The sequence below is a fragment of the Streptomyces sp. NPDC048353 genome (genome assembly GCF_055587165.1).
The window spans coordinates 401065-515614 of record NZ_JBVJGU010000004.1 but is presented as its reverse complement, the minus strand read 5'-3'; the positions used below and the strand labels follow the sequence as shown (position 1 = coordinate 515614).

90 protein-coding genes, 1 pseudogene, 2 CRISPR repeat arrays and 1 riboswitch (2 of these 94 running past the window's edge) are annotated in these 114550 nt (G+C 72.9%); of the genes and pseudogenes, 48 read left to right on the top strand and 43 right to left on the bottom strand.

The window, feature by feature from the left end; all coding sequences use genetic code 11:
* The 5 genes from ACZ6RC_RS17485 to ACZ6RC_RS17465 all read right to left on the bottom strand — a co-directional run.
* On the bottom strand, positions 1-811 hold the 5' portion of the coding sequence (locus ACZ6RC_RS17485; protein ID WP_391137308.1) for a LysR family transcriptional regulator. The gene continues 98 nt to the left of window position 1, outside the view; only the first 811 of its 909 coding nucleotides appear in the window; the start codon lies at positions 809-811; its stop codon lies beyond the left edge, outside the window.
* Positions 812-860: 49 nt separating this feature from the next.
* Positions 861-2060, bottom strand: coding sequence for a glycine C-acetyltransferase (locus tag ACZ6RC_RS17480; protein ID WP_469583825.1), 1200 nt, complete (start codon positions 2058-2060; stop codon positions 861-863).
* A gap of 55 nt (positions 2061-2115) precedes the next feature.
* Entirely contained in the window at positions 2116-3150 is a 1035-nt protein-coding gene (gene tdh, locus ACZ6RC_RS17475; RefSeq protein WP_391137311.1) for an L-threonine 3-dehydrogenase, read from the bottom strand.
* Positions 3151-3333: 183 nt separating this feature from the next.
* A complete protein-coding gene (locus tag ACZ6RC_RS17470; RefSeq protein WP_469583820.1) occupies positions 3334-4872 on the bottom strand; it encodes a phytoene desaturase family protein in 1539 nt (512 codons plus the stop codon).
* A 213-nt stretch (positions 4873-5085) separates the two neighbouring features.
* A complete protein-coding gene (locus ACZ6RC_RS17465; protein ID WP_469583817.1) occupies positions 5086-7443 on the bottom strand; it encodes a serine/threonine-protein kinase in 2358 nt (785 codons plus the stop codon).
* A gap of 325 nt (positions 7444-7768) precedes the next feature.
* On the opposite strand from ACZ6RC_RS17465, the gene ACZ6RC_RS17460 reads away from it, so the two are divergent.
* Positions 7769-8314, top strand: coding sequence for a DUF1707 SHOCT-like domain-containing protein (locus tag ACZ6RC_RS17460; protein WP_469583811.1), 546 nt, complete (start codon positions 7769-7771; stop codon positions 8312-8314).
* Positions 8315-8364: 50 nt separating this feature from the next.
* Here ACZ6RC_RS17460 and ACZ6RC_RS17455 read toward each other — a convergent pair whose 3' ends face one another.
* Positions 8365-9099, bottom strand: coding sequence for a translation initiation factor IF-2 (locus tag ACZ6RC_RS17455; RefSeq protein ID WP_469583809.1), 735 nt, complete (start codon positions 9097-9099; stop codon positions 8365-8367).
* Positions 9100-9949: 850 nt separating this feature from the next.
* Between ACZ6RC_RS17455 and ACZ6RC_RS17450 the strand changes: the two genes are divergently transcribed.
* Together ACZ6RC_RS17450 and ACZ6RC_RS17445 are read left to right on the top strand one after the other, a co-directional pair.
* Positions 9950-11128, top strand: coding sequence for a Cmx/CmrA family chloramphenicol efflux MFS transporter (locus ACZ6RC_RS17450; RefSeq protein WP_469583806.1), 1179 nt, complete (start codon positions 9950-9952; stop codon positions 11126-11128).
* A gap of 170 nt (positions 11129-11298) precedes the next feature.
* Positions 11299-11506, top strand: a pseudogene (locus ACZ6RC_RS17445) (DDE-type integrase/transposase/recombinase); the annotation flags it as partial.
* Between the two features lie 95 nt (positions 11507-11601).
* On the opposite strand, the gene ACZ6RC_RS17440 reads toward ACZ6RC_RS17445, so the two are convergent.
* Entirely contained in the window at positions 11602-12792 is a 1191-nt protein-coding gene (locus ACZ6RC_RS17440; protein WP_469583802.1) for an acyl-CoA dehydrogenase family protein, read from the bottom strand.
* 265 nt (positions 12793-13057) lie between these two features.
* Positions 13058-14143 (bottom strand): asparaginase, encoded by a 1086-nt coding sequence (locus ACZ6RC_RS17435; RefSeq protein ID WP_391137334.1) that lies wholly within the window; start codon positions 14141-14143, stop codon positions 13058-13060.
* Positions 14144-14320: 177 nt separating this feature from the next.
* Here ACZ6RC_RS17435 and ACZ6RC_RS17430 point away from each other — a divergent pair, with 177 nt between their 5' ends.
* Positions 14321-14776: an Lrp/AsnC family transcriptional regulator gene (locus ACZ6RC_RS17430; protein WP_391137337.1), complete on the top strand. Its 456-nt coding sequence runs from the start codon at positions 14321-14323 to the stop codon at positions 14774-14776.
* A 202-nt stretch (positions 14777-14978) separates the two neighbouring features.
* Here the strand turns inward: ACZ6RC_RS17430 and ACZ6RC_RS17425 are convergent, their stop codons facing one another.
* Entirely contained in the window at positions 14979-15179 is a 201-nt protein-coding gene (locus ACZ6RC_RS17425) for a hypothetical protein (RefSeq protein ID WP_391137340.1), read from the bottom strand.
* Positions 15180-15386: 207 nt separating this feature from the next.
* On the opposite strand from ACZ6RC_RS17425, the gene ACZ6RC_RS17420 reads away from it, so the two are divergent.
* Both ACZ6RC_RS17420 and ACZ6RC_RS17415 read left to right on the top strand, forming a co-directional pair.
* Positions 15387-17465 (top strand): SpoIIE family protein phosphatase, encoded by a 2079-nt coding sequence (locus ACZ6RC_RS17420; protein ID WP_469583796.1) that lies wholly within the window; start codon positions 15387-15389, stop codon positions 17463-17465.
* Between the two features lie 106 nt (positions 17466-17571).
* Positions 17572-18585 carry a PHP domain-containing protein gene (locus tag ACZ6RC_RS17415; protein ID WP_469583793.1) on the top strand — a complete coding sequence of 338 codons (1014 nt, stop codon included), beginning with the start codon at positions 17572-17574 and terminating at the stop codon, positions 18583-18585.
* Between the two features lie 78 nt (positions 18586-18663).
* Here the strand turns inward: ACZ6RC_RS17415 and ACZ6RC_RS17410 are convergent, their stop codons facing one another.
* The 4 genes from ACZ6RC_RS17410 to ACZ6RC_RS17395 form a co-directional block, all read right to left on the bottom strand.
* Positions 18664-20055 carry an NADP-dependent succinic semialdehyde dehydrogenase gene (locus tag ACZ6RC_RS17410; RefSeq protein ID WP_391137348.1) on the bottom strand — a complete coding sequence of 464 codons (1392 nt, stop codon included), beginning with the start codon at positions 20053-20055 and terminating at the stop codon, positions 18664-18666.
* Between the two features lie 127 nt (positions 20056-20182).
* Positions 20183-20851 carry a ThuA domain-containing protein gene (locus tag ACZ6RC_RS17405; RefSeq protein WP_469583789.1) on the bottom strand — a complete coding sequence of 223 codons (669 nt, stop codon included), beginning with the start codon at positions 20849-20851 and terminating at the stop codon, positions 20183-20185.
* Positions 20852-21049: 198 nt separating this feature from the next.
* Positions 21050-21694: a TetR/AcrR family transcriptional regulator gene (locus ACZ6RC_RS17400; protein ID WP_469583786.1), complete on the bottom strand. Its 645-nt coding sequence runs from the start codon at positions 21692-21694 to the stop codon at positions 21050-21052.
* 418 nt (positions 21695-22112) lie between these two features.
* Positions 22113-23396: a streptophobe family protein gene (locus tag ACZ6RC_RS17395; protein WP_469583783.1), complete on the bottom strand. Its 1284-nt coding sequence runs from the start codon at positions 23394-23396 to the stop codon at positions 22113-22115.
* A gap of 312 nt (positions 23397-23708) precedes the next feature.
* Here ACZ6RC_RS17395 and ACZ6RC_RS17390 point away from each other — a divergent pair, with 312 nt between their 5' ends.
* The gene (locus tag ACZ6RC_RS17390; RefSeq protein ID WP_391137360.1) at positions 23709-24212 is read left to right on the top strand and encodes an FBP domain-containing protein; all 504 of its coding nucleotides are present in this window, start codon (positions 23709-23711) and stop codon (positions 24210-24212) included.
* Positions 24213-24249: 37 nt separating this feature from the next.
* On the opposite strand, the gene ACZ6RC_RS17385 is transcribed toward ACZ6RC_RS17390, so the two are convergent.
* Positions 24250-25443 carry an acyl-CoA dehydrogenase family protein gene (locus ACZ6RC_RS17385; protein WP_391137363.1) on the bottom strand — a complete coding sequence of 398 codons (1194 nt, stop codon included), beginning with the start codon at positions 25441-25443 and terminating at the stop codon, positions 24250-24252.
* 136 nt (positions 25444-25579) lie between these two features.
* Between ACZ6RC_RS17385 and ACZ6RC_RS17380 the strand changes: the two genes are divergently transcribed.
* The 5 genes from ACZ6RC_RS17380 to ACZ6RC_RS17360 all read left to right on the top strand — a co-directional run bounded on the left by ACZ6RC_RS17380 (position 25580) and on the right by ACZ6RC_RS17360 (position 30622).
* Positions 25580-26782 (top strand): CaiB/BaiF CoA transferase family protein, encoded by a 1203-nt coding sequence (locus ACZ6RC_RS17380; protein WP_469583778.1) that lies wholly within the window; start codon positions 25580-25582, stop codon positions 26780-26782.
* A gap of 61 nt (positions 26783-26843) precedes the next feature.
* Positions 26844-27539 (top strand): GntR family transcriptional regulator, encoded by a 696-nt coding sequence (locus tag ACZ6RC_RS17375; RefSeq protein ID WP_453616949.1) that lies wholly within the window; start codon positions 26844-26846, stop codon positions 27537-27539.
* A 169-nt stretch (positions 27540-27708) separates the two neighbouring features.
* The gene (locus tag ACZ6RC_RS17370; RefSeq protein ID WP_469583775.1) at positions 27709-28305 is read left to right on the top strand and encodes a 3'-5' exonuclease; all 597 of its coding nucleotides are present in this window, start codon (positions 27709-27711) and stop codon (positions 28303-28305) included.
* A gap of 256 nt (positions 28306-28561) precedes the next feature.
* On the top strand, positions 28562-29773 hold the full coding sequence (locus ACZ6RC_RS17365) for a glycoside hydrolase family 64 protein (RefSeq protein WP_469583772.1): 1212 nt from the start codon (positions 28562-28564) through the stop codon (positions 29771-29773).
* A 198-nt stretch (positions 29774-29971) separates the two neighbouring features.
* Complete coding sequence (locus tag ACZ6RC_RS17360; protein ID WP_453616955.1) at positions 29972-30622, top strand: CBS domain-containing protein; 651 nt, start codon at positions 29972-29974, stop codon at positions 30620-30622.
* A gap of 183 nt (positions 30623-30805) precedes the next feature.
* Here the strand turns inward: ACZ6RC_RS17360 and ACZ6RC_RS17355 are convergent, their stop codons facing one another.
* Positions 30806-31105: a DUF1876 domain-containing protein gene (locus tag ACZ6RC_RS17355; RefSeq protein ID WP_453616958.1), complete on the bottom strand. Its 300-nt coding sequence runs from the start codon at positions 31103-31105 to the stop codon at positions 30806-30808.
* Between the two features lie 378 nt (positions 31106-31483).
* Between ACZ6RC_RS17355 and ACZ6RC_RS17350 the strand changes: the two genes are divergently transcribed.
* Positions 31484-33043: a hypothetical protein gene (locus ACZ6RC_RS17350; RefSeq protein WP_469583766.1), complete on the top strand. Its 1560-nt coding sequence runs from the start codon at positions 31484-31486 to the stop codon at positions 33041-33043.
* Positions 33044-33164: 121 nt separating this feature from the next.
* Here ACZ6RC_RS17350 and ACZ6RC_RS17345 read toward each other — a convergent pair whose 3' ends face one another.
* Positions 33165-35888: an FAD/NAD(P)-binding protein gene (locus ACZ6RC_RS17345; protein WP_469583763.1), complete on the bottom strand. Its 2724-nt coding sequence runs from the start codon at positions 35886-35888 to the stop codon at positions 33165-33167.
* Positions 35889-36015: 127 nt separating this feature from the next.
* Between ACZ6RC_RS17345 and ACZ6RC_RS17340 the strand changes: the two genes are divergently transcribed.
* The 7 genes from ACZ6RC_RS17340 (at position 36016) to ACZ6RC_RS17310 (ending at position 46855) form a co-directional block, all read left to right on the top strand.
* A complete protein-coding gene (locus ACZ6RC_RS17340; protein WP_391137391.1) occupies positions 36016-36477 on the top strand; it encodes an RrF2 family transcriptional regulator in 462 nt (153 codons plus the stop codon).
* Between the two features lie 535 nt (positions 36478-37012).
* Positions 37013-37243, top strand: a complete 231-nt coding sequence (locus ACZ6RC_RS17335) for a type A2 lantipeptide (RefSeq protein ID WP_391137394.1) — start codon at positions 37013-37015, stop codon at positions 37241-37243.
* Between the two features lie 143 nt (positions 37244-37386).
* Positions 37387-38196, top strand: coding sequence for a hypothetical protein (locus ACZ6RC_RS17330; RefSeq protein WP_469583757.1), 810 nt, complete (start codon positions 37387-37389; stop codon positions 38194-38196).
* On the top strand, positions 38193-40523 hold the full coding sequence (locus tag ACZ6RC_RS17325) for an NHLP family bacteriocin export ABC transporter peptidase/permease/ATPase subunit (protein WP_469583754.1): 2331 nt from the start codon (positions 38193-38195) through the stop codon (positions 40521-40523). Before ACZ6RC_RS17330 ends, ACZ6RC_RS17325 begins: the two co-directional genes overlap by 4 nt.
* Position 40524: 1 nt before the next feature.
* A complete protein-coding gene (locus tag ACZ6RC_RS17320) occupies positions 40525-43530 on the top strand; it encodes an NHLP bacteriocin export ABC transporter permease/ATPase subunit (protein WP_469583750.1) in 3006 nt (1001 codons plus the stop codon).
* 153 nt (positions 43531-43683) lie between these two features.
* Positions 43684-44925 (top strand): S8 family peptidase, encoded by a 1242-nt coding sequence (locus tag ACZ6RC_RS17315; RefSeq protein ID WP_469583747.1) that lies wholly within the window; start codon positions 43684-43686, stop codon positions 44923-44925.
* Between the two features lie 109 nt (positions 44926-45034).
* The gene (locus ACZ6RC_RS17310; RefSeq protein ID WP_469583745.1) at positions 45035-46855 is read left to right on the top strand and encodes an ABC transporter ATP-binding protein; all 1821 of its coding nucleotides are present in this window, start codon (positions 45035-45037) and stop codon (positions 46853-46855) included.
* An 85-nt stretch (positions 46856-46940) separates the two neighbouring features.
* Here ACZ6RC_RS17310 and ACZ6RC_RS17305 read toward each other — a convergent pair whose 3' ends face one another.
* A complete protein-coding gene (locus ACZ6RC_RS17305; RefSeq protein ID WP_469583742.1) occupies positions 46941-49028 on the bottom strand; it encodes a SpoIIE family protein phosphatase in 2088 nt (695 codons plus the stop codon).
* Between the two features lie 398 nt (positions 49029-49426).
* Here ACZ6RC_RS17305 and ACZ6RC_RS17300 point away from each other — a divergent pair, with 398 nt between their 5' ends.
* A complete protein-coding gene (locus ACZ6RC_RS17300; RefSeq protein WP_391137429.1) occupies positions 49427-50044 on the top strand; it encodes a response regulator transcription factor in 618 nt (205 codons plus the stop codon).
* Positions 50045-50083: 39 nt separating this feature from the next.
* Here the strand turns inward: ACZ6RC_RS17300 and ACZ6RC_RS17295 are convergent, their stop codons facing one another.
* The 4 genes from ACZ6RC_RS17295 to lanKC form a co-directional block, all read right to left on the bottom strand.
* A complete protein-coding gene (locus ACZ6RC_RS17295) occupies positions 50084-51808 on the bottom strand; it encodes an ATP-binding cassette domain-containing protein (RefSeq protein ID WP_469584365.1) in 1725 nt (574 codons plus the stop codon).
* 203 nt (positions 51809-52011) lie between these two features.
* Positions 52012-53880: an ATP-binding cassette domain-containing protein gene (locus ACZ6RC_RS17290; RefSeq protein ID WP_469583737.1), complete on the bottom strand. Its 1869-nt coding sequence runs from the start codon at positions 53878-53880 to the stop codon at positions 52012-52014.
* A 147-nt stretch (positions 53881-54027) separates the two neighbouring features.
* Positions 54028-54156 carry a mycelium formation morphogenetic lantipeptide SapB gene (gene ramS, locus ACZ6RC_RS17285; RefSeq protein ID WP_015037662.1) on the bottom strand — a complete coding sequence of 43 codons (129 nt, stop codon included), beginning with the start codon at positions 54154-54156 and terminating at the stop codon, positions 54028-54030.
* Positions 54153-56942 carry a class III lanthionine synthetase LanKC gene (gene lanKC, locus ACZ6RC_RS17280; RefSeq protein WP_469583734.1) on the bottom strand — a complete coding sequence of 930 codons (2790 nt, stop codon included), beginning with the start codon at positions 56940-56942 and terminating at the stop codon, positions 54153-54155. Before lanKC ends, ramS begins: the two co-directional genes overlap by 4 nt.
* A 344-nt stretch (positions 56943-57286) precedes the next feature.
* On the opposite strand from lanKC, the gene ACZ6RC_RS17275 reads away from it, so the two are divergent.
* The 3 genes from ACZ6RC_RS17275 to ACZ6RC_RS17265 all read left to right on the top strand — a co-directional run bounded on the left by ACZ6RC_RS17275 (position 57287) and on the right by ACZ6RC_RS17265 (position 59289).
* Positions 57287-58105 (top strand): SDR family NAD(P)-dependent oxidoreductase, encoded by an 819-nt coding sequence (locus tag ACZ6RC_RS17275; RefSeq protein WP_391137439.1) that lies wholly within the window; start codon positions 57287-57289, stop codon positions 58103-58105.
* 257 nt (positions 58106-58362) lie between these two features.
* Positions 58363-58854 carry a DUF5709 domain-containing protein gene (locus ACZ6RC_RS17270; RefSeq protein WP_453616989.1) on the top strand — a complete coding sequence of 164 codons (492 nt, stop codon included), beginning with the start codon at positions 58363-58365 and terminating at the stop codon, positions 58852-58854.
* A gap of 129 nt (positions 58855-58983) precedes the next feature.
* On the top strand, positions 58984-59289 hold the full coding sequence (locus ACZ6RC_RS17265) for a hypothetical protein (protein WP_391137445.1): 306 nt from the start codon (positions 58984-58986) through the stop codon (positions 59287-59289).
* 18 nt (positions 59290-59307) lie between these two features.
* Here the strand turns inward: ACZ6RC_RS17265 and ACZ6RC_RS17260 are convergent, their stop codons facing one another.
* Complete coding sequence (locus tag ACZ6RC_RS17260; protein ID WP_469583727.1) at positions 59308-59643, bottom strand: hypothetical protein; 336 nt, start codon at positions 59641-59643, stop codon at positions 59308-59310.
* Between the two features lie 14 nt (positions 59644-59657).
* Complete coding sequence (ctaD, locus tag ACZ6RC_RS17255; RefSeq protein WP_391137451.1) at positions 59658-61397, bottom strand: aa3-type cytochrome oxidase subunit I; 1740 nt, start codon at positions 61395-61397, stop codon at positions 59658-59660.
* A gap of 297 nt (positions 61398-61694) precedes the next feature.
* Here ctaD and ACZ6RC_RS17250 point away from each other — a divergent pair, with 297 nt between their 5' ends.
* The 7 genes from ACZ6RC_RS17250 (at position 61695) to ACZ6RC_RS17220 (ending at position 66572) form a co-directional block, all read left to right on the top strand.
* Positions 61695-62105: a VOC family protein gene (locus ACZ6RC_RS17250; protein ID WP_469583724.1), complete on the top strand. Its 411-nt coding sequence runs from the start codon at positions 61695-61697 to the stop codon at positions 62103-62105.
* A 140-nt stretch (positions 62106-62245) separates the two neighbouring features.
* Complete coding sequence (locus ACZ6RC_RS17245; RefSeq protein ID WP_469583721.1) at positions 62246-62671, top strand: helix-turn-helix domain-containing protein; 426 nt, start codon at positions 62246-62248, stop codon at positions 62669-62671.
* Positions 62672-62676: 5 nt separating this feature from the next.
* Entirely contained in the window at positions 62677-63315 is a 639-nt protein-coding gene (locus ACZ6RC_RS17240) for a glyoxalase (RefSeq protein ID WP_469583719.1), read from the top strand.
* Positions 63316-63372: 57 nt separating this feature from the next.
* Positions 63373-63735 carry a DUF952 domain-containing protein gene (locus ACZ6RC_RS17235; RefSeq protein ID WP_469583716.1) on the top strand — a complete coding sequence of 121 codons (363 nt, stop codon included), beginning with the start codon at positions 63373-63375 and terminating at the stop codon, positions 63733-63735.
* 106 nt (positions 63736-63841) lie between these two features.
* A complete protein-coding gene (locus ACZ6RC_RS17230; RefSeq protein ID WP_391137467.1) occupies positions 63842-64567 on the top strand; it encodes a hypothetical protein in 726 nt (241 codons plus the stop codon).
* A 134-nt stretch (positions 64568-64701) separates the two neighbouring features.
* Positions 64702-65217, top strand: coding sequence for a toxin-antitoxin system, toxin component (locus ACZ6RC_RS17225; protein ID WP_391137469.1), 516 nt, complete (start codon positions 64702-64704; stop codon positions 65215-65217).
* A 2-nt stretch (positions 65218-65219) separates the two neighbouring features.
* Positions 65220-66572 carry a DUF6545 domain-containing protein gene (locus ACZ6RC_RS17220; protein WP_469583709.1) on the top strand — a complete coding sequence of 451 codons (1353 nt, stop codon included), beginning with the start codon at positions 65220-65222 and terminating at the stop codon, positions 66570-66572.
* Positions 66573-66615: 43 nt separating this feature from the next.
* Here ACZ6RC_RS17220 and ACZ6RC_RS17215 read toward each other — a convergent pair whose 3' ends face one another.
* Together ACZ6RC_RS17215 and ACZ6RC_RS17210 are read right to left on the bottom strand one after the other, a co-directional pair.
* Positions 66616-68445: a trypsin-like serine protease gene (locus tag ACZ6RC_RS17215; RefSeq protein ID WP_469583706.1), complete on the bottom strand. Its 1830-nt coding sequence runs from the start codon at positions 68443-68445 to the stop codon at positions 66616-66618.
* Positions 68446-68560: 115 nt separating this feature from the next.
* Positions 68561-69097 (bottom strand): hypothetical protein, encoded by a 537-nt coding sequence (locus ACZ6RC_RS17210; RefSeq protein WP_469583703.1) that lies wholly within the window; start codon positions 69095-69097, stop codon positions 68561-68563.
* A gap of 612 nt (positions 69098-69709) precedes the next feature.
* On the opposite strand from ACZ6RC_RS17210, the gene ACZ6RC_RS17205 reads away from it, so the two are divergent.
* Positions 69710-73099, top strand: a complete 3390-nt coding sequence (locus tag ACZ6RC_RS17205) for an ALF repeat-containing protein (protein ID WP_469583700.1) — start codon at positions 69710-69712, stop codon at positions 73097-73099.
* A 287-nt stretch (positions 73100-73386) separates the two neighbouring features.
* Here the strand turns inward: ACZ6RC_RS17205 and ACZ6RC_RS17200 are convergent, their stop codons facing one another.
* The 5 genes from ACZ6RC_RS17200 to ACZ6RC_RS17180 all read right to left on the bottom strand — a co-directional run bounded on the left by ACZ6RC_RS17200 (position 73387) and on the right by ACZ6RC_RS17180 (position 78186).
* On the bottom strand, positions 73387-73545 hold the full coding sequence (locus tag ACZ6RC_RS17200) for a hypothetical protein (RefSeq protein WP_469583698.1): 159 nt from the start codon (positions 73543-73545) through the stop codon (positions 73387-73389).
* A gap of 83 nt (positions 73546-73628) precedes the next feature.
* On the bottom strand, positions 73629-74450 hold the full coding sequence (locus ACZ6RC_RS17195) for an FHA domain-containing protein (protein ID WP_469583697.1): 822 nt from the start codon (positions 74448-74450) through the stop codon (positions 73629-73631).
* A 102-nt stretch (positions 74451-74552) separates the two neighbouring features.
* On the bottom strand, positions 74553-75011 hold the full coding sequence (locus tag ACZ6RC_RS17190) for a peptidoglycan-binding domain-containing protein (protein ID WP_469584361.1): 459 nt from the start codon (positions 75009-75011) through the stop codon (positions 74553-74555).
* A gap of 584 nt (positions 75012-75595) precedes the next feature.
* Positions 75596-76861, bottom strand: a complete 1266-nt coding sequence (locus tag ACZ6RC_RS17185; RefSeq protein ID WP_469583695.1) for an RNA polymerase sigma factor — start codon at positions 76859-76861, stop codon at positions 75596-75598.
* A gap of 197 nt (positions 76862-77058) precedes the next feature.
* Positions 77059-78186, bottom strand: a complete 1128-nt coding sequence (locus tag ACZ6RC_RS17180; RefSeq protein ID WP_469583693.1) for a heparin lyase I family protein — start codon at positions 78184-78186, stop codon at positions 77059-77061.
* An 870-nt stretch (positions 78187-79056) separates the two neighbouring features.
* Here ACZ6RC_RS17180 and ACZ6RC_RS17175 point away from each other — a divergent pair.
* Positions 79057-80172 carry a PucR family transcriptional regulator gene (locus ACZ6RC_RS17175; RefSeq protein ID WP_469583692.1) on the top strand — a complete coding sequence of 372 codons (1116 nt, stop codon included), beginning with the start codon at positions 79057-79059 and terminating at the stop codon, positions 80170-80172.
* A 55-nt stretch (positions 80173-80227) separates the two neighbouring features.
* Positions 80228-81173: a CRISPR direct-repeat array (repeat unit 29 nt; unit sequence GGGACCATCCCCGCGGGTGCGGGGAGCAG).
* A gap of 93 nt (positions 81174-81266) precedes the next feature.
* Positions 81267-82028: direct repeats of the CRISPR family, unit length 29 nt; unit sequence GGGACCATCCCCGCGGGTGCGGGGAGCAG.
* 93 nt (positions 82029-82121) lie between these two features.
* On the opposite strand, the gene cas2e is transcribed toward ACZ6RC_RS17175, so the two are convergent.
* The 9 genes from cas2e to ACZ6RC_RS17130 all read right to left on the bottom strand — a co-directional run bounded on the left by cas2e (position 82122) and on the right by ACZ6RC_RS17130 (position 92298).
* The gene (cas2e, locus tag ACZ6RC_RS17170) at positions 82122-82478 is read right to left on the bottom strand and encodes a type I-E CRISPR-associated endoribonuclease Cas2e (RefSeq protein WP_469583690.1); all 357 of its coding nucleotides are present in this window, start codon (positions 82476-82478) and stop codon (positions 82122-82124) included.
* Positions 82475-83446, bottom strand: a complete 972-nt coding sequence (gene cas1e, locus ACZ6RC_RS17165) for a type I-E CRISPR-associated endonuclease Cas1e (RefSeq protein ID WP_469583686.1) — start codon at positions 83444-83446, stop codon at positions 82475-82477. Before cas1e ends, cas2e begins: the two co-directional genes overlap by 4 nt.
* 4 nt (positions 83447-83450) lie before the next feature.
* Entirely contained in the window at positions 83451-84224 is a 774-nt protein-coding gene (cas6e, locus tag ACZ6RC_RS17160) for a type I-E CRISPR-associated protein Cas6/Cse3/CasE (protein WP_469583683.1), read from the bottom strand.
* Entirely contained in the window at positions 84215-84940 is a 726-nt protein-coding gene (cas5e, locus tag ACZ6RC_RS17155; protein WP_469583680.1) for a type I-E CRISPR-associated protein Cas5/CasD, read from the bottom strand. The genes cas6e and cas5e overlap by 10 nt, the downstream gene beginning before the upstream one ends.
* Positions 84937-86130, bottom strand: a complete 1194-nt coding sequence (gene cas7e, locus ACZ6RC_RS17150) for a type I-E CRISPR-associated protein Cas7/Cse4/CasC (RefSeq protein WP_469583676.1) — start codon at positions 86128-86130, stop codon at positions 84937-84939. Before cas7e ends, cas5e begins: the two co-directional genes overlap by 4 nt.
* Complete coding sequence (gene casB / locus ACZ6RC_RS17145) at positions 86127-86834, bottom strand: type I-E CRISPR-associated protein Cse2/CasB (RefSeq protein ID WP_469583674.1); 708 nt, start codon at positions 86832-86834, stop codon at positions 86127-86129. Before casB ends, cas7e begins: the two co-directional genes overlap by 4 nt.
* A complete protein-coding gene (gene casA, locus ACZ6RC_RS17140) occupies positions 86831-88522 on the bottom strand; it encodes a type I-E CRISPR-associated protein Cse1/CasA (RefSeq protein ID WP_469583671.1) in 1692 nt (563 codons plus the stop codon). The genes casB and casA overlap by 4 nt, the downstream gene beginning before the upstream one ends.
* The gene (gene cas3 / locus ACZ6RC_RS17135) at positions 88515-91448 is read right to left on the bottom strand and encodes a CRISPR-associated helicase Cas3' (RefSeq protein WP_469583669.1); all 2934 of its coding nucleotides are present in this window, start codon (positions 91446-91448) and stop codon (positions 88515-88517) included. The genes casA and cas3 overlap by 8 nt, the downstream gene beginning before the upstream one ends.
* Positions 91449-92157: 709 nt before the next feature.
* Entirely contained in the window at positions 92158-92298 is a 141-nt protein-coding gene (locus tag ACZ6RC_RS17130; RefSeq protein WP_469583666.1) for a hypothetical protein, read from the bottom strand.
* A 1183-nt stretch (positions 92299-93481) separates the two neighbouring features.
* Between ACZ6RC_RS17130 and dhaK the strand changes: the two genes are divergently transcribed.
* From dhaK to ACZ6RC_RS17085, 9 genes are all read left to right on the top strand, one after another.
* On the top strand, positions 93482-94474 hold the full coding sequence (dhaK, locus tag ACZ6RC_RS17125; protein ID WP_469583663.1) for a dihydroxyacetone kinase subunit DhaK: 993 nt from the start codon (positions 93482-93484) through the stop codon (positions 94472-94474).
* 239 nt (positions 94475-94713) lie between these two features.
* Complete coding sequence (gene dhaL / locus ACZ6RC_RS17120) at positions 94714-95355, top strand: dihydroxyacetone kinase subunit DhaL (RefSeq protein WP_469584359.1); 642 nt, start codon at positions 94714-94716, stop codon at positions 95353-95355.
* A gap of 40 nt (positions 95356-95395) precedes the next feature.
* Entirely contained in the window at positions 95396-95803 is a 408-nt protein-coding gene (locus ACZ6RC_RS17115) for a PTS-dependent dihydroxyacetone kinase phosphotransferase subunit DhaM (RefSeq protein WP_469583659.1), read from the top strand.
* Between the two features lie 72 nt (positions 95804-95875).
* A riboswitch (cobalamin riboswitch) is annotated at positions 95876-96084 on the top strand.
* A gap of 29 nt (positions 96085-96113) precedes the next feature.
* Positions 96114-96812 carry an energy-coupling factor ABC transporter permease gene (locus tag ACZ6RC_RS17110; protein ID WP_391137500.1) on the top strand — a complete coding sequence of 233 codons (699 nt, stop codon included), beginning with the start codon at positions 96114-96116 and terminating at the stop codon, positions 96810-96812.
* Positions 96812-97162, top strand: a complete 351-nt coding sequence (locus ACZ6RC_RS17105) for an energy-coupling factor ABC transporter substrate-binding protein (protein ID WP_469583657.1) — start codon at positions 96812-96814, stop codon at positions 97160-97162. The genes ACZ6RC_RS17110 and ACZ6RC_RS17105 overlap by 1 nt, the downstream gene beginning before the upstream one ends.
* Positions 97163-97168: 6 nt before the next feature.
* On the top strand, positions 97169-97918 hold the full coding sequence (cbiQ, locus tag ACZ6RC_RS17100; protein ID WP_469583654.1) for a cobalt ECF transporter T component CbiQ: 750 nt from the start codon (positions 97169-97171) through the stop codon (positions 97916-97918).
* Positions 97915-98760 carry an ATP-binding cassette domain-containing protein gene (locus ACZ6RC_RS17095; RefSeq protein WP_469583651.1) on the top strand — a complete coding sequence of 282 codons (846 nt, stop codon included), beginning with the start codon at positions 97915-97917 and terminating at the stop codon, positions 98758-98760. The genes cbiQ and ACZ6RC_RS17095 overlap by 4 nt, the downstream gene beginning before the upstream one ends.
* A gap of 183 nt (positions 98761-98943) precedes the next feature.
* Positions 98944-100968: an FAD-dependent oxidoreductase gene (locus tag ACZ6RC_RS17090; protein WP_469583648.1), complete on the top strand. Its 2025-nt coding sequence runs from the start codon at positions 98944-98946 to the stop codon at positions 100966-100968.
* Positions 100969-100998: 30 nt separating this feature from the next.
* Positions 100999-101538 carry a PadR family transcriptional regulator gene (locus ACZ6RC_RS17085; protein WP_391137515.1) on the top strand — a complete coding sequence of 180 codons (540 nt, stop codon included), beginning with the start codon at positions 100999-101001 and terminating at the stop codon, positions 101536-101538.
* 119 nt (positions 101539-101657) lie between these two features.
* Here ACZ6RC_RS17085 and ACZ6RC_RS17080 read toward each other — a convergent pair whose 3' ends face one another.
* Entirely contained in the window at positions 101658-103547 is a 1890-nt protein-coding gene (locus ACZ6RC_RS17080; RefSeq protein ID WP_469583644.1) for a heavy metal translocating P-type ATPase, read from the bottom strand.
* A 127-nt stretch (positions 103548-103674) separates the two neighbouring features.
* Here ACZ6RC_RS17080 and ACZ6RC_RS17075 point away from each other — a divergent pair, with 127 nt between their 5' ends.
* A complete protein-coding gene (locus ACZ6RC_RS17075) occupies positions 103675-104052 on the top strand; it encodes an ArsR/SmtB family transcription factor (protein ID WP_391137521.1) in 378 nt (125 codons plus the stop codon).
* 42 nt (positions 104053-104094) lie between these two features.
* Complete coding sequence (locus ACZ6RC_RS17070) at positions 104095-105516, top strand: FAD-dependent oxidoreductase (protein ID WP_469583641.1); 1422 nt, start codon at positions 104095-104097, stop codon at positions 105514-105516.
* A 47-nt stretch (positions 105517-105563) separates the two neighbouring features.
* Here the strand turns inward: ACZ6RC_RS17070 and ACZ6RC_RS17065 are convergent, their stop codons facing one another.
* Positions 105564-106901, bottom strand: a complete 1338-nt coding sequence (locus tag ACZ6RC_RS17065; protein ID WP_469583639.1) for a DUF2252 domain-containing protein — start codon at positions 106899-106901, stop codon at positions 105564-105566.
* Between the two features lie 170 nt (positions 106902-107071).
* Between ACZ6RC_RS17065 and ACZ6RC_RS17060 the strand changes: the two genes are divergently transcribed.
* Positions 107072-107869 (top strand): GntR family transcriptional regulator, encoded by a 798-nt coding sequence (locus ACZ6RC_RS17060; protein ID WP_469583636.1) that lies wholly within the window; start codon positions 107072-107074, stop codon positions 107867-107869.
* 73 nt (positions 107870-107942) lie between these two features.
* On the opposite strand, the gene ACZ6RC_RS17055 is transcribed toward ACZ6RC_RS17060, so the two are convergent.
* Both ACZ6RC_RS17055 and ACZ6RC_RS17050 read right to left on the bottom strand, forming a co-directional pair.
* Positions 107943-109472, bottom strand: a complete 1530-nt coding sequence (locus ACZ6RC_RS17055) for an amino acid permease (protein WP_391137542.1) — start codon at positions 109470-109472, stop codon at positions 107943-107945.
* 141 nt (positions 109473-109613) lie between these two features.
* On the bottom strand, positions 109614-110591 hold the full coding sequence (locus tag ACZ6RC_RS17050; RefSeq protein ID WP_469583631.1) for a hypothetical protein: 978 nt from the start codon (positions 110589-110591) through the stop codon (positions 109614-109616).
* A 335-nt stretch (positions 110592-110926) separates the two neighbouring features.
* Between ACZ6RC_RS17050 and ACZ6RC_RS17045 the strand changes: the two genes are divergently transcribed.
* The 3 genes in view from ACZ6RC_RS17045 to ACZ6RC_RS17035 are tightly spaced (each overlapping or abutting the next) and all read left to right on the top strand, a layout consistent with a single transcriptional unit that may run on beyond the window.
* Positions 110927-112378, top strand: a complete 1452-nt coding sequence (locus ACZ6RC_RS17045; protein WP_469583628.1) for an FGGY family carbohydrate kinase — start codon at positions 110927-110929, stop codon at positions 112376-112378.
* Entirely contained in the window at positions 112375-113805 is a 1431-nt protein-coding gene (locus tag ACZ6RC_RS17040; RefSeq protein ID WP_453617051.1) for an FAD-dependent oxidoreductase, read from the top strand. Before ACZ6RC_RS17045 ends, ACZ6RC_RS17040 begins: the two co-directional genes overlap by 4 nt.
* Positions 113802-114550, top strand: partial view of an FAD-dependent oxidoreductase gene (locus ACZ6RC_RS17035; protein ID WP_469583624.1) — the 5' portion only. 604 nt of this gene lie beyond the right edge of the window; the window shows 749 of its 1353 coding nt (coding positions 1-749); it begins with the start codon at positions 113802-113804; its stop codon lies beyond the right edge, outside the window. The genes ACZ6RC_RS17040 and ACZ6RC_RS17035 overlap by 4 nt, the downstream gene beginning before the upstream one ends.

Below are 114550 nucleotides of genomic sequence, written 5' to 3'. Positions count from 1 at the left end.
GGGTGGGGGCGACGCCGTCGACCGGCCGGATGACGACATCGGCGAGTTCCATGCCGCGGAGGGCCGAACGCGGGACGAGGGCCACGCCCGCCCCGGCCGAGGCGAGCGCGACGACGGCGCGGAAATCGTCGGAGGAGTGCTCCAGACGGGGGGCGAAGCCCGCGTACTCGCAGGCGAGGACGGTCACGTCGTGACAGGGGTTGCCGGCGGACTGGCCGATCCAGGCGTCCCGGGCGAGGTCGGCCAGCGCGACCCGCTCGCCGTCGGCGAGGCCGTGGCCGGGGGGCAGGACGGCGTCGAAGGGCTCCGCGTACAGCGGGACGCGGGTGAGCCGGGCGTCGTCCTCGCCGGGGGCGCCGCGGTACTCGACGGCGACCGCCACGTCGACCTGCCGGTCCAGGACCATCAGCAGGCTCTCGTCGCCCTCCGCGTCCCGCACCCGCACCCGGATGCCGGGCGAGGTGCGGGCGAGTCCGGTGATGGCCGGGGCGACGACCAGGCCGATGCCGGTGGCGAACGCGGCCACCGTGACCGTACCGGCCTCTCCGGAGCCGTAGGCCGCGAGTTCGGACTCGGCCCGCTCCAGCTGGGCCAGGACGGCGTTGGCGTGGTCCAGTAGGATCTCGCCGGCCGGGGTGAGGCGCGCCCCGCGGGCGTTGCGCTCGACCAGCCGGTGACCGGTCTCCTGCTCGAGGGCCGCGAGCTGCTGGGAGACCGCGGACGGCGTGAGGTAGAGCGCGGCGGCCGCCGCCGTGACCGTACGGTGGTCGGCCACCGCACGGAGGATGTGCAGCCGCCGCGCTTCGATCATTGACTCGGTCCCGTCCGGTCGGTCCTGCCGGCTCGTGACCGGTCGGGACCTAGTCTCGCAGGGCGGCGCGGGCGTCGACGAACGCGTCGACCGCGCGGTTGACGTCCTCGGTGGAGTGGGCCGCCGACAGCTGGACACGGATGCGCGCCTGGCCCTGCGGGACGACGGGGTACGAGAAGCCGATCACGTACACCCCGCGCTCCAGGAGCTGCTCCGCCATCCGTCCGGCCTCCGCCGCGTCGCCGATCATGACGGGGGCGATGGCGTGGTCGCCGGGGAGGACGTCGAAGCCCTCCTCGGTCATCCGCGAGCGGAAGAGCGCGGTGTTGGCGCGCAGGCGCTCGCGCAGCTCGCCGGCCGACTCCAGCAGGTCGATGACCTTCAGGGAGGCGGCGGCGATGACCGGGGCGAGGGTGTTCGAGAAGAGGTACGGGCGGGAGCGCTGGCGCAGCAGGGCGACGATCTCGGCGCGGGCGGCGACGTAACCGCCGGAGGCTCCGCCGAGGGCCTTGCCGAGCGTGCCGGTGATGATGTCGACGCGGTCCATCACGCCGTGCAGCTCGGGCGTTCCCCGGCCGCCGGGGCCGACGAAGCCGACGGCGTGCGAGTCGTCGACCATCACTATGGCGTCGTGACGCTCGGCCAGGTCGCAGATCTCGTCGAGCGGGGCGACGTAGCCGTCCATGGAGAAGACGCCGTCGGTGACGATCAGCTTGCGCCGGGCGCCGCCCTCGGTGGCCTCCTTGAGCTGGCGCTCCAGGTCGGCCATGTCACGGTTGGCGTAGCGGAAGCGGCGCGCCTTGGAGAGGCGGATGCCGTCGATGATGCTGGCGTGGTTGAGGGCGTCGGAGATGACGGCGTCCTCGGGGCCGAGGATCGTCTCGAAGACTCCGCCGTTGGCGTCGAAGCAGGAGGAGTAGAGGATCGTGTCCTCCTGGCCGAGGAACGACGACAGCCGCGCCTCCAGCTCCTTGTGGACCTCCTGCGTGCCGCAGATGAAGCGCACGGACGCCATGCCGTAGCCCCAGCGGTCGAGCGCCTCGTGGGCGGCGGCGATCACCTCGGGGTGGTCGGCGAGCCCGAGGTAGTTGTTGGCGCAGAAGTTGAGCACCTCGCCGGGCCGCCCGCCGGAGGTGACGGCGACGGTGGCGGACTGCGGGGTGCCGATGACCCGCTCGGGCTTGTGCAGGCCGGCGGCGCGGATCTCGTCGAGGGTGGTGCGGAGATCGTCGCGGACGGAGGAGAACATCGGAGGGCTCCTGGGAGGTGGAGAGGCGGGAGGGGGCGGGGACGGCGACCGGCTTCTAGTCCGTACCGCTCCAGTCGAGGATGATCTTGCCGCCCTTGCCGGAGGCGGCGTCGTCGAAGGCCGCCTCGAAGTCGCGGTAGTCGTACCGGCCGGTGATCACCGGGGAGAGGTCGAGGCCGCCCTCCAGGAGCACCGACATCGCGTACCAGGTCTCGTACATCTCGCGGCCGTAGATGCCCTTGATGGTGATCATCGAGGTGACGATCTTCGCCCAGTCGACGGAGAAGTCCTCGGCGGGCAGGCCGAGCATCGCGATCTTGCCGCCGTTGGTCATGTTCGCGACCATGTCGCGCATCGCGCGCGGGTTGCCGGACATCTCCAGGCCGACGTCGAAGCCCTCCTTGAGGCCGAGCGTGCGCTGTCCGTCGGCGATCGTCTGCTCGGCGACGTTCAGGGCCAGCGACACGCCCGCCTTGCGGGCGAGGTCGAGGCGCTCCTCGCTCACGTCGGTGATGACGACGTGGCGGGCGCCGGCGTGCTTGGCGACGGCGGCGGCCATGATGCCGATCGGGCCCGCGCCGGTGACCAGCACGTCCTCGCCGACGAGCGGGAAGGAGAGGGCGGTGTGCACGGCGTTGCCGAAGGGGTCGAAGATCGCGGCGATGTCGAGGTCGACGGGGACGCGGTGCACCCACACGTTGGACGCGGGCAGGGCGACGTACTCCGCGAACGCGCCGTCGCGGCCGACGCCGAGGCCGACGGTGGCGCGGCAGAGGTGGCGGCGGCCGGCCAGACAGTTGCGGCACTTGCCGCAGACGAGGTGACCTTCGCCGCTGACCAGGTCGCCGATCCGGATGTCCGCGACGTCACGGCCGGTCTCGACGACCTCGCCGACGAACTCGTGGCCGAGGGTGAGCGGGGTGGCGATGGTCTTCTGGGCCCAGCCGTCCCAGGAGCGGATGTGGAGGTCCGTCCCGCAGATCCCGGTCCGCTTGACCTTGATCAGTACGTCCGCGGCGCCGATCTCCGGCTCCGGCACGTCCGTGAGCCAGAGTCCCGGCTCCGCCTTCTGCTTGACCAGTGCCTTCAATGCCGTGGCTCCCGACGTACGAGTCCTGTGAGTGAGGGGGTCCGGGCGCGGTTTCACGCCAAGATCCCCACAGGAGAATCTTCCGTACGCCGGGCCCGAGGTCCATCGAGGTTTTCTTAAGCACGGTCGCAGATCAGCTTCACGTCCTCGGCGGGGGCGCGCCGACGGGCGGTCGCCGGGGTGTCACCGCCCCAGCGCCGCCATCGCCGCGTTGTGTCCGGGGATGCCGCTGACCCCGCCGCCCCGGACGGCTCCGGCGCCGCACAGCAGCACGTTGGGGTGGGCGGTCTCGACGCCCCAACGTCCGGAGCCGTCCTCGCCGTAGGGGAAGGAGAGGTCGCGGTGGAAGATGTGGCCGCCGGGGAGCCGCAGATCGCGTTCCAGGTCGAGGGGGGTCTTCGCCTCGATGCACGGGCGGCCGTCCGCGTCGAGGGCGAGGCAGTCGGTGATCGGCTCGTCGAGAACCGCGTCGAGCTCCGCCAGGGTCGCCTTGAGCAGGTCGGCGCGGGCGGTGTCGTGGTCGGCGGCGAAGAGGCGTGCGGGGGTGTGCAGTCCGAAGAGGGTGAGGGTCTGGTAGCCGCGCGCGGCGAGGTCACGGCCGAGGATCGTGGGGTCGGTCAGGGAGTGGCAGTAGATCTCGGAGGGCGGCGTGCTCGGCAGCCGGCCGGCCGCCGCTTCGGCGTAGGCGGTCGCCAACTGCCCGTACCCCTCGGCGATGTGGAACGTCCCGGCGAACGCCTCGCGCGGGTCGACGGACCGGTCCCGGAGCCGGGGCAGCCGGGTGAGCAGCATGTTGACCTTGAGCTGGGCGCCTTCGGCGGGCGTCGGGGCCGTCTCGCCGAGGAGGGCGGCGAGGGTCTGCGGGGAGGCGTTCACCAGCGCGTGCGTGGCCTCGACCGTCCCTTCGCCCTCCGCCGTGCGGTAACCGATCGCGGCGCGGCGGCCGTCCGTCTCGATGCGGGTGACCTCGTGCCCGGTGCGGATCTCGGCGCCCGCCGTGCGGGCGGCGTCCGCGAGGGCGTCGGTGAGCGCGCCCATGCCGCCGACGGGGACGTCCCAGTCGCCGGTGCCGCCGCCGATCACGTGGTAGAGGAAGCAGCGGTTCTGGAGCAGGGTCGGGTCGTGGGCGTCGGCGAAGGTGCCGATCAGGGCGTCGGTGAGGACGACGCCCCGGACGAGGTCGTCGGCGAAGGTCTCCTCGACCGCGGCTCCGATGGGCCGCTCGAACAGCATGCGCCAGGCGGTCTCGTCGTCGACGCGGGCGCGCAGTTCGTCCCGGGTGGGCAGCGGTTCGGTGAGGGTGGGGAAGACGCGCTCGGCGACCTGGGCGGTACGGCCGTAGAACGCCTGCCACGCCTCGTACTCGCGGTCCGATCCGGTGAGGGCGGCGAAGGAGGCGCGGGTCCGGTCGGGTCCGCCGCCGACGAGGAGCCCGCCGTCGCCCTTCGGGGTGTACGAGGAGACGGACCGTTTCCGCACGGCGAACCGCAGCCCCAGTTCGCGCACGATCTTCTGCGGCAGGAGCGAGACCAGGTAGGAGTACCGGGAGAGGCGGGCGTCGATCCCGGCGAAGGGCCGGGTGGAGACGGCGGCGCCGCCGGTCGAGCCGAGGCGTTCCAGGACGAGGACGGTGCGTCCGGCGCGGGCGAGGTAGGCGGCGGCGACCAGTCCGTTGTGGCCACCGCCGACGATGACGGCGTCGTACGAGCGCTGTGCGGTCATGTCCCTTGCTAACACGCGGCACTCCCGGCGCGGAACCCCGCCCTCCGCCCGGGGAACCGGGCGTGGGAGGGGCCGAGGTCGGCTGGCGAGGGACGTCGGGGGGCGGGGTGAGGTGGCCACGGCGGGGTCGGGGTGAGGTGGCCACACGGATGGCGGGGCGGTTGCGGCCGGGGGGTCAGGGGGCCGGGTGGCGGGGCGGTTGCGGCCGCGGGGTCAGGGGGCCGGGTGGCGCAGGGCCGCGACCCTGCGGTACAGCTCCACGGCCTCCGCGTGGCGGCCGAGCCGTTCCAGGCAGTGCGCCTCGTCGTGACGCCCGGTGAGGGTTTCGGGGTGTTCGGCACCCAGCGCTCGCTCGCGGACCTCGGCGACCTGCCGGTAGGCGGTCAGTGCCTCTTCCCAGCGGTCCAGCCAGCCGAGACAGACGGCCACCTCGCGGCGGCTGAGCAGCGCGTCGGGGTGCTCGGCGCCGAGGACCCGCTCGCGGACGGCGCACACGTCCCGCGCCTCCGCCAGGGCCTCCTCCCAGCGGGCGAGGCGACCGAGGTTGACGCCGAGGCCGTGCCGGGCGCGCAGCGTCTCGGGGTCCTCGGGGCCGTGGATCCGGGTGCGGTCGGCCACCAGGTCGCGGTAGAGCTCCAGGGCCTCGGCGCCGCGGCCGAGCCGGCCCAGGCAGATGCCGACTTCGTAGCGGGCGGCGAGCGTGGCCGGGTGGTCGGGGCCGAGGACGGAGCCGCGGGCCGTGGCGACCTCGCGGTAGCCGTTCAGCGCCTCGGACCAGCGGCCCAGCCGGCCCAGGGTGGAGGCGACCTCGTAGCGGGTGACCAGGGTGTCGGGGTGGTCGGCGCCGAGCAGCCGGGCCCGCGCCTCGGCGACCTCCTTGGCCAGTCGGTACGACTCCTCCGTCCGGCCGAGGCGGCCCAGGTTGAAGGCCAGGTTGTGACGGCAGCGCAGGGTGTCGGGGTGGTCGGGGCCCATGGTGCGTTCGCGGGAGGCAAGCACGGAGGCGTAGACGTCGTGCGCCTCGAAGTGCCGCCCGAGGCGGCCCAGGACGTACGCCGTCTCCTGGCGCGCGGCGAGGGTCTCGGGGTGGTCCGGCCCGAGCGCGCGGGCCCGCCCCTCGGCGACCCGGCCGAACTCGCGCAGGGCGTCGGCCGGGCGGGAGAGCCTGCTGAGTGTGAAGGCGAACTCGTACCGGCTGGCGAGGGTGTCGGTGTGGTCGGGCCCGAGGACCCGCTCGCGGTCGTGCGCCACGGAGCGGTGGACGTCGCTCGCCTCCTCCCAGCGGCCGAGCCGGCCCAGGCCGAGACCGGCCCGGTGCCGCCCGTCGAGCACGGCGATCAGCTCCGGTGGGGCGGCGGGGTGGGCGGGCTGGGGGCCGGAAGGGGTCGGCGGCAGGGCCGGGGGCACGGCGGGTGACGCGGTGGTCCACTCCCCCGTGAGCCCGACGGCCGGGTCGTAGACCGGTTGCCGCAGCGCGGCGGAGCCGGCTGTCGCCTTGTGGCCGACGGTCATGCCCCGCGTCCAGGAGGGCAGGAGGGAGGAGCCGAGCGGGGTCGCCGTCGCGGTGGCCGTGGCGCTGGTGGTCGCGTCCGGCGTGGCCGACGCCGTCGTCGTGGGCCCGGGGTGCGAGAGGGTCCGCATGGTCGTCCCCGTGGCGGCCCGGGCGGCCGGCGTCGGGTGGAACGCCGTGGCGGGCCCGTGAACGGCGGTCGGGACAGGGCCCGTTCGGGCGGTGAGGATCCGGCGGCGCAGATCACCGGCGTCGGTGGGCCGCCCGTCAGGCGTCTTCGCCAGCAGGTCGAGGACGATCCGGTCCAGATAGTCGGGCAGTTCCGCGCGGTGGGTCCGCAGGGGGCGCGGCGGGGTGTCCCGGTGGCCGACGAGGACGGCCCAGGCGTCGTCGAGGTCGAACGGCGGCGCGCCCGTGGCGATCTCGTACAGCACACAGCCCAGCGAGTAGAGATCGCTGCGGTGGTCGACCTCGCCGCCGCTGATCTGCTCGGGTGACATGTAGTGCGGCGTCCCCATGGCGATGCCGGTGCCGGTGAGGCGTGAGGTGAAGCCGATGTCGGCGCCGAGGCGCGCGATCCCGAAGTCGCAGATCTTCACGGCGCCGTCGCCGAGCCGCATGATGTTGGCCGGCTTGAGGTCCCGGTGCACGATGCCCTGGCGGTGGGTGTACGCCAGGGCGTCGGCGACCTGTTCGGCGATGTCCACGACGTCGGGGACGGGCAGCGGATGCTGCGCGTTCTCCTCCAGGAGCTGGCTGAGGTTCCGGCCCTCCAGCAGCTCCATCACCAGGAAGAGCACGCCCTCGGACTCGCCGAAGTCGTGGACGACCGTCACGCCGCGGTGCTGGAGGGAGGCGGCGACCCGTGCCTCGCGCCGGAAGCGTTCGCGGAGGACCCGTGTGAAGTCGGGATCCCGCTGGGGCCCCAGCGGCTTGAGGCACTTGACCGCGACGCGGCGGCCGAGCGACTCGTCGGTCGCGCGCCACACCTCGCCCATGCCGCCGCGCCCGATCACGTCGTGCAGCCGGTAGCGGCCCTGGATCAGCCTGGTTTCCGCCATCTCGTGGTGTCGCCCCCGTCGATTCGTCGCACCCTCCCCGGCCCGTCCAGTATGGCGGCCGGTCTGCGGAGTTTGTACGGGGCGGGGGCGCACGGCCGTCGGCGCGGGCCGGCCCGGGCCGCGCCGTACAGGACACGGACCGGAGGCGACACGCGAGGGGCGGGCCGACGGCCGGACACGACACGCCGGGCCCGGCGGCGCCCTGGCCGCGAAGCGAGCGGCGGCGCGGGCCCGGGCGGGAGGGGCCGTCGAAGGTTCGCTCAGTCTCCGATCGCCGTGCGCGCTCGCCATGTTCGTACCGTCCGCTCGGTCCTAGAGTGAGACGGTGACCTCTCTCCCGGACTCCCCGTCGTCGCCGATCGGCGAGGACGCGCGTGACACGGCCGTCCAGCGACTGCAGGAGGCGTACGCCCAAGGGCACCTCTCGCACGAGGAGATGGACGAAGGCCTCGACCGCGTGCTCACCGCCACCACGCGCGGCGACCTCGTCGCGGCCACGGCCTCCCTTCCTCCGGAGAGCGCGGGCACGACGTCCACGATCGCCGTCGCGGCCGGACGGATCCGTCGCCGCGGCGCCTGGCGGGTGCCGCGGACGCTCAAGGTCGAGTCGGCGTTCGGAAGGGTGCGCCTCGACCTGTCCCGGGCGGTGTTCGAGCACCCGGCGGTCGACATCGAGCTGCTTCTCGGCACCGGCAAGGCCAGGATCACGGTGCCGCGCGACGCCGTCGTCGACCTCGACGACCTTCACACGGGGTGGAAGGACTCTCGTTACACGCCGCCTCGCCGCCCCGGCTCCGGCGGTGGGCCCAGGATCCGGATCTCGGGGACGCTGGGGTTCGGCCGCCTGAAGGTCCGCCACGCCCGCCGCTGACGGCGCGCGGCCGACGCGGGAGGGGCTTCGCCCGGAGTCGCCGGGCCCGCTCAGTGCGGGGGCCCTAGCCGGTTCAGGGCGCTGGTGACGCTGCAGCCGCCCTCGCCGGGCATCCGCTGGATCCGGGTCGGCGACCACACCGCCGTCTCGCCGGGGGCCACGCGGGCGAGAAGGCAGTCCTGCGGGTCGAAGCCGTTGCCCGGCAGCGACAGAAGCACACCGACCCGTCCGCCGATCGCCTTCACCTCGGTACGGATCGTCGGATGCAGGTCCAGGGCGGCGAGCACACGGCGTACCGCGGCCTCGTCGGCCCGGCCGCCCTCCGGTACCCGGGGAAGCTTCGCGTCCAGTTCCTCGTAGGGCAGCGGGGGCGGTTCGGGCGGCGGGGCGAAGACCAGCGGAGGGCCGTCCGGGCAGTCGGCGTCCCGGGGCTCCTCACGCCACTCCGTCCTGGGCGACACCCGCACCGCGAAACAGCGCTCCACGACGACCTCCTCGGCGTCGCGCCACTCCGCGTACGCCGAGCCGGACGTGCGGACGACCACGTCGACACCGTCCCCGTCGTGCGTCGAGGTACCCGTCAGCCGCAGGACCTCCACCCCGTCGATACCGGAGGCGGAACGCCCGACCTCCTCCGCCGTGCGCGGACGCTGGCCGTAGAGCCGCTCGCCCGCCTTCCGGGCCACCTCCCGCGCGGCGTCCGTCGCCTCGTCCTCGGCGGTCGGCACCACGCCGCAACCGACGGCGAACAGCAACAGCGGTGCGAGCAGCAGTAGTCGGCGCATACGTCCACCCTCCCGGCGCCCCGCGCGGCGGGCGACCGCTCGCGTACTCAGACCGGCGTGGGTGATCGTACTCAGCCGGGACGCCGCCCGGGCGTGCGGGCCGCGCTCGGCCGGCCGAGTCGGCGGGCGGGGGCTCACCGCGCGGATCCCATGACGCCGCAGGCGACTGCGGATCGAGCTGCTGCAGGCGACCTAGGCCGTTTCCTTCGGATCACGGAGAATCGGCTTGCGCGAGGTGAGGCGCGGGAGGAAGGAGACACGGATGGCACTCGTCATGGAACTTCGTCGAGGACGCTCGGTGTCCCGGGCCGGGCGAAGGCCTGGGCCCCGGCCGCCGACAGGGATGCTGGAGCGGCTGGTTGATGACAACGACGAGTTGGCGAGGGTTGTTGAGCGGCTTCTCGGGCGACTAGAGCGTGAGGACGTCCGCAGCCGCGGCAGGAAGGCTGCGTCCTAGGGGCCCGCGGCCTGGCCCGTCGCGGAGATCATGCCTCTGACGCTACGGCCTCCCACTGACAGGATCATCCTGGGAGGTCTCCTTCGATCAATCCTGAGCTGCGAAAGTCCCGCAAGACACGACCTAGCTGTTGCGGGGCATGACGTTGGTGACTCAGGCCGATGTCAGTGAAACCAAGATGCTTCGACGGGCATCGGTCAGGTAGCGTGCGGGCCATGTCGAGTCCTGAGTCAGACAAGGTGGGGGCTTTCGGTCACGCCGTCAGCCCCCTGAACCACTGAGCTCGTAGCCCTGTCGTCGCGCCGCATTCTGCGGCCGGGCGAGTGTGCCCTTGGGGCTGGCCGCGGTGACGAGATGACCTTCTCGTGCTTCTCCTCACCTCGGAGCCACTCGATGCCTCTCCCGCTGTACCTGCTTGCCATGGCGGTTTTCGCCATGGGCACCTCGGAATTCATGCTCGCCGGCCTCTTGCCGGACATCGCCTCAGACCTCGACGTCACAGTTGGGACAGCCGGCACGCTCACCTCGGCCTTCGCGGTCGGCATGATCGTCGGTGCCCCCCTTGTGGCCGCGCTTGCCCGCAACTGGCCCAGGCGCTCCAGCCTTCTCGGGTTCATCCTCACTTTCGCGGCAGCTCACGCCGTGGGGGCCATCACCACCAGCTTCCCCGTCCTGTTCGCCACCCGGGTCGTCGCCGCGCTCGCGAACGCAGGGTTCCTTGCCGTCGCTCTGACGGCTGCCGCCACGCTGGTCTCACCCGACAAGAAGGGACGTGCGCTGGCCGTGCTGCTGTCAGGCACGACGGTGGCCACGATCGCCGGTGTCCCTGGCGGCTCGGTGCTCGGCTCGTTGCTCGGCTGGCGGGCCACATTCTGGGCTGTCGCCGCTCTCTGCCTGCCGGCAGCTCTCGGCATCCTGAAGGGAATCCCAGCAGGACGTGATGAAGAGGAGGCGACTGGCAGGCCGGCGTTGCGAGCGGAGCTCGCCCAGCTCACACGGCCGCCGTTGATTCTGGTGATGCTGCTCGGCGCGCTGGTCAACGCGGCAACCTTCGGAAGCCTCACCTTCCTCGCCCCCGTGGTGACCGACAGCGCCGGGCTGGGCGAATTGTGGATCTCTGTCGCCCTGGTGCTCTTCGGCGCCGGTTCCTTCGTGGGCGTCACCGTCGCCGGCCGACTGTCCGACCGGCGCCCCGGTCCAGTCATCGCAGTCGGCGGCCCGCTGCTGCTCATCGGCTGGCTGGCCCTCGCGATGCTGGCCAACGAGCCGGTCGCCCTGTTCATTCTCGTGTTCGTGCAGGGCGCACTGTCGTTCGCGCTGGGCAGCACGCTGATCACGCGGGTCCTCTACGAGGCCGCGGGAGCCCCCACCATGGCCGGCTCGTATGCGACGGCGGCGCTCAACGTGGGCGCCGCCGTCGGCCCCGTCATCGCTGCGGCCACCCTCGGCACCGAAGCCGGCGACCTTGGGCCGCTCTGGGCAAGCGGACTCCTCGTCGCGGTCGCGCTGCTCATCGCGTTCCCCCTCCTCACCGCCCTCACGGCCGGCCGGAGCACCGAGGTCGTCCGGTGACACACGCGAACGCCCCCTTGAACATCGAGGGACGCCGAAGGCTCGTGGAGCGCTGCCGCACCCGTCCGATCGCGCACGTCGCCGCCGAGGCCGGTGTCTTCCGCGCCTGTCTGTCCAAGTGGAAGAACCGGTACGACACGCACGGCGAACTCGGGCTGGGCGCGAAGATCGGTGGCGCCAAGGGCGGGTACGTCTACCTGCACTCTGCCGTCGACGGATTCTCCCGCTTGGCCTACACCGAATCCCTTCCCGATGAGAAGGCCGCCACCACCGTGGCGTTCCTCAGCCGCGCCCGCGCGTTCTTCGCCGCCCACGGCATTCACCGGGTCGTGCGCGTGATCACCGACAACGGCGCAAACTACCGCGCCGCAGTCTTCGTGCGCTCCCTGATCTCGTGGGCCTCCCGCCACCGGCAACCGTCCTCCAGCCTCACGGCTCCACGCGAGCGTCACCAACGTCATGGCCGGCAACAGCTAGCGGCGGACGCGGGGCATGCCCAGGCCGATCCAGGAGATGATCTCGCGCTGGATCTCGTTGTTGCCGCCGCCGAAGGTGAAGATGACGGCGGAGCGGTAGCCGCGCTCGAGTTCGCCGTGGAGGACCGCGCCGGCCGAGCCCTCCTTGAGCGGGCCCGCCGAGCCGACGACCTCCATGAGCCAGGCGTAGGCGTCGCGGCGGGCCTCGGAGCCGTAGACCTTCACGGCGGAGGCGTCCTGGGGGGTGAGGGTGCCGTGTTCGACGGCGTGCACCATCTGCCAGTTGAGGAGCTTCATCGCGTCGAGCCGGGTGTGGGTACGGGCCAGGCAGCGGCGGACCCAGCCGAGGTCGATCACCCGGCGGCCGTCGGCGAGTTCGGTGTCGGCGGCCCAGCGCTGGACGTCGTGGAGGGCGCGGATCGCCATGGTGCCGTGGGCGGCGAGGGTGACGCGTTCGTGGTTGAGCTGGTTGGTGATCAGGCGCCAGCCCTTGTTCTCCTCGCCGACGCGGCGGGAGGCGGGGACGCGGACGTCGTCGTAGTAGCTCGCGGTGGTGTCGTGGGAGGCGAGGGTGTTGATGAGGGTGCAGGAGTAGCCGGGGTCGGACGTCGGTACGAGCAGCATGGTGATGCCCTTGTGCGGCGGGGCGTCCGGGTCGGTGCGGACGGCGAGCCAGACCCAGTCCGCGGTGTCGCCGTTCGTCGTCCAGATCTTCTGGCCGTTCACGGTGTAGTGACCGGTGGTCTCGTCGCCCTCCCTGACCGCGCGGGTCTTCAGGGCGGCGAGGTCGGTGCCCGCGTCGGGCTCGCTGTAGCCGATCGCGAAGTCGATCTCCCCGGAGAGGATCCGGGGCAGGAAGTACGCCTTCTGTTCGTCCGTACCGAACTGCATGATCGTCGGCCCGACCGTGTTCAGGGCCATCAGCGGCAGCGGCACCCCGGCCTGCGCGGCCTCGTCGAAGAAGATGAACTGCTCCATCGCGCCGAGACCGCGCCCGCCGTACGCGACGGGCCAGCCGACCCCGAGCCATCCGTCGGAGCCGAGCCGGCGCACGGTCTCGCGGTAGAAGCGCTTCTGGGCGGCCGGGTCGGAGTAGCGGGCGTAGACGTTGTCCGGGACGAGTTCGGCGAAGTACGCACGCAGTTCCGCGCGCAGGCGGTGCTGGGCGGGCGTGTACTCGAGGTGCATGGGGCCTCCCGGGGCAGCGTCCTGGTGCGGTGCGCGCGACGGCGGCCACGGTAGAACGTGTTCCATTAATGGGGAAGCCCCGGGGCGGGCCTATCGGGGAGCCGGGTGAGGCTGAGGTGCTGGACCGGGGTGCGGCGAGGGGGCCCGGGATGGCGTACGGCGGTCCAGGCGTCAGGTCCCGGCGCCGAGACACGGCACCAGGGGTCGTTCGCGGCGGCGGCCGGGTGTCGGCCGGCGCCGCGCGGTCGCCGGGGCCGGCGAGCCCTCAGCCCGCCGAGAAGCGGGAGCCGGCCGCCGTCAGGGCGGGCTCCGGGCGCACGGGGCCGTTCAGCAGAGGGCCCAGGACCTCCGCGCGGCGCGCGGGGTCCGATGCGGCGAGGACCGCGGCGAGCACGGCGATACGGGCCTGGCCGGCCCGGAGCGTACCGGTGAGAACGGCCCCGGCCTGGACGAGGTCGACCGCTCCGCCGCCGGTGTAGATCTCGGCGACGGGCCCGGCGGGGACCCGGGTCGTCACGGCGACGAGGACGCCCCGGGCGACCGCGTCGGCGACGGCGACGGCTATCTCGGGCGTGGCGTTGCCCGCGCCGGTCGCCACCAGGACGATCCCCTGCGCGCCGGCCGCCACCGCCGCGTTCAGCAGCACCGGGTCGCCGTCGGAGTGGTGGGTGACGATGTCGACCCGCGGCAGGGGCTCGATCGCGGCCTCGGGTGCGTCCTCGGCGATGTACGCGGCCGGGGGCAGCGGCAGGGGCGCGGACCGGTCCGGTCGGCGCTGGACGTGGACCTGGCTGAAGCCGACCTTGCCGAGCGCCCGCTCGGAGGGGTCGGAGAAGGCGTCGACGGCGAGGGTCTTGGTCTTCACCGTGCCGCGCGCCGCGTGCACGAGACCGTCGAAGACGATGAGGACGCCCAGGTCGCGCACGCTGGCGGCCACCTGGAGCGCGTCGCAGAGGTTGCCGGGCCCGTCCCCGTCGGCGGTGCCCAGCGGCCGCTGCGCGCCGGTCAGCACGACCGGGCGCGGGTCGTCGTGGTGGAGGTCCAGCAGGAAGGCCGTCTCCTCCAGGGTGTCGGTGCCGTGGGTGATCACGATGCCGTCGACGCCCGGGTCCGCCAGCGTCTCCCGGACCGTGCGGAGCAGCGTGAGCTGGCGCCGGGTGGTCATACGGGAGCTGTTGACGTTGAACAGGTCGACGACCTCGACGGCGATGCCCTCCGGCAGCGCGGCGGTGGCCAGGACGTCGTCGCCCGGCGCATCGGCGGCGTAACCCGTGCCTTGCCAGCGGCTGGCTATGGTGCCGCCGGTGCTGAGGAGAACGATCCGCCGGGTCCGGTCGTCGTCGCGAGTCATCTGCGTCTGCCTTGGGGGTGGGGGGTGGGGGCGCCCTGGGGTCGCGCTGGGGTCGAGTCGAACAGACGGTCCACACCGCACGGTCCGCCATCGTCGCCGAAACAATAGGGCAGCTCCCGCGCAACGCGATTGCGAAGTCGGTTTCCTTCGCGCGCTTCCGCGCTGCATCATTGCGTGATGGACCGAATCGACCGAAGCATCTTGCGCGAGCTCCAGGCCGACGGCCGTCTGACGAACCTGGAGCTCGCCCAGCGGATCGGGCTGAGCGCCTCCGCGTGCATGCGCCGGGTCCGCCAGCTGGAACAGGACGGGGTGATCCAGGGGTACCGCGCCGTCATCGCCCCCGAGGCCGTGGGGCGGAGCTTCGAGGTCCTGGTCTCCATCGAGGTGCGCCGGGACCGGGACACCGTCAAGGCGTTCGAGGAGGCGCTGCAGGACATCCCGGACGTCATCGAGGCGTACCGCCTCTTCGGCAGCCCCGGCTGTCTGCTGCGCATCGCGGTGGCCGACCTGGCGGCGTACGAGCAGCTGTGGATCGAACGGCTGACGTCTCTGGCGGGCGTCACCGAGGTGAACTCGCAGATCATCATGAAGCGCGTCAAGGAGGATCACGGCCTGCCGATCGGCCGGTGAAGACCCCGGGCTCCCGGGGCGACGGCGGGGTCGCGGCGTGGGACTCCCGCGCACCTGCGTACGTACGCACCGTCGGCGTCGCGCCCGCCCCTTCCCTGCGCGCACGCACCACGCGGCCCCGGCCCCGCCCGGCGAAGCGTCCGTGTTCCGGTGCGGGGCGAGGCCGGGGTCGCGGGGCAGGGCCGAGGTCGCGGGCCACGGCCTAGGGAAGGAGCTCGTCCAGGGAAGCGCGGCCCTTCTCCGCCATGCGGCGTTCCGCCCAGGCCAGGTTCTTCGGACTCATGTCACGGCCGGAGGCGAGGACCAGGTCCTCCGCCGTGAACTCGCCTTCGGACCCGGCATGCAGCAGGCTGTCGGGCGTCGGGCTTTCCCCCCGGAATGTCTTCTCGGGCTCAGCGTTCATGCCGCCTCCTCGTTCTTCCGGCACTGGCCATTCTCGCGGCCCGCATCCTCTGCCGCATCCGGGCGACCGGCAGTGACACCCCGCCCCCGCTCCGCCACCCGGACCGGAGCCCGGCAACCCCGGAATCCCGCGCCGCGCACAAAACTCCCCCGGCGCGCCGTGTCGCCGCCATGGCGTCGGGGGGAGGCGGGTTCGACAATAGGGGGGATGACCGATGACGACCGGCGCACCCGCAGTGGCGAGATCGGGCCCACCGAGCGGCTCGCCATGAACCGCACCGGCAGCTTCGACTGGGATCTCGACACAGGCACCATCGATGTCGACGAGGCCGGGCTGCTGGTCTTCGGGATGGGGCCGAACGGGTTCGACGGGCGGCCGGCCACGCTGGTCCAGGCGCTGCCGCCCGAGGAGCGCGCCGATCTCGACGCGGTGATCCGTCATGCGATCATCAGCGGCCAGACCTCGTACAGCGCGCACTTCCGGCTCGACCGGGAGGACGGGACACCCCAGTGGACGCACGTGCAGGCGCGGATCCTGCGCCAGCCCGACGGCATGGCGCACCGGATCGTCGGCATCGTCCGCGACACCACCGCCGAGGTCACGCACTCCGACTTCGTCCTGGAGCTGGAGCGCCGCCGCGAGCTGCAGACCAGCATCGTCGAGCGCACCACGCACGCCCTCTCCCGCGCGGTGACCGTCGACGACGTCACCGCCGCGCTCACCGGCCCCGGTGGCCTCGCCCGCCTCGGCGCGGACGGCCTGGCGCTCGGCCTGGTGGAGAACGGCTCGCTCAACATCATCGCGCTCAGCGGGGAGTCCATGGAGGTCCTGAACGACTTCCGGTCCCGGCGGCTCGACCGGGGGCTGCCGCTCGCCGAGACCGTGCTGAGCGGGCGGCCGCGGTTCGTCCCCTCCTTCCCCGGCCTCGGGCGGGACTTCCCTGAGCTCGCGCCGTACGTGGCCCGGATGCGGTTCCGGGCCGCCTGCTATCTGCCGCTGGTCGCCCAGGCCCGGTCCCTCGGCGGCATGGCGCTGTTCTACCGGGGCCGTACCACCTTCAGCGCCGACGAGCGCAACCTCGCCCTCGGTCTCGCCGCGATCGTCGCCCAGTCCCTCCAGCGCGCCCTCCTCTTCGACGAGGAACGGGAACTCGCCACCGGCCTCCAGGAGACGATGCTGCCCCGCCGCATCCCGGAGATCACGGGCGGCGAGATCGCCGTCCGCTACCACGCGGCGTGGAGCGGGCGGCAGGTCGGCGGCGACTGGTACGACGTCATCCCGCTCCCCCGCGGCCGGGTCGGCATCGTCGTGGGCGATGTCCAGGGCCACGACACCCACGCCGCCGCGATCATGGGTCAGCTGCGGATCGCGCTGCGGGCGTACGCGGGCGAGGGTCACGCCCCCTCCACCGTGCTGGCCCGCGCCTCGCGCTTCCTCGCGGAGCTCGACACCAATCGCTTCGCGACCTGCACCTACGCCCAGGTGGACCTCTCCGGGGGCACGGTGCGCGCCGTGCGCGCCGGGCATCTGGACCCGATGATCCGGCACACCGACGGGCGGGTGGGCCGGCCCAAGCTCCGTGGGGGCATGCCGCTGGGCCTGGCCACGGTCTTCGGGCAGGAGGAGTTCCCGGAGACCCGGCTCGACCTGGTGCCCGGTGAGACGCTCGTCCTGCACACGGACGGGCTGGTGGAACAGCCCGGCGCGGACATCGACACGGGCCTCGCGGCGCTCGCCGAGGCGATGCGGACCGGGCCCCCGCAGGCGGAGGCGCTCGCCGACCACCTCTCCGAGCGGCTGTGGGAACGGTGGGGCGCGGGCGACGACGTGGCACTGCTCGTGCTGCGGCGAAGCCCGGACCCCGGCACTCCGCGCGCGCCCCGCATCCACCAGTACATCCACCAGGCGGACCCGCAGGGGCTCTCGGACGCCCGCGCGGCGGTCGGGCAGGCGCTGCGGGACTGGGACATGGACGCGCTCGCGGACGACGCCGAGCTGCTGACCGGCGAGCTGTTGGTGAACGTCCTGCTGCACACCGAGGGGGGCGCGGTGCTCACCCTCGAGGTGCTGCCGGAACCGGTGCGGCGGGTGCGTCTGTCGGTGCAGGACCGGTCGAGCGCCTGGCCGCGCCGGCGGACGCCCGGCGAGGCGGCGACCTCGGGGCGCGGGCTGCTCCTCCTGGACGCGCTGGCCTCGCGGTGGGGAGTCGAACCGCGCGGCGAGGGCAAGGCGGTGTGGTGCGAGATCGGGCCCGTACCCGCGACGGTCGCGAAGTCCACGAACTGACCGCCGATCGCGCCGAAGGACACGCAGACGACGCACGCGGGCACGGCCGGAGCGACGGACGCGGCGAGGGCCGCATGGCCGCAGGAGTCACGGAAGGGAGTCGCACATGGATCCGGTGGCGGCGCTGGACCGCATCGCCTTTCTCCTTGAGCGCTCGCAGGCGCCGACCTACCGCGTACGCGCGTTCCGTACCGCGTCGGGGGCCGTCGCCGCGATGGCCGACGGCGAGCTGGAGAGCCGCGCCGCCGGCGGAACGCTGGAGTCGGTCAAGGGCATCGGCCCGAAGACCGCGGCGGTGGTACGCGAGGCGTTGGCGGGCCGGGTGCCCGCCTACCTGGCGCGCTTGGAGGAGGAGATCGACGTGCCGCGCGCCGAGGGCGGCGAGACGCTGCGGGCGGCGCTGCGCGGCGACTGCCATCTGCACTCCGACTGGTCGGACGGCGGCAGCACGATCGAGGACATGGGGCGTACGGCGGCGGCGATCGGCCACGAGTGGGCCGTCCTGACCGACCACTCCCCCCGGCTCACGGTCGCCCGGGGCCTGTCGCCGGATCGGCTGCGCGAACAGCTGGACGTGGTGGCCGAGCTGAACCAGGGCTGGGCGCCGTTCCGGCTGTTGACCGGGATCGAGTGCGACATCCTGGAGGACGGCTCCCTCGACCAGGAGCCGGAGCTGCTCGAACGCCTCGACGTGGTGGTCGCCTCCGTTCACTCCAAGTTGCGGATGAACGCGGCGGCGATGACGCGGAGGATGGAGAAGGCCGTACGCAATCCGCTGATGGACGTCCTCGGCCACTGCACGGGACGGCTGGTGAGCGGCGGACGGCAGCGCCCCGAGTCGGAGTTCGACGCCGAGCGGATCTTCGCCGCCTGCGCCGAGGCGGGCACGGCCGTGGAGATCAACAGCCGCCCGGAACGTCTCGACCCGCCTCGCCGGCTGCTGCGCCAAGCGGTGGAGGCGGGCGTGTACTTCGCCGTCGACACCGACGCCCACGCGCCCGGGCAGCTGGAATGGCAGATCTACGGGTGTGCGCGGGCGGAGGAGTGCGAGGTGCCGGTGGAGCGCGTGATCAACACCTGGTCGGCGGACGAACTGCTGGCCTGGACGCGCGAAGGCTGAGCGAGGGAGGGCGAGCGGGAGGCCGGACGGGGAGGCGCGCGGTCGCGCGCGGGCAGCCGCCCGCCCCTCCCCCGCCCCTCAGCCGCGCTGCCAGATCGTCGTCGCGTTGCAGAACTCACGGATGCCGTGGCCCGCGAGCTCGCGACCGTACCCGGAGCGCTTGATGCCGCCGAAGGGGAGCGCCGGGTGGGAAGCGGTCATGCCGTTGACGAAGACCCCGCCGGCCTGGAGGTCGCGTACGAAGAAGGCGATGTCCTCGTCGTCGCGGGTCCACACGTTCGAACTCAGGCCGAACGGCGAGTCGTTGGCGACGGCGACGGCCTCCTCGATGTCGGTCACCGGATAGAGGGTGGCGACCGGGCCGAAGGTCTCCTCCTGGTGGATGCGCATCGCAGGCGTGATGCCGGTGAGCACGGTCGGCCGGTAGAACCAGCCGCGCGGCCGGTCCTCCGGGCGGCCGCCGCCGCACAGGACCGTGGCGCCCTTCCCCACGGCGTCGTCGACCAGCTCCTCCAGGTCGGCACGGCCCTGCTCGGTGGCGAGGGGGCCCACGTCGGTGGACTCGTCGAGGGGGTCGCCGACGGTCAGAGCGCTCATCGCAGCGGTGAAGCGCTCGGCGAAGTCGTCGTAGACGTCCTGGTGGACGATGAAGCGCTTGGCGGCGATACAGGACTGGCCGTTGTTCTGCACGCGCGCGGTGACGGCCGTCTTCACCGCCCGGGGAAGGTCGGCCGAGGGCATCACGATGTACGGGTCGCTGCCGCCGAGCTCCAGGACGGTCTTCTTCACCTCGTCGCCGGCGATCGCGGCGACCGAGCGGCCGGCCGGCTCGCTGCCGGTCAGCGTGGCCGCGGCGACCCGACGGTCCCGGAGGACGGCCTCGACGGCGCCGGACCCGATGAGGAGGGTCTGGAAGCAGCCCTCCGGGAACCCGGCGCGGCGGAAGAGGTCACCGAGGTAGAGGGCGGTCCTGGGGACGTTGGAGGCGTGCTTGAGGAGACCGGTGTTGCCGGCCATCAGCGCGGGCGCGGCGAACCGGATGACCTGCCAGAGCGGGAAGTTCCACGGCATGACGGCGAGGATGGTGCCGAGCGGCCGGTAGTGGACGCGGGCGGTGTCGGCCCCGGAGTCGCGGACGTCGGCCTCGGCGGGGTGTTCGTCGGCGAGCAGCTCCTCGGCGTGATCGGCGTACCAGCGCATGGCCTTGGCGCACTTGGCCGCCTCGGCCCGGGCGGCGGCGATCGGCTTGCCCATCTCGGTGGTCATCGTGCGGGCGACGTCCTCCGCGTCCTCGTCGAGCAGATCGGCGGCGTGGCGCATCAGCCGGGCGCGCTCGGCGAAGGAGGTGGTGCGGTAGTGCCGGAAGGTGTCGTGCGCGGCCGCGACGCGCCGCTCGATCTCCTCGTCCCCGTGGGTGTCGTACGTGCGCAGCGTCTCGCCGGTCGCCGGATTCACGGTGGCGATACCCATGTCGTCTCCTCCTGCAGGCTCCCAGGGAACCCTCCCGCGCCGGGGCCCGCGGCGCAATCGGAGGCGGTACGCGGGGGTGACGGTGGGCCGGGGGCAAGGGCTCCGGGCGCACCGTCCGTTCACGCCGTCAGGACGTCGCTCCGGTCACCCAGGCCAGCGCTCCCCCGAGATGGGCGCGGAAGGCGGTGTCCTCGTACGCCTCGGCCGCATGGCCCAGGGCGGTGAAAAGGACGCGGCCGCGGTCCACCTCCCGGCACCAGACCAAGGGGTGGTCCGGGCCCAGGGTGCCGCCCTCGTAGGTGGATTCGTCGGCCGTCGCCAGGACGCGTACGCCCGTCCCCCGGGGGTTGGACGTGAAGTCGTACCACTCGTCGGTCCACGCCCACCGGGCCGCCAGCCCGGCCGTGGCGGGGTGGTCGGGGGCTTCCACGCGGACGACGCCCGGCTGGATCTCCGGGTGGCCGGCGAAGCGGGTGCCGAGGAGGTCACCGTAGAAGGGCCAGTCCGGTTCGGCGTTTGCCGCCGCGTGGACCGCGAGGAAGCCCCCGCCGCCCCTGACGTACGCCTCGAAGGCCGTACGGCCCTCAGGATCGAGCACCGCCCCCGTCGTCGACAGGAAGATCACCGCCGCACAACGGCGCAGCCGGCCGGGCCTGAACGCCGTCGGGTCCTCCGTCGTCTCGGTGCCGTGGCCCGCCGCGCCGGCCAGCGCGGCGAGGGCGGCCGCGCCCGCCGGGATGGAGTCGTGGCGGTAGCCCGCCGTACGGGTGTAGATGAGGACGTCCGATGTCGGCACGAGGCGGGCTCCCGGTCAGTAAGCGCTTTCTAGGGGGCGTTCGGAGGAACGTAGCCAGCACCCCTCCCCTGGCGCAAGACAGAACGGGTCGCCGAGGCGTGGAACGCTCCTGCCGGGCATCACGGCCTCGGACCCCGGACCTCTTCGGCTGACCGCCGTCCGCGCCGGGACCGGCGTCGGGCCGGCGTCGGGCCGGCGTCAGGGGCGGGGCTGGCCGGTCCCGTGGTCCGCGGGGTGCAGGGGGCGGGTGGACGCCTCCAGGAGGCGGGCCAGGAAGTCGCGTTCGAGGCTTCCCGGGGGCAGCTCGTCCGGCTCCACGTAGCTCTGGGCCAGTCCACCCTCGCGCAGGGCGATCAGGACGCGCGCGAACCGGTCGGCGTCCACGGTCAGTTCGCGTCCCGCCCGGTGCAGTACGGTCCGCAGCCCGCGGGCGATCTCCGCGCGGAGCCGCGCGTCGTGGCGGGCGAGGACCCAGGCCGCCTGCCGGTCGCGGATGGCGTGCAGGGTGAACTCGGTGGTGACCAGGTACCAGTCCCGCTCGTCGGGGTCGACGCGGGAGGCGAGGTCGGCCAGCCGCTCCAGCGTGTACTCCTCGGCGGTGAGCGAGTCGACCGCCTCGGCGAGGCGGCGCACGATCCGCTCGCTGTGCTCGTCGAAGAGGGCGAGGAAGAGTTCTTCCTTGCTCGCGAAGTTGGAGTAGTACGCCCCTCGGGTGTAGCCGGCGCGTTCGCAGATCTGCTCGATGGACGCGGCGTGGAACCCGTGCTCGGCGAAGGTCTCGAGCGCCGCCTTGAGCAGGGCCGCGCGCGTACGGGGCCGGCGCTTGGTGACACCCTTCGGCACGGCTCGGCCCCCTTCGTCCACGATCGGCCCCGATCGACCCTCGGTCGAGCGGGCCACCCACGATACCGGCCCCTCTCACCGGCGCGGATCGGCTTCGGACGGTAAAATTCCGGCATGGGAGAGCGGCCCGTCGCACCCGCCGCACCCGTCGTGTCCGAGGTGATCCTCGCGGTCGGCGGGGCGCCGCGGGCGGCCGTACGCACGGACGCGGCCGGGCCCCGCGTACGGGCCTCGGAGCCCGTACCCCCTCCCGCACCGCCGTCACCCGCGCCGCACCCGACGCCCGTACCACCGCCCGTACCGGCACCCGGGCCGCCGGCTCCCGCCCCGCCGCGGACTCCGCCGCGACCGTCCGACCCTGGCCGGTCTGGTCGGTCTGGCCGGTCTGGCCGTTCTGGCCGGTCTGGCTAGTGACTCGTCACCGTGGGGCGGGGGCCTCGACGTCGGTCGCGTCGGAGCGGGGGACGCGGGCGGCGAGCAAGCCGCCGATGAGGCCGGCGACCAGGCCCCACAGGAAGGCGAGACCGGCCGTCTTCCAGACGTGCGGACGGAGCAGGACCTCGCCGCCGAGGGCGCCGATGTCGCCGATCCCGATGACGGAGAGCCCCAGCCGTGCGTCGACGAGGGTGACCGGTGCGACCACCAGCATGGTGAGCGCGAAGGCGATCGCGAGGTACAGCGCGTGCTGCCAGAAACGAACCCGGGCGGGCGAGCGGACGGCCGCGACGAAGGCCACCGCGAGGAGCAGGACGGCGGCGACGGGAAGCAGCCACCAGGCCCGTGAGTCGTACGAGGTCAGCGAGGAGAGGTCGACCGTCGAGAGGTCGTCGCCCTCCGGTGCCCGCAGCACCGCGTCGAGGATCGGCGGCATCGGCAGGCCGAACGGCCCGTCGGCCCTGCCCTCCCAGGATCCTCCGATGCCGACGCCCAGGCCGAGCCACGCGACGTTGGGCAGACCGAGCAGCAGGACGGCGAAGGTGTCGGCCGGGTGGCCCTTCGTTCCGGCCACGACGAGGCCGATGCCCAGGCCGAGCACGACGTACGCCAGGACCAGCAGGAGCATCGCGGAGGCGACGGGGTGGACGACCGCGTGGTAGCGGGCCGCCCCCGGCGGGAGCCCGACGCGGCGCGACACCAGCAGGGCGATGAGGAGCACGCCGAGGATCCACAGCAGCCCGAAACCGAGGGTCGGTCCGAGGTCGGCGCGGAATCCGACGGTGGGCTCGACCACGTCGAGGAGTTCGCCGAAGAGATCGACCAGGGGGTCACCCTGCTCCTCGCCGCCGAGGGAGATGCGGAAGTCGTGCCGGGCGAGGGCGGACAGCCCCGCGAGCACGGCGAGCCAGAGCAGGACGACCCCTCCCGCCCGGGCGAGGATGTCGCCGGTGCGGTGGACGGTGGGCCCGCGCAGGGGGCGCAGGAAGCAGGCCCCGGTGACCAGGGCGCCCACGAGCGTGACGGTGAGCGGCATGGCGGTCAGTGCGGCGTCGGTGCCGGCGAGGGCGCCGGCGTCACCGGAGAGGTCGACCTCGCCTCCGGCCGCCATGACGACGACCGCGGCGACGAGGGGGACGAAACCCCCTGGCAGGTCGGCGGCTCCGGCGGTCCACAGGCCGAGTGCGGCCATGACGGCCATCGCGAGGAACCCTGCCAGCACCGCGGCCAGGGCCTCCACCCAGGATCGAGCGAGGTGACTGCTCACCCGGCTCACGCTAGTACCGGCGCCGTCGGACCGCTTGCGGGCGCGCGCGTTCGGCACAGCGGACGGACACCCGCCCCGAGCCGGGGCCGGGGCGGCGGGCCGGCCTCCCGGGCTGCTTCGGCCCTGGCTTCCGGCTTCGACCTGACGCGGGCTTCGGCCCCGGCCTCGGCTTCGACCTGACGCGGGCTCGGCTTCGGCGCAGGCCCAGGCCCCCGGCTCCGGCTCCGGCTCCGGCTCCGGGTCCGGGTCCACCGTCCGTGCCGGTCCGAAATTCGGGTGCCGGGCTCCGGAGGTCCGTGTACGGTCCAACGAGTGGAACCTCTTACCGACCGACAGATCCGTGCGTCCTTCGTGAACTGTACGAAGGGCGAGGCGAGCCGGCTCCGACTGCCTCTCGACTTCGCCGAACTTCCCTGGCAGGACCTCGATTTCCTCGGCTGGGTGGACCCCGGTGCGCCGCTGCGCGCCCATGTGGTCGTGCCCCGCGAGGACGGCCCGCTCGGCATCTCCCTGCGCGTACCGGCCACGAGCCGGAGCAGCGCGGTGAAGTCCAGCCTGTGCCAGGTCTGCCTGACGGGTCACGCCTCCTCGGGGGTCACCCTGCTGGCCGCCCCGCTGGCGGGCAGCCGCGGACGCGAGGGGAACACGGTCGGCATCTACGTCTGCGCCGACCTGGCCTGTTCCCTGTACGTCCGCGGCAAGCGGCAGCCCAAGCTCCGGGCGGGTCGTCAGGAGGAGTCCCTGGGTGCGGAGGAGCGGATCGACCGGATGATGACCAACCTGGACGCGTTCCTCGCCAAGGTGACCGCCGGCTGAGGGAGGCCGGCCCGCGCCGGAGGGGGTGGACCGGCGGTCAGCGGAAGGCGCCCTCGCCCGTGAGCGCCTTGCCGACGACGAGTGCGTGCACCTCGCTGGTGCCCTCGTAGGTGAGTACCGACTCGAGGTTGTTCGCGTGGCGCATCACCGGGTACTCCAGGGTGATGCCGTTGGCGCCGAGGATCGTGCGGCACTCGCGGGCGATCGCGATCGCCTCCCGTACGTTGTTCAGCTTGCCGACGCTCACCTGCTCCGGGGTGAGCCGCCCCGCGTCCTTGAGCCGTCCGAGGTGCAGCGCCAGCAGCATGCCCTTGCCGAGTTCGAGGGCCATGTCGGCGAGCTTCTGCTGAGTGAGCTGGTAGGAGGCGAGGGACCGTTCGAAGACGATGCGGTCGCCCGCGTAGGAGATCGCCGTCTCCAGGCAGTCGCGGGCCGCGCCGAGGGCCCCGAAGACGATGCCGAAGCGGGCTTCGTTGAGGCAGCCGAGCGGGCCGGACAGGCCGCGGGCGTCCGGGAGCATCGCGTCGGCCGGCAGCCGCACGTCCTGGAGGACCAGCTCGCTGGTCACGCTGGCGCGCAGCGACAGCTTCCGCTTGATCTCCGGGGCGCTGAACCCGGGCGTGCCGGACGGCACCAGGAAGCCGCGCACGCCGTCGTCGGTCCGGGCCCAGACGACGGCGACGTCGGCGACCGAACCGTTGGTGATCCACATCTTGGTGCCGTTGAGGATCCAGTCCCCGCCGTCGCGCTTGGCGTGCGTCCGCATCGCACCGGGGTCCGAACCGGCGTCCGGCTCGGTGAGCCCGAAGCAGCCGATGTACTCCCCCGCCGCCATGCCGGGCAGCCACCGCTGCTTCTGCTCCTCGGAGCCGTACTTCCAGATCGCGTACATCGCCAGCGAGCCCTGCACGGAGACCAGGCTGCGCAGGCCCGAGTCGACGGCCTCCAGCTCCAGGCAGGCGAGGCCGTACGCGACGGAGCCGGTGCCCGCGCAGCCGTAACCCTCCAGGTGCATCCCGAGCACCCCGACGCCGCCCAGCTCGCGGGCCAGTTCCCGGGCCGGGACGGCGCCCCGCTCGAACCATTCGGCGACGTGGGGGCGCAGCTCGCGGTCCGCCATGGCTCGGACGGTCCCGCGGATCTCGCGCTCCTCGTCGGTCAACAGACCGTCGACGGCGAGCAGATCGAAGGGGTGGACGGGTGCGGACTTCGACGCGGCGGGCGACTTCACGGACGGCCTCCAGGCGGCTGCGGCAACACGGCGTGGCGAAGCCTAGCCGGATATCGGATTTTGGATCCAGTATTGAATATCCCTTCTCCGCTGCGTACGTTCGCCTGGATCCGATCGCCGGGCGGAGGAGAGCGGTATGTGCGCAGATCGACCAGGGACGCCCGGGGAGCCCGGGGCACCGACGCCGGGCGGCGCCCTGTCCGGCATCGTCGTCGCCGACTTCGGCCGGGTGCTCGCCGGGCCGTACATGACGATGCTCCTGGCCGACCTCGGCGCCGATGTGATCAAGATCGAGCGCCCGGGCTCCGGGGACGACACCCGGGCCTGGGGCCCGCCCTTCGCCGACGGCGAGGCGACGTACTTCCTCGGGGTGAACCGGAACAAGCGCTCCGTCGCCCTCGATCTGACGAGCCCCGACGACCTGGCGACGGCCCGGGCCATCGTCGGCCGCGCCGATGTCCTGGTCGAGAACTTCCGCCCCGGCACGATGGAGAAGCTGGGCCTCGGCCACGAGGAGGTACGGGCGTCCAACCCCGGCCTCGTCTACTGCTCGGTGACCGGCTTCGGCTCCGCCGAGGGCGCGCACCTGCCCGGTTACGACCTGCTGGTGCAGGCCATGGGCGGGCTGATGAGCGTCACGGGCGAGCCGGGCGGTCAGGGTACGAAGGCGGGCGTCGCGCTGGTCGACGTCATCACCGGCCTCCACGCGGGCCTCGGCATCCTCGCGGCGCTGCGCCACCGGGAGCGTACCGGCGAGGGTCAGCGCGTGGAGGTCTCGCTCCTCGGCTCGCTCCTCTCCGCCCTCACCAACCAGTCGGCGGCCTTCCTCGGCGCCGGCGTGGTGCCGCGGGCCATGGGCAACCGGCACCCGAGCATCGCTCCGTACGAGGTCTTCGCGGCGCGGGACCGGCCGCTGGTGCTCGCCGTGGGCAACGACCGGCAGTTCCGGACGCTGTGCGAACGGCTCGGCACGCCCGGCCTCGCCGACGACCCGCGGTTCGTCACCAACTCCGACCGGGTCGCCCACCGCGAGGAGCTGGTCGAGGCGTTGACGGGCCCGCTCGCCGGGCGGGCGGCCGAGGAGTGGTGCGAGGAGTTGACGGCGGCCGGGGTGCCCTGCGGCCCGATCAACGATCTGGCCGAGGCGTTCGCGCTCGCCGACCGCCTCGGCCTGGGGCCGCGCGTCCCGGCCGACCTCGCGGGACCGGGCCAGGTCGCCCATCCCATCGCGCTCGACGCCACCCCGGCCGCCTACCACGGCCCTCCCCCGCGCCTCGGCGAGCACACCGACGCCCTGCTCACGGAGCTGGGGCTGGGGCCGCCCCCGCGTACTTCATAGGAAGATGTACGGCACCGGCAGCGCGGGTCCGCCGGTAAGCGATCGAAGGAAGGCACAGGCGATGAGCAGCGCGGTACAGAAGCGGCGGCCGCCGACCGCCCAGCAGTTCGTCCTGGAGGAACTGCGGCGCGCCATCACCAGCGGCGAACTGCGGCCGGGCGGCCAGATCCGCCAGGACGCGCTGGCCGCCCGGCTCGACGTGAGCCGGGTCCCGTTGCGCGAGGCCCTGAAGACCCTGGAGGCCGAGGGCCTCGTCGTGCACCACGTCCACCGCGGCTACTTCGTCGCCGAACTCTCGCTCGCCGACCTGGAGGAGATCTACCGCATCCGGGAGCTGCTGGAGACCGAGGCCGTCCGGCTCGCCGTCGCCCGGGCCGAGGACGGTCTGACCGCCACGCTCGAACGGATCCAGCACGAGGTGGAACGGGCCGCCGACGCCGGGGACGTGACGGAGATGGCCGCGGCCAACCGCCGCTTCCACTTCACGCTGGTCGAGGCGTCCGGGATGCCCCGGCTGATCCGGCTGATCGCGACCCTGTGGGACGCCACTGACGCGTACCGTTCGCTCTACTACACCGAGATCGCCAACCGGGAACGAGCCGTCCGCGAGCACCGGGCGGTCATCTCGGCGGTGCGGCACGGCGACACGGACGCCGCCCTGCGGTGGCTCCACGACCACCGGGCCCATGCGGTCGCGGCGCTCCGCGAGGTCCTGGACCTCGACCCGGACGACCGCGTGGACCTCGAAGGGGCGTGACGCGCGCCAGGCCGGAACCCGCGCCACGACCGCGTAGACCTCGGAGGGGCGTGACGCGCGGCGGGCCGGAACCGGGCTCCCCGCGCCGGAGTCCCGCCCCCGGCCGGTCCCTTGCCGTGGGGACGTAATCCGCGTGCGGCACCGGGCACCGGCTCTCTACGCTCGGCGGATGGATCACAGAGAGCTGCGCGGAGGGGCCCGTCAAGGAGGTCTTGGAAGGCTGGTGAACGTCGTCGACGTCGAGGCGACGTGCTGGGAGGGCAAGCGGCCCCCCGGAGCGGTGAGCGAGATCATCGAGATCGGTCTCACCGTCGTCGATCTGGAGGCGGGCGAGCGGGTCGGCCGGCACCGTGTCCTGGTCAGGCCCGCCCGCTCGACGGTGAGTCCGTTCTGCACCGAGCTGACCGGGCTCACCCAGGACGAGGTGGACACCGGCCTGGACTTCGCCGCCGCGTGCCGCCTTCTCGCCTCCGAGCACGCCGCCGGGGCGCGGCCGTGGGCGAGTTGGGGCGACTACGACCGTCACCAGTTCACCCACCAGTGCCGAGTGAGCGGTACGGAGTACCCCTTCGGTCGGCGGCACACCAACGCCAAGGCGGTGTTCACCGAGGCGAACGGACTCCCGAGGCGGCCGGGCATGGCCCAGGCCCTGGAGTTCGCCGGGTTGCCCTTGGAGGGGCGGCACCACAGCGGTGAGGACGACGCCTGGAACATCGCGGCGCTCGTCCTCCAGCTGCACGAACGCGGCGCCTGGCCCTTGCCGTAGGCGCCGTACGGGTGACGCGCGGGACGGCGCCGGAGCTTGGAGGGGACGGCCCGGGAGGCCCTGGCGGGACCTTAGCGGGGCCTTAAGGACGCGCGGGGAGCGCCGCAACCATTGACAGGCTCACCTCACGCTCACCATTCTGAGAGCGCTCTCAAGACGCATTCGCGGGTCGACCGAGCCACCCCTGCGGTGACGCGGTCGACGCGCCGAACAGCGCCGTCCCCCATGGATCCCCCCCACTCCCGAGGAGCCCCACGTGCGCTCTCGCCGCCGCCGCAGGCTCAGCCTGCTCGCCCCCCTCGCCGCCGCCGCGCTGATCGGCACCGCCGTCACCGTCGCCGGCCCCTCGCCCACCGTCCAGGCCGCCGCCGTCCCCGCCACGATCCCGCTCACCTTCACGAACAACTCCGGCCGCAGCGAGCCGGTCTACGTCTACAACCTCGGCACCGAACTCTCCACCGGCCGTCAGGGCTGGGCCGACGCGAACGGCACCTTCCACCCCTGGCCGGCCGGTGGCTCCGTCCCCGTGCCCGCCCCCGACGCCGCCATCGCGGGACCCGGGAACGGCGGGTCCATGACGATCCGGCTGCCGAAGTTCTCGGGACGGATCTACTTCAGCTACGGACAGAAGCTCGTCTTCAAGCTCGCGACCGGCGGCCTGGTCCAGCCCGCCGTCCAGAACCCGAGTGACCCGAACCGGAATATCCTCTTCAACTGGTCGGAGTACACGCTCAACGACTCCGGCCTGTGGCTCAACAGCACCCAGGTCGACATGGTCTCCGCGCCGTACGCCGTCGGCGTCAAGCGCCCCGACGGCAGCGTCGCGACCACGGGCCGCCTCAAGCCGGGTGGGTACCGGGGCTTCTTCGACGCGCTGCGCGGCCAGCCCGGTGGCTGGGCGAACCTCGTCCACACCCGCGCCGACGGCACGGTCCTGCGCGCACTGGCGCCCGGACACGGCATCGAGGCGGGTGCGCTGCCCGCCGGCGTCATGAACGACTACATCAACCGCGTCTGGAGCAAGTACGCCACGTCCACCCTGACGGTGACGCCCTTCGCGAATCAGCCCTCGGTGAAGTACTACGGGCGGGTCTCGGGCAACGTCATGAACTTCACCAACGGCTCCGGCGCGCTCGTCACCTCCTTCCAGAAGCCGGACTCCGACAGTGTCTTCGGCTGCTACAAGCTGCTCGACGCCCCCAACGACATGGTGCGCGGGCCCATCTCCCGTACGCTCTGCGCCGGTTACAACCGCTCCACCCTCCTGACCAACCCGAACCAGCCGGACACCTCGTCCGCCGGCTTCTACCGGGACGCGGTGACCAACCACTACTCGCGCAAGATCCACGCGCAGATGGTGGACGGCAAGGCCTACGGCTTCGCCTTCGACGATGTCGGCGCGCACGAGTCGCTGGTGCACGACGGCAACCCGCAGCAGGCGTACGTGACCCTCGACCCGTTCAACTAGAACCTTTCGTTCGGACCGGCCCCTGGCCGGCGGTGGGGTCACCCCGCCGCCGGCCTTCCGCGCTTCCTCCGCGCCGCCTATGGAGCATCTCGCGCCCCGCCCCGCCGAGGGAGCGGGCTCAAACGGATCCGGGGCGTCCGCCATTCGCGTCCGCGTGAGGGATCATGGGCGCAGGAGCGGAGAAGGGACGGACCGACCATGAGGCACCGCAGTGTCGCGGATCTGATGACGCCGACCGCGGTGGCGGTGCAGCCCGGGACGCCGTTCAAGGAGATCGCGCGGCTTCTCGACGAGTACGGCATCACCGCGGTGCCGGTGGTCGACGAGGCGAACCGGCCGATCGGGGTCGTGTCGGAAGCGGACCTGCTGCGTCGGCACACCACGAAGGACGGCCCCAGTACGGCCGAGGCCATGATGACCAGCCCGGTCGTGGTGGCACGGCCCTCGTGGGCGGCGGTCGAGGCGGCGCGGGTCATGGAGCGGCACCGGGTCAAGCGCCTGCCGGTGGTGGACGCGGACGGTCGGCTCATCGGCGTGCTCAGCCGCAGCGACCTGCTGCAGCTCTTCCTCCGGCGGGACCGGGCGATCCAGGAGGAGATCCTCGAGGATGTCGTCACGCGCATCCTCCGGCTCTCGCCGGCCGCGCTCCACATCGACGTGGAGGAGGGTCGGGTGACCCTCACCGGCACCCTGCCGAACAAGAGCCTCGCGCCGGCCTTCCTGCGGCTCTGCGAGGACGTGGACGGGGTGGTGGAGGTCGTGGACCGTCTCGCGTACGAGGACGAGGGTGAGGGCGGGAGCGGGGGCGACGACGAGGCCGCCGAGGGTGCGGCGGCGGCCGGGGCGTAGGCGAGGCGGGACCGAGGGACGCGGATCTCCGGCGCCTCGCCGGGACGGGCCCCGGCCCTCCCCGCTTCACGGCGCGCACGCCGCCGACGGGCGCCGCCGCCCGGCCGGGACGCCCGCCCGACCCCTCGCCACCGTCCGCACCGCCCCGAGCCCTGGGACGCGGCTGAAGCCCGCGGACGCGCGTCAGGAGACCGCTTCGGGCCAGCCGTAGCCGGGGCCGGTGTGCTGCGGGACCGTGCCCGCGCCCGCCGCCTCCATCTCGCGGTTGGCCTCCCGCATCAGCTGGCCGGCCAGGTCCTTCATCGCGCGGCTCGCGGCGAGCTCGTCGCCGATCGCCGGCACGTCCACATCGGCCGGGTTGCACCGCGCGCTGCCCCGGCCCGTGAGGTGCGACGTGCCGGTGTCCAGGTGTGCCTCGGCCTTGGTCCTGCCGCCCTCCTCGACCAGTTCCAGTCCGACCTTCCACTCGAAGTGCCGTGACATGGTCCGCCTCCTCGCGACTCGGACGGCGCACACCGGCCCGCGCCGCCCCCTTCCCTTCCAGGATCCATCCACGCGCGCGTGGCCGCTCGGCGACGGCCTTCCGGCGCGGTAAGGCAGCCCGCGGTTCAAGGGCCGGCCGCCCCCGGCGCCGTCCCCGTCGAGTCGCCGGCGGTCCGGCCCGGCCGGAGGGAAGCACCTCGGGCCACGCCGGCCGGCCCCACGTCTCGAAGACATCCTCCGCCGGTGACACGACCCGTTTCGGGCCGCCGTATGCGGTCGTCGGCTTGTTAACGTGTGAGGCCCGCCCTGGCTGATGGCCCATCAGTTGTCGGCTGCGGGGCGCGTTCAGGGCGCGATCCCCCACGAAAGGCCTCCCCCATGACACTACGGCCGCGCCTCGTCCGGCTGGCCGTCGGAGCCGCGCTCGCCGGGGCGCTGCTCTCCGGGACCGTCCCCGCCGCCGGTACGCGCGCGGCGGCGGCCGCGTCCACGGCGGCGGCCGGAGCGTCGGCGCGGGCGCTCGCGGAGCCCCTGCCCGGGCGGCCCGGCGACTTCCGGCTGGAGGCGGGGCCGTCGCTCACGGCTCTCGTGGACCGTCTGGCGGCCGCGCTGCCGAAGCAGGGGCTCAGCGCGCTGATGCAGCGGGCCGACCGGGAGGCCGGCTGGGAGAGCGCCTGCGGCACCACCGGGATCTACGGCCCCGACCTCGCGCCCCGGCACCGCGTCTGCTGGGACGCCGAGGACGCCGCCTCCTCCGAGTGGATCCCGCAGTCCCTCACGGGTGTCTCCGACGCGCAGGAGGACGAGGACTGGGGCACCTCCGACGCCGATCCGCTCGTCGTCGGCTCCTACGACGCGGAGAACCCGGGCCGCAGCGACTACGTCTGGGGCCGTGGCAACTGCGCCCTGGCCGCCGCCTCCGTCGCCTGCGAGGAGAAGGGCGTCCGCGTCAGCTTCTTCCACCGGGTCACCCGGAAGTACCGGCACGTCCTCCTGGTCTGGCCGTACGCGGACACCGCCGACCGCATCACCTTCGACGCCCTCCACGCGCGCGAGGGCATGTGCACGAACACCGTCACGGAGGACTGCAAGGCGCAGAACGGTACCCACGCCGGCGGCATGGTCTGGTACGGCAACCATCTGTACGTCGCCGACACCGCGAACGGGCTGCGCGTGTTCGACCTGCGCACGATCCTCGACCTCGACCCCGACGGCGACCCCTCCGTCGACGACCCGACGCCCGACGGCCTGGTGAGCAACGCCCGGGACCCGAAGCGGGTGGGACGCCTGGGCCGCGTCTGGTACGGCTTCGGCTACCGGTACGTGATGCCCCAGGTGGCCACCCTGAACTTCACCGCGCCCCCTCCTTCCGGCCCCACCGACGCGTACCAGTGCTACGCCACCGCCCGCCCCAAGGCGTCGTACGTCTCCCTCGACCGCACCGGAGCGGACCACCTCCTCCTCGGCGAGTACTGCAGCACCGACGGGGGCACCAGCCCCGGCCGGGTCGGCGCGTACCCGATGGCATCGCTGACCGCGGCGGTCGGGGGCGCGGCCGGTACGGTCGCGGACGCGGACCTCGCGTACGGCCTGCCGACCGGCCCGACGCTGGGCGGGGAGGCGTTGTGGCAGAAGATCCAGGGCGTCACGCGGTACGAGGGCACCTGGTACTTCCACCGCGGCAACGGCACGGATCACGGCCGGCTGCTCCAGGCCGTCCCGGAGACGGTCGACGGGACGAGCAGGCTCGTCGGAAACCCGACGGCGCTGTGGTCCTCGATCGGGCCCGAGGACCTGTACCTGGCGCACGGGCGGGGCGACGGTCTCGCCCCGACGCTGTGGTCCCTGAGCGAGCACGCGCCCAGCACGTGCGCCCTCTGCGAACGCGAGTTGTACGGCTACGACCTGGCGGAGGTCACCCGCGCGTTCGGCACCTGACGGCCCTTCCGTGGGAGCGATCGGACCGTGGTGGTCCGGCGCCTCGCCGCGGCGGCTCCCACCGTCCGGCCGGCGAGCCGGGGGCGGCCGAGGCCGGCTGTGCCCCGCCGCCCTGCGGCTCTCACCCCGGCAGGTCCGCCAGGCGGCGGCTGTCCAGCGGCGAGGAGCGGCGGTCGAGGCGCTCCTGGAGGAGGTGGCGGGCGGCGTCGCTGTGGCCCGCCTCCATCAGGGCGTACAGCAGCGTCTCCTCCACCACCTCGCGCTGTGCGGCGCTCCCGCCCACCCGGCGCAGCGACGGCAGCAGCTCGCGCAGGACGCGCACCGCCGTCGGCCACTGCTCCTCCAGGACGGCCTCCAGCGCCCGGCACAGCGGCTCCACGACCTCCCGCTGGACGGCGTCGGCCTGGGCTGCATGCCTCCGCAGCCGCCTGAGCGCCGGAAGGTCACCGGCCGCGGTGAGGGCGACGGCGCTGTGCAGCGCCGTGAACGCCGTCGCCGGCCGCTCGACCAGGTCGACGGCGACCGCGTCGAGGACCCCGGCCACGGGCATGCGGCCCGACCAGCTCCGGGACATCCGGGCCCGCCACAGCAGGGACCCCGAGTCGACGAGGGCGCGTACGCCGTTGACCCGGCACGGGGCGAGCTGGGCGAACCAGCGTCGGCGGACCGCGGCGGCGTCGTCGAGGGCGAGTTCGTGCAGGGCCACGTGCCAGGAGAAGTGCGCCCGGTGGACGGCGCCCCGCCCCTGGCCGCCGATCCAGTCGTCCAGCCAGTCGCGGCCGGTGCGGTGGTCGCCGGACTCGTAGTGGACGTGGGCGAGGGCGTGGACCGCGTGGCCGGAGGCGGGTTCCGCGGCCAGGGCGACCCGGGCGAGGGCGCCCGCCTCGTCGATGTGCCCTTCCTCCTGGCGGAGGAAGGCGAGGAGCGACGTGTGGAACCAGTGGCCGTCGTAGACGGGCGCGGTGCGGTCCACCAGCCGCCGGGCCAGCGAGCCGTCGAGATCGCCGACGCCGGAGAAGGCGATGGTGGGGACCGCGATGCTCAGCGCGAGGGCGTCCCCGGGGAACCGGTCGAGATGGTCGATGAGGGCCGTGTCCCCGTCCGAGGCCCGCCGGCCCCGGTCCGCCGCGTCCGGTCCCTGCCCCGCCTCGATCCGGCGGGTCACGACGTCGACGAAGGAGCGTTCCCGCTCGTCGCCCCGCTCCCGCACGCCGCGTTGGGCGTCGGCGAGCCGGCGGGCGACGTCCACCTCCGCTCCGCATTCGTGCCCGAGCAGCGCGAGGGAGGCGTGGGCGAGGGCGAACCCTGGGTCGAGTTCGGTGGCGCGCGTGAACGCCTCGGCGGCCTTGGCCCGTACGGTGACGACCCGGGCGAGTCCGGTGCGGAAGGACGCCGCCGCTGCCGCGTGGGTGGTGAGGGGGAGGCCGAACTGGTCCGTGGGGCGCCGCCGGTTGGCGCGCGGGGCGGGGGTGAGGGGGGCGAGGACCGCTTCGGCGACGTCCCTGGCCTGGGTACGGATCTCCGGGATCGCGGTCGTCTCCCACAGCTCGCCGCGGCGGGGCGCGCCCAGGGTGAAGAGCGCCCGCCCGGTCTCCCCTTCGGTGTCGCGGAGCCGGCCCGCGTCGGTGGCGACGCCGATGCCCAGCGGTCCCGGCACGGCGAGCCCGGCCGCGAGGAGCCCGCTCCACAGCGGGTCGGCGGCCGCGTCGAGCCGGAGTCCGGGGCCCGTGCAGTCCACCACCCACCCGACGGTGAGGTCCTGTCCGTCGGCCAGGGTCACGGTCAGCCGGCCGTCCTCGCGGGGCGCGGCGGACACGATCCGGCCGGCCCGCACCCGCAGGCGCCGGGCGGAGCGGGCGCGGGCGACCGTCTCGGCGGTGACGGGAGCCATCCGGTGCCGGTGGACGTTCCACCGGGTGGCGTCGCGGCCGAGGAAGGCGGCTTTGTCGTCCTCGGAGAGGCCCTGCCACAGGGCGGCGATACGCGGGCGCAGCCCGTCGAGGGCCGGTCGCCAGTCGCCGTGGTCGCGGAACGCCGAGGCCAGATGCCGGCGTACGGCCGTACGGAGCAGGCGGAGGGGCATGCCGTCGAGGTCCGGGGGCGGCGGGAGCGGCGGCAGGGGGGAGACGGCGTGCGGGTGGGGCAGCAGGCCGGTGCGGGACAGGGCGTGGACGGTACGGCCGGGGCGGTCGAGGACGAGGGCGAGGTCGATGGCGGTCAGTCCGGTGCCGACCAGCAGGACGTCGTCCCGCTCCCCCACCGCGTCGAGGGCGCCCGGTGCCCAGGGGTGCGCGAGGAACCGGTCGGAGGCGCGCAGTTCGGCGGGTGCCCAGCCCGCCCCGCCGGCGGCGGGCCCGGTGGCGAGGACGACGCTGTCGGCCGTCAGCGTCGCACCGTCGTCACATCGCAGGACGAGGCGCCCGTCGGCCGTGTCGGCGCAGCTCGTGGCCCGCGTCCGCAGACGGCGTACGGCGACCGTGCCGTGCGCCGTGATGATGGCGCGACCGAGGGTGTCGGCGAGGTAGGAGCCGAAGCGGTAGCGGGAGGCGAAGTCGCCGTGGGTGACGGTGGGTTCGCCGTGGTGACAGAGCCAGCGCTGGAAGTGGCCGGGGTCGTCGGGGTAGCAGCTCATCCCGCCGACCGGCACGTTGAGCCGGTGTTCGGGCACGTCGGTGGCGTAGGCCGTGCCGCGGCCCGCCTCCGCCGCCGGGTCGATCAGGACCAGGTCGAGCGGGATGCGCCGGCGCGCGGCGGTCTCGCACAGCTGGACGGCGACGAGCGCCCCGGCCGCGCCTGCTCCGACGACGGCGACGGTGGATCGCGAGCGCGGTTCAGCGGACACCACGGGTACCTCCGGCTGCGGGCGGGGCTGGGAAGTTCACTATGTCGATGAACAATGTGCAGTGACAAGGCCGCCGTGCGCCATCGGAGGAGCCGGATCGATTTCGCGCCAGGCGTGAGACATTGAGTCGGTGAGGATCTCAGCAAGAACGGACTACGCGGTCCGGGCCATGGCGGAGCTGGCCTGCTCGACGGACCGGCCGCTGAAGGCGGAGGACATCGCCGGCCGGCAGGACATCCCGGTCCGCTTCCTCTTCGTCGTCCTCAGCGAGCTGCGGCAGGCCCGGCTGGTGCGGAGCGTGCGGGGGCCCGAGGGCGGCTATGTGCTCGCCCGGCCTCCCGAGGAGGTCACCCTCGCCGATGTGATCCGCGCGATGGACGGTCCCCTCGTCAGCGTGCGGGACCTGAAGTTGACGGGTCTGGAGTACCAGGGCGCGGCGGCGCCGATGCCGGACGTGTGGCGGGCCGTGCGCGCCAGCCTGCGCCATGTCCTGGAGGGGACGACGCTCGCGGACCTGGCGTCGGGGACCCTGCCCGAGCTGGTGCGGGAGCGGGCCCGGGAGTACAACGACGACGTACGGACCTATCCGTAACCCCGTTCACCGGCCTCGTTCCGTATCGGCTGCTCGTTCCGCGAGCCGGTGGTCCTTTTCCCCGCGACGGCTCCCCGCGACGGCACGGAACTCCGGCAAGTCCCGCAACTGCGGGAACTCCGGTGATTCCGGGGAGAAAAGCGACGTCCCGCGGCGGTCGCCCGATCTGCACACCGAATACGCAGGGAACACATCTTCTGCCGACGCCCCGCTCCGAAAGCGGGCCGCGCGGACGGCTCTCGGTCCAGCTGATCCGGAATGTCGCATTCCGGAGCCCTGTCGCAGGTCACCGGTGACGGTGGAGTCGGGCGATCTCGTGAAGAAGGTGCCACCGACTGATGGACGGGCATGCACGCCACGGCAATTCGGAACACATTTACGCAGGTTGAAGCCGTTGTTCGATTGGCTGGCCGTCAGGCTGACGTGCTTTGATCCAGCACATCGCGGAAGTTTCCCCTCCGGATCGGCGCCACCGATCCGGCAATGACCTCCGCGGCCGTTTCGATACGTCCCCATGTGAAGGGAAACCCACCTCATGAACTTCGTCCCCCAGGTCGAGACCCAGGAAATCTCCGACGCGGACCTGGACAACGTGTCCGGCGGTCTCCTCGGCGGCGTGGTCGCCAACTCGACCATCGCCCTGGACGGCCTCGCCCCGGCCGTCGCCCCCCTGGTCGGCACCGTCGTCGGCACCGTCGAGGGTGCGACCGGCCTGAACACCGCGCCGATCACGGGCATCGCGACCTCCTCGATCGCCGGCGTCTGATCCTCGGACGTCCGCTTCGCCGTATGCCCCGGATCCGCCCAGGATCCGGGGCATACGCCGCGTCACCGCCGCCCGGCGACCGATTCCGCGCGGCGACGAACAGCAACGAACGGCAGCACCATCGCAGTTGAGGGAAGAGTGTCGTGCAGTTCCGCCAACAAGCCCTTTCCAAGCTGCAGTCGGGCGACGAGATCGACCTGCCGGTCCGCTTCGCCCGCCCCCAGGGCTGGCTCGTTCTCACCGTCACCGTCGTCGTCATGATCGCGGCGAGCGTCTGGGCGGTCACCGGCAGCGTCTCCACGACCGTCGACGCCCCCGGCATCCTGACCCACGCACAGGGCAGTTACGTCCTGCAGAGCCCCGTCGCCGGCCAGGTCACCGACGTCCTCGCCGAGGAGGGCGCGCGGGTCCCCGCCGACGCGCCCCTGCTGAAGGTCCGCACCCCGCAGGGCACCGGCGTCGTCGTCCGCAGCCTCGCCGCCGGCCGGGTGACGGCCCTCGCCACCGGGATCGGCTCCGTGGTCACCGTCGGGGCCGACGTGGCGGCGGTCGAGCGCGTCGCCCGCCCGGACGACCCCCTCATGGCCGTGGTGTACGTACCGGCCGACAGCGGCTCGACCGTCCCCGTCGGCGCGGCCGTCGACCTGACCGTCCAGTCGGTGGCCTCCGGGCAGTACGGAGTGCTGCGCGGCCGCGTGAAGTCCGTCGGCCGCACCGCGCAGTCCGCCCAGCAGATCGCCGCCTTCCTGGGCAGTGCCCAGCTGGGCGAGCAACTCGCGGGGCAGGGCAGGCCCGTACCCGTCCTCGTACGCCTCCTCACCGCACCGGACACCGCCTCCGGTCTCGCCTGGTCGTCCGCCGGAGGCCCGCCGTTCCGGCTCTCGTCGATGACACCGGCCGGCGGCGCCGTGCACCTCGCCGAACAGCACCCGATCGATTGGCTGCTCCCATGACCACCCCCCAGCAGCAGCTCCCCCCGGCGGGCCGGCGCCGGAACGGCGCGCCCCCGCAGGGGACGCCCGGCGGGCGGCGCGCCCAGCGCGGGGCGCCCGCCCGGTCCGCACGAGCCGCCCGCTCCTCGCGACGAGCGGGCGGGGCGGGAACGCCGAAGGCCGGGGCGAAGCGGCAGAAGGCCGTGCGCACCCCCACGGTCCTCCAGATGGAGGCCGTCGAGTGCGGCGCCGCGGCGCTCGCCATGGTGCTCGCCCACTACGGCCGGCACGTGCCGCTGGAGGAGCTGCGGATCGCCTGCGGGGTGTCCCGTGACGGCTCCCGGGCCAGCAACGTCCTGAAGGCGGCGCGCGGATACGGCCTGCAGGCCAAGGGCATGCAGATGGAGCCGTCCGCGCTGGCCGGAGTACGGCCGCCCGCCATCCTCTTCTGGGAGTTCAACCACTACGTCGTGTACGACGGCATGGGGCGCGGCCTGCGACGGCGGCGCGGCGTGCACATCAACGACCCCGGCAAGGGCCGCCGCTTCGTGCCGGCGGAGGACTTCGACACCAGCTTCACGGGCGTAGCGCTGGTCTTCGAGCCGACCGCCGCCTTCCGCCCCGGGGGCCGCAAGCCGGGGATCCTGCGCGCGCTGCCGGCCCGTCTGCGCGGCACCACGGGCACCCTCCTGGCGACGCTGCTCGCCTCCCTCCTGCTCGTCGCCGTCGGTGCCGCGCTGCCCGCACTGAGCCGTACGTACATCGATCTCTTCCTGGTCGGCGGGCGGACCTCCCTCCTCGGCCCCCTCTTCGCGTCGATGGCCACGCTCGTGGCCCTCACCGCCGTCCTGACGGGACTTCAGCAGGCGAACCTGCTGCGCGGGCGCATCATCTCCTCCACCCTGGGCAGCGCCCGGTTCCTGCGCCATCTGATGCGGCTGCCGGTCACCTTCTTCTCCCAGCGCAGCCCCGCCGACCTCGTCCAGCGCCTCCAGTCCAACGACGCCGTCGCCGAGACCCTGGCCAGGGACCTCGCCGCCGCGGGCGTGGACGGGGTAGTGGTCGTCCTCTACGCCGTCCTGCTGTGGACGTACGACCCCCAGCTCACCGTCATCGGGGTGCTCATCGCGCTCCTCAACGTGGTCGCCATGCGGATCGTGATCCGGCTGCGCGCCAACGACACCCAGAAGCTGCGCGCCGACAACGCCCGGCTGACCACCACCTCGTACACCGGGCTGCAGCTCATCGAGACGATGAAGGCGACCGGCGGCGAGAACGGTTTCTTCCGTCGCTGGGCGGGTCAGCACGCCACCACCCTGGAGGTGCAGCAGCGCCTGGGCGTGCCGAGTTCGGTCCTCGCCGTCGTCGCGCCCACGCTCGCCACCCTGAACAGCGCCCTGATCCTGTGGATCGGCGGCCTCCGGGCGGTGGAGGGCCATATCTCGATCGGTCTGCTCGTCGCCTTCCAGGCGCTCGTGACCCGCTTCACCGCGCCGATCACCAGGCTCAACGGCGTGGCGGGCAGGATCCAGGACTTCGCCGCCGACGTGGCCCGGCTGAAGGACGTCGAGAACTTCCCCGTCGACTCCGTCTACTGGGGCCGCGAGACGGGGACCGGCACGCGCCGGCTCCGGGGTCACGTGGAGCTGGAGAACATCACCTTCGGGTACAGCCCGCTCGACAAGCCGCTCCTGACCGGCTTCTCGCTGACCGTGGGCCCGGGGCAGCAGATCGCGCTCGTCGGCGGCTCGGGCAGCGGCAAGTCCACCGTCTCGCGGCTGATCTCCGGCCTCTACAGCCCGTGGGAGGGGACCATCCGCATCGACGACCGCCGTCTGGAGGACATCCCCCGCGGCGCGCTGGCGGCCTCGGTCTCCTTCGTCGACCAGGACGTCTTCCTCTTCGAGGGCACCGTCCGCGACAACGTGGCGCTGTGGGACCCGTCGATCCCGGACGAGGCGGTCGTCACCGCCCTGAAGGACGCGGCGCTGTACGACGTGATCGCGCGGCGCCCGGAGGGCATCCACAGCCGGGTCGAGCAGGACGGGCGCAACTTCTCCGGCGGGCAGCGGCAGCGGCTGGAGATCGCCCGGGCGCTGGTGCGGCGGCCCAGCATCCTCGTCCTCGACGAGGTCACGAGCGCCCTGGATGCGGAGACGGAACGCGTCATCATCGACAACCTGCGGCGGCGCGGCTGCGCGTGCGTCGTCATCGCCCACCGGCTGAGCACGGTCCGCGACAGCGACGAGATCCTGGTGCTCGACCACGGCCAGGTCGTCGAACGGGGCCGGCACGAGGAGCTGGTGGCGGCCGGAGGGCCGTACGCCGAGCTGGTCAGGGAGCACTGAGGTGACCTTCCCGCACCAGCAGCGGTCCGTCGGGTTCGACGGCGCCGGGGAGTCCGAGGGTACGGATGCGGTGATCCACGCCCTGGGCGGTCTCGGCACGTTCGTCGACTGCGCCGGCCACAGGACGCTCCCGCTGGAGGGCCCTCAGGTGCTCTGGCTGGTGACGGCCGGGGCCCTGGACCTGTTCGCCGTCGACCCCGTCCAGCAGGGGCAGTGGCACTTCCTCGGCCGCCTGGAGGCGGGGAGCCTGCTGCTGGGCCCGGTGGACGGACCGCAGCACACCCTGCTGGGCAGGCCGTCGCAGGACTGCCTGATGCGGCGGATCGCCCTGCGGGAGCTGTACCGGCCGGAGGCGGAGGGGACGTACGACAGCGGGTACGGCGGGTACGGCGGCCAGGGCGGGTACGACGGTCACGGCGGGTTCAGCGGGTACGACTCGGGCGGGCACGGCGCCCACGGGCCGTACGGGGAGCACCACCCGTACGCGCCCTACGGCGTCCCGCCGACCCCGCTGGAGCACGCCTTCGCCCTCGGGATGGGCCGTGGCCTGGGCGTGCTGTTCGAGGCGCCTCTCGACGGGCGCCCGGCGGGCGAGGAGACCATGGCCGACGACGACGTCCTGTGGATGTCGGTCGAGCCGGGCAGCGTCCGGTACGGCGCGTCCTACGGGGCGGAGACGGCGGCCGACCTGCTGGTGGACGGTGCGATGTGGCAGGGCATGGTGAACCAGCAGCACCGGCTGCTCTCCGCCGTGGACCGCTGGATCGAGAGCCTCGAGCGCGCCCACGAGGACAGGACGGCCGAGGGCATCAAGGCCGGCGCGGCCGTCCGGGCCCGCGCGGACGAGGCGTTGCTGGCCTCGATCGGCAGGCCGGATCGGGCACGGCGTGGAGCCGCGGCGGCCGGCACCGGCGCGGGAGCGGGCTCCGGTGGCGGCTCGGGGGCGGCCGACGAGGCGGTGTACGCGGTCTGCCGGCTGGTCGCCGCCGAGTCCGGGATCACTCTGGGCGATCCCCCGAGGGGCGCGGCCGCGAGCGAGCGCGTCACCCCGGTCGAGCGGATCGCGTCGGCGGCCCGGATCCGTACGCGCGCCGTCCGGCTCGACGGTGAGTGGTGGCGCACGGACAGCGGCCCCCTGGTGGGGCATCGCGCCTCGTCGGGGGCGCCGGTCGCGCTGCTGTGGCGACGCGGACGGTACGAGGCGGTCAACGCGTCCACCGGCCGGCGTCAGCGCGTCGACCGGGAGAACGCCGACGCCTTCGAGCCGCGGGCGGTCATGTTCTACCGGCCCCTGCCCGACCGGCCGATGACGCCCTGGCGGCTGCTCCGCTTCAGCATGCGCGGCACCCGGACGGACCTGCGGAACCTGCTGCTCGCCGGTCTGGTGACGGTGGGCCTCGGCGCGCTGGTGCCGATCGCCACCGGCCGGGTGCTCGGCGAGTACGTGCCGAAGGCCGAGAGCGGGCTCATCGTCCAGGTCTCGGTCGCCCTCATGGTCACCAGCGTGGTCACGGCGGCGTTCACGCTGCTGCAGAACCTGACCATCCTCCGGTTGGAGGGGCGGGTGGAGAGCATCCTGCAGCCCGCCGTCTGGGACCGGCTGCTGCGGCTGCCGACCTCCTTCTTCGCCGAGCGGTCCACCGGCGAGCTGGCGAGCGCGGCGATGGGCATCAGCGCCATCCGCCGGGTGCTGACGGGCATCGGCCCGGTGGTCGTGCAGGCCGGGACGGTCGGTGCGATGAACCTCGTCCTGCTGTTCTGCTACAGCGTGCCGCTCGCGCTGGTCGCGGTCGCGATGCTGTTCGTCGTGGGGGCGGTGTTCCTCGGGATGGGTCTGTGGCAGTTGCGCTGGCAGCGGCAGCTCGTCGAGCTCGGCAACAAGCTGAACAACCAGGCGTACCAGACCCTGCGCGGTCTGCCCAAGCTGCGGGTCGCGGCGGCGGAGAGCTTCGCGTACGCGGCCTGGGCGCGCGAGTTCGCCCGCTCCCGGGAGCTCCAGCAGCGGGCCGGCCGCGTCCGGAACCTGACGACGGTGCTCGACGCCGTCTGCCTGCCGCTCTGCTCGCTCATCATGTTCATGCTGCTCGCGGGCCCGGCGCGGGGCAGCATGTCGGCCGGCGCGTTCCTGACGTTCAGCACCGCTCTGACGATGCTGCTGACCTCCGTCACCCAGGTCACCGGGGCGATGGTGTCGGCCGCTGCCGTGACCCCGCTCTTCGAGCAGGTCAAGCCGCTGCTGGACGAGGAACCGGAGGTGCGCGGCGCCGGCGCGCAGCCCGGCACGCTGTCCGGGGCGATCGAGGCGCGCCGGCTGTCCTTCCGCTACGCGGACGACGGCCCGCTGGTGCTCGACGACGTGTCCCTGGAGGTGAAGCCGGGCGAGTTCGTGGCGATCGTCGGGCCCAGCGGCTGCGGGAAGTCGACGCTGCTGCGCCTGCTCATCGGTTTCGACCGGCCGACCTCCGGCAGCGTGCTGTACGACGGGCAGGACCTGGCCGCGCTCGACCAGGCCGCCGTGCGCCGGCAGTGCGGGGTGGTCCTGCAGAACGCGCAGCCGCTGACCGGCTCGATCCTGGACTGCATCTGCGGGGCGGAGTCGTTCACGCAGGAGGAGGTGTGGGAGGCGGCGGCGATGGCGGGTCTCGCCGAGGACATCCAGCGGATGCCGATGGGGCTGCACACCCTCATCGCGGGCGGCGGCGCCGTCTCGGGCGGTCAGCGGCAACGGCTGATGATCGCTCAGGCCCTCGTCCGGCGCCCCCGGATCCTGTTCTTCGACGAGGCGACGAGCGCGCTGGACAACGAGACGCAGCGCACCGTGATCGAGAGCACCCGCGGTCTCGAGTCCAGCCGCCTCGTCATCGCGCACCGGCTGTCCACGGTCATGGACGCCGACCGGGTGCTCGTCATGTCGGAGGGCCGGATCGTGGAACAGGGCACGCCCGCCGCGCTGCTGGCCACGCCGGGCGGGTTCCTGCACGGGCTGGTCCGGAGGCAGCTGGCCTGACGGGGCGGCGGGGCGCGGCTCGGGGTGGACGGGCGCCGACAGCCCGGGCCCCCTTCCGGGGAGCGCGCGTGTGGCGGTGCTCCCTCCCACCGACGTGTGAACCACCGGGCGGGGTCCTGGACGGTGATGCGCGGGCGTGATGGCCTGCGCCGCATGATCATTCGCACCAGGTTCGCCGCGGCGACCGCCGTCGCCGCCGCGCTCGCCCTCGCCGCCCCTCTGGCCGCCCCCTCCGCCGTCGCCGTCCCGGCCGCGCCGGGCGCCCGGTCCGCGCCGTCCGACGGGTCCGGGCCGGGCGTGCCCGCCGCGTCGCGGCCGGCTCCGCTGCGGACCTCGCCCCGCGCCGTACCGGGCCGGTACATCGTCACCCTCGACAAGCGGCTGGACGCGGGGACGTTCGCCGAGGAGCTGGACCTGAAGCCGTCGTTCGTCTACGGCAGAGCGCTGAACGGGTTCGCCGTGCCGCTCACCCTGGCCCAGCTGAAGACCGTCCGCAACGCCCTCGGGGTCGCGGCGGTGGAGGAGGACTCGGTGGTGTCGGTGGCCTCGCCGGCCGGGGCGCTGAGCGCACCGGCCGCGTCGTGGGGCCTGGACCGGATCGACCAGAGGACGCTCCCCCTGGACGGCGGCTTCACCACCGCCGGGGACGGCACCGGAGTCGACGCGTACATCCTCGACACCGGCATCGAGTACGGACACGCGGAGTTCGGCGGCCGCGCCTCCCTCGGCTACGACGCCGTCGGTGACGGCCGGGCCGGGGCGGACTGCCAGGGGCACGGCACGCATGTCGCCGGGACCGTCGCCGGCGCGACGTACGGTGTCGCCCGCGGCGCCCGCCTGTTCAGCGTGCGCGTGCTGGGCTGCGACGGGAACGGCAGCTGGTCGGGCGTCCTCGCGGGCATGGACTGGATCGCGCGGAACGCCCGGCGGCCGGCCGTCATGAACGCCTCCCTCGGCGGCCCCGCGTCCGAAGCCGTGGACCGCGCGGCCACCTCGGTCGCCGCGGCAGGCGTCCTGCCGGTGGTGGCCGCGGGGAACTCCGCGGTCGACGCCTGCGACGTCTCCCCCGCCCGGGCCGAAGGCGTGGTGACGGTCGGCGCCACCGACCGTCAGGACCAGGAGACGAGCTTCTCCAACTTCGGCGCCTGCCTCCGGCTCTACGCCCCCGGCCAGGCGATCGTCTCGGCGAAGCTCGGCGGCGGCGGTGTCGCCCGGAACGGTACGTCGATGGCGGCTCCGCACGTGGCGGGCGTGGCCGCGCTCCACCTCCAAGCGCACCCGGAGGCCGGCGTCGCGGAGGTCACGGCCTGGCTCGACGAGACGTCGACCAAGGGCGTCCTGAAGAACGTCAGCCCGTCCAGCCCCGACAAACTCCTCTTCACCGACGGCTCCTGACCCCACCGGCCCTCGCTGTCGAAGCCCGCGAAAAACCCGTGGACCGCCCCGGGCCCCGCACGGGAGACTCCCCTTTGCTCACCTTTCGGTCCGAGATCATAGGGTTGGGATGGAAACAGCACCATTGCGCGACGGCTTGCCGAGCAAGGGGTCGGTAAGCCTCGCCCTGCGCCACTACGGGCGCGAACTCCTCAGACTCCGGTGGCTGACCGCCCCGGCGATGCTGCTCCCGGCGCTGGGCAACATCGGCATCTTCTACATCGCGCCGCTCATCGTGGCGAAGCTCGTCGGCCGGATCGCCGGGGACTCCGGTCCGTCCGCCGGCATCGGGCCGATGCTCCCGTACGTCCTCGGATTCGCCGGTGTCCTGCTGCTCTCCGAAGCCCTCTGGCGCGTCGGACTGCACTGTCTGAACCGCCTCGACGCCCGGGGCATCGAGAGCCTGTACGTCATCGGCATGGACGAGCTGTACGCCAAGGACGCCGCCTTCTTCCACGACAACTTCGCCGGGTCGCTGACCAAGCGGGTCCTGAGCTTCGCCTCCCGCTTCGAGGAGTTCGTCGACACGCTGACGTTCTCGGTGATGGGCAGCTTCGTCCCCCTGGTGTTCGCTTCGGTGGTGCTGTGGCAGTACGACCCGCTGCTCGTGGTCGGCCTCCTGACGCTGATCGCGTTCACCGCGCTCTGCGTCACGCCGCTGATCCGGCGCCGGCAGAGGCTCGTCGCCCGACGCGAGCAGGCGATCGCCCGGGTCGCCGGGCACGTCGCCGACAGTCTGATGAACATGGACACGGTCCGGTCGTTCGCCGCCGAGAAACGCGAGGCCGAGGAGCACCGGTCCCGCGTGGCCGAGTCGCGGAGGCTCACGCTCCGGTCGTGGGACTACGGCAATCTGCGCATCGACACCCTGGTCGCGCCGTTGTCCGTCCTGACCAACGTGCTGGGCCTGTTGCTCGCCGTCGTCCTCGGCAGCGGACAGCACGGCGTGGAGGCGGTCGTCGTGGCCTTCACCTACTACGCCAACGCGACGCGGATCATGTTCGAGTTCAACCAGATCTACCGCCGTCTGGAAAGCGCCATGACGGAGGCCGCGCAGTTCACCGAACTGCTCCTGGAGAAGCCCACGGTGGTCGACCCGGCGACGCCGGAACCGCTCCTGTTGCAGGGATCCGACGTGCGCTTCGAACGGGTCGAGTTCGCCCACGCGGGCGCCGGTCCCCTCTTCGAGGGCCTGGACCTCGCCGTGCCCGGCGGCTCGAAGATCGGTCTCGTGGGCCGGTCCGGCGGCGGCAAGACCACGCTCTCCCGGCTGCTGCTGCGGATGACCGACATCGACGGCGGACGGATCCTGATCGGCGGCCAGGACATCAGCCGGCTCCGCCAGGCCGACCTGCGCAGCCTCATCGCCTACGTACCGCAGGACCCGGCGATGTTCCACCGCACCCTGCGGGAGAACATCGCGTTCGCCAGGCCGGGCGCCACGGAGGCCGAGATCCGGCGCGCCGCCGAGGCGGCCCACGTCACCGAGTTCGCCGACGCGCTGCCCGACGGCTTCGACACGATGGTGGGCGAGCGCGGGGTGAAGCTGTCCGGCGGGCAGCGCCAGCGGGTCGCCCTGGCACGGGCCATCCTTCGCGACGCGCCGATCCTGCTGCTCGACGAGGCGACCAGCGCGCTGGACTCGGAGAGCGAGATCCTCGTCCAGGACGCCCTGTGGCGGCTGATGGAGGGGCGGACCGCACTGGTGGTGGCCCACCGCCTGAGCACCGTCGCCACCATGGACCGGCTGGTCGTCCTCGACCGGGGCCGGATCGTCGAACAGGGCACGCACCAGGAGCTCCTGACCGCCGAGGGGGCCTACGCGAAGCTGTGGCAGCACCAGTCGGGCGGCTTCCTCGACGACTCCACGGCGCGGGCGGACGTGCGGTGAAGGGCGGGGCCGCGGGCGTTCCGGCCGGCGGCGTCGCGCACGGCACGGTGGCGGGAGCCGGGATCACGGTGTCGCGGACCCGGGTTCACGTCGGCGGCGGCCCCTCGGGCGTCGACCGGCCGACCCGGGCCAGGACCAGCACGGTGTCGTCGGCGGGCGGGCCGGGAAGGAGGTCGGCCAGGAGGCGGTCCACCGTCTCCTCCAGGGTGCCCGCGTCGCCCGCCAGCCCCCTCCGCAGGGCTTCGATGCCGACACCGAGATCCCGGTCGCGGGTCTCGACGAGGCCGTCGGTGTAGAGGGCCAGCGTGTCGCCGTCGCGCAGCTCGATCTCGGCCGTACGGAAGGGGAATCCGCCGACACCGAGGGGGACTCCCAGGACGTCGTCCAGGATCCGCACCGTGCCGTCCGCCCGGCGGACCAGGGGCGGAGGGTGACCCGCGTTGGCGATGCGGGCCTCGCCCGTGCGGGGGTCGTACCGGATGTAGAGGCAGGTCGCCAGCTCGATCCCGGCCTCCTGGGCGCAGACGTCCAGCTCCGCGAGGACGGCGTCGGGTGCGAGGTTCTGGCGGGCCAGCGCCTTGGTGGTGATGCGCAGTCTGCCCATCGCGGCGGCCGCGGGGACGCCGTGCCCCATCACGTCCCCCACCACCAGGGCCAGCCGCCCGCCGGGCAGCTCCATGACGTCGTACCAGTCGCCGCCGACCTCGCTGATGTGGCTGCCGGGGAGGTACCGGTGCGCGACACGGACGTACGGGCCGGTGACCAGGGCCGAGGGCAGCAGGGCGCGTTGGAGGGTGAGCGCGATGCCCCGGACCCGGTTGTAGAGGCGCGCGTTGTCCAGGCACAGCGCCGCCCGCGAGGCGAGTTCACCGGCCAGACTGACGTCCTGCCCGGCGAAGGCGGGACGGGAGGCGGAGCGCCCGAACATGGCGATGCCCTGGACGGTCCCCCGGGCGATGAGCGGGGCGATGAGCAGACTCGTCAGGCCGCTGTCGAGGAGCAGCCGCACCCGGTCCTGATGGGTGACGGTGCTGGTCACGAAGGCCTCGTCGACGTCCACGGCGAGGGGGCGGCCGGTGAGGAGGACCCGGTGGATGGAGGAGCCGGGAGGGTAGTGCACCGTCCGCAGCCCGGCGACGAGGTCGGTGGCGGGCGGGGGCAGGCTGGTGCCCGAGGCGATCCGACGGGTGTTCAGCGGCAGGGCGGGGTGGAACACCTCCGGCTCGTCCGCCCACTCCACCAGCTCCACGACGGACGCGTCGCAGAAGTCGGGGACCGCCGCGTCGACCAGCTCGCGGGCGGTGCGGTCCACCTCCAGGGTGGTGCCGATCCGGGCGGCGGCCCGGTCCAGGAGCGCGAGGCGTTGCCGGGCGGCCGTCGCTTCCACGATCGCCTGTTCCCGGTCGGTGACGTCGATCATCAGCCCGCCCACGCCCGGCCGGGTGTCGCCGGAGCCGCTCAGCGGGAAGAAGCTCACCGACCGCGCCTGGGCGCGGTCGGGGTGGCCGGGCGTGCGGAGGCCGACGAGGGCGCTCACGACGGGCCGGCCCTCCAGGGCGACGGCCCGCACCATGCGGAGGTACTCGCCGCCGTCCGTGGTCATCATGATCTCGTCCATCGTCCGCCCGATGTGGTCCTCGACCGGGACCCCGTCCATGTCGGCGAGCGCCTGGTTGAGGTGGACGTAGCGCAGGTCCTGGTCGAGCATGACGAGGCCGATGGGACAGGTGTCGAACAGCGCGTCGAGGAACGCCAGGTTCGTCTTGACGCGGTCGAGCTCGTCTCCCCTGCTCGCCAGGCCGAGGACGACCGAGTCGCCCTCCGCCCCGGTGACCGGGAAGACCCGGAAGCCGCAGTCGAAGACGGAGCCGTCGCGGTGCAGCGCCGGCAGGCGGACCCGCCAGTAGCCGAGGGCCCGGCCGCGCTCCGCGAGCCGTCGGGCCACGCTCGCACCGTCGTGCCGGGCGGCGGCGGGGAAGAGGGCGGCGGCGGGGCGGCCCAGCACCTCGGCGGCCTCGTAACCGAAGAGCTTGCGGGCTCCCGGGCCCCAGTAGCAGACCCGGTCGTCGTCATCCATGCCCAGCACGGCCACGGCCACGTGCTCCAGCAGCGTGCCGGGCTCGGACCACAGCGGACCGGGCTCCCGCTGCCCTGCCTTCCGCTCGGATGGCATCACGCCCCCTCTTCGCACCGGAGGACGGTGACCGAGCGCAGCCGGCCGCCGGGGGTCCCACTAGGGCAATTCTGCATGGCCCCGGCGATTCGGACATCACGGCAGCCGGGTCGGCCCCGGCCACCGCGGGGTCCGGCGTCCGCCCTCACCGGTGGCACGTAGCGGAGGAGGCCACTCGGGGGAGACGGAATCCGGACATTCCCGTACGGCCTCCTTCGGCCCCGCACCTCGTCGGCCTGCGCACCGGCCGGGCGCGGTGAACGGTTCCGGCCCCGGCACTCCCGAGTGCGCCCCCTGTGCGCCCGATGCCGCGTTCTCACGCGGGAGGCAGGGGCAGAGGGGTGGGGGGCTGATCGCGTCATGCCCCTGGGGCATGACGCAGAAACGAAGGGGTGGGAATGATAAGAGTGACGGTGGTCTACGAGGCGCAGCTGCTGCGGGCCGCGCTGGTGGACCTGCTGCGGTCGGACGACGGGGTCGTGGTCGTCTCCTCGCTCTCCCACTGGCCGCAGGGGTCGGAGTCCGCCGCCCCGGCTCCGGACGTGTACGTCGCCGACGCCGAGTGTCTGCCGCCCTCCGCGGCGGAGTCGGACCCGGCCGCCCCGTCGGTGGCGGCGTCGCCGACGGCGGGCGGCGCGGCCCTGCTGGCGCTGATCCCCGCGCAGCGGCCCGGCGTCTTGCGCCGGGCGCATGCGGCGGGGGCGACCGGCTTCGTCGACAAGAACGGTTCGAAGGTCCGATTACTCCAGGCCGTGCACCGGGTCGCGCAGGGCGAGCGTTTCATCGACGACACGCTCGCGCTCGGTTTCCTGCAGGCCGCGGAGATGCCCCTCACCCGGCGTGAGCTGAGCGTTCTCTCGCTCGCCGCCGAAGGAGCGCCCGTCGGCGAGATCGCCGCGACGCTGTACCTCTCCAAGGGGACCGTACGGAACTACATGGCGAGCGTCATCCGCAAGGTCGGCGCCCGCAACCGGGTGGACGCCATCCGGATCGCCCAAGGGGCCGGGTGGACCTGACCGCCGCCGCGTGACGTCTCCGCGGACGCGGTCCGCCCCCTAGGGGGTGTCGTTCCAGTGCCCCACCAGATCACGGTAGAGAACCGACCGTTCGAGCAGGTCGTCGTGGGTGCCGTACTGGGCGCGGGTGCCGTCGAGGACGAGGATCCGGTCCGCGCGCAGCGCCGACGACAGCCGGTGGGCGACGACGACCAAGGTCCCGGGCCGGGCGCGCAGGGCGCGTTCGGCCGTGGCCTCCGCGACGGGGTCCAGGTGGCAGGTCGCCTCGTCGAGCAGCAGCAGGGGGGCCGGGGAGAGGTGGGCGCGCCCGAGGGCGATCAGCTGGCGCTCGCCGAGGGACAGGGCTTCCGGCCGCAGCGGACGGTCGAGCCCGCCCACGCGGTCGACGAGCGGTCCCAGCGCGAGGGCCCGTACGGCGGCGTCGACGTCGCGGCGGCCGGCGTCGGGCCGCAGATAGCGGAGGTTGTCCCGCAGGGTGCCGGTGAAGACGTACGCCTCCTGCGGGATCAGCACGCGCAGGGCGGCGAGGTCGGGCGGCGGGCAGTGTCCGACGGGGCGGCCGGAGAGACGTACGTCCCCCTGGTCCGGGGTCAGCAGGCCTGCCGCGACCTGCAGGAGGGTCGACTTGCCGATACCGCTCGGACCGACGACCGCGATGTGCTCGCCGTCCTCGACGGTCAGGTCCAGGGCGTCGAGGACGGCACGGGCGCCGGGGCCGTACGCGGCCCGGACGCGGCGCAGTTCCAGCGCCGCCGTCGCCCGTGCGGCCGGGCTGGAACGCCCCGGAGGCCCGGGGGCGGGGTGCGCGGAGGGGGTGACGGGGGTGGGCGCGGGGAGCGGGCCGGTGAGACGGTCGAGGATGACGAAGAGGCGCGCGCCCGCGGCGCCGAGGACGGTCATCAGCGTGTGCAGGGCCGGCAGCAGTGCCTGGAGGACGTAGGTGAGCGCGCCCACGAGGGCGCCCGCCGTGACGCCCTGGCGAAGGAGCCACGGGGTCGCGGCGAGGAGCAGGAACACCGGCAACTGGCCCGCCGTCGCCACGGAGAGCGTACGGACCGCCGCCCAGCGGGCCATGGCGCGCTGGGCGGCGGCGGCCTCCTCGATCGCACGGCGGTTCCGGTCGGCGGTCGGTTCCTGGGTGCCGCAGGCGACGAGGTCGCGCAGGGCGGTACGTGTGAGCTCCGCGCGCCGTCCGACGGCCTCGTCCGCGTCGAGGTAGCGGTGCTGGGCTCGCGCCATCGGTCGCAGCGACGCGGTGAACAGGACGATGCCGAGGACGAGCGGCGGAAGGACGACGAGGAGGAACTGCGGCGCGAGGGACACCAGGCCGACCAGGGCCCCGGCGGCGACGAAGACGAAGGAGCGGGCGGCGAGCACCAGCCCGGCGAAGCTGTCCCGGGCGATCTCGGTCTGGCTCGTGAGCCGGGATACGGCGGTCGTGTCCACGCTTCCGCCCCCGGTGGTGGCCGCGCGCAGTGCGCGTACCACCGACCGCCGTACGAGGTGGTCGCGCAACGGCTCCGTGAGGTGCGGGAGTTGGGCGAAGACGCCTCGGACGACCGGTGCGCCGAGAAGGATGACCACGGCGGCGCCCGCGAGCCAGAGCAGGCCGGTGGCGGTGGCGCCGCGCAGGAAACCGTCGTCCAGGGACCGGGCCACGCAGTAGCCGCCGAGGAAGGTCTGCGCGGATTCGGCGGCGGACCACGCCGCCAGTCTGGCCAGCACGCGCTTGCGCCGGCCGAGGAACCGGCGCGCCGGAGCCATGAGGCGCCGGGTCGTGCCTCCGACGGCGGGCACGCGCGCGGCGAGGGCGGTCGGGCCGGATGCGGGGGTGGTCGGGCCGGGGTCGGGAGCGGTCGGGCCGGATGCGGCGGGGGGCGGCTCGGGGGCGTCCGGGTCCGGCCCCGGCCGGCCGGTGGCCGGCCGGGGCTTCGGATCGGTCGTCCGGCCCGTCTCCGTCACCGGTTTCACTCGCCGCTCCCGCCGTCGTGACGAGCGGGCCCGCGGAGGACGGCAGGGCCGGCCCCCGCCCCCGCCTCCGCTTCTGGTGGCACCGCGGAGGCCTCGGCCAGGAACACCGCGCGGTAGTCCGGGTCCTCCCACAGCAGGTGGTGCGGTGCGCATCGCCGCACCCGTCCGGCCTCCAGCCAGACCACCCGGTCCGCGCGGGCGGCCGTGGAGACCCGGTGGGCCACGATGAGCTTGGTGCACGGCCGCAGGGACGAGGCGAGGGCGAGCTCCACCTGCCGTTCGGTGGCCGTGTCGAGACTCGACGTCGCGTCGTCCAGGATCATCAGCCGCCCGGCACCGATGAACGCCCGCGCCAGGCCGAGGCGTTGGCTCTCGCCGCCGGAGAACGGGGCGTCGTCCAAGGGAGTGTCGTACCCCAGCGGCAGCAGTCGGATGAAGACATCGGCGCTCGCGGCCCTCGCGGCCTGCCGGACCTTCTCCGCGACCCGCTCCGCGTCCTCGTGCGCCACGGCATCGGCGGGCGGCGGGATCGCCGCCGTCGCCGGAGGACCGGCCTGCGCCGGCCCGAGCCCGCTGGCGATTGCGGCGCGGACCGTGGCGGCGGCTCCGCTGTCGAAGGCGGGACGCGCGAAGGCGTAGGCCGTCGCCCGGCGCAGTTCCGCGCGGGTCGGCTCGGTCAGGTCGACCCCGTCCAGGAGAACGCGGCCCTCGTCGGGGTCGGTCAGCCGGCCCGCGACGGCGGCCAGCGTGGACTTGCCGGCGCCCGAGCGGCCCACGACGGCGACCGTCGAGCCGCCTTCGATCACCAGGGTCACGTCCGTGAGCAGCGGGGCGCCGTCGCGTACCACGCCCACCCCCCGCAGTTCCACGGTGCCTGGTCCGTCGGCCGGGAGGACGGCGGAGCCGTGGGGCATCGGCGGGAGATCGGCCAGTGCGGCGGTGCGGCGGCCGGCGCTGCGCGCGCGGACCAGCGTGCCGAGGGGCGCCGCGATGCCTCCGATGCCGGCGGCGAGGGCGGCGTACCGCGAGGCGGCGAGCAGGTCGCCGACGCTGAGGTCCCCGGCGGCGAGCCGGGCCCCGGCCACCGCCACGACGGCCGTGGTCAGCAGGGGGAGCAGGACGCCGCTGCGGGCCACGGCGCGGCCGTGGACGAGCCACATGCGCGTTCCGTACCGCGTCATGTCGTCCAGGGGGGCGAGGATGCGTTCCTCCTCCCGGCGCGCCGTGTGCGCGGCGGCGATGGTGCGCGCGCCGCCCAGCGCCTCGGTCAGCCGTGCGGCGACGGCGCCCTGCGCCTGCTGGTACCGGCCGACCGAGTCGGACGACTCGTGCGCGAACGTCCGCAGCAGCAGCAGGAGCAGCGGCAGGCCGGCCACGAAGACGACGGCGGTCCAGGGGTCGATGAGGGCCAGCGCGACGAGGGCGCCGGCCGGGACGAGGACGGAGGACACCGAGGTCGCGAGAGCCGCCGGTGCGGCGCCGCTGTCCGTGGCGTTGACGCACAGCCGGGCGGCGACGTCGCCTCCGGAATGGGGTGCGGCCCGGTGGGGGGCGGTGCCGAGCAGACCGGTCAGGGCGCGGAGGCGGATCCAGGCGGTGGCGCGGGCGGTGGTGAGCTGGGTCAGCAGGACCCCGGCGGCCTCCAGCAGGACTTCCGCGGCGAGCAGTACGGCGGCCCAGGCCAGCCAGGTGGTCGCGCCGGGGCGGTGGTGCAGGAGCAGGTCCAGCGTGCGGCCGGCGACCGCGGGGACGGCGAGCGCGCAGGCCGCGCCGGCGACCGAGCAGACGAGCAGGAGCGCGGTGCTGCCCGCGGTGTGGCATACGGCGCCGCGCAGCAGCCCGTCGGACCCGGTCGGCGAGGCCATCCGATGCCCTTTCTCCTGGCGGTACGGCGGGTGGGGCGGGGCACGGCAATGGGGCGGGAGGAACGGCGGACGGCCGGTGCCCCGGGAGCCGTGCTCCCGGGGCACCGTGACCTCGCGCCGGCGCCTCGGCGCCGTGCGCGGAGCGGGTCAGTTACAGGTCGTCACGCTGAGGCTGCTGTCCCCGCAGAGCAGCAGGCTCGCGCGGCTGCCGGTCTCGACGTCGCCGATGGCCTCGTCCTTGGGGGTCTCCAGCGACTGCAGGTCGAACAGGTTCATGATCGTTTCCTTTCGAATGGGGACGGTGGTGCTGTGCGACCCCGAAGCGGGGCCGGTTCGTGGGGCCGCGGGAGCGGCGGGAGGAACGGCAGGTGTGCCGGGCGGTCGCCCAGGGCTGCCGAGAGGGCCAGCAGGACGCCCGCCGTTCCGGTGGCGAGGTCCATGGAGAGCCGCATCATCTGTTCGCCGGGGAAGGCGAGATGGCCTTGGTAGGACATCGCGTGCCAGGTCAGGCAGTCGACCTGGCGGCGTACGTCCTCAGGCGCCGTGCCGGGTCCGTCGGCGGGCGTGCGGGCGAGGTGGAGGACCATCCCGGCGACGCCGCGGAAGAGGCCCGGCTGGGCGTAGAAGGTGGCCTGTGCCGCCTGCACGATGTCGCGCCGGGCCCGTTCGAGGGCATCGTCGTGGCGGTGGAGGAGGAAGTCGTCGATCACCATGCCGATGCCCACGCTGCCGGCGCCCAGGTACGGCATCGTGCGCCAGCCCTCGTCCACTTGCAGGGTGCCGGAGACTCCGCGCACGCAGCGGGTGAGGTCGTCGTGGAGCGCTTCGGCGGCGAGGTCGAGCAGCGCGGTGTCCCCGGTGCGTTCGTAGAGCCGTACGAACAGCAGGGCCCGGCCGGCCGCCCCGTGCAGCAGTCCGGTCCGCACCCGGCCCGTCGTCGGTTCCGCGGCCGGGGTGGACGCGGCCGGCGGGCGGGCCGTCAGTTCGGCGCACCGCAAGGCCGCCGCGTGCAGGCCGGTCTCGCCGGTGGCCGTGGCGAGGGCGTCGAGGGCGAGGCCGATCCCGGCCGTACCGCCGTGCAGGTCAGGCGCGAGGCCGTCGTGGTCCTGGGCGAGGACGAGCTCCGCCAACTCCAGCGCGGACGCGGTGTGTCCGAGCCCCTGGAGGGTCCACGCGATGCCGGTGAGCCCGTCGTAGAAGCCGAGCGGCGTGCCGGACTCGGGCTGCTTGGCGTAGCGCAGGAGCTTCTCCTCCGCCGCCGGACATCGCGCGGCGCCGCTCTCGCGCAGGGCGTGGAGGACTCCCGCGGTGCCGTAGCCGACGGTCATGCCGCCCCCGGCCGTGGCGAACTGGGCGATGTCACCGGGGAAGAAACGGTCCTCCCGATCGGGTGTCGCCGACGCCAGGATCGCGCTGACCATCGAGTCGCGGCTGTGCGGCCACTCCCCCGGCTCCGCGGGCAGGAACGCGGCGCGGCCGCCAGGGGGCCGGCCGGGTGCCGTGTCACCGTCGGGCGCCGTCACGTCCTCGACGGCCGGCGCGCCGGCGCGCGGCGGAATGCCGACGGGCGGCGGGTCGCTGTCGCGGAGCGAGGCACTGTCGCGGGGCGGGTCGCTGTCGCGGGGCGAGGTGCCGACCGGCTGCCGTGTGATCTCCATTACCGCCGTGTCCAGGAAACCCGGAGGCACGGGGAATCGCGCCGCCGCGACCTCCGCCAGGTGGGCGGCCTTGGCCCGGTCCACGGCGAGCAGGCTGGTGAGCGGGACGAACAGGGCGATCCGCAGACAGGCGAGGGCGTAGCGGTCCACGTCGAAGCCGCGCCGGTCGGCGGGGGCGACGAACGCCGGGTTGGCGACGGTCTGCCGCCCGCCCTCCGCGGCCGGCTGGGCCGCCTCGAAGTCCAGGAGCACCACGGAGGACTCGTCCTCGGCCACCATGATGTTGAAGAGGTGCAGGTCGTTGAAGACGACCCCACGGGCGTGCACTTCGGCGACGGCCCGCTCGACGAGGCCGTGGATCCGCAGGGCCCACTCCGTGTACTCGGCGAGCCGCTCCGCCTCCGGTTCGGCCTCCATCAGGGGATGCCGGCGGGCGAAGAAGGTGTTGAGGGGCCTGCCCTCGACGAATTCGAGGGCCAGGAAGTGGTGGTCGCCGACGGTGAAGCTGTCGAGGACCTCCGGGGTGCAGGCGAGCCCGGAGAGCCGTTCCAGCGCGGCGCGTTCGCGGTGCAGCCGGGTGACGGCGTCGGCCCCGTCGGCGGCCAGCCCGGCGAACGGGCGTGCCTCCTTCAGGACGACCCGCCGCCCGGTCGCGCGGTGCCGCGCCTCGTACACGCCGCCGCCGTTGGAGAAGTGCAGGGCCTTGACGATCTCGTACGGCATCTCCTGCACCGTCACCGCGGCTCTCGCGTCGAGGTGCGGGCGCAGGAACGGCGGCGGTGCGACCCAGTCGGGCACGCGGAAGACGGGCCCGCGCCGGTCGGGTACGAGGGTGCCGGAGCCGTCCTCCATGGCCGGCCGCAGCTCGCCGTGCTCGTCGTAGCAGTGGCGGCGGGTGAAGCTGCCGTACCGCAGGTGGACGGGGCCCTTCCCCCAGCGCAGGTCGCTGAGGATGTAGGGGCCGGGCTCGCCGTCGAGCAGGCGCGCCAGGTCGGTGGCGACGCGCTCGCACTGCTCGTCGTCGGCCGGGTACACGGTGATGAACTTGCCGCTGGCCGCGCGGTCCGCGTATTTGGCGTTGCGCTGGTGCAGCAGGTAGCGGCTCGGCACGAACTTGAACGCCACCTCGTGCCGCAGGCAGTGCTCCCGGACCGTGTCGAGGACGCGCTCGGCGTTGTCGAGACAGGCGGAGACGTGGATCTTCCAGCCCTGCGAGGGGAGCGTACGGCTCAGCGGCCGGAGGGCGAGCCAGTCGCCCGTCCGGTGGCTGGTCCATCCCTCGGGGACGGGGAGGGTGGCGGCGCGGTAGAGGGAGTCACCCGCTCCGTCGGCGAAGACGAGACGGTGCGGCGCGTCGTAGAAGTGACGGTCGGCGTCGCAGAAGACCGCGTACCCCTTGTTCACAACGCACTCCCTCGGTCGGTGACGGACATGACGTTGTCACGCATGCCGAGGGCCCCGACAGTCGCCGCTGTCACGTCTCGCATGTGCAGTACGCATGGGTAACCGGGGTACTCCGCTTGCCTCTTGAGGGGTACGGGCCGGAACACCTGCCGTACACGGGCCGCTTGCGTGGCGCGCGCGGAGTGTGCCGTGCACTCCCGTGGGCCCCGCCGATCCCCCGCCCGCTTCCGGCGCTCGCCGCCGGCCCCGCCGCGCCGGGAGGACCGGCCCCGCTACGGCCCCCGGGCCGCTCCCTATGATCATCGGGACGGACGGCGGAGACGGACGACGGAGGCTCGACGACCATGGCGGACCAGCGCGTGTACCTCGTGACCGGTGGCGGGACGGGCATCGGCGCCGCGACCGCTCGGCTGTTGCGGGAGGCCGGGCACCGGGTGGTGGTCTCCGGGCGGCGGCCCGAGCCCCTGCGGCTCGTCGCCGAGGAGACCGGCGCCCTGGCCGTCCCTTCCGACATCGGTGATCCCGAGGCCGTACGCGCCCTCGTCGACACGGCCGTCGAGGCGTACGGGCGGCTCGACGGGCTCGTCCTCAACGCCGGCATCGGGCGCGGCGGCGGGGTGGGCGAGGTGACCCTGGAGGACTGGGAGGCGGTGATGCGGACCAACCTCACGGGCCCCTTCCATCTCCTGCGCGCCGCGCTGCCGCATCTGCTGGACGCGCGCGGGGCGGTGGTCGCGGTCGCCTCCGTGTCCGCGCTGCGCAACGGCGTGGGCAGCGCCGCCTACGGCACCTCCAAGGCGGCGCTGCTCCAGCTCTGCCGCTCCCTCGCGGTCGACTACGGACCCGCGGGGCTGCGCGCCAACACGGTGTGTCCCAGCTGGGTGCGCACCGACATGGCGGACCGCAGGATGAGCCGGTTCGCCGACGAGGCGGGACTGGGGGACGGCGGCGTCGACGCGGCGTACGAGGAGGTCACCCGCGTCCTGCCCGCCGGGCGGCCGGGCGAGCCGCGCGAGGTGGCCGAGGCCGTCGCCTGGCTGCTCTCGCCCGCCTCCTCCTTCGTCAACGGCGCCGTGCTCACCGTCGACGGCGGCGTGACCGCCCTCGACCCGGGCACCCTCGCCTTCGACTACCGCATCGAACGCCGGGCCGAAAGATCCTAGGCCGCGTTTCGAAACTCCCGTCCGGCCGTGGGGCCGCTTCGGCCGTACGGAGGATTGCGCCGGCCCCGTCCCGGGCACCCGCACGCCGTACGCCGCCCGGTCCGTCGGCGTGCGAGCGGCCTCGCACCGGTCGGCGCAGGTCACCGGGCGGGTGACAGGGCTTTTCGACGCGGAGGGACCGGGTAGACGCCCAGGCCGGAAGGGGACGTGCCCCGCCGCGGAACAGGGCGGGGCGGCACCGAGGAAAGGCGGGACCCATGACGGACGAGAACATGGCGGACGACGTCTACCAGCCCACGGGCGGCAACGAGGAGCAGGAGGACGCCGCGCCGCTGGACCTTCAGGACGCGGTGGACGAGCGCGACTACGACGACGTCCTGGACGAGGGGTACTCGCCGCCGGAGAAGCCGCTCGGCGTGACCAAGGTGGGCACCACCGCGGCGGAGCAGCGGGACGGCGAGACGCTCGACCAGCGCCTGGCGCAGGAGGTGCCGGACGCGGGAGCCCCGGTGGCGTCGGACGGCATCGGCGACCTGCCCGACGGCGAGGGCGAACCGGTCGACCCGGAGGCCGGCGCCGAGCGCGCGGGGCGACTCGTGGCACCGGACGAGGGCGCGCACGAGGACACCGACAAGGAACTCGTCGCCTCCGACGTGGGCATCGACGCGGGTGCGGCCGGCGCCGAGGAGGCGGCCATGCACGTCGTACCGGAGGAAGAGCTCGACGACCCCGACGGGCGGGCCCTGTGACCCGGGAGCCTTCGTGGGACGTGGCCCCGCCCGCGGCGGCCGGGCCGGGCGGCGGGAGGCCGCCGTGGACGTGATCCCGGGCCACCGCGTGCCCCTCCGCCCTTACGCCCGGTCGGCTGTGCGGTCGCCATGGCCGTGACACGGCACTACGCCGTGGCGGCCTCCGGGCAGTGGTGGGACGAGGAGGCGAACCAGCGGCAGCCCGCCGGGGAGGTCCATGCCTGGGAGCAGGGCAGGAACGCGACCGTCTGCGGTCTGTCCCTCAGCCGCTCCCATCTCGGGCGCTTCCCCCATGTGGCGTGGCCGGAGACGTTCCCGGAGTCGGGCGGCGCGGCCGACCGTGTGCGGCGCGTGTGTCCCCGCTGCAGCGCGGCGGTGGGCGGTCGGGCCCGCGGCGGCCACCCGCAGTGGGATCGCGTCGACCCGAGGCCCTGAAGCACCCCAAACCGTCGGTCAGACGAGCGTCGCGAGCCATCCCGCGGCCGCGCTCGCGACGGCCACGGCGGTCAGCGCGAGGGCGAGGGTGCGGCGCCGGAGCCGCTCGTACCGGTCGCCGTACTCGGTGCGGAGTTCGGCGATCCGGGCGGCGACGGCCCGCAGCATCTCCCTGCGGAGCGCGAGGTGTTCGTCGGCGAAGCGGCCGGCGATCTCGTCGCGTTCGAGGGGGCCGAGCCAGGTCAGGCCGCGGGCGAACTCCTCGCCCGCCCGGCGCGCTTCCTGACGGGCGGCCTGGCTCAGGAGGTACCCCTCGAGCCGGGCGAGGCCCGCGGCCGTCTCTTCGCGGTCCATCGCGCCTGCTCGTCTCAGCGCGGCGCCTGGCCGTCACGGCCGGCGTCGGGCCCCTGGTGGGTGGCGGCGGAGGGGTCGTCGAACACGTCGCGCTTGCCGTCCTTGCCCGCGTCCAGCGCGGCCATCTCGGGGAAGGAGAGGTCGAAGGCCGGCGACTCGGACCGGATCCGGGGCAGGGTGACGAAGTTGTGCCGCGGGGGCGGGCAGGAGGTCGCCCACTCCAGCGAGCGCCCGAAGCCCCATGGGTCGTCGACCCCGACCTTCTTTCCGTACTTGGCGGTCCGCCAGACGTTGTAGAGGAACGGCAGGGTGGAGAGTCCCAGCAGAAAGGCCCCGATGCTGGAGACGGTGTTGAGGGCGGTGAATCCATCGGCGTCCAGATAGTCGGCGTAGCGGCGGGGCATTCCCTCGGCGCCCAGCCAGTGCTGGACGAGGAATGTGGTGTGGAATCCGATGAACAGGGTCCAGAAATGGATCTTGCCGAGGCGTTCGTCGAGCATCTTGCCGGTCATCTTCGGCCACCAGAAGTAGAAGCCGGCGAATGTCGCGAAGACGACGGTCCCGAAGACGACGTAATGGAAGTGCGCCACGACGAAGTACGAGTCGGTGACGTGGAAGTCCATCGGCGGCGAGGCGAGGATGATGCCGGTCAGACCGCCGAAGAGGAAGGTCACGAGGAATCCGACCGACCACAGCATCGGTGTCTCGAAGGACAGGGATCCCTTCCACATGGTGCCGATCCAGTTGAAGAACTTCACGCCCGTCGGCACAGCGATCAGGAACGTCATGAACGAGAAGAACGGCAGCAGCACCGCGCCGGTCGCGAACATGTGGTGGGCCCACACCGTGACCGAGAGGCCCGCGATGGCGATCGTCGCGCCGATGAGGCCGACGTAACCGAAGATCGGCTTGCGGGAGAAGACCGGGAAGATCTCGGTGACGATGCCGAAGAACGGCAGCGCGATGATGTAGACCTCGGGGTGGCCGAAGAACCAGAAGAGGTGCTGCCACAGCAGCGCACCGCCGTTGGCCGCGTCGAAGACCTGCGAACCGAACCGCCGGTCCGCCTCCAGGACCAGCAGCGCCGCGGCGAGCACCGGGAAGGCCAGCAGCACCAGGACGGACGTCAGCAGGATGTTCCAGGTGAAGATCGGCATCCGGAACATCGTCATGCCCGGCGCCCGCATGCAGATGATCGTCGTGATGAAGTTGACGGCACCCAGGATCGTGCCGAACCCGGCGAACGCCAGCCCCATGATCCACAGGTCGCCGCCCACGAACGGTGTGTGCTCGGCGTTGTTGAGCGGCGCGTAGGCGGTCCATCCGAAATCGGCCGTGCCCTGGGGGGTGAGGATGCCGCCGAAGGCGATGAGGCCGCCGAAGAGGAAGAGCCAGTAGGAGAACATGTTCAGACGCGGGAACGCGACATCGGGAGAGCCGATCTGCAGCGGCATGATCGCGTTGGCGAATCCCGCGAAGGTCGGCGTCGCGAACAGGAGCAGCATCACCGTGCCGTGCAGCGTGAACGCCTGGTTGTACTGCTCCGGCGAAAGGATCTGGATTCCCGGCCGCGCCAGCTCGGCCCGCATGAACAGGGCCAGCACCCCGCCCGCCAGGAAGAACACGAACGACGTGATCAGATAAAGGTGCCCGATCTGCTTGTGATCGGTGGTGGTCGCCCAGGAGATGACGACCGTACCCATGCGGCGACGCCGCACGGGAGGAGCGGTTACCGGCTCGGTCGTCGTCGCCATGGAGACCTCTCGCAGAAGCGGGCACCTGATATGCGCGGGGGTGACCCACCACTTCTACGACACATTCCCCCGGCCCGCCCGCGCGCGAGACCCGTGCGTACGGGTGAATTCGCCGATCGGTCGACGTGCCCTCACGCTCGTGGTGGCCACGGCCCTTACCCGCGCGCCGGCGCCCTTCCTTCCCGGCGACGCGGGCCGGACACCCGGGAGAAGAGGGCCGGACGACCAGGCGAAGAGGACCGGACCGGTCAGGAATCGAGAAGCGCCGGCCGGTGAGCCGCGCCTAACGTGAGGGCCATGGACCTCACCATTCACACCACCGCCCTCCCGCACGTCGACCCGGACGCCTCCCTCGTCTTCTACCGCGACGCCCTCGGCTTCGAGGTACGCAACGACGTCGGCCAGGGCAAGATGCGCTGGATCACGGTCGGCCCCGCCGACCAGCCCGACACCTCCATCCTCCTGGCGCCCCCGGCCGTCGACCCCGGGATCACGGAGGCCGAGCGCCACACCATCGCCGAGATGATGGCCAAGGGGACCTACGGCTGGATCCTGCTGGCCACCCGGGACCTCGACGCCACCTTCGAGAAGGTGCGGAGCGCCGGCGCGGAGCTCGTCCAGGAGCCGACCGAGCAGCCGTACGGCATCCGCGACTGCGCCTTCCGCGACCCCGCCGGCAACCTGATCCGCATCCAGGAGCTGACCTGAGCCGAGCGGCCCGGGCCCGTGACCTGATCGGGCGCCGCTCCCCTCCATGCGAGCCCGGTGGCCGTCGCCGCACAGAGCGGTCGGTCGGCCACCGGGCCGCGCCCTTCCCCGCCCTGACCGTGGACGACAGGAGTCCCCTCATGTGCCACCCCGCGTGGGCGCGCGCCCGCGTCACCGCGCACCACCTGGCCGAACTCGCACGGCTGCGCCGCGTCCGCGACCGGATCGACCGGGAGTACGCGCGGCCACTGGACATCGAGGCGCTCGCCCGGGACATCGGCATGCCGGCCGGACAGCTCGGCAGGCTGTTCCGGGCGGCGTACGGCGACTCGCCGTACGGCTATCTGACGAGGCGTCGCATCGAGCGCGCGGCGGCGCTGCTGCGGTGCGGCGGTCTCGACGTCGTCCCGAGCGACGGCCCGGCCTCCAGGGCGCTCCCGGCGGCACGCACGGAGACGGGCCGGGCGACGGGCCTCGCGGGAGCGGGCGCACGCGCCGTCCCGGAAGGCGCACCGGAACCGGTCAGGATTCGAGAAGCCCCGGCGACCGCCCCACAACTAGCGTGAAGGACATGAACTCCCTCGCCTTCATCACCCTCGAGACGGCCGACACCGCGGCCGCCGACCGCTTCTACACCACCGCCTTCGGACTGGACGCGCGGCTGCGGCTGCGCGCCACCGAGGCTCCGACGGCCGGCTTCCGCGGCTTCGTCATGTCGCTCACGGCGTCCCAGCCGGCCGACGTCAGGAGCCTCGTCGACGCCGCGCTCGACGCGGGCGCCACCTCCTTGAAGCCCGTCACGAAGTCGTTCTGGGGCTACGGAGGTGTCGTCCGGGCCCCGGACGGCACGATCTGGAAGATCGCCACCTCGGCGCGGAAGGACACCGGCCCGGCCACCCGGCGCGTCGACGACGTCGTGCTCCTGCTGGGGGCCGCGGACGTGGCCGCGAGCAAGGAGTTCTACGTCGGGCGCGGGCTGACGGTGACCCGGAGCTTCGGCCGGAAGTACGTCGAGTTCGCGTCCGGGCCCGGCTCCGTGAAGCTGGCGCTGTACGGGCGTCGTGCGCTGGCGAAGGACGTCGGTGTCCCCGTGGACGGCACGGGGTCGCACCGGATCGTGCTCGGCGGCGCCGGCGGTGAGTCCGCCGGATCGTTCGTCGACCCGGACGGCTTCGCCTGGGAGACGGTTTCGCTCACCCCCGCCCCCTGAACGCCCCGCCCCGGCGGCGCCGCCGGGGCCCTCGGCCCCCTGCGGTATAACCGCAGCATGATCTACCACGTGGTCCCCCACCCCGAGTGGACGGCTTCTCCCGACGAGCCCTACGCCCCCGCCTCCCTCGCCGAGGAGGGCTTCGTCCACTGCTCGCCCGACGAGGCGACCACCCTCGCCGTCGTGAACGCCTTCTACCGGTCGGCGCCGCGCCCCCTCCTCGTGCTCGTCCTCGACGAAAGCCGTCTCACCGCCAGGACGGAGTGGGAGGAAGCCGTTCCGGCGCCGCCGCCGGGCGTCGCCGAAGGCACGCGGTTCCCCCATGTGTTCGGCCCGGTGGACCGCGACGCCGTCGCGCGGATCCTGCACATCACCTGGGACGGGGAAGGCCGGGCCACGGGGACGCGGCAGGCCGGCTGACGCTCCTCCCGCCCCCGGCCCCAGGTGAGAACGGCCGAGCGTTGATCGCGGATCAGCGGCGGTTGCTAGCCTGGGACGGCCCCGTTCGATGACCGATGGAGTTCGCGTGAGTGATGTACCGGCTCGGGACCTGGTGGGTACGGTGCGTCGTATCGACTCGCTGCTGGACCGCATGGGGTTGGACCGCGAGGACGTGCTGCGGGTGGAGGGCGAGGGCGGGCTCTCGTACGCCTCCGGTGTCCCGGCACAGGAGGTGCGGGAGCTGCTGAGCGGCGAGCCGCCCCTCGTGCCCGCCCAGGGCGGGGATGTCGTCGAGGCGCGCCACCGGCGCGTGGTCGAGCGGATCCTGTTCCTGCGGGCGACCCGGCTGCGGGCGGCGGCGGACGGCAGCCGACGGCCGTACACACTCGCGGAGATCGCGGTGGGCGCGGGAACCAGCGCGCAGTGGCTCGACAAGATGATCAAAACGGGCCGGGCGCCGAACCTCGATCACGCCGCGGGGATCGCCGGATTCTTCGGGGAGAAGATCGAGTTCCTGGTCGCCGAGCCCGCCGAGGCCCTGGACCGGGTCCTGCAGCAGATCCACAAGGACCTGCTGGAGCGGACCGTGGAGCGCCAGGACCAGGATCTGCGGCGGCTGCGGAACGCCGGTTCGGCCGACGAGGTGGACCCCTCGCTCGGCGTCGTCGCGTACGCCGCCCGGGCTCTGGCCGACGTGCCGGACGACACCGCCCAGCCGCTGATCGCCCTCATCGAGTCGGTCGCCCGGCGCTCGCGGGAGGAGCGTGCCAGGGAGGCGCGCGCCGCTCTGGAGACCGGTGGTGCACAATGACGTCGGGCGGGACGCGCCGGGCCGAGACCACGGCCCACCAGCGGTAACGCACAACGGGCGATGCATGGGGGGGCTGTGCATCCGGGATGAGGGACGGGTGGCAGGTCGTGGGGTTCGTGGGGGTCTCGCGTCGCATGAAGCGGCACCGTGACGAGCTGATCGGGGGTCTGCCGCAACCGGTTCCGAACGATCCGGCAGAACTGCTGAAGGCCGTGTGCGCCTCCGCGAGGAAGAGCAGCGGGCGTGAAGTGAGCCTGATGCTGGAGGAGTTCCCGCCGGACACGGTGACGGGCCTCTGGCTGGACATGGGCGACTACGACCTGGTCGCCGTCGAGGCGAACACCTCACCCCTGCACCAGCTCGTGATCCTGGGACACGAGCTGTGGCACCTCAAGGAGGGGCGCTGCGGCCACGGCGGCGCGACCGGTGCGGTGGTCGCGGCCCGCATGCTGGGCGAGCGGTGGAGCCTGGACGACGCCGTCGCCCATGTCGTCGCCGCCCGCACGGAGCCGGACCACGAAGAGGAGCGGCGCGCCGAGAAGTTCGGCCGGATGCTGGCCGACCGGTGCAGGCCCTTCCTGGAGGTCCGGCGTACCGCGTCGCCCTCCGCCGGGGTGGCCGGCCGTATCTGGACGTCGTTCCGAGGATGAGCATGCAGCAGGGTGTGAACCTCTACGTCCCCGCCGCCGCACTCGGACTCGTCCTGATCGCCAAGTTCCCTTCGCTGGTCCGGCGTCGGCACAATCCCGTGGTCCGCAGCGTCAACGCGGTGATCTTCTTCCAGGCGGCGGCGTTCTTCTTCTCGGCGCCGCCCACCATCGCGTTCGTCAACCGCTTCACCGGCATCGACAACTTCTCGGCGCTGATGGTGTACTGCCTGCTCTCGGGGTACGCGTGCGCGTGCCGGGTGCTCATGGAGAACTGGCGCGAGGACGCGCGGGTCCAGCCCCGCACCCGACGCCGGGTCAGACGGTGGATCTGGGGCCATGTCGTGGTGACGGTCCTGCTGGTGGTCTGTTTCGTCCTGGGCGAGGCGCCGGTCGAACGGCAGCGGGACTTCGAGACCTACTACGCCGACACTCCGTTCATCCGCGAGATGGTGCTGCTCTGCCTGCTCGCCTGCACCGCCGCCACGGGCGCGGCGGCGGTCGCCTGCCGGAGCTGGGCGTACGACATCCGACGGCGTTGCCCCGAGCGGAAGACCCCGGCCGGAGGTTCGCTGCGCATCGGACTCACCGTCCTGACGGTCGGTTTCCTGACCCATCTGACCTACGGGGTGGCGAAGCTCGTCTCCGTGGCGGGCGTCTGGTTCGGCCGCGACTGGGGAGCGGTCAACCAGACGGCCATCACCTTCGCCGGCCTCGGTACGGTCCTCGTCGCCGCCGGTTTCCTCATTCCCCTCGTCGGACCCTGGCTCGTCGAGCGGCTGTTCGCACCGCTGTGCGCACTCCGCGCCCTGCGTCCGCTGCGGCGGGCCGTCCGTGCCGACGGCGGTGACGGTGGCCGGATGCGTCTGGTCACTCCTTGGTACGCCGGGCCCGGCCGTCGCCTCACGGACCGGATGACCGACATCCACGACCGGATGCTGGAGCTCGGGTGGTACTGCTCGGAGGAGGAGCGGGTGCGGGCCCACGGCCGGGCGCGGCGGGCCGGGAGGTCGGAGAGCGAGAGCGTGGCGATCGGGCTGGCCGTCATGTTCACGGCCGCGGCCGAGGCGCGTGCCCGTGGCGTGCGCGCCGACCCGGTGCACGGTGCCGCCGCGGTACGGGCCCTGCGGGCCGCCGAGGCGGACCACGACAACCTGCTGGTCGGCATCGCGCGTGCCCTCGGCGATCCGGTCGCCGCTCCGGCCCCCGCGTCGGGCCGGCCCCGGGGCCGGTGGGCGGATCCGTCTCCGCCCCGGAGCGTGGACGCTCCGGGGCCGGAGGGGTACTCCCTCGGGCGCTCCCCCGCGGGGCCCGATGGCAGGGAGTCCGTGGAACCGCCGGTCATGGGGCCGGCGTGAGGGGGCGGCCCGGTGACCGGGCCGCCCCTTCGTCATCGAGCCGTCACGGGCGGGCCCACTTGGTGTTGGCGCCGCCGTTGCACTGCCACAGGCCCAGGCCGGAGCCGTTGGCCGTGGCCTGACCCCAGACGTTCAGGCACTGGCCGGGGTTGAGGACGGGGGTGATGGTGGCGTCGGCGTTGACGTTCCACTTCTGCTCGGGCCTGCCGTCACACGCCTGGACCGAGATGCCCGTACCGGCGTTGGCACCGGCGGGGGCGGTCAGGCACTTGTCGGCGACGCGCAGTTCCTTGGCCGCGGTGGCGTCCCACTGCTGGTTGGCTCCGCCCCAGCAGTCCCAGATCATCACGCCGGTGACGCCGTCGAAGTCGAGGCAGCGGCCGGACTGGGCGCCGCGCAGGGTGGCGTTGGACCAGCGGATGCCGCCGTCCTGGGCGTGCACGACGAAGGCGTTGCCCTCGACGGCGGCGTACGCGCCGGCGCCGTTCCAGGTCTCGGTGACCCAGAGGTTGCCGCCCCGGCCCTGGCCGCCGTCGGCCTTGTAGAGGACGAGGTTGCCGTCGTCCTGCATGTGGAGGTAGGAGTTCCAGCTCCAGGAGTACTTGCCCCACAGCTCACGGCCGGAGGCGGCTTCGCGGACGAGGACGTTGCCCTGGATGTCCATCACGACCACGGTCTGACCGTTGGTGAGCCAGGAGCCGGGCATGAGCTTGGCGCCGGGGTTCAGCCTGTCCCCCTGGGACGCGGTGTGCGTGGCCCACAGGAGCTTGCCGACGCCGGTGCCGCCGCCGGTCGTGAGGAAGGAGGCGATGGTGACGTCTCCGTCGGACTGCAGGGCCAGGCGGGCGCCGGGGTTGTTGTGCGTCCGCGACGACCACAGCGCACTGGTCGGGTCGGTCTCCTGGGCGTCCTTCTTGTAGACGACGAAGTTGCCGTCCGCCTGCATCTTGGCGTACGCGCCGGGGTTGCCGCTGGTGCCGGAGACCCACAGGGCGCTGCCCTGGTTCTCGCCGCCGGTGCGGTGGTACACGACGAGGTCGCCGTTGGTCTGCATGACGAGCTTGGCGTTGTCCGACGAGATGGTCGCACCGGACCGGAGGATGTCCCCGGCCTTGAGGGTCACGGGGCGCTTCTTGACGGTGTCGATCCAGGACGCGAGGTCGTCGGCGCGTGCGGCGACGGCTCCCTTGCGGGTCTCCGTGGTCGGCATGCCGAGGCATCCGCCCTGCCAGGAGCGGCTGTTGACGCCGATCAGCTTGCCGGCGGCGTCGAGCACCGGGCCGCCGGTGTCGCCCTTGCACAGGACGTCGGTCCCGTTGGCGGAGTCGATGCCCAGGTCGCCCGCGGTGACGTTCTTGATGGTGAAGGCGCTGGTGTGGAGCTTGTCCGGGACCCATTCGGTCTTGGTGCGGCCGAAGCCGGAGGCGGACACCTGGGCGCCGGCGACGGGTGCCGCCGCGGCGAGCTTCACCGGCGCGATGTCCCGCACGGAGCGGTCCAGACGGGCCAGGACCAGGTCCCGGTCCGTACGCGGGACCAGATCGACGATCTCGCGTACGGTGCCGCCGTTCAGGGTGGCGGTGGTGGGGCGGGCGGGCTTGCCCGCGGGCACCGCCTCGCCGGGCCGCTCGGCGAAACAGCTGGCGGCGGTGGCCAGCCACAGCTCGTCCACGAGCGTGGCGGTGCAGGCGCGGTTCTCGGGCCACGCGCCGACCGAGAGCTGGGCGGTGTGGGTGAGCGTCCCGGCCGCGGCGGGGGCGCCGGCGGCGGCCTGCGCGGTGCCGGTGAGGCCGGCGAGCGCGAGGGGAGCGGAGAGCAGAGCCACGCCGAGGGCGGCGCGTATGGAGGGTCTTGCGGTGTGCTGACGCTTCATGTCACTTCCTGGAAGCAGGGCGGGAGCCGGAGGGCGGGGACGTCGGGCGTCCCTGTGCGGGTGGGCGGTGGGCCCGGCGAAGGGGCCGGGTCCGGAGGACCGGTCGTCACGGCGCCTACGCGCCGGTGCGGATCTCCATGAGCACGTGCTCGCGGCCCTCGGGGTCGACGCTCTCGCCGACCGGGGTCCACGTGTTCTTCTTGATGGTGAAGGTCTTCTCCTCGTCACCGACGGTCATGTCGACCTCGGCGGACTGGCCGCTGCCACGGATCGAGAAGACGGCCGGGACCTCCAGGGCCAGGTAGCCGCGGGTGCCGGTGACCTTGAAGCAGAACCGCTCCTCGTTCGCCCGCGTCCAGACCTCCATCAGGCCCGGGGCGCTGTCGCAGGCGGCGAGGACGATGTGGCCGTCGCCGCGCTTGAGGGTGAGCTTCCGCTCGGCGAGGATCTTGTCGGCGTCGGGATAGCCGAAGTCCTCGACGGCGAAGCCCGGGCCCTCCTCGGCGACGGCCTTCATGGCGACGGCGCCGGCGGCCCGCGTGTTCGCGTCCGTCGGTCCGGCGGACGTTCCGCCCGCGGTCGCCAGCCATGCCAGGGTGCCCGCCGCCGTGGCGACGGCCACGGTGCGGACGAGTGTTCTGAGTGCCTTCATGCCTGTTCCAGTCGTCGGTTCCGGTCCTGCCCGGAAGAGATGTGCCGTACGGATGTGAAGGCTCTTGTCAGCCAACAGGAGATGCGGCAAAGGCATCTCACTGGGGAAGCCCCCAACTTCGTGCCGGATCCTAACCGATCGACCAGCACATAAATCAAGTCCGCAGAAACGAGCATGACGTTTCATCAATGAAATTCCGCTGCCCGACGGGCGACCGGACATCGCGGTGACGTCGCGCGAACAGGGGCCGTACGGGGGCGGTTTCCCGTCATCACAGGGGCACACCCGGGCCTCCGCAGGCGTGAGGTGCCTCACAAGCCCCTGGGGTTTCAACTGGCGTAATGCACCGCTTCGTTCCCCTTCCGTCCGGTTTCTTGGGTCAGTTTCAGTCACCTCCTGGCCGATTCAAGTCCGTTGGATAAACGGAAGTTGATTCCTCATCAACTAGCGTCTGGTCATCGTCGTGCAGGCCACGTATGGTCATGCCGCGCACCCCTCGGGTCCTCCATGTCTGCCATGGCCCGACGAATAGGAACCCGATTCACACCTGCAGTCCTGGCTCGGGCCGCATTGTTTTGCGGGTGTGCCAGGCGTCGAAAGCGAAGGACCGTTTTGGACACCACCTACTGGAGTAGACGGCGCATTATCGGCGCCATCGCGGCCACCACGGCCGTGGTCACCACTTCCAGCCTCGTACTCAATCCCGTGGCCACCTGGGCCGATACGCCGACGCCGGGTGACGGCGACGGCGATCCGTTCCTGCTGCCCGACACCGAGCGGGCGAAGGTCGTCAAGGAGTGGATGCTCGGGGGCCCGGCCGTGCGCGCGGCGGCCGCGGTCGCCCTGGCCGGCTCCGACGCCGACGTACGGAACTTCCTCGACGTCAGGCTCGCCATCGAGACGGCCGAGGACAACCGCGCCGCCGTCCTGAGCGGCCTCGCGGTCGGCGGCAAGGGCACCCGACGAGCGGCGACGGCGGCGATCAACGGCGGCGACGCCACCATCTCCGCATACCTCGACGGCGGTTTCCGGGCGGCCTTCCTGGAAGACCTCCGCGTGGCCACCGCCACGGTGATGGGCCAGGGCGGCAAGGCCGTCAACCGCTCCGGCAGCGCGGCCCTCGACGACGGCTCCCAGGCGGCGCTCGAGGCGTTCCTGACCGCCGGTCAGTACAGCGCCCGGCTGCAGGACATGCGCTTCGACGTCTCGAAGATGCTGGTGCAGGCCGGACCGGAGGTGCAGAAGTACGCCGACCGGGCCCTGTCCGGCACGGAGTCCGACGTCGAGTGGTTCCTCGACACCGGCCAGCACATCGCCCGCGCCCGTGACCAGGAGCGGGCGACGATCGAGGAGCTCGTCGCCGTCGTCACCCGCGAGGGCAAGAAGGCCGACGCGAAGACCAAGGAGGCCGAGGAGGCCTCCGCCCGCGCCGTCGAGGCGGCGGGCAAGGCCAAGGAGGCCGCCGAGAAGGCCGCTGCCGAGGCGCAACTGGCCCAGGACGACGTGGTGAAGGCCGGCAAGGCAGCCCGCAAGGCCGGGGACGCCGCCCGGGGCGCGGCCGACGCGGCCCGTGTCGCGATCAACGCGTCCCACGCCGCCGTCCAGGCGTCCCGCCGTGCCTCGTACGCCGCGGCCGCCGCCGGTCAGGCCGCCGCCAACGCCGGTTCCGCCGCCGCCCGCGCCTACCACGCCGCCATCGCCGCCTCCAAGGACGCGCGCCATTCCGGCCTGGCCAGGGACGCCGCCATCGCCGCCCGGAACGCCGCGGCCCGGGCACGGGACGCGGCTGCCGCCGCCGACCAGGCCGTCCTCGCCTCGCAGGCCTCGGCCGGCGCCGGCGCCGCTGCCGCCTCCGCCGCCCGCAACGCGACCGCGGCCGCCAACGCCTCGGCGGACGCCGCCGCGGCCTCGGGCGTCGCGCAGGCGCAGGCCGCCGAGGCCCGGCGGCAGGCGCAGATCGCGGGCAGCAACGCCGCGATCGCCACCAACGCCGCCGGGACCGCGCAGGCGCTGGCCAACGCATCGGCGGCCGCCGCCCGTACCGCCCGCGACGCCGCCAACAGCGCCGCCGCGCACGCGGAGAAGGCCGCGGACGCCGCCGAGTGGGCGGTGCAGTACGCCGGCCAGGCGGTGGAGTACGCCAACAAGTCCACCGAGTTCGCCAACGAGGCCACGACCGCCGCCAACGCCGCCGCCGAGGCGGTCGTCAAGGCGGTCGACGTGGAGAAGGCCGCGCGCGAGGCCGAGTGGAAGCGCCTGGACGAGGACACGCAGCGGGCGATCGAGGAGGTGCGCCAGCTCGCGCGGATCGAGACACAGGAGCGGGCCGAGACCGAGCGCAAGCGGTCGCAGGCCGAACAGACCGACCAGGCGACGAAGGACCTCATCGCCCAGGCCGAGGCAGCGCTGCGGGCGGGGGACGCCGCGAAGGCCGCTGCCGTCGGGCGCAAGGCGGCCCTCGCCCTGATGGAGTCCAAGGGCAGCTGGTCCCAGGAGGCCGCGCGGTTCGCCCTGGCCGGCACGGACTCCGAGGTCCACGCCTGGATCGAGGTCGACCGGCAGATCGCGCAGCGCCAGGACGACCGCGAGACCGCCCTCTACATCGCGCGGACCTCGCCGCCGGCCGTCGCCCTCGCCGCGGCCGCGGCGCTGGAGAGCACGAATCCGGACGCCGTCACGACGTTCCTCGCCACGGGCGCGGTGCAGGCCGCCGCGATGGACAACCGTGTCGCGGTCAACCGGGTGCTGGCCGAGAACCCCGGCCGCGCGGTCACGGCGGCTGCCAACGCGGCCCTGGACGCGGGGACCGCCCAGGCGCTGTACGAGTTCCTCACCGTCACCCTCGAGAAGGCGCTGCGCGAGGACGACGCGGTCGCCACCGCGAGCCTCCTCCACACCGGGGGCCGCTACACCCAGGCCCACGCCCAGGTGGCGATGGAGGGCCCGTCGTGGATGCGTCGCAACTTCATCGCCACGGCGCAGTACGACTCGGCGCAGCTCGACCACGACTCCGCCACCCACATCGCCGCGATGCAGGGCGCGATCGCCGCGGCCGCGAAGATCGCGCACAAGGCGCAGGAGGACGCGGCCCGCGCGCAGGAGGCCGCGGCCACCGCCCGCAACGCGGCGAACGAGGCCCGGCAGTGGGCCGACAAGGCCGTGGCATCGGCCGCGCAGGCCGCCACCGCGGCGGACAAGGCGAACGGTCTGGCGAACGACGCCGAGCAGTCGGCGAAGAACGCCCAGGCCTCCGCCGAGCAGGCCAAGAACGCGGCCTCCAACGCCCGTGTCATGGCGCGGTCGGCGAACTTCGCCGCCACCCGTGCGCTGGCGTCGGCGCGCAGCGCGATCGCCTCCGCCAACTCCGCCCAGGCTTCGGCCGCCCGGGCCCGGGCCTCGGAGTTCGAGGCCAACCAGAACCGGGACACGGCCGCCGCCGCGGCGAGCCAGGCCTGGCAGATCGAGGGCGAGAAGCGGCGCGCCGAGGTCGCGGCCAGGGCCCGGGAGGCCGCCCAGGAAGCGCAGGCGGCCAAGGCGGCCGGCATCAACCCGTGCAACGTCGCCGACTACGACACCGTCAAGACCGACATCGAGCCGGGCAGCGCGAAGTGGTGGGCGGAGTTCACCCACTCGGCCGCCGTGGTCGCGGGGTTCGCCGGCGTGGGTGTGGGGCTCGTCGGGATCGGCGTCGGCCTCTTCGCCCCTCCCATCGGCGCGCTCATCCTGGCCGCGGGCTTCGGGATCGGCGTCGGTGCGGCCATCCTCGACGTGACCAGCGCGGTCTTCTACGGGGTCGGATACGGCTGGCGGAGCCAGGAGTTCAAGAAGCAGGCCGCGGTCGCGGGCCTCAGCGTCCTGATGCTCGGCCAGTCCCGCTGGATCAACGGCGCGGCACACCTCTCCAAGAAGGGCGCCCACGCGGCGCACGAGCTCTCCCAGGTGGCGCAGGAAGCGGTGTCGCCGATCGTCAGCTGGCTCAGCGGAAAGAAGAAGAAGCACTGACGCGCACGCCGCGGCGGGCCGTGCGTGACACGGCCGGCGCGGGAGCGCGATAGACGCGGCGGCGTGCCGCGCGTAAGGCGCCTGGTCCGGGCATGTGCCCGGACCAGGCGCTTGCGCATGGCCGCGCGGAGCGGTACGGCGGTGCTGGCGGGGTGCTCGCTGCCGTGGTCGGCAGCCGCCCCGGACGGCTCGACGGCGCTGCCCGCGGGCCGCCGGCTCGACGGCGATCTCCTGGAAACGGCGGGATCCGCGCCGGGGCCAGGCGGGCCGCCCGCCGCGGGGCGAGGCTAGAAGAGGGCGTCCTGGTCGGGTTCCTGGCGGGGCAGATCGGGAACGTCCTCGCCGCGCCACTTCGCTTCCAGGTGCTTGCGCCAGCCCTGCGGCGGGGGATGCGGGATGCCCCACTCCGCAAGCTGTTTCCTCGTCCACCCACCGTTCTCGGTCATGGCGGCGGTCACTTCGTCAGGTGAAGGTATGTAGTTCGGCACGTGCTCATCATGCCGAGCCTGGATGCCTCCTGGGCCTGCCTTCACGGCGTTCGACCGAAGCGGACGGTGATCCTGGTCCATGCGCCGATGTGCACGTGGTCGCCGTCGCGGAGGGGGACCGGGACGTACGGTTGGATCGGTTCCTCGGCGCCGTTGACGGTGGTGCCGTTGGTGGAGTTCTGGTCCATCACCGCCCAGGTTCCGTCGGGACGCCGGACGAGCATCGCGTGCTGGTGGGAGACGCCCGGGTCTTCGAGGGGCGCCGACAGGTCGATGTCCGGGGACTCGCCGTAGGAGACGCGCCGACGTCCGATGGTGATCTGTCCGCCGGAGAGCACGAGGTGCCGCTCGGGAACATCGGCGGGCAGCTTCAACCCGGCCGCCTCCGGGCCGCTTTGCCGCATCATCGCCGTGAAGTAGGAGCGGTCGGGGCCCACCGTCGCGCTCCAGGCGCCGCCTCCGTAGGACGGAACCTGACTGTCGGACGCGTATGGCTGCTGATACTGATGCTGCAAGGGCTGCTGGTACTCCTGCTGATACTCCGGTCCGAGGTGCTGCTGCGCGTACGGGTGCTGCTCGGGCCCGGTCGGTGGGAGCAGCCGGCCCGCCTCATGCCCGAGCGGCTCGGCCCGCCCATCCGTCGGGAAGGTGTACCCGCACGCCCCGCAGAACGGGGCCGCGACCTCGCGCGGGGTCCAGCACGACGGGCACCACTCCGCCGGCGCGGTCGGCTCGCCGGCCGTAGGAAAGCCGTGACCGAAGGCAGGCTCGGCGGACGTGCTCAGGGCGGCCGTCGTGGGGTTGCCGCAGACCTCGCACCAGTACGCGTCAGCGGACCAGTGCCCGTTCGGACAGGTGTGCATGGCGACGGTTCCCCTTTCTCCTCGGGTCATCGCACCGGGTCTTCATCCTTCCGGGCTTCTTCACCCCTAGGCGGGCCGCCGCCACCTCCGGGAGAGTGGCCCCTACCCCTCGAGCGCCCGACGGGTCGCCGGCCCGTAGGTGCCCCGCTTGTCGTCGTCGATGCCTCGTATCGACTGGTATTGCGACACGGCATGCCTGAGTGCCCCGCCGAATCGGCCATTGATTCTTCCCTTGTACAGGCCTTTCTTAGCCAGCAGTCGCTGCAGCTTCGTCACCGCGGGCCCGGAGTCTCCGTACGTGAGGCTCGGCGCCTGCGGAGCCGGCGGCTGGTGGGCGGGAGGACCATCCGTGCTCCGGGACGGGTTCGGCGGAGCAGTCGGTGACGCCTGAGGGGATGAGGCGGACGGGGACGCGGACACCGTAGGGGATCCACTCGGGGACGCAGAGCGCGAAGCCGAAACCGTGGGCGGAGCCCCGGAGGCTTTGGCGGAGCGTGTCGGGAAGGGCACGGGAGCCGCCGTGCGCACTACGGGAGCCGACGGTTTGATCTCCGAGAGCATGACGTCGTCACCGGAGGAATCCGGCGCCAACAGCGCCATGGCCGTCCCGCCGACCGTGATCACCGCGACGGCGCCGGCGACGAGCGCAGGCGGCACCAGTCGCCGGGAGGTCCGGCCTGTCGGCTTCTTGGAACGGCAGCCCGCCCCCGACGGGCGCGCCGTCGGCCCGCCCGCTCGCGGGGCCTGCTCGGGGATCGCCCGGAGCCGAAGCGTGTCGTCGTCGCGCGGGGCGGTCTCCCCGGCTTCGGGCAGCTGTTCCTGTTCCGGTGGTACGGACGCCCCAGTCCCCTGGGGGTCTTGTGGGAGCGGTGCCACCGCCCCCAGTACCGGCTGGGCGGACGCCATGACCTTCGCCTCGCCGGGGTCGGTCAGCGTCACGTAGGGACGGATGCGCATGGGGTCGAAATCCGCACCCGTCGCACATACGCAGTCGGCACCGGCAGCTCCGCAGTCCGGACAACGTCCACCACTCACTACATTCCCTCCCTGGGCCATAACCGGCCGTGACGCCGGCCGCTGCCGCAACCGGTCTGCTTCCTCATCTCTTCTGCGGAGCCCGCGGTGATCCACCGCGCCCCCGCCGATCACCACACCCCCGCGTCCAAGCCGCCGCCGGAACCGGAGCCCCGCTCGCGGCCGGCGGGAGCCGTCGGGGTACGCGACGGGGTACGCGTCGAGGTCGGGGGCAGCGGCGCGGTCGGCCTTGCGGTGACCGATGCGGAGCTGGAGGGGAGTGAGGTGGCGGTGGGCGAGGCGGAGGCGGTGCCGGACACGGATGTGCTGACGACCACCGCCGGTGTCGCATCGCTCGGGACCGAACGGGGGGTGGCGGCCGTCCTGGCGGGTACGGCGGGCCGGTCGCCGCGGTTGTTGTCGGCCTCGGCCGGCAGCAGGGCGACCGCGGCGGTGGTCGCCGCTCCCGCCACGGCCATCACGGCGGCCCATTTCACGGCGCCGGCCTTCGCCCCGGCCAGCTGGGTCCCCTTCAGCGTTCCTGCGGCGAGCTGGGCGCCGTTCTCGCCCAGGGTCGTCACGAAGGAGGCCGGTTTCCACAGCAGGATGCCGCCCAGCAGCAGCGTCCCCAGACGGCCGTTGAGGTCACGCAGGTCACGCTCGGCGCGTGCGCAGTCGTGGCATGCCTGGAGGTGGCGGCCCAGGTCCCGGGTGCGGCGCCTGCCGGGCCGACGGAGCATCGTGGCGATCTGCCCGCCGTAGTACCTGCACTCCTCACTCGCGCTCTGGTCCAGGTGGGCGCGCAGGTACGCCTCCCGCAGGCCTTCCCGCGCACGCGCGGCCAGCGAGCCGACGCCTCCCGCCGATATCCCGAGGCGTCCGGCGGTCTCGGCCGCCGGCTCGCCCTCGACGACGGAGTGCCACAGCGCGGCCTGCCAGCGCTCCGGCAGCGACCGGTACGCCCGCAGGACCAGGGATGCCTCCTCCACCGAGAAGACGGCCTCGACGGCGTCCTGTCCGTCCGGGAGCTGCCCGACCCATTCCTCGAAGTCCTCGGACAGCCGCCTGCGGGCACCCTCCCGCATCCAGGCCGCCGCCAGGCGCCGCACACAGGTCAGCAGGTACGGCCGCCAGGCGTGCTCGGGCCCGGCGCCCCAGGCGACGGCCCGGTAGGTACGCGCGAAGGCCTCGGCGGCGAGGTCCTGGGCGGTGGAAAGATCCCGGCAGCATGTACGGGCGTAGGCGAGCACCGAGGCATGGTGACGGGCGAACACCTCGGCCATCACGTCGTCGACGCCGGCGTCGGATCCCAAGGTGTGCCCGCGCAACAAGGCGCACAGCTCCCCGTCACTCAGGCTGCGAAGCTCCTGCTGACGGGCAGTACCCGGCGTATTCACCACGTGCTCCTGTTCGGCTCGTTGACGACCCACATGTCGGCTTCCCCGGGGACCACGCCCCCGTCGTGGTGCAGCCCGATCACTCAGTGCGCCTGTTGATGTGGTGGGGTGATGCGGGGCGCTGCGGGCAGGGAATGTCCTGGTGGCCGTTGCCGGCCACCAGGACAGCGGGCGATAGGGACCACACCCGCCTGCGATCACCCCTTCCGGCCGCCGGCCAGGAGCCGTGCCACCTTGGCGCGGCGACGGAAGACGAGGACGAGGCCGGCGGCGAGCAGGATGCTGCCGGAGGCGAGGATGATCGGGGTTCGGCTGGAGACGCCGGTCTCGGCCAGGGGTTTGACATCGTTGCCGGTGTCTTCGTCGGATCCCGTGTCCATGGGGATGTCCTCCGTGGCGTCGGGTGCCGAGCCCGGCGCGGCCGGTCCCGCCGCGGTAGCCGACGCGGATGCCTGCGCCGACGGGGATTGCGACGTGCCGGGTCCGTCGGGCGCGGGAGCTGCCGGACTGTTCGCAGAAGGCTTGGTCGGCGGCGGTACGACGGCTCCCCGCCTGATCGCGGTGATGGTGACGTCGTCGTAGTAGTTCACCACGGCCGCTGTGCCGCCTGCCTTGTGCCCCTTCCAGGCCTGCCAGTTGGGTCGGTACAGACCGATCTTGTGGTAGGGGGCGGTGTCCTGGTGATAGCTGTTGGGACCGCGGTGCGCCCCCACGTGAGCCCCGTTGAGCCGGGCGGTGATGGAGCCGGTGGTGGCGGCGGTGGACCAGGTGATGTCGAACGACCACTGGTTCCAGTGTCCGAACCGTACCGGTCCGAGGTCGTACTTGACCTCGTGCGCCGGCTTGCCCTGCTCCGCCTTCTCCGAAGCGCTCTTCCAGTGGACGATCATCATCCAGCGGTCGCCCTTGACGGCGAGGACGACGGCGGGATAGGTGCCCGCCCCGCCGTGCCACTGGGAGACGATGGTCTGGGCGTCGAAGCGGATCCAGTTGCCGGGCAGGTAGTTGGCGAAGGTGTACCGGTAGCTGCCGTAGGGCACGCGCGCGGTGGCTATCTCGGTGCGGTAGGACTTCCCGTCGTCGGGCATGGCGAACCTGACGGCCTTGCCGCCGCGCCCGCCGGGCGCGGCCTTGACGTCCACGCTGCCCGTGCCGTCGATGCCCTTGCGGGGGAACGCCGCAGTGGATCCGGACTCGAACCCGTCCTTGAACGGGAGGGGAGTCAGCGCACGGTCGGCTACGGCCTCGGTCGCCCCCAACCCCACCACCGACATGGCCGCCAGGACCGCCCCGACCCGACGTGTGCGGCTGTAACGCTGGAACATGGACCGTCCTTGAGATGAGGGGGAGGAGGGGCGACCTGCGGCCGCGCCGATCAGCGGTCGCGGAACGCGGGGAAAACGACTGCCGCCCACGGGCCCGCCACGCACGACCGATCGCTATCAATCAGAACCCGACACCGTCGCGCATATAAGCACATGAGCTCAACATGCTGAGGAGTCACGTGCATGCGGACGGGTGAGATCCGCTTGCAGCGGTGCGGCGCACCCGACCCACGAGGAGGCGTGTGCTGGTACGTCTTGCCCAGGGCAGTACATCCGTCCCGAAGGGGCGGCGCTGCCCCCAACCGGAATTCGCGCAAGTGTGCACTCGCGCAGGGTCGCAGGCAACCGCGTACTCATCGGCGTGACAAAGCGGCGAAGACCTGCCGAAGCGGGTGACCGCCGGATGGGGCTGGGCGAAACAGGTTCGATACGACCACCGACGACCTCTGCCCGCACGCGGCAACAACCCCACGGCAAGCGGCTGTTGATCTTGCGGTCCCGCCCCGCAACCGGGATGCGACCGATGCCTGTCATCGCGACGCCACGCCGGGGACAGCGGCAGCACTCCCCCGCCGACGCCCTCGGTTTTGGAGATTTCTCCGCCCCCAGGCTCTCAGTCGGTCAGGAGAAACACACGAACCGGAATGTCCTGCGCGCCCACCGAGAGAGTCACGTCCACCCTGCGCTGAAGCACGAGGAAGGTCTCCCACTCCACGGCGGAGTTCACCTCTCGCCCGCCGCCCCGACTCTCGAAGGTAAAGATCAGGCAATGTCGCAGGACGGTAGGTGCCGGGCGCTCTCCCGGAAGGAGTACGAGGCGCTCAACTCCCCACGCCGGGACAGGGCCCGCATCTTGGAAGCGAGGGAACCATGTCCACCTCTCTGAACCGCAGCCGGCCCCATCCACGCGGCGAAGGGGTCCAGTCCCTGCGCGAGGAACTGCCCGCGCTGGCCGCGGGGATGGTGCAGGCACTGCGCGACACCATCCCCGGCTTCCCCACGCACGTCGAGGACATCGACGACGAAGTCGTCAGACAGCACGTGGAGTCGGCCCTGCTCACCGCCCTCGGTTGCCACGAACCCTTGGCTACCCGACAGTTTGGCGGCATACCTGGGCAGCGGAACGCGCGCGACAGCGGCCCGTTGCCTCGCCTCAGGGCGGTCACCTCCCAGGGATGCGAGACAAGGCCCGAACCCGCTCGCCGAGAGCTCTTCGCCTCTCTCACCTCCGACACGCCGATGTCCGAGACGGCCCTGACCGAGCTGGCCGGGGCGGCCCGCTGGCCCCTGCCCGACTACGTCCGGGTCATCGCCCTGGCCTCACCCGGCGAGACCCGGCGACTGGCGGCCGTTTTGGACGACGCCCTGGCCGGCCTGGTCGGCGGGCGGCCCTGCCTGCTGGTCCCCTCCCCCGACCCGGAGGCCCGCACCACACTGGAGAACACGCTGCGCGGTCGGGTCGCCGCCGTCGGGCATCCGGTTCCACCGCGCGACACCGCGTCCTCCCGGCGCTGGGCCGTGCGGCTGCTCGACCTCATCCCCACCCCGTCGGCTCCGGACGCGCGCGTCGTCTTCGTCGATGACCACCTGTCGTCCCTGATGCTGCTCCAGGACGAACACCTGGCCCACGCGTTCGCCGCACGCCGCCTGCGACCCCTGGCGGACCTCACACCTGATCAGAGCGAGCGCCTCGAAGACACCCTGCTCGCCTGGCTGGAGCGCGGTGGCGCACCCGAGGCCGCGAAGGCCCTGGGCGTGCACCCCCAGACCGTCCGCTACCGCCTGCGGCAACTGCAGAAACTCTTCGGCCCCGACCTGCACCACCCTCGCGCCCGCTTCGATCTGCAACTGGCCCTGCACACCAGACGCCTCATGGCCCAGACCCAGCACCGGCGTCCCGGGGCGACCCGCGCGGCCCGCGCGGTGCCGGCGGAGTTCCGCCCACCGCAGGACGCGGCGCGGATGGCCCGGGTCAACGGGTTGTAGTCCCAGGGGTGACGACTCCCCTGGCGACGGCCTGCACGAACTCGGGGCACTTCGGGGGGACAACCCCGCGGGTGCGGGGAGCAGCAGTTCAGCCGCATGCAGACCGCGGGCTCGACGGGACCATCCCCGCGCGTGCGGGGAGCAGACCTTGTTGAGACTGGCTGCGGCCGTCGTGGGGGTACCATCCCCGCGGGTGCGGGGAGCAGGTGATTTTCAGCCTGCGCTCGGACTCCGGGCAGGGACCATCCCCGCGGGTGCGGGGAGCAGCACGGCGAGGAGCTGGCCGCCGCGCTGGAGATGGGACCATCCCCGCGGGTGCGGGGAGCAGGGGAGTCCCGCGAACTCCCCGGGGTGCGGGCCGGGGACCATCCCCGCGGGTGCGGGGAGCAGTACGCGGGCAGCGAGGACGTTGGCGGGCTCCGGGGACCATCCCCGCGGGTGCGGGGAGCAGGGTGATGTCGTGACGCTGCTCATCGAGGCCGGGGGACCATCCCCGCGGGTGCGGGGAGCAGCGGACGGGGATGCTGGGGACCTCCCCCGGGGGGGGCACCATCCCCGCGGGTGCGGGGAGCAGGGCTGCTCGTCGCCTCGCTCGGTCACCTTGCCGGGACCATCCCCGCGGGTGCGGGGAGCAGAGCTCCACCCGGTACCCGCCAACGAAGTTGTCGGGACCATCCCCGCGGGTGCGGGGAGCAGAGCAGCTGCTCGTACAGGCAGTCGGCGGTGTCGGGACCATCCCCGCGGGTGCGGGGAGCAGGATGTCGACCTGCACGACACCACGATCCGCCGGGGACCATCCCCGCGGGTGCGGGGAGCAGGATGTCGGCGAGGTCTTTGGGACGGCGGGCCAGGGACCATCCGCGCGGGTGCGGGGAGCAGGTCTGCGCGACAGCCGCCGCATACCCCTGGTCGGGACCATCCCCGCGGGTACGGGGAGCAGCTGGAGCTGTACGCCGAGCTGGAGGCCGAGAAGGGACCATCCCCGCGGGTGCGGGGAGCAGGCCACCACCAACAGCTCCGGGGCGATCAACCGGGGACCATCCCCGCGGGGTGCGGGGAGCAGCGGCAGGGCGGCCAGGAGCCGTTCCTTGGGCCGGGACCATCCCCGCGGGTGCGGGGAGCAGACCTTGTTGAGACTGGCTGCGGCCGTGGCAGGGGGACCATCCCCGCGGGTGCGGGGAGCAGGGCATCGCGGCCGAGGCCGGCGCCCGCGTCGCGGGACCATCCCCGCGGGTGCGGGGAGCAGTCCTCACTCGGGGCCTTCGTACCCGCGTTGGCGGGACCATCCCCGCGGGTGCGGGGAGCAGGCGGGAGTGGTAGCCGGTGGGGTTGAGGCGCCGGGACCATCCCCGCGGGTGCGGGGAGCAGAGGACGAGATCGCCGCCCTGGCCGCGCGCACTGGGACCATCCCCGCGGGTGCGGGGAGCAGCGACAGCTCTCCGGCCGGCGGGACGGGAACGAGGGACCATCCCCGCGGGTGCGGGGAGCAGGTGATGTCGAGGCGGCCCTGGTTGTCGGCGAAGGGACCATCCCCGCGGGTGCGGGGAGCAGTCACGAGTCGGCCTCTCGTCAGGTAGTGGTCAGGGACCATCCCCGCGGGTGCGGGGAGCAGGACTGCCACTGCTGCGGGCAGCCGCCCGGAAAGGGACCATCCCCGCGGGTGCGGGGAGCAGAAGGCTGCGATGAATGGTCAGTCACTTGGCCAGGGACCATCCCCGCGGGTGCGGGGAGCAGATCATCGTCTCCCCGCCGCTGTACCACAGCACGGGACCATCCCCGCGGGTGCGGGGAGCAGGTAGGTGCAGTCACGGCGCTTCTCCTAGGACGGGGACCATCCCCGCGGGTGCGGGGAGCAGACTCCGTGACCTGCATCTTTTGGGCGGTCCACGCTCCTTCCACGCCACTTTCATCGAATCCGGCATATCGAACAAAAGGTATGTCTCATTGCCTCATGACCTTCCGAAACGGCGCCGCTTCGATGCGTTGCTCCAGCCCGGCTTCGGTGGCCCATCACTTGCCCTCTCTCCCCTTCCTGCCTTCGAGCGGCGAATCAGCGTGAGGCCCTCGTGTTCGACCGGGTGCCAGGCGTGGTCGAAGGTACGGAAAGCGAAGCCCTGCTCGTTGTTGGTGGTATGGGCGAGGAGGGCTCGGCCTTGGTCGGCGTACTGCTGGACTTCGTGCCAGAGGATGTCGCGGATTCGGGCGGACGGATTTCCGATGAAGACGCCTGCGGAGATTTCGAGAAGCCAGCGGGTCAGGAAGCCCCTGAGCCCAGGTGGGCAGTTGGTCAGGACAATCACGGTCACCAGGTCATCGCCCCGTCGTCGTCACCGGCTGATCCGTAGTTAAGTCCGGCAGCGACTCGTTGGTCTCTGTCGCTTTGGAGTGTGACGACGTCCCCGTCGGCGGCGACAGTCGGACCGGAGCCGACGGGCGGAAGCAGCAACCGCTTGATGTCGTCGACGCAGCGATCGAGCAGGGACGTCTCGTGGATGCGGTCCCGCAGGGCTCGTCGTGTACGTGAGGCAACGTCCTCCTCATCCTGAGCCGCGACGTCGAAAGCCAAAGGGATGCCGAGTTCGGTCTTGTATAGGTCGGCGATGTCCAGGACGAAGGAAAGCTCATGGCCTGAGTGGATGAAGCCGAGTGCCGGACTACAGCCGAGGGAGGCGACGACCGCGTGCGCGATGCCGTACATGCATTGCGCTGCGGCAGTAATGGCCTGGTTGACGGGGTCACCGGCGGAGAAGTCGCCCGGCACGTATCTGCGGCCCTGCCACGGCACTCCGGTGCGAGCGGCCTGGGCTCGGTAGCAGGCTTTGACCCGGGATCCTTCTCTGCCCAGGAGTTCGCGGCGCGTCAGTCCCTCGGGATCTTCGTCGGGGAACCTCAGTCGGTACATGGCACGTGCGACGGCGAGGCGTGAACGAGGGTTCGCCCATCGGGCCGCCTGTGCTTCGGCGAGGGCCGAGGACCGGGTCAGGGCGCGGCCGCCGGCGTAGTAGCGCACGCCTTGCTCGCCCACCCAGGCGACTGCGGCTCCGGTTTCCCCCAGGACGCTCATGGCCTGGTGGGTGATGCGGGTTCCGGGGCCGAGGAGCAGGGTGCCGATGGTTGCGGAGGGGATGTGGGTGGTGCCGTCGGCGTCTTCGGCGGTGATGGCGTTGGCGTCCCGGTGCACGGTGCAACGCTCCAGATAGACGAAGGAGAGCCGTTCGCCGGTGCGGGTGAGGTCGCGAGGGGTGAGTGCTGCGCGTCGGGAGACCGTTGTCACGAGGTCACTCCGCCGGCAGGGGCGCGAGCGTCATGAGGCCGCAGCCGTATGCCTTGGCCTTGCCCAGTCCACCGGTGAGGGTGCGGCGCATGGCGTCGGGGTCGGTGATCTCGAGGCGGCCGTCGAAGGTAACGGTGACGATGCTGACCGGCCCCCTGGACGGGGCCCCGGCGTCGCGGGGTTTGCCGAAGGCGAGGGCCCGGTGGTCGCGGACCGTGAGTTCGTAGCGGTCTCCGTGGTGGGGGCGCCTGTTGTGCGTGGTGCCCGCGGGCAGCAGTCGCTTGTCCTCCGGCTTCTCGAGGATGCGGAATCCGGAGCGTTCCTGGCGGTCAGGGTCGAGAAGCCAGCCCATCTGGTGGATCGGTGTCAGGTGCGCGGTGCGTTTGCGCGGTTCGTCGTTGGTGCGGCGGATGTGGTGGACGGGGTTGGCCGTCAGCCGGAAGCTCCAGCGTTCTCCCTTGGTCAGGCGGTCCAGGAGCGGTGCATAGGGGCGGGTCTGCCAGCCCGGGGAGTCCGAGGTGGTGACTGCCGGCCATCCGGCCTGTTCCACGAGGTGGGTGAGGTCGGGCCGGTCCGGGCTGGCGACGAAGAGAACGACCTCGGCGCGTGCGTTCTGGTCGAGGCGCCACAGCACCCGCTGCCCGTCCCTTCCCGGGCCGTCCGTGGGCAGCAGGGCGGGGAAGGACGACATGACGGCCGCATGCAGCGCCTGGGGTGAGGCGAGCAGGCGGCGGGAGCCGGGGCGTGCGGCGTTGATACGGAAGCGGGTCAGGAACACCAGGCGCTCGTTTCTTCTTCCAGAGCGGCGAACGGATCGTGCGGGATGCCCCCGGCATCGTTGGGCACCGTCACCTCTCTGCGCACGACGGTGCGCAGGGCGTGGCGGCGGTGCTCGGCGGCGAAGCTGACCGGCTGGTCACGCAGGACGTCGCCGTTGGTGTCGTCTGGCCCGGCCTCGTGCAGTACGGCCAGTTTCACGGCGGCTTCTCTACGGTGCTGTCGGCGGTACCAGGCGGCGGCCTGCCACCGTTCGTCGCGCAAGGCCTGCAGGAGGTCCGGGCCGTGGTGGAGGTGAAGGTCGACCGGGTGGGCGGGCGGGCATGAGCGGCGCCCGAGGAACGGTGCATACACCGGTGTGCGCAGGGCGGTGTGCAGGTCGGTGAGGAACTCGTGGTCCCCTTCGACCGCGGCGACGAATACGGCGTCGGCGAGGTAGTAACGCTCGGAGAGGGGCATGGATTTGCCGGTGACGGCGTGGTGGGCTGTTTGGAAGTCCCGTAGGCGGGTGCCGGGCTGGTCGATCCGTACGCCGAACCGCAGTGCTGCGAGGGGTCGAAGACTTTCGTCGTCGCCTCGTTCGATGCCTTTGGCTGCGGCGAGCAGGCCGATGATGCCGCTTTTGGTCGGGGCGGATTCGGTGGTGCGGCGGACGAACCGGGCCGAGGCCCCCCACGACTGCAGGGGGCCGGCGAGCTTGAGGGTGAGTACGCTCATGCGGGCTTCTCCAGCCGTTCTGCGACGGCCTGGCCCACGGCGGCGACGAGGTCGCCGATCCTTTCGGTCTCGGTGCCGATGCCGGCGAGCTTCTGTGTACTCGCGCCGATCCGCAGGACCCAGGTGAGGGTGGAGTCTTCGTCGCCGTACGCCCGCTCGATGTCAGGGATGTACTCCGCGAGCCGTTCGCATGCCTCGCGGACGTGCCCGCCCTGGTCGCCGCGTACCGGGTCTTCGAAGGCGGCGACGAAGCTGATGGGGCGGGTGGCGCGGAGCTTGACGACGACCGCATCCGGGAGCGTGTGGTGCCCGAAGGTGTTGATCTTGCCCTTGGGCAGGGAAGACACGAAGCCGCGGACGAACGCTTCGACGGCGCGGCGGGTCGGCGTGGTCGGCGGTTCGTCCTCACGCAGGCCCTGGCCGAGGTTCTCGGCCAGCTGGTGCACGCCGAGCGCCGCGTAGCGGTAGAGCGTGGCGGAGTTGAAGTCGACGGTCCCGATCATTCCCGCGCCGGGTTCCGCGTCGGTGTTCTTGTCATCGACGGCCGTGTAGTAGTCCGACTCGTTCTCGACACGGTGCACGCTGATCGCGTGGGCCACTTGGGCGGCGGCGTCGACACTGATGTCGGCGACGTCGGCGACCATGCGGCCGAACAGCGCGATGTCGACGGAATGGGAGGTGTCGGCGATCTGCTTGGCGCGCCCCTTGTTCTCCTTGTCCTTCAGGTAGGCCTTGATGTCGGCGGCGCCGTCGACGGCCAGGCGGGCCAGTCCGTCGAGCTGGCGGGCGCTGAGGAACACCAGGTACTTCGCCTCGGGCAGGGGGGCGCTCTCCCCGTCCTTGGCCGCTGCCGCCTTACGCTGGGGCACCACGATCTTCAGGCCGGTGGCCTGGGCGACCTCCGCGGCAAGCTGCTGCGCCGGCTCTCCTTCCAGGGCCGGATCGATGACACCGATGCGGGTGGCGAGGACTTCCACGACCTTCTTCGTCCGCACACCGAGCTCGTTGGGATCGAGCAGGTGCTCGTCCTCGAAGTACTCGCGGGTCGCACGCTTCCAGGCCTGGCTGGAGACGCGGGCGCGCGGCACTCCCCCGTACACGGCTGTCTTCGGTGCTCCGGTTTCGTCCCGGTTGAGGTTGCTGGGCGGCACGGTCTGCAGAGCGTGCACGTCGAGGAAGATGCGGTTCACGAAGCGTCCTTGTCGATCGGAACGGTGGTGTCGAGAGCTTCGGCGCCTGCGTCGGGATGTGCGGCCGCGGGTGTGCGCCGGAGCTCGTCGTCCTCCCGCCAGGCGTGAAAGGACCGGCCCCACTCGGTGCGCACGGCGTGCGCACCGCCGGGCCATTGCCATTGGTAGAGCTGCCCGGCGATCAGCCCGTAGTCGAGAGCGACTTCCGTACGGCGCAGGAGGACGACGATGTCCCTCAGTCGCTGGGCCAGGACCGTCAGGTCCGGTGCGCTGCCCGCACGTACCAGCCGCTTGCGCAGAGGCTCGTCGATCTCGTCCGGTTTCATCAGCCGGTGTACCGCGGCTCCCAAGCCCCTGGGACGTTCGCGGCGGTGCATCTGATGCATGCCGCTGCCGCGGCCCTGTTGGTGCACCGCCCACAGAGTGAGGGCGACATGAACGGCGCCGTCGGCCCGCACCAGTTCGCGTTCGCTCAGTGGCCGGCCGTCACGGCGTACCTCGTACAGCGGGGCAGTGTCGACGAGGTTCCACAGGTCGGGCACCTGGCCGGCGTCGCGGCCGGCGCCCCGGCGCAGCCGGGCCAGTGCCGCGACCGCGGTCGCCTCGTCTCCGAGGTAGCTTGTCTGCCAACTGCTGATGCGCTGGTGGACGAGCTGGGCGACCAGCTCGCGAACCGGGGCGGGGGCCGTGCTGATGGTCGTCATGCCTGCACCTTCCGGGAGGGGCTCGTCGACGCGAGAGCCGCCGCGTCCGAGGACTGGTCGGAGTAGGGGTGGCCCAGGGCCTTTCCCATCCGGGATGTGAACCACGTGCGCGCGAGTGACGAGTTGAGCCACACGCTCCCCTGATTGGCCGGCATCGTGCGGCCCCGCCATGCCGCCTCGCCTGCGTCGGCGACGAGCCGTTCACCGAGATCGGTGACGATCCGGTACACCTGGCGCTGCCACACCGTGCGCTGCTCGTAGGGGTCATCCGCCGACCCCAGGCCGGACAGCCACATGCGGTAGGGGCCTTCGAGAGCACCGAAGGCCCGGTCACGCGCCGCGACACGCGGACTGTCGTTGTCCTTGCCCGCCGCACGCTGCAGGTCGGAGGCAAGATCACCGAGTGCTCTGACCGCCTGATCGGCGTCGGTGACGGCGTCGATCGCTTGCTGGGCGTACTCCCGGTCCTGTCGGTGCAGCAGGATCACGGCCATCGCCAGATGGTCGTCGACCACCTCGTCGACAACGGACTGCTGGGTGCCGTACCTGGCGCCGACGATCCGGGCCCGGACGAGGAAACCACGAGGAAGCTCGCCCTCATTCACCAGACGGGCGATCCACTCCAGAATCCCCGGACGCAGGAACCTGGGTGCGTCCGACCCGGCCGTCACAGCCTGCGACCGTTCCGCGATCAGCGAGTCCAGGCCCCGCCACGCGGACCGCTCCGGGTCGTGCTCGCGCGGCATGTAGACGAGAGCCTCACCGTGCTTCTTCTCCTGCGCCTCACTGCGCCTCCAGGCCGTCATCGGCTCGCACATGTGCCTGTTGCGCGGGTGCAGCGGATCGCCGTAGCCGAGAGCCACGCCATAGGCCCCCTCGGCGTCCACATGCAGCCGCAGACGCCGGCTCTGCCACGTGTACAGGTCCCGCACCCCGGTCGGGGTACGCTCCACACCGCCGGGTCCGCTCGGCTCACGGCGCCACGCGGGCAGGTCACCGGGATCGAAGCGAAGGCCGCTGGTGTCGGCTGCCACGAGATTGAGCAGCAGCGTCTCGCGCAGGTCCCGGCCCTCGACGAAAACGCCGCCGAGATTGCCGGCCCACCCCACCCCCAGGGGATAGACCTTGCCGCCCTTCGCCCGGGGGTCTCCCTCGACACCGCTTTTGATGCCGGAGGTGTCGTAGGCATGCGTGTGGACGACCCACCGAGCGGCTTCCGCGAAACCGAGCCTGCTGACCGTAGGCATCCGGGCGGCGAAGAACGGCTCGCCGTTGGGAACGTCCGCCACGATCCGGTTCAGCGAGAAGACCTCGTCCTTCGCCGTACGCAGCCCGGCCGTCTGGAAGAACGGCGCCTCGGCGTGCAGGAGGTCGAACCGGTCCCGGTACGTGTCGAGGTAGTCACCCATGCGGCTGAAGCACTGCTCATCGTTCCACAGCAGCGACCACTGATCGACGTCCGCCGGTCCCTCGAACGCGTCGTGGATGATGGCCAGCAGCAGCCGCACCAGAGCGAACTCCTGGGTCGGCAGATCGCCCGTGATCCGGCGCAGCTCTCCCGCCCGGGCGAACACCTCACGCAGCGATAGCTCCTCTTGGGCGCCGTCCAGCCGGAGCACCTCGATCCACGGCCGTTTCGTCAGGTCGAACGACAGATTCTCTGAGCTGAGTTCGGTGGATTCAGGCACGGGTCACCTCGAGTCCGTCGGTCCTGCTGTACCGGAGGGAGAAGCCTGCCAACCGGGTCCGACCCTCCTCATCGAGCGCGAGAATCAGGTGCCCGGCGAGCCAGTGACTGTCCTTCACCTGCCACGCGGGCACATACAGTTTTTCCAGCTCGGTGATGGCCCGGTCCATGACCTCGGCGTACGAGAACTGGATCGGCAGGCGCAGTCCGCTCGCCGCCGCCGTACGCGCCGCGAGTGGCGCCGGGACTTGGTCCTGGGGCAGTACCAGCCCACCGATCTGCTTGCCGTGGCGGTCCTGTCCCAGCCACGGCACCGTGGTCAGCACCCCGTCGGCACGCCGCTGGACCACGACGACCTCCAAACTCTCGCGGCTGTCCCGAACCTGCGCACGTCCGGCCCGCGTGTCATCCGCGTCCCCCGCGCCGGCGGCCACCCATCCGAACAGGGGTCTGCCCGCCTTGCCGACGTCGTCGAGCCGGAACGTCTCCGCCCGGTGGGCCTGATCCGCCCGACGCTCCTCGTGCCTGGCGAGCGCTTCGGCCAGCGCATCCGTCCAGCCCTCCGGCCCCACAGGGCCGTCCGTGTACGCACTCTGCACCAGCGGGCTGATGTCCTCCGGGAGTCGCACCGGTCGCCCGGCCCCGCCATCGAGGTGGGGCAGCAGCGCCGCCGCGGACCGTAGTAGTGCGTAGGCCCCGTACACGGCGACCGACCCACGCGCGGGAGCCGGCACGTCCCCGTCCCAGTCGACCCCCGTCACCAGACACCGCGCCTCACGCAGCCGCGGCGGACGCTCCGCCTGCTCCACTCCCCGCTGATGCCGGTGAAGACGCCCCAGACGCTGAAGCAACAGGTCAACCGGGCACAGATCCGTGACGAGAAGGTCGAAATCAACGTCGAGGGACTGCTCCGCTACCTGGCTGGCGACCACGATGTGCGGCCCCACGGGCCGCTCGGGCGCCTTCTCCGGCGGCCCGAAAAGCCTCGACAGCGCCGCGTCGTTCGCCGCACGGTCGATGTCGAGGAAACAGGAGTGCGCGACCGTGACACGGTCCTCGCCGAACCTCGCCTGCATCACCCGTGCCGTCTGCAGCACCCGGCCGACCGTGTTCCGCACCACCAGCACGCAGCCACCGCCGCCGAGTTCCGCTTCCAACCGGTCTCCGAGAACATCCAGACCATCCTCGAGACGCTCCAGCCGGACGGGCGCACCCCGGCCGGAGGACACCGGTCGGCGCATCACAGGCTCACCGCCCCGAACCACCGCCGTCAGCAGTGGATAGTCCCCTGCCGCCGCGACCGCTTCGAACGCCGCAGCCGTCGACATTTCTTGCCGGCCGGCCCCGGCGTACGCCTCCACCAGCTCCCTGCGACGGCCCGCCGGCAGTGTGGCCGACAGCACGACCACCGGCACCTCATACGCGCCCAGCCACGACAGGACCCGGTCGAGATAGACACTCATGTACGCGTCGTACGCATGGGCTTCGTCGATGACGACGACCTTTCCGGCGATCGCCAGGTGCCGCAGCGCCAGGTGCTTGCTCTTGAGACCGGCGAACAGCAACTGGTCCACGGTGCCCGCGACGAAGGAGGACAGCATCGCCTTCTTCCGGCCGCGCAACCAGGCATGAGCCACCAGGTCCGCCGGAGCACTACGACCGCTGTCTCCCGGCCGCCACGACACACCCTGCGGCGCATCAGCATCAACCGCCACCACAGGCCGTGTGCTGCGCATGAGGTCGGCGAAGTCATCGTTCAAGGCGGCTTTGGAGTGAGCCAGCAGTACCGAGTGCCGTGTGCCCTCCCGTGCAGGCAATCTCCTCAGCCAGCTGAGCAGCCGTGGAAACATCGCACTGCCCGTCGCCATCGTCGGCAGCGCAAAGAACAAACCGCCCGCGCCCGACCGGGCCGCGAAGATCTCCGCCACGGCAAGCGCGGCCTCGGTCTTCCCCTCCCCCATCGGCGCCTCTATGACCATCAGCCCCGGATCGGCCATGGTCCGGGCCAGCTCGACGGCTGCCTCCTGCACCGGCCGCGCTTTCGCCCCCGCCGGAAGACCGAACCGGGAAGCGAACAACTCTTGCGCATCTTCGACCGGCTCCTCCGGGCACCAGGCCGGCGGCAGATCCAGACCACGCCACGCCGCGGCCGCACGCTCCGCACCGCTCCGCGGAACGTCCTGCGGGTAGTACGGAAAGAGATCCGGGTTGCTCGCGATCCAGTCGGAGACGATCACCAACGCCGTCAGCAGCACCTGCGCAGGCTGCGGCAACCGCACCGCGCCCCAAGTCCTCAGCCGGTCCCGCACACCGAACTCGTCTGCACAGGCATCCAGCAGCTCATCCTGCATCCGCCGCCACAGAGCACGGCTCTTTCCCGGCGTACGCAGCAGCTGACCACGACTGTCCAACGCGGTGATCTGACCATGCTCAGGCGGCACCCCATGATGCCCGCCCACCACGACCGTGAACTGCCCACACTGGCGGGCCGCCCAACCGCACTGCTCCTCGAGCCACTCTCCGAGCAACACCTGCCCCGCAAGCCCATGCGGGGCCAACTTGCGATCAGGCCCCATAGCCCCCTGCGACTTTATTTCCAGGCCCTGCGCCCGCATCCGGTCAGCAAGCTGATCCACCTGACACGCGAACGCCGGAGTCGCCTTCCCGATGTCGTGCACACCCGCCAGCCACACCGCCAGCAACCGGCCGTCAGCCTCCCCACCCGGGAGCGCCGCACCGATCAGCCCACGCACGCGCGCAGGCAGCCACCGGTCCCACAGCAGGCCCGCCACTGCAGCGCTGTCCTCCATGTGCTGCCAGAGAGGCAGCCATCCGTCGGAGTCCCTGTCGTGCTTGGCCCACACCACCAACGCCGGTCCGGCGAGCCGCCCTTTGAGGCCTGCACGGCCCGCCCCCACGCTTGTCATGCCAGATGACTACCGGCATATTCTGGTGAAGGGTGGCCATATGACGAAAACAGCCAAGTTCTCATCCAATTTCCTCGATCTGGGTCCACAAGGCGCACCGACTGCCTAACCTGAGCGGTTTACGATCTGGTACGTGACTGCTGCTCGACCTGGACGTTGATGGACGGCCTGCTCCCCGCACCCGCGGGGGTGGTCCCGTGTCCTCCTCCCTCAACGGCGGTCGCCTCGACTGCTCCCCGCACCCGCGGGGATGGTCCGGAGGCGAGGACGCTGCCGCTGACCGTGCCATCCTGCTCCCCGCACCCGCAGGGATGGTCCCGGGCCCGACCAGTAGGTGGGGCTGCTTGGGTCCTGCTCCCCGCACCCGCGGGGATGGTCCCAGGGCGTGACCGGCGGCGTTGGTGGCCTGCGTCTGCTCCCCGCACCCGTGGGGATGGTCCCCAGCGGACGATCGCGTTGACGAGGTCGGGGATCTGCTCCTCGCACCCGCGGGGATGGGCGCATGCTCGTCGGCGCAAGCCCTTGCATATCAACTGCTCTGCGCGCGCGTAGCCCTGTTGCGTAATTGGGTTGCGGCTGCAGGCCAGGAGCCGATTGCCGCTCGGCTGAACAATCTGCGCTTGTAGGCTGCTAGCTCCCGACAGCACGCGCGCACTTCGCAAGGCCGATTCCCGCTGACACATATAAGGCATTGATCTTGATGACAGGGTCAGTGAGGCATCCCCCCGCCCGAGCCCATCAGGATGTAGAGCAAGGCCATCACCCCGACGGCGACGAGTAGCGGCTCACGGGCGCCCGGGTGCGCATACGCGATGTACGCACCAAAAGCGCCACCAAGCAGCAGCACCATAAGGTAAGGGTTCAAGGGGCCAGGACCACCAGTCACCGGCCCACCGCCAAGGAGATCGGCGGCCGGAGGTCAAGCCCGGTGGTGGCCGACTGGCGCACCCGGCACCCAAGGTGGGGCGACTGCGACCGATTTCGCGCCGTTTCCCCTGTGCCTGCTTGTCGAAACGCCGGGCACTTCCGACAGGTGCAGCTACTGGCGCCCCGGGCGCAAGAGAGAGAAGACGGTAAAGGACTACTTGCTGGTCGCGGTGAAGCTGATTCGGGGTAAACATGGATTGCGCTAGGACTGCAGTTCACGGCGTTCGCTCCCCATGCTTGTAGGTATAGCTCCAGGACGCCGACGCCCGTTGCGGACTTAACATGCTCCCGACGCTTTGTGCGAGCTTCCTAGCTCGCACAAAGCAACTGCGTTGCCATTTGGGCCCTTTCCGCCCCTTCATACGAGACGCTTTCCCCTTCCCGCTTGCCCTCTTGGGCACGTTAGCTCCGTACTGGTGGATGTAACGAACGTTGCAGGGGAAAGGAAACGCTTTGGCGGCAAGTCGGAGACCGGCGGTCTTACAGCAAGCCAGGAGGCCCTGGACTGACTGACCTCCGGGCGGCGGCGAGGGTGACCCAAGTTGGGCCGACATCGTTAGCATTCCGCTCCCCGCACCCGCAGGGATGGCCCCGTTGCCGGGGATAGAGGAAGCGCAACCCTTCATTGCTCCCCGCACCCGCGGGGGATGTCCCGGCAGCAGCGTCTTGAAGGAGTTCAAGCGCGACTGCCCCTTCGCACCCATAACGGCCCGCCACCATGTCATCGACGGCAGCCACAGTGGCGGGCCGGGGCATGAGGGGGGAAAGGGTCGTACAAAGCCACGGCAGGAGGGCGCTACGCGCCGGGGCGCTCCCACTCATGGCTCCGGCCCTGCAGACGCGCTGGAAGCAGAGCCACCGGGACCCGGCCCCTGACACACCAGTGCGCGCAGACGATCTCGCGTCGACAATGGCGTCATGATGCGCACCCGCGAGGCCGATCCCCGCCACCCGAAACTGATGCTGCGTCAGGAGAGTCCGCATCAGTACCGCACAGACCTTCCCACGCCGTAACCAACCACCAAGATCGATATCCAGTCTCACATGCTCTGACCTGCAAAAATCGTGTTCAGCCACATCCCTGCCAGTCTCACCAGGAGGTATCCATGAGGATGCTGATCAACGTCCCGGAGACCGTGGTCCCCGACGCGCTGCGGGGAATGGCGGCCGCTCATCCAAAGCTGACCGTCGACGTGGAGAACCGTGTCGTCCTGCGGCGGGACGCGCCCGTCGAGGGCAAGGTGGCGTTGGTGTCCGGGGGTGGGTCGGGGCATGAGCCGTTGCATGCCGGGTTCGTGGGGCCCGGGATGCTCGCGGCCGCTTGTGCCGGGGAGGTGTTCACCTCTCCGGTGCCCGATCAGATGGTGCGGGCCGCCGCCGCGGTCGACAGCGGGGCGGGTGTGCTGTTCGTCGTGAAGAACTACACCGGCGACGTGCTCAACTTCGAGATGGCCGCCGAGCTGGCCGAGGACGAGGGCGTCCAGGTCGCCAAGGTGCTCGTCGACGACGACGTGGCCGTGACGGACAGCCTCTACACCGCCGGTCGGCGCGGCACCGGTGCGACGCTGTTCGTGGAGAAGATCGCGGGTGCCGCCGCCGAGGAGGGCGCGCCCCTGGAGCGGGTCGAGGCGATCGCCCGGCGGGTGAACGAGCGGTCGCGCTCCTTCGGCGTGGCGCTGAGCGCCTGTACGACGCCCGCCAAGGGCAGCCCCACCTTCGCCCTGCCGGAGGGCGAGCTGGAGTTGGGGATCGGCATCCACGGCGAGCCGGGGCGCGAGCGGCGCGCGATGATGACCTCGCGGGAGATCGCGGACTTCGCCGTCGAGGCCGTCCTGGACGACCTGCGGCCCTCGGGCCCCGTCCTCGCGCTGGTCAACGGCATGGGGGCGACGCCGCTGCTGGAGCTGTACGGGTTCAACGCCGAGGTCCAGCGGGTCCTCGGCGAGCGGCGGATCCCGGTCGCCCGCACGCTCGTCGGGAACTACGTGACCTCCCTCGACATGGCCGGCTGTTCGGTAACGCTCTGCGCGGCCGACGAGGAACTGCTACGCCTGTGGGACGCACCCGTACAGACGCCCGCCCTGCGCTGGGGCCGCTGAGAAGGAGAGTGCCCGACGTGGACGAACCGACCGCAGCCGACGGACCGGCCGCGACTGAGGGACCGACCGGAGCGAACGCGCCCGGCGGGCAGGCCGGAGCAGACGTGCCCGGCGGGCCGACCGGAGCGAACGCGCCCGGCGGGCAGGCCGGAGCAGACGTGCCCGGCGGGCCGACCGGAGCGAACGCGCCCGGCGGGCCGGCCAGAGCGAACGCGCCCGGCGGGCCGGCCGGGGCAGACGTGCCCGGTGGGCCGGCCGGAGCGGAGGCGCCCGGTCCCGCCGACGGGCTCGATGCCGCGTTCTTCCGGGCCTGGCTGGCCGCCGTCGCCGCCGCCGTCGACCGCGAGGCCGACCGCCTCACCGAGCTGGACTCCGCCATCGGCGACGCCGACCACGGCTCCAACCTCAAGCGGGGCTTCGCCGCCGTCACGGAGGTTCTGGAGAAGGAGCCTCCCCCGACACCGGGCGGGGTGCTCACCACCGCCGGGCGTCGGCTTATCTCCACCGTCGGCGGGGCCTCCGGACCGCTGTACGGCACCCTCTTGCGCCGCACCGGAAAGGCGCTCAGCGACGCCGGGACGGTCACCCGCGAGACCTTCGCCGAGGCCCTGGCCGACGGGGTCGCCGCCGTCGCCCAGCTGGGTGGTGCGCAGGTCGGCGACAAGACGATGCTGGACGCGCTCGTCCCGGCGGCCGACGCGCTGCGCGAGTCCTTCGAGGCGGCCGCGGCGGCCGCCGAACAGGGCGCGCTGGCGACCGTACCGCTGCGGGCCCGCAAGGGCCGCGCCAGCTACCTGGGCGAACGCTCCATCGGGCATCAGGACCCCGGGGCCACCTCGTCCGCCCTGCTGATCGCCGCCCTCGCGGAGGTGGCCGCATGACCCGCCGTCGCGACGGCACCACCGGTACGGAGGTGGCCCCGTGACCGGCGGCCCGGTCGGCATCGTCCTCGTCTCGCACAGTGCCGCCGTGGCCTCCGCCGTCGCCGAACTCGCCCGGGGAATCGCGGGCGGCGGCCCCTCCGCGCCGATCGTCCCCGCGGGCGGGGACCCCGGCGGCGGCCTCGGTACGAGCTCCGAGCTGATCGCCGAGGCGGCGCGGGAAGCCGACCGGGGGGCCGGTGTCGCCCTCCTCGTCGACCTGGGCAGCGCCGTGCTGACCGTCAAGGCGCTCCTCGCCGAGGGCGACGAGCTGCCCGAGGGGTCCCGGCTGGTGGACGCCCCCTTCGTGGAGGGGGCGATCGCCGCCCTCGTCACGGCGAGCGCGGGCGGCGACCTGGACGCCGTGGAGGCGGCGGCAGCGGAGGCGTACACGTACCGAAAGGAGTGAGCAGGGGGCGCGAGAGACCCGTCACACACCGTCCGCGGAAGCCTCCGTGTTGTGATGCGCCTGGTCAACCCACTAATGTCACACCGCCTTGGTGTACGGGAAACCGGTGTGGAACCGGTGCGGCCCTCGCCACTGTGATCGGGAAGTCCGGCTCCACCCCTCGGGGAGAACCCTTCGAGGGAGCCACTGCACCGCCTCGGGAGACCGTCGCGGTGTGGGAAGGCGGAGCCGCGACGGCATGACCCGTCAGCCAGGAGACCGGCCAAGGTGCGTTGTCCATCCACGAGGTGCTGGAGAGGGTCTCCCGATCATGCATATAGCCGAGGGCTATCTACCGCCCGTGCACGCCGTCGCCTGGGGCGTCGCGTCCGCTCCCTTCGTCGTCCACGGCGTCCGTGCCCTGACCCGCGAGGTCAAGGCCAACCCCGAGTCCACCCTGCTGCTGGGCGCGTCCGGCGCGTTCACCTTCGTCCTGTCCGCCCTCAAGATTCCTTCGGTGACGGGCAGTTGCTCGCACCCCACCGGCACAGGGCTGGGGGCGATCCTGTTCCGGCCGCCGGTGATGGCGGTGCTCGGCACGATCACCCTGCTGTTCCAGGCGCTGCTCCTCGCCCACGGCGGGCTCACCACGCTCGGCGCCAACGCCTTCTCGATGGCGATCGTCGGGCCCTGGGCCGGATACGGGATCTACCGCCTGCTGCGGCGGTTCGACCTCCCGCTGATGGTGAGCGTCTTCTTCGGCGCCTTCGTCGCCGACCTCTCCACGTACTGCGTCACCAGCGTGCAGCTCGCGCTGGCCTTCCCCGATCCGGGCAGCGGTGTCATGGGCGCGCTCGCCAAGTTCGGCTCCATCTTCGCCGTCACGCAGCTGCCGCTCGCGGTCAGCGAGGGTCTGCTGACGGTGCTCGTGATGCGGCTGCTGACGCAGTCCAGCAAGGGCGATCTGACCCGTCTCGGGATTCTCCTCCCGGGCGCCCGGAAGACCGAGAAGGCGGAGGCGAACGTCTGATGAGCCGTAACGCGAAGATCAACACGCTGCTGCTGCTCATCGTCGCGGCACTGGCCGTGTTCCCGCTGGTGCTGGGTCTCGGCGACCACAAGGAGGAGCCGTTCGCCGGCGCCGACGCCGAGGCGGAGGTGGCGATCACGGAGATCGCGCCCGACTACGAGCCGTGGTTCAGCCCGCTCTACGAGCCGCCGTCGGGCGAGGTCGAGTCGGCGCTGTTCGCGCTGCAGGCGGCCCTCGGCGCCGGTGTCCTCGCCTACTACTTCGGTCTGCGCAAGGGCCGCAGGCAGGGCGAGGCCCGTGCCGGGGCTCCCGGAGCCCCGTCGACGGCGGCAGCGACCGGCGACGAGTAGTCGCCGATGCTGCCGATCGACGCGGCGGCGCACAGCAGTCGCTGGCGCCGCCGTCATCCGTGCGAGAAGGCGGCTCTGGGCTTCGGTCTGACGCTGTGCGCGGTCTGCCTGCCGCCGTGGCCGGGGGCGGTCCTGGTCGCGGCGGCCACCCTGGCCGTGCTCCTCGGTCCGGCCGGGGTGCCGGGCCGTCAGCTGTGGCGGGCGTTCCGGATTCCGCTGGGCTTCTGTGTGACGGGCGCGGTCCCGCTGCTCTTCGAGGTGGGCGGGGCGCGCGGTGTCGTCGCCCTGGCGCCCGACGGGCCGGTCCACGCCGGTGAACTGCTGCTGCGGACCTCGGCCGCGTCCCTCGGGGTGCTGCTGTTCGCCTTCACCACGCCCGTCTCGGACGTGCTGCCGCGGCTGGTACGGGCGGGGGTCCCGGCGCCCGTCGTGGACGTCGCCCTCGTGATGTACCGGATCAGCTTTCTGCTCCTCGACTCCATGGCGAAGATCCGCCAGGCGCAGGCGGCCCGGCTGGGTCTGACGACCCGGGCGGCGACCTGGCGCTCGCTCGCCGGGCTCGGGGCGACCGCCTTCGTCCGCGCCTTCGACCGGGCGCAGCGGCTGCAGTCCGGCCTCGCGGGGCGCGGCTACGACGGGACCCTGCGGGTCCTGGTGCCCGGCGCCGTCGTCTCGCGCCGGTTCCTGGCGGCGACGGCCGGCCTGCTCGGCGGTCTCGTCGCGCTCACTCTCGTACTGGAAAGGTCCCTCCCGTGAGTCTTCGTTCCCCCGTGGTGGAACTGGTCAGGGCGGGCTTCGCCTACGAGGACGGGCCCGCGGTCCTCGACGGGATCGACTTCGCCGTGCCCGAGGGGCGGGCGCTGGCCCTGCTGGGCAGGAACGGCAGCGGCAAGACGACGCTGCTGCGGCTGCTGAGCGGGGGGCTGCGGTGCGGGAGCGGCGCGCTCCGGCTGGACGGCGAGGAGGTGTCGTACGACCGCAAGGGGCTGACCCGGCTGCGGACGACGGTCCAGCTGGTCGTGCAGGATCCGGACGACCAGCTGTTCGCGGCCTCGGTGGGCCAGGACGTGTCGTTCGGGCCGATGAACCTGGGGCTGCCCGAGGAGGAGGTACGGCTCCGGGTGCGGGAGGCGCTGGAGGCGCTGGACATCGTGGCCCTGGAGGACCGGCCGACGCATCTGCTGTCGTACGGGCAGCGCAAGCGGGCGGCGATCGCGGGGGCGGTGGCGATGCGGCCGCGTGTCCTGATCATGGACGAGCCGACGGCCGGCCTCGACCCGCACGGGCAGGAGCGGCTCCTGGAGGTGCTGGGGCGGCTGCGGGACGCGGGGACGACGGTGGTCATGGCGACCCACGACGTCGACCTGGCGCTGCGCTGGGCGGACGAGGCGGCGGTGCTCTCCCCGCAGGGCCTGCGGACCGGGCCGATCACGGAGCTCCTCGCCGACGACGCACTGCTCACGGCGGCGCGGCTGCGCCGGCCCTGGGGCATGGCGGTCTCCCGGCTGCTGCGGGCCCACGGTCTGCTGGCGCCGGACGCGGACGGTCCGCGCACGGCGGAGGAGCTGGACGCGTGGGCGGAAGTGGGCCGCCGGTAGGGACCGACAGGTCGGGGGCGGGGGGGGGGGGCGCCGGGGGGACACGGCCCCGGAAAGCTCATCCCCGGCCCTCGCCCACCGACGTAGCGCAGATCACGCCCCCATCCTTATGCAACTTGTTGCACAAGTCGCTTCGGGTCGTCTACAACAGGGCGTGACGTTCCTGCGCGAGGAGGCGCCCCGATGGCCCCGACCACCCCGTACCCGCACCTGCTGAGCCCCCTGGACCTCGGGTTCACCACCCTGCCCAACCGGGTGCTCATGGGCTCCATGCACGTCGGCCTCGAAGAGACCGAGAACGGCTTCGCGCGGATGGCCGCGTTCTACGCCGAGCGGGCGCGCGGCGGCGTCGGCCTCATCGTGACCGGCGGCATCGCCCCGAACGAGGCCGGCCGCCCCTGGGACGGCGGCGCCAAGCTCAGCACCGAGGAAGAGGTCGCCGAGCACCGTCTCATCACCGACGCCGTGCACGAGGCGGGCGGCCGGATCGCGATGCAGATCCTGCACTTCGGGCGGTACGCCTACCACCCCGCGCTCGTCGCGCCCAGCGCGATCCAGGCCCCGATCAGCCCCTTCGTACCGAACGAGCTGACCGACGCCGAGGTCGAGCAGACGATCGAGGACTACGCCCGCTGCGCCGAACTGGCCAAGGCCGCCGGATACGACGGCGTCGAGGTCATGGGCTCCGAGGGCTATCTGATCAACGAGTTCATCGCGGCCGCCACCAACCGGCGCACCGACCGGTGGGGTGGCGCGTACGAGAACCGGGTCCGCTTCCCGCTGGAGATCGTCCGCCGGATCCGCGAGCGCGTCGGCGAGGAGTTCATCCTCGTCTACCGGCTCTCGATGCTCGACCTGGTCCCGGGGGGATCCACGCTGGAGGAGGTCGTCGCGCTCGCCAAGGAGATCGAGGCGGCCGGCGCCACCATCATCAACACCGGCATCGGCTGGCACGAGGCCCGGATCCCGACCATCGCCACCTCCGTGCCCCGCGGCGCCTACACCTGGGTCACCGAGAAGCTGATGGGCGCGGTGAGCATCCCGCTGGTCACCAGCAACCGCATCAACACCCCCGAGGTCGCCGAGCGGATCCTCGCCGAGGGCCGCGCGGACATCGTCTCCATGGCCCGGCCGTTCCTCGCCGACCCCGACTTCGTGGCCAAGGCCGCCGCCGACCGCGCCGACACCATCAACACCTGCATCGGCTGCAACCAGGCCTGTCTCGACCACACCTTCAGCCTGAAGATCACCTCCTGCCTGGTGAACCCGCGCGCCTGCCACGAGACCGAACTGGTCCTCTCCCCCACCCGCCGCGCCAAGCGGATCGCCGTCGTCGGCGCCGGCCCCGCCGGGCTCTCGTGCGCGGTCTCGGCCGCCGAGCGCGGCCACACGGTCACGCTGTTCGACACCGCGGACGAGATCGGCGGCCAGCTCAACGTCGCCAAGCGGGTGCCGGGCAAGGAGGAGTTCAACGAGACCCTCCGCTACTTCCGCGTCCAGCTCGACGCCCGGGGCGTCGAGGTCCGGCTGAACACCACGGCCACCACCGAACTCCTCGCCGGCTACGACGAGGTGGTCGTCGCCACCGGCGTCACCCCCCGCACCCCCGAGATCCCGGGCATCGACCACCCCAGCGTCGTCAGCTACCTCGACGTCCTGCGCGACGGCGCGCCCGTCGGCGACCGGGTCGCGATCATCGGCGCGGGCGGCATCGGCTTCGACGTCGCCGAGTTCCTCACCGACGGCGGCGAGGGCGCGAGCCAGGACCCCGAGACGTACTTCCGTCAGTGGGGCGTCGACACCTCCTACGAAGGACGCGGCGGACTGCGCGTCCCCGAGCGCCCCCGGCCGCCGCGCCAGGTCCACCTCCTCCAGCGCAAGGCCACCAAGGTCGGCGCCGGCCTGGGCAAGACGACCGGCTGGATCCACCGCACCGAGATGAAGCACCGCGGCGTGAGCATGGTCGCGGGCGCCACGTACGAGCGGATCGACGACGAGGGCCTGCACCTCACCGTCGACGGCGAGCCGCGGACCGTCCCCGTCGACACCGTCGTCCTGTGCACCGGCCAGGAACCGCGCCGGGGCCTGTACGAGGAGCTGATCGCCGCGGGCCGTACCGCGCACCTGATCGGCGGCGCCGACGTCGCCGCCGAGCTGGACGCCAAGCGCGCCATCGACCAGGGCACCCGCCTGGCGGCGGCTCTGTGAGCCGCACGGCCCGAATCTAGGATTGCGCGCATGTCCCTCCCGCACGCGATCCTGACGGCGCTGCTCGAGAAGCCGTCCTCCGGCCTCGAACTGACGCGCCGCTTCGACCGGTCGATCGGCTACTTCTGGTCGGCCACGCACCAGCAGATCTATCGCGAGCTGGGCAAGCTGGAGCAGGCGGGGCACATCCGTGCCCTGCCCGCCCGGACCCCGGCCCGCGGACAGAAGAAGGAGTACGAAGTCCTGCCCGCGGGCAGCGCCGAGCTGACCGAGTGGGTGGCCAGGACCGAGGACCCCAAACCGCTGCGTTCCGCCCTGCTGCTGCGGATGCGGGCCGCCGCGGTGGTGGGGGCGCCCGGGATGACCGCCGAGCTGCGGCGCCATCTCGACCTGCACCGGAGGCAGTTGGACGAATACCTGGAGATCGAGGTACGGGACTTCCCGCCGGAGCGCCGGGAGGGCGAGCCCGACCGGCTGCGGCATCTCGTGCTGCGCGGCGGGATCGACCTGGAGCGGTTCTGGGTGGAGTGGCTGACCCACGCCCTGAAGGAGCTGGAGGGGCAGGCCTGAGACCTCGGGGCCGCGCGGGGAACGGAAGCCCGCGGCCCCACCGGCGGGGCACACCGGTCACAGCGACACAGCAGTGCGGCGGTACAGCGGCACCGCGACACGTCGGCACCGCGGCAGCCCTACTCCCCCGCCGTCGCCTTCCGCCAGGCCGCGTCGCGCAGCAGCCGCAGTCCGTTGAGCCCGACCAGGACCGTGGAGCCCTCGTGGCCGGCCACGCCGAGCGGCAGCGGCAGGTGGCCGGCGAGGTCCCAGACCACCAGCGCGCCGATGCAGGTGCCGGCGATCACCAGGTTCTGGACGACCAGCCGCCGGGCGCGGCGCGAGAGGGCCATGACGGCGGGGACGGTGGAGAGTTCGTCGCGTACGACGACGGCGTCGGCGGTCTCCAGGGCCAGGTCCGAGCCGGCCCGGCCCATCGCGACACCGGTGTGGGCGGCGGCCAGGGCCGGGGCGTCGTTGACGCCGTCCCCGACCACGAGGACCTTGGCGCCGGCCCGCTCCCACTCCCGTACCGCCGCCACCTTGTCCTGCGGCAGCAGCCCGGAGCGGATGTCCGTGAGGCCGGCCGGTGCGGCGATCCGGGCGGCGGCGCCGGCGTTGTCGCCGGTCAGCAGGGTGGGGGCGGTGCCGGTGAGCCGGGTCAGCGCGGCGACCGCCTCCGATGCGCCGTCACGGAGCCGGTCGGCGAGGACGAGGACCGCGACCGGAGCCCCGTCGACGACGACCTCGACCGCCGTGTCGGCGTGGGAGCCGTCGGCCCGGCGCACCCGCACGTCACGGCCCTGCACGGTCGCCCGCACGCCCTCGCCGGGTACGGAGGAGAAGTCGCTCGCGGCGGGGATCCGCAGTCCGCGTTCGCGCGCCGCGGCCACGATCGCGCGGGCCAGGGGGTGTTCGCTGGACCGTTCGGCCGCGGCGGCGAGTGCGAGCGCGCTCTCCTCGCCCCGCACCTCGACCAGGCGCGGGGCCCCTTCGGTGAGCGTGCCCGTCTTGTCGAGCGCGACCCGGTCGACGGCGCCGAGGCGTTCCATCACCACGGCGGACTTGACGAGGACCCCGTGGCGTCCGGCGGTGGCGATGGCGGAGAGCAGCGGCGGCATGGTGGCGAGGACGACCGCGCAGGGCGAGGCCACGATCATGAAGGTCATCGCGCGCAGCAGGGTGGTGGTGAGGTCGGCGCCGAACAGGAGCGGGACGGTGAAGAGCGCGAGGGTGGCGACGACGACGCCCACGGAGTAGCGCTGTTCGATCTTCTCGATGAAGAGCTGGGTGGGCGCCTTGGTGGCACTGGCCTCCTCCACCAGGGCGACGATCCGGGCGATCACCGACTCCCCCGCGTCCTTGTCCACGCGGACGCGGAGCGCGCCCGTGCCGTTGAGGGTGCCGGCGAAGACCTCGTCTCCCGGGGCCTTGGCGGCGGGCAGCGACTCGCCCGTGATGGTGGCCTGGTCGACGTCGCTCGCGCCGTGGAGCACGGTTCCGTCGGCGGGCAGCCGCTCCCCCGGCCGTACGAGCACGGTGTCGCCGACCCTCAGCGCGGCCACGTCCACCGCCTCCTCGGTGCTGCCGCGGAGGCGGACCGCCTTCTCGGGGGCGAGGTCGAGCAGCCCGCGGACGGAGTCGGCGGTGCGGCGGGTGGCGAGCGCCTCCAGGGCGCCGGAGCAGGCGAAGATGACGATCAGCAGACCGCCGTCGAGGTACTGGCCGATGGCCGCGGCGCCGAGGGCGGCGACGACCATGAGCAGGTCGACGTCGAGGGACCTCTCGCGCAGCGCCCGGAGCCCGGCCAAGCCCGGTTCCCATCCTCCGGCGGTGTAGCAGACGGCGTAGAGCGGCCCCCAGGCCCAGGCGGGGGCTCCGGCCAGGTCCAGCGGCAGCGCGCAGAGGAAGGCGAGGGCGGAGAGCGCCGCCCAGCGGACCTCGGGCAGCTCGGACAGACGGGTGCGGCGGGCGGGCGGCGGGGCCGCCGCGGCACGGGTGGCCGCGCTGTCGAGCACCGGGGAAGCCATGGGAGTCCACCTCTTCGGAGGCCGGGGACGGGCAGGGAACGGGCAGGGGCGGGACGCCGGACCACCATACCCGAATACATGAAGAGGTCTTCATCTATCTACATATGAGCGCCGCTACGATGAGCCCATGGGACACGGAGCGCACGGCGGGACCACCCCCGCGACCCACCTGGACGCGGACTCCGCGGCCACCATCGCCGCCACCCTCCAGGCCCTCGCCACGCCCTCCCGGCTGATGATCCTCACCAAGCTCCGCCAGGGCCCGTGCGGCGTCACCGAGCTGGCCGATGCCGTCGACATGGAGCAGTCCGCCGTCTCGCACCAGCTGCGGCTGCTGCGCGCCCTCGGCCTGGTCACCGGCGTCCGCCAGGGCCGCCGGATCGAGTACAGCCTCTACGACAACCACGTGGCCCAACTCCTCGACGAGGCCGTCTACCACATCGAGCACCTGCGCCTCGGCACCCGCGACGCGCCGCACGCGAACGTGGATACTGGGCGGTCGTAGGCCCACCACGGGGTGGACCACCCACCAGGGGAAAGGGCGGGGATGGCCGACGACTTGGGGCACCGCGGGACGCGTCACGCGGTGGTCATCGGGGGAAGCGTCGCGGGCCTGCTGGCCGCGCGGGTGCTGAGCGAGCACGCGGAGAAGGTCACGGTCGTCGAGCGCGACCGCTTCCCGGAAGGACCGGACGCCCGGCCCGGCGTCCCGCAGAGCCGGCACACGCACGTGCTGCTCGAAGGGGGCCAGCGGGCGCTCGACGAGCTGCTGCCCGGGTTCATGGACGAGCTCGCGGAGCTGGGTGCGCCGAGGGTGGGCATGCCGCAGGACCTGGTGCAGTGGCAGAACGGTCAGTGGTTCCGCCGGATCCCGGCCACGATCGCCATTTACACCGGCGCGCGCTCCCAGCTCGAATGGCTGGTGCGCCGGCGGGTCCTGGCCGACCCCAGGATCGAGACCGTCCAGGGCGCCGAGGCGGTCGGCCTGATCGGCGACTCGGCGCGTGTCCGGGGCGTGTTGCTGCGGGACCGCGGCGCGGGCGCGGCGCCGTCCTCGTCCGGGTCCGGCACGGCCCGCCGCGAGGAGCCCCGGCGGCTGGAGGCCGACCTCGTGGTCGACGCCTCGGGCCGGGGCACCCGCGCGGCCGACTGGCTCGCCGCGATCGGGGCGGAGGCCCCGCACGAGGAGACCATCGACACCGGCCTCGCCTACGCCACCCGTGTCTACTCCGCCCCGGAGAACGACAAGACGGACGCCCTCGGGTACTTCGTCGTCCCCAACCCCCAGCAGGTGTACGGCGGGGTCGTGGTCCCTCTCGGCGGCGGTCGCCACCTGGTGACGCTGTCCGGCCTGCGCGGCGACGAACCGCCCACGGACGAGGCCGGGTTCGAGGCGTACGCGCATCGGCTGCCGCACCCGGTGATCGCCGAGTGGCTGACGCGCGCCACGCCCGAGTCGCCGGTCCACGGCTTCCGCAGGACCGCCAACGTCCGCCGCCGGTACGACCGCCCGGGCCGTCGGCCGGCCGGCTTCCTCGCCACCGGCGACGCGCTCTGCACCTTCAACCCGATCTACGGCCAGGGCATGGCGGTCGCCGCGATGAGCGCGGTCGCGCTGGGCCGCGCGCTCGGCGATCGCCGGCGTACGGCGAGCACCCGGGTGGTGCAGCGGGCCCTCCTCGACGCCTCCCGGCAGGCGTGGGACATCTCGGCCGGCTCGGACAAGAAGATGCCGGGCGCGACCGGCAGCGCGGTGGGCACCCGCGCGGTGGACAAGCCGGTCGGGTGGTATCTGGGACGGCTGCAGCAGCGGTACGGCGGAGACCCGGTGATCGGGGCGGCGTTCCGCTCCGTCCTCTCGCTGACCGCCCCGATGACGGCGCTGTTCGCCCCGGCGGTCGCACGGTCCGTCCTGTTCGGTCCGGTCCCGTGGACACCGTCCGAGCCGCCGATGCGGCGCGAGGAGTAGCGGGATCACGGGGGGGCGGGGGGGCGACCCGCCCGCCCTCGATGCCGTCAGGCGTCCGGCGCGGCCGTCACGACCCCGGCCGCGATCGCCGCGCTCAGGCGGGCGTGGTCGTCGGCGTTCTGGGCGGCGTAGCGGAGGGCGAAGTCGGCGATCGCGCGGTCGAAGACGTCGGAGCCGCCGAGGTACGCGGCGATGGCGACCCGGTCGCCGGAGCGGGCGTGGGCGCGGGCCAGGGCGCGGCCGCAGAGGGCGGCGTACTCCCGCAGCAGGGACGGGGACATGGTCTCGACCTCCGCGGAGCCCTTCATGTCGCGCAACTGGCGCCAGTAGAAGTGGCGTTGCTCGGGGCCGGTCATCCAGCCGAGGAAGATGTCGCTCGCCGCCTGGGTGAGCCGCTGGCCCGCGACGACCCGACGGCCCTGATGGGCGTACGTACTCGGCGTCAGGTACTCCTCCAGGAGCGAGCGGCGGGCCTCCTTCGCCTGGAGGATCAGCGGGTCGTCCTCGTCCCGCCCTTCGAGGAGGAGGACGAAACAGCGGGTGCCCACGCTGCCGACGCCGACGACCTTGCGGGCCGCGTCGACGAAGCGGTAGCGGTCGAGGAGCACCCGTCGCTCCTCGGAGAGCGAGCTGCGGTAGTCGCTGAAGACCTTGCCGAGGCCGACCCGGTCGAGGTCGGGGGCGCGGTGCAGAAGCGGCGGGGCGTCGACGAAGCGCCGCCTGCCGTTCTCGTCCCGCTCGGTGAGCCGGGCGAGGGCCTGGAGGCTGGTGCGGCGGCGGGCGCGGGCGAGACCGCTCTCGAAGCGGGTGCGGCCGCGCCGGACCAGGGGCACCAGCGCGTCGGCGTCGATCCTCTCGTACCAGACGGCGAGCTCGCCGAGCCCGGCGAGGCGGCGCAGGGAGGTGCGGTACGCGGCGGTGGCGACGAGCGCGGCGCGGGCGGCCTTGGCCCGGGTGGCGCCGTTCTGCAGGGCGGCGACGGCGACGCTGGCGGCGAGCCGCTTGACGTCCCACTCGAAGGGGCCGGGCAGCGTTTCGTCGAAGTCGTTCACATCGAAGAGAAGGGCCCGTTCGGGTGAGGCGTACACACCGAAGTTGAGCAGATGGGCGTCCCCGCAGAGCTGGACGGTGAGGCCGGTGTGGGGCTGGGCGGCCAGGTCGGCGGCCATCACACCGGCGGCGCCGCGCAGGAAGGCGAAGGGCGTCGCGGCCATGCGCCCGTACCGGAGGGGCACTAGTTCGGCCACACGGTCGACGGACTGGCGCTGCAGTACGGCCAGCGGATCGGGGCGCTGAGAGGAGGGTATCCAGCGGCCGTGCGAGGACCGGGGGACGCGCTTGCGGGCCGCCCGGCCCGTTTCGGCTCGCTCGTACGGTGTCAGCATCCGGCCTCACCCGCCTCTTCCAGCGCCGCTACCGGTTGGACTCATTACAAGCGCACTCGCTCCTTTCGGCCACTCTCGCCGGGACCCCCTTCCTTAATGGTTTAGACCAATGATAGGAATGATCACTCACACGGCCCACACGATCACGCTATGCAAGGAAGGGTCTGAACATGGCTGAGCCCGATCCCGAGCAGGTGGCGGCGGTTCCGCTCTACCTCCGGGTCGCCGCCGCCCTGCGGGACGACCTCGTCGACCGACGCATCGCATCCGGCAGCCGGCTGCCGTCCGAGCGCTCGCTCGCCCACCGCTACCACGTCAACCGCCAGACCGTGCGCAGCGCGCTCCACCTGCTGCGCGAGGAAGGACGGGTGGTGACCGACCGCCGCGGCACCTTCGCCGTCGGCGGCGGGGGCGAACAGACGCACGTCCCGGGGCTGACGGTCCGCCGGCAGTCCTTCCCCGGCGGTACGGAGGCGGCCGACGCGCTCGTCCGGGCCGCCCTCGCCTGGGAGGCGCCCCCGGCGGCGCTGGCCGGCCGCCTCTCGCTCGTGCCGGGAGAGCCCACGCTCGTCCATCGGCACGTGGTGATGAGCCCCGCCGGGACGCCCCTGCAACGCTCCGTGTCGTGGTTCTCCCGGCAGGCGCTCACCGAGATCCCCCAACTCTCCCGCTACCGGCGGGGCAAGGACGCGGCCAAGCAGCCGGACCTGCGGCTGCTCTACCACTGGATGCACCAGGCGGGGCTGCGGCTGACCCGACGGGAGTCGATCGGCGTGCCCCCGGGGCCCGGGACGGGCATCGGCCCGGGCCCCGGTGCCGGTGCCGGTTCCGGCCAGGGCGTCGGTGGGGGCGCGGCGCGGCTGGTCGTCCACCGGGTGGTGAGCGACCAGCACGGCCACGCGCTGGAGATCACGGACATCGACTTCGCTGCCCAGAGCGCCGCCTGGACGTACGAGTTCAGCGCCTGAGCCCGACGGGGCACCGGCAGTGGCCGCGGGCCTCCTGCCCGCGACGCCTGCCCGCCTGCCCGCTCGCGACGCCCTAGACGATCCCCTCGGCGATCTCCGCCTCCTCGCGGGCGGTGCCGTACGCCGAGGGGGTCCCGTAGGACCGGCGGGCGACGTACCACCACAGGGTGGCGAGGACGAGGACCACGGCCAGGGCGATGACGGCGTAGTTCATGGAGTCCACGGTCACCGGCGACCTCTGCGGCAGGCAGAACAGGACGGTGACCACGGCCACCCAGACCACGGCCGTCCACCCGATCGGCCGGCTCCAGCGGCCGAGGTTCCAGGGTCCCGGGGTGAAGCGGTCGCCCGCCCGGAGGCGGAGGTAGATCGGGATGGCGTAGGCGGGGGTGATGCCGATGACGTTGATGGCGGTCACCGCTCCGTAGGCGGTGGCGGAGTAGAGCGAGGGCACGGCCAGGACGGCGGCGACGGCGACCGAGAGCCAGACGGCCGGAACCGGGGTCTGGGTGCGGCTGCTGACCTTGCGCCAGAGGGCCGAGCCGGGCAGGGCGTTGTCGCGGCTGAAGGCGAACACCATCCGGCTGGCGGCGGCCACCTCGGCGTTGCCGCAGAAGAGCTGGGCGGCGATGACCACGAGCAGCAGGGCGGTGGCGCCGCCGGAGCCGAGCGCGTCGAGCAGGATCTGCGCGGGCGGGACTCCGGTGGCGCTGTTCTGCGTGCCCGCGTAGTCCTGGATGGCGAAGGTGAGCCCGGCGAGCAGGGCGAAGCCGGCGATCCAGGAGACCCAGATGGCGCGCACGATGCCCTTGGCCGCGCTGACCGAGGCGTTGGAGGTCTCCTCGGAGAGGTGGGCGGAGGCGTCGTACCCGGAGAAGGTGTACTGCGCGAGGAGCAGGCCGACGGCGGCGACGTAGAACGGGTTGGCCCAGCCGGTGTCGTTGACGAACTCGGTGAAGACGAACTCGGCGGACTGGTGCCGGTCGGGGACGAGGGCGAGGGCGCCGACGATGGCGGCGACTCCGGCGAGGTGCCACCAGACGCTGATGGAGTTGAGCACGCTGACCAGGCGGACGCCGAAGAGGTTGAGGACGGCGTGCAGGAGCAGGATGGCGAGGAAGATCAGGAAGGTGGATCCGGCCGTGGGCGCGATGCCCCACTGGAGGTTGAGGAAGGCCCCGGTGAAGAGCGCGGCGCCGTAGTCGATGCCGGCGATGGCGCCGAGCAGGCCGAGCAGGTTCAGCCAGCCGGTGTACCAGCCCCAGCGGCGGCCGCCGAGCCGGTCGGCCATGTAGTAGAGCGCGCCGGAGGTCGGATAGGCGCTGGTGACCTCGGCCAGGGCCATGCCGACGCAGAGCACGAAGAGACCGACGCCCGCCCAGCCCCACATCATGACGGCGGGGCCGCCGGTACCCAGGCCGAAGCCGTAGAGGGTCATGCATCCGGAGAGGATGGAGATGACGGAGAAGCTGATGGCGAAGTTGCCGAAACCGCCCATGCGGCGGGCGAGGACCGGCTGGTAGCCGAGCTCTCTGAGCCTGGCCTCGTCGTCCTGGCCCTGGACGGGGCCGTGGATGTCGTCGACGGGGACGGTGCGGGACATGGCCGGTACCTCCGGGGGTGGGGGGAGCGGGTGCGTCGGTGGGGGTGGTTCTCCGGGGCGGGTTCGGGGCGCTTCTTCGGGACGGTTGTCCGGGTTGTCCGGGGCGCTCGGGGCGGTGGTCCGGGGCGGTTCGCGTCGGCGTCAGGGGTCGAGGCAGCGGGCGCGGGCGCTCAGGAAGACCTCTTCGGCCAGCGCGCGGTCGTCGGGGTCGGCCGTGCGGTACGCCCAGGGCAGCGTCGTGTAGTACGGGCCCAGGGCCTCGAAGACCCGGGCGGCGTCGGCGAAGCGCAGGGCTCCGTGCAGGGCGTGGGCCAGGTGGTTGAGGTCGAGCAGGGACGCCTCGGCCGTGGCGCAGAAGAGGAACCAGCCGTCCAGCGCGCGGCGGGCCTCCCGGACGGCGTCCTCGGCGACCCAGTGCAGGTCCAGCGCGTGCTCGTGGCCGCGTTCGCGTCGGTAGCGCTCGACCCGGACGTAGAGCGGAAGGGCGTGCAGGGCCGAGCCGGGAGGGGCGCCCGAGACCGCCCACTGGGCGTAGTTGGCGGCTTCGGAGAGCGTCCCCGGCCGGCGGGCGTAGAAGAACTGCAGCATGCGGTGGTGCGCCTCGCGGTTGTGCGGGTCGCGCTTCTCGGCCTCGGCGAGAAGGGCCCAGGGGCCGGGCGGGAGCATGGGGGCCGGCGGGGGCTGCCGGTACTGCTCCGCCTGCGGCGCCGCGTCGATGACGGCGAGGGCGAGCAGACAGATCCAGGGCACGGGGTCGGCGGGTAAGCGTTCGGCGGCGGAGCGGCAGGCGATCCACGCCTCCTGGCGCAGCTCGTGGGTACGGGGGTGGGCGGCGCGGTGGGCGCGTACGGCGCGCTCCACGGCGACCCGGGTGTGCATCACGGTCGCGGGCGCGCTCTCCGGCTGCTCGGCGCGCCAGGCCTGGACGACGTCGGTGCCGGCGGCGACGGCGGCCAGGATCTGGGTGCGCTGGGTCCAGGCGGCCCAGCCGGACGTCTCGTCGAGTAATCGGGCCATGGACACCCAGCGGCCGGTCCGCAGGTCCTGGACGGCGTGGCGCAGGGCGTGGTCGTGGCCGGCCGGGTGGTAGACGGGCCGGAAGCCGTGCCCGCCTCTCACGGGGCGGGGCGTGCGGTGGGTGACATGGGTCCTCGGTGGGGTGGAGGGGTGGTCGGCCCCCGGTGGACATCCCGGCCGTTGATCGGCGATCACTATAAAGGCCGCTGGATCACCCCGGTCCACTTTCGCTTCTGATCGTAACTATCCGGCCACGGAACGGATTTGATCAACGATCCCGGGTGTGGCCGAAGGTGACGAGGCCGCCGGCAGCGGCTTGACGCGTCGCGGCGGGTACACGAGGCTTTCGGCTTCGGTGATCAAGGACGCCGGGCGCAGCGGGCGCCGCACGAGACCGGAGTACGCGGGGGCGGGGCGATGTGGACGGGAGCACGACGATGACGGAGCCGGTCCTCGCCGTCGACCAGGGCACCTCGGGGACCAAGGCGCTCGTCGTCTGCCCCGAGCGCGGCGTCATCGGCACGGGTTCGGCGCCCGTCCGGCCGCGCCACCTGCCGGGCGGCCTGGTCGAGGTCGACCCCCGGGAGCTGTACGCGTCCGTCGTCGCAGCCGGTCGCGAGGCGCTGGCCGAGGCGGCCACCCCGGTGGCGGCCGTGGGGCTGGCCAACCAGGGCGAGACCGTCCTCGCATGGGATCCGGCCACGGGTGAACCGCTGACCGACGCGCTGGTCTGGCAGGACCGCCGGGCCGCCGCGCTGTGCGACGAACTGGCCGCGCACGCGGACCGGTTGCGGCAGTGGACCGGGTTGCCGCTCGACCCCTATTTCGCCGCGCCCAAGATGGCCTGGATCCGCCGCCACCTCACCGGCGCGGGCGTGGTCACCACCAGCGACGCGTGGCTCGTGCACCGGCTCACAGGCGCCTTCGTCACCGACACCGCGACCGCGGGCAGGACCGGGCTCCTCGATCTCGACACGGCGTCCTGGTCGCGGCCCGCCCTCGACGTCTACGGCCTCGGCGGGGAACGGCTCCCGCGGGTCGTGGACTCGGACACCCCGGTCGGCACGACGACCGCGTTCGGGCCCGCGCTGCCGCTGACCGGCCTGCTGGTCGACCAGCAGGCGGCGCTTCTCGCCCAGCGGGTCACCGAACCGGGCACCGCCAAGTGCACCTACGGCACGGGGGCGTTCCTGCTCGCGCAGACCGGCCCGGTCCCCCGGCGGGGCGACGACGGGCTGGTGAGCTGCGTGGCCTGGCGGCTGCGGGGCCGGACGAGCTACTGCCTGGACGGCCAGGTCTTCACGGCGGCGTCCGCCGTGCGCTGGCTGACCGACCTCGGGGTGCTCTCCGGGCCCGCGGACCTCGACCCCGTGGGCGGTACGGTGTCCGACTCCGGCGGTGTCACCTTCGTACCGGCCCTGGCCGGCCTCGCGGCGCCGTGGTGGCGCGGCGACGTGCGCGGCTCGCTGCACGGCCTCGGCCTGGACACGACCGCCGGGCATCTGGTCCGCGCCCTCTGCGAGGGGATCGCCGCGCAGGTCGTCGAGCTGGCGGGCGCGGCGGCCGCCGGCCTCGGGGCGCCGCTGACCGCGCTGCGGGTCGACGGCGGCCTCACCCGGTCCGCGCTCCTGATGCAGACCCAGGCGGACCTGCTCCAACTCCCCGTGGAAGTGTCGGCGTTGCCCGACGCGACCGCGCTCGGGGCGGCCGCTGTCGCCCGGCTCGGCCACGACCCCTCGCTCGGCTTCGACGGGGCCGTACCGGAGTGGAAGCCGTCGGCCGTGTACGAGCCGCGTGTCGGCGGTCCGGAGGCGAGCGAGCGCCTGGGCCGGTTCCGTACGGCCGTGGCCTCGCTCCTCGACGGCGCCCCCGGGAGCCGGCCCGCATGACGGCCGGGAGACCCGGGGCGGTGACCCGCGCGGGCGCGCTGCCCGACACCTCGGCACCGGGTGCGGAGTACGACGTGGCCGTGGTGGGCGCCGGCGTCGTCGGCTGCGCCCTGGCGCGCGAACTCGCCCGCCACTCGCTGCGGGTGGCCCTCGTCGAGGCGTCCGGTGACGTCGGCGACGGCACGTCCAAGGCCAACACCGCGATCCTGCACACCGGTTTCGACGCCGTACCCGGCTCCCTCGAAGCACGGCTCGTACGGGACGGGCGGCGCCGGCTCCTCGCCTACGCCGACGCGGCCGGCATCCCCGTCGAGCCGGTCGGCGCGCTCCTCGTCGCCTGGGACGCCGAGCAGCGCGCGGCCCTCCCCCGCCTCGCCGACAAGGCCGCCCGCAACGGCCACCGCACGACCCGCGTGATCGGACCGGCCGAACTTGCCGTACGTGAACCGCACTTGGGTCCCGGTGCGCTCGGGGCGCTGGCCGTGCCCGGCGAGTCGATCATCTGCCCGTGGACGACGACCCTGGCGTACGCCACCCAGGCGGTCCGCTCCGGCGTGGATCTGCACCTCGGCTGCCGGGTCGAGACGGCCGTCCCCGGGGCGCCGCACCGGCTGGTCACCGGGCGGGGGGCGCTGCGGGCCCGGTACGTCGTCAACGCCTGCGGGCTGTACGCGGACCGGTTCGACGCGCTGTTCGGCAGGCACGACTTCACCGTGACACCGCGGCGCGGCCAGCTGATCGTCTTCGACTCGTTCGCCCGGGGGCTCGTCCGGCACATCCTCCTGCCCGTGCCGGGGCGGCTCGGCAAGGGGGTGCTGGTGGCGCCGACGGTCTACGGGAAGGTGCTGCTGGGCCCGACGGCGGAGGACCTGGACGACAGGACGGCCACCGGTTCGACGGCCGAGGGGCTCGCGTCGCTGCGGGATCAGGGGCGGCGGATCCTGCCCGCCCTGCTGAACGAGGAGGTGACGGCCGTCTACGCGGGGCTGCGGGCCGCCACCGAGCACGACGACTTCCAGGTGACGGCGCACGCCGGGCTCCGGTACGTGACGGTCGGCGGCATCAGGTCCACCGGGCTGACCGCCTCCCTCGCCCTCGCCGCCCATGTGGTGGAGCTGCTGGCGGCGGAGGGCCTGGAGCTCGGCGCGGAGCGGCCGCTCGTCCCGGTCCGGATGCCGAACCTGGGCGAGGCGTTCCCGCGCCCGTACCGGGACGCCGAACGGATCGCCCGCTCCCCGGACTTCGGCGCGGTGGTCTGCCCCTGCGAGCGGGTCACCCGCGGGGAGATCCGGGAGGCGCTCGCGTCGACGATCCCGCCCGTCACCCTCGACGGCCTGCGCCGCCGGACCCGGGCCCGCGGCGGGCGCTGCCAGGGGTTCACCTGCGGGGCGACGGTCCGGTCCCTGTTCGAGGAGGCGGGGAGATGAACCGGCCCGCCGGGGGTGCGGAAGGCGGCCGGACGGCGGACTCGGCCCCTTCCACGGGCAGGGACGGGTTCGCGATCCGGTCGGTCGACGTGCTGGTCATCGGGGCGGGACCCGCGGGGCTCGCGGCGGCCGCCCGGCTGGCGGCGGCGGGCGTGGGCCGGGTCGAGGTCCTGGAGCGTGACGAGGAGGCCGGCGGCGCGCCGCGCCACTGCGACCACGGCGGCTTCGGCGCGGGCGAGCGGGGCCGCACGATCGACGGGCCGGCGTTCGCGCGCCGGTCGCTCGCCCTGGCACTTCGGGCGGGGGCGGTGGTCCGCACGGGTGTGACGGTCACCGGCTGGGCCGGGCCGCTGGCCCTGGAGGTCACCGCGCCCACGGGTCTGGAGCGGATCGCGGCCCGGGCGGTCGTGCTGGCCACGGGGGCCCGGGAGCGCCCGCGCAGCGCGCGGCTGGTCCCCGGCACCCGGCCGGCCGGGATCCTCACGACCGGGGAACTGCAGCGGTCCGTGGTGCTGCACGGCGTGCGCGGGCCACGGCTCGGACGGCGCGCGGTGGTGATCGGGGCGGAGCCGGTGGCCGTGCACGCGGTACGGACCCTGCGCGAGGCCGGTCTGGACGTCGTCGCGAGGGTGACGGACCGGCCGCCCGGGCGACGGCGTCTCACCGCCGCTTCCGGTGGGGCGGCTCCTCCCCTGCTCACGGGAGCGACGGTGACGGAGATCCTGGGGCGCGGGCGCCTCACCGG

Coding starts and splice junctions, on each gene's coding strand:
- ACZ6RC_RS17480 (WP_469583825.1), bottom strand. CDS start 2,060: ATGTTCTCCTCCGTCCGCGACGATCTCCGCACCACCCTCGACGAGATC.
- ACZ6RC_RS17470 (WP_469583820.1), bottom strand. CDS start 4,872: ATGACCGCACAGCGCTCGTACGACGCCGTCATCGTCGGCGGTGGCCAC.
- ACZ6RC_RS17465 (WP_469583817.1), bottom strand. CDS start 7,443: ATGGCGGAAACCAGGCTGATCCAGGGCCGCTACCGGCTGCACGACGTG.
- ACZ6RC_RS17455 (WP_469583809.1), bottom strand. CDS start 9,099: ATGCGCCGACTACTGCTGCTCGCACCGCTGTTGCTGTTCGCCGTCGGT.
- ACZ6RC_RS17450 (WP_469583806.1), top strand. CDS start 9,950: ATGCCTCTCCCGCTGTACCTGCTTGCCATGGCGGTTTTCGCCATGGGC.
- ACZ6RC_RS17440 (WP_469583802.1), bottom strand. CDS start 12,792: ATGCACCTCGAGTACACGCCCGCCCAGCACCGCCTGCGCGCGGAACTG.
- ACZ6RC_RS17435 (WP_391137334.1), bottom strand. CDS start 14,143: ATGACTCGCGACGACGACCGGACCCGGCGGATCGTTCTCCTCAGCACC.
- ACZ6RC_RS17430 (WP_391137337.1), top strand. CDS start 14,321: ATGGACCGAATCGACCGAAGCATCTTGCGCGAGCTCCAGGCCGACGGC.
- ACZ6RC_RS17425 (WP_391137340.1), bottom strand. CDS start 15,179: ATGAACGCTGAGCCCGAGAAGACATTCCGGGGGGAAAGCCCGACGCCC.
- ACZ6RC_RS17420 (WP_469583796.1), top strand. CDS start 15,387: ATGACCGATGACGACCGGCGCACCCGCAGTGGCGAGATCGGGCCCACC.
- ACZ6RC_RS17415 (WP_469583793.1), top strand. CDS start 17,572: ATGGATCCGGTGGCGGCGCTGGACCGCATCGCCTTTCTCCTTGAGCGC.
- ACZ6RC_RS17410 (WP_391137348.1), bottom strand. CDS start 20,055: ATGGGTATCGCCACCGTGAATCCGGCGACCGGCGAGACGCTGCGCACG.
- ACZ6RC_RS17380 (WP_469583778.1), top strand. CDS start 25,580: ATGTGCGCAGATCGACCAGGGACGCCCGGGGAGCCCGGGGCACCGACG.
- ACZ6RC_RS17375 (WP_453616949.1), top strand. CDS start 26,844: ATGAGCAGCGCGGTACAGAAGCGGCGGCCGCCGACCGCCCAGCAGTTC.
- ACZ6RC_RS17370 (WP_469583775.1), top strand. CDS start 27,709: ATGGATCACAGAGAGCTGCGCGGAGGGGCCCGTCAAGGAGGTCTTGGA.
- ACZ6RC_RS17360 (WP_453616955.1), top strand. CDS start 29,972: ATGAGGCACCGCAGTGTCGCGGATCTGATGACGCCGACCGCGGTGGCG.
- ACZ6RC_RS17355 (WP_453616958.1), bottom strand. CDS start 31,105: ATGTCACGGCACTTCGAGTGGAAGGTCGGACTGGAACTGGTCGAGGAG.
- ACZ6RC_RS17350 (WP_469583766.1), top strand. CDS start 31,484: ATGACACTACGGCCGCGCCTCGTCCGGCTGGCCGTCGGAGCCGCGCTC.
- ACZ6RC_RS17335 (WP_391137394.1), top strand. CDS start 37,013: ATGAACTTCGTCCCCCAGGTCGAGACCCAGGAAATCTCCGACGCGGAC.
- ACZ6RC_RS17325 (WP_469583754.1), top strand. CDS start 38,193: ATGACCACCCCCCAGCAGCAGCTCCCCCCGGCGGGCCGGCGCCGGAAC.
- ACZ6RC_RS17315 (WP_469583747.1), top strand. CDS start 43,684: ATGATCATTCGCACCAGGTTCGCCGCGGCGACCGCCGTCGCCGCCGCG.
- ACZ6RC_RS17310 (WP_469583745.1), top strand. CDS start 45,035: ATGGAAACAGCACCATTGCGCGACGGCTTGCCGAGCAAGGGGTCGGTA.
- ACZ6RC_RS17305 (WP_469583742.1), bottom strand. CDS start 49,028: ATGCCATCCGAGCGGAAGGCAGGGCAGCGGGAGCCCGGTCCGCTGTGG.
- ACZ6RC_RS17300 (WP_391137429.1), top strand. CDS start 49,427: ATGATAAGAGTGACGGTGGTCTACGAGGCGCAGCTGCTGCGGGCCGCG.
- ACZ6RC_RS17295 (WP_469584365.1), bottom strand. CDS start 51,808: ATGGCTCCGGCGCGCCGGTTCCTCGGCCGGCGCAAGCGCGTGCTGGCC.
- ACZ6RC_RS17290 (WP_469583737.1), bottom strand. CDS start 53,880: ATGGCCTCGCCGACCGGGTCCGACGGGCTGCTGCGCGGCGCCGTATGC.
- ramS (WP_015037662.1), bottom strand. CDS start 54,156: ATGAACCTGTTCGACCTGCAGTCGCTGGAGACCCCCAAGGACGAGGCC.
- ACZ6RC_RS17275 (WP_391137439.1), top strand. CDS start 57,287: ATGGCGGACCAGCGCGTGTACCTCGTGACCGGTGGCGGGACGGGCATC.
- ACZ6RC_RS17270 (WP_453616989.1), top strand. CDS start 58,363: ATGACGGACGAGAACATGGCGGACGACGTCTACCAGCCCACGGGCGGC.
- ACZ6RC_RS17265 (WP_391137445.1), top strand. CDS start 58,984: ATGGCCGTGACACGGCACTACGCCGTGGCGGCCTCCGGGCAGTGGTGG.
- ACZ6RC_RS17260 (WP_469583727.1), bottom strand. CDS start 59,643: ATGGACCGCGAAGAGACGGCCGCGGGCCTCGCCCGGCTCGAGGGGTAC.
- ctaD (WP_391137451.1), bottom strand. CDS start 61,397: ATGGCGACGACGACCGAGCCGGTAACCGCTCCTCCCGTGCGGCGTCGC.
- ACZ6RC_RS17250 (WP_469583724.1), top strand. CDS start 61,695: ATGGACCTCACCATTCACACCACCGCCCTCCCGCACGTCGACCCGGAC.
- ACZ6RC_RS17245 (WP_469583721.1), top strand. CDS start 62,246: ATGTGCCACCCCGCGTGGGCGCGCGCCCGCGTCACCGCGCACCACCTG.
- ACZ6RC_RS17240 (WP_469583719.1), top strand. CDS start 62,677: ATGAACTCCCTCGCCTTCATCACCCTCGAGACGGCCGACACCGCGGCC.
- ACZ6RC_RS17235 (WP_469583716.1), top strand. CDS start 63,373: ATGATCTACCACGTGGTCCCCCACCCCGAGTGGACGGCTTCTCCCGAC.
- ACZ6RC_RS17225 (WP_391137469.1), top strand. CDS start 64,702: ATGAAGCGGCACCGTGACGAGCTGATCGGGGGTCTGCCGCAACCGGTT.
- ACZ6RC_RS17220 (WP_469583709.1), top strand. CDS start 65,220: ATGCAGCAGGGTGTGAACCTCTACGTCCCCGCCGCCGCACTCGGACTC.
- ACZ6RC_RS17215 (WP_469583706.1), bottom strand. CDS start 68,445: ATGAAGCGTCAGCACACCGCAAGACCCTCCATACGCGCCGCCCTCGGC.
- ACZ6RC_RS17210 (WP_469583703.1), bottom strand. CDS start 69,097: ATGAAGGCACTCAGAACACTCGTCCGCACCGTGGCCGTCGCCACGGCG.
- ACZ6RC_RS17200 (WP_469583698.1), bottom strand. CDS start 73,545: ATGACCGAGAACGGTGGGTGGACGAGGAAACAGCTTGCGGAGTGGGGC.
- ACZ6RC_RS17195 (WP_469583697.1), bottom strand. CDS start 74,450: ATGCACACCTGTCCGAACGGGCACTGGTCCGCTGACGCGTACTGGTGC.
- ACZ6RC_RS17190 (WP_469584361.1), bottom strand. CDS start 75,011: ATGCTCTCGGAGATCAAACCGTCGGCTCCCGTAGTGCGCACGGCGGCT.
- ACZ6RC_RS17180 (WP_469583693.1), bottom strand. CDS start 78,186: ATGTTCCAGCGTTACAGCCGCACACGTCGGGTCGGGGCGGTCCTGGCG.
- ACZ6RC_RS17175 (WP_469583692.1), top strand. CDS start 79,057: ATGTCCACCTCTCTGAACCGCAGCCGGCCCCATCCACGCGGCGAAGGG.
- cas5e (WP_469583680.1), bottom strand. CDS start 84,940: ATGAGCGTACTCACCCTCAAGCTCGCCGGCCCCCTGCAGTCGTGGGGG.
- casB (WP_469583674.1), bottom strand. CDS start 86,834: ATGACGACCATCAGCACGGCCCCCGCCCCGGTTCGCGAGCTGGTCGCC.
- cas3 (WP_469583669.1), bottom strand. CDS start 91,448: ATGACAAGCGTGGGGGCGGGCCGTGCAGGCCTCAAAGGGCGGCTCGCC.
- ACZ6RC_RS17130 (WP_469583666.1), bottom strand. CDS start 92,298: ATGGTGCTGCTGCTTGGTGGCGCTTTTGGTGCGTACATCGCGTATGCG.
- dhaK (WP_469583663.1), top strand. CDS start 93,482: ATGAGGATGCTGATCAACGTCCCGGAGACCGTGGTCCCCGACGCGCTG.
- ACZ6RC_RS17110 (WP_391137500.1), top strand. CDS start 96,114: ATGCATATAGCCGAGGGCTATCTACCGCCCGTGCACGCCGTCGCCTGG.
- ACZ6RC_RS17105 (WP_469583657.1), top strand. CDS start 96,812: ATGAGCCGTAACGCGAAGATCAACACGCTGCTGCTGCTCATCGTCGCG.
- cbiQ (WP_469583654.1), top strand. CDS start 97,169: ATGCTGCCGATCGACGCGGCGGCGCACAGCAGTCGCTGGCGCCGCCGT.
- ACZ6RC_RS17090 (WP_469583648.1), top strand. CDS start 98,944: ATGGCCCCGACCACCCCGTACCCGCACCTGCTGAGCCCCCTGGACCTC.
- ACZ6RC_RS17085 (WP_391137515.1), top strand. CDS start 100,999: ATGTCCCTCCCGCACGCGATCCTGACGGCGCTGCTCGAGAAGCCGTCC.
- ACZ6RC_RS17080 (WP_469583644.1), bottom strand. CDS start 103,547: ATGGCTTCCCCGGTGCTCGACAGCGCGGCCACCCGTGCCGCGGCGGCC.
- ACZ6RC_RS17075 (WP_391137521.1), top strand. CDS start 103,675: ATGGGACACGGAGCGCACGGCGGGACCACCCCCGCGACCCACCTGGAC.
- ACZ6RC_RS17070 (WP_469583641.1), top strand. CDS start 104,095: ATGGCCGACGACTTGGGGCACCGCGGGACGCGTCACGCGGTGGTCATC.
- ACZ6RC_RS17065 (WP_469583639.1), bottom strand. CDS start 106,901: ATGCTGACACCGTACGAGCGAGCCGAAACGGGCCGGGCGGCCCGCAAG.
- ACZ6RC_RS17060 (WP_469583636.1), top strand. CDS start 107,072: ATGGCTGAGCCCGATCCCGAGCAGGTGGCGGCGGTTCCGCTCTACCTC.
- ACZ6RC_RS17055 (WP_391137542.1), bottom strand. CDS start 109,472: ATGTCCCGCACCGTCCCCGTCGACGACATCCACGGCCCCGTCCAGGGC.
- ACZ6RC_RS17045 (WP_469583628.1), top strand. CDS start 110,927: ATGACGGAGCCGGTCCTCGCCGTCGACCAGGGCACCTCGGGGACCAAG.
- ACZ6RC_RS17040 (WP_453617051.1), top strand. CDS start 112,375: ATGACGGCCGGGAGACCCGGGGCGGTGACCCGCGCGGGCGCGCTGCCC.